The 114,249-nt window shown below is 62.6% G+C and carries 102 protein-coding genes (1 of these 102 only partly in view); 52 read left to right on the top strand and 50 right to left on the bottom strand.

The annotated features are described in order from the left end of the window. Positions 1-307: 307 nt before the first annotated feature. The 12 genes from KHO30_RS20375 to KHO30_RS20320 all read left to right on the top strand — a co-directional run bounded on the left by KHO30_RS20375 (position 308) and on the right by KHO30_RS20320 (position 14,707). A complete protein-coding gene (locus KHO30_RS20375; protein WP_054042670.1) occupies positions 308-877 on the top strand; it encodes a pseudouridine synthase in 570 nt (189 codons plus the stop codon). 455 nt (positions 878-1,332) lie between these two features. After that, complete coding sequence (locus tag KHO30_RS20370; RefSeq protein ID WP_011489640.1) at positions 1,333-1,527, top strand: hypothetical protein; 195 nt, start codon at positions 1,333-1,335, stop codon at positions 1,525-1,527. A 145-nt stretch (positions 1,528-1,672) separates the two neighbouring features. Then, on the top strand, positions 1,673-2,179 hold the full coding sequence (locus KHO30_RS20365) for a DUF192 domain-containing protein (protein WP_093638877.1): 507 nt from the start codon (positions 1,673-1,675) through the stop codon (positions 2,177-2,179). A gap of 312 nt (positions 2,180-2,491) precedes the next feature. Continuing rightward, the gene (gene fusA, locus KHO30_RS20360; protein ID WP_200618010.1) at positions 2,492-4,597 is read left to right on the top strand and encodes an elongation factor G; all 2,106 of its coding nucleotides are present in this window, start codon (positions 2,492-2,494) and stop codon (positions 4,595-4,597) included. 214 nt (positions 4,598-4,811) lie between these two features. Beyond that, positions 4,812-5,327 carry a cupin domain-containing protein gene (locus KHO30_RS20355; protein ID WP_093638871.1) on the top strand — a complete coding sequence of 172 codons (516 nt, stop codon included), beginning with the start codon at positions 4,812-4,814 and terminating at the stop codon, positions 5,325-5,327. An 18-nt stretch (positions 5,328-5,345) separates the two neighbouring features. Further along, positions 5,346-6,365 carry a HoxN/HupN/NixA family nickel/cobalt transporter gene (locus KHO30_RS20350; RefSeq protein ID WP_211702023.1) on the top strand — a complete coding sequence of 340 codons (1,020 nt, stop codon included), beginning with the start codon at positions 5,346-5,348 and terminating at the stop codon, positions 6,363-6,365. Between the two features lie 332 nt (positions 6,366-6,697). Then, positions 6,698-8,362: an ABC transporter substrate-binding protein gene (locus KHO30_RS20345; RefSeq protein ID WP_211702021.1), complete on the top strand. Its 1,665-nt coding sequence runs from the start codon at positions 6,698-6,700 to the stop codon at positions 8,360-8,362. 91 nt (positions 8,363-8,453) lie between these two features. Further along, complete coding sequence (locus tag KHO30_RS20340) at positions 8,454-9,464, top strand: ABC transporter permease (RefSeq protein WP_211702019.1); 1,011 nt, start codon at positions 8,454-8,456, stop codon at positions 9,462-9,464. Then, the gene (locus tag KHO30_RS20335) at positions 9,461-10,339 is read left to right on the top strand and encodes an ABC transporter permease (RefSeq protein WP_154565861.1); all 879 of its coding nucleotides are present in this window, start codon (positions 9,461-9,463) and stop codon (positions 10,337-10,339) included. The genes KHO30_RS20340 and KHO30_RS20335 overlap by 4 nt, the downstream gene beginning before the upstream one ends. Next, complete coding sequence (locus KHO30_RS20330; protein WP_211702017.1) at positions 10,336-12,507, top strand: ABC transporter ATP-binding protein; 2,172 nt, start codon at positions 10,336-10,338, stop codon at positions 12,505-12,507. Before KHO30_RS20335 ends, KHO30_RS20330 begins: the two co-directional genes overlap by 4 nt. 441 nt (positions 12,508-12,948) lie before the next feature. Next, a complete protein-coding gene (locus KHO30_RS20325; RefSeq protein ID WP_211702016.1) occupies positions 12,949-13,905 on the top strand; it encodes a hypothetical protein in 957 nt (318 codons plus the stop codon). Between the two features lie 319 nt (positions 13,906-14,224). Continuing rightward, positions 14,225-14,707 carry a hypothetical protein gene (locus KHO30_RS20320; protein WP_211702014.1) on the top strand — a complete coding sequence of 161 codons (483 nt, stop codon included), beginning with the start codon at positions 14,225-14,227 and terminating at the stop codon, positions 14,705-14,707. 80 nt (positions 14,708-14,787) lie between these two features. Here KHO30_RS20320 and KHO30_RS20315 read toward each other — a convergent pair whose 3' ends face one another. Then, the gene (locus KHO30_RS20315; protein ID WP_200617993.1) at positions 14,788-15,633 is read right to left on the bottom strand and encodes an aldo/keto reductase; all 846 of its coding nucleotides are present in this window, start codon (positions 15,631-15,633) and stop codon (positions 14,788-14,790) included. Positions 15,634-15,837: 204 nt separating this feature from the next. On the opposite strand from KHO30_RS20315, the gene KHO30_RS20310 reads away from it, so the two are divergent. Then, complete coding sequence (locus KHO30_RS20310) at positions 15,838-16,584, top strand: GntR family transcriptional regulator (RefSeq protein ID WP_093635740.1); 747 nt, start codon at positions 15,838-15,840, stop codon at positions 16,582-16,584. 36 nt (positions 16,585-16,620) lie between these two features. Here the strand turns inward: KHO30_RS20310 and KHO30_RS20305 are convergent, their stop codons facing one another. After that, a complete protein-coding gene (locus tag KHO30_RS20305) occupies positions 16,621-18,021 on the bottom strand; it encodes a CoA transferase (RefSeq protein ID WP_244864095.1) in 1,401 nt (466 codons plus the stop codon). A gap of 125 nt (positions 18,022-18,146) precedes the next feature. Between KHO30_RS20305 and KHO30_RS20300 the strand changes: the two genes are divergently transcribed. After that, a complete protein-coding gene (locus KHO30_RS20300) occupies positions 18,147-19,382 on the top strand; it encodes a citrate/2-methylcitrate synthase (RefSeq protein WP_211702010.1) in 1,236 nt (411 codons plus the stop codon). A gap of 92 nt (positions 19,383-19,474) precedes the next feature. On the opposite strand, the gene KHO30_RS20295 is transcribed toward KHO30_RS20300, so the two are convergent. Next, on the bottom strand, positions 19,475-19,780 hold the full coding sequence (locus tag KHO30_RS20295; protein ID WP_054043580.1) for a DUF2917 domain-containing protein: 306 nt from the start codon (positions 19,778-19,780) through the stop codon (positions 19,475-19,477). 214 nt (positions 19,781-19,994) lie between these two features. Here KHO30_RS20295 and KHO30_RS20290 point away from each other — a divergent pair, with 214 nt between their 5' ends. The 3 genes from KHO30_RS20290 to KHO30_RS20280 all read left to right on the top strand — a co-directional run bounded on the left by KHO30_RS20290 (position 19,995) and on the right by KHO30_RS20280 (position 24,537). Beyond that, positions 19,995-21,413, top strand: coding sequence for an aminotransferase-like domain-containing protein (locus KHO30_RS20290; protein ID WP_093635736.1), 1,419 nt, complete (start codon positions 19,995-19,997; stop codon positions 21,411-21,413). A 105-nt stretch (positions 21,414-21,518) separates the two neighbouring features. Continuing rightward, complete coding sequence (gene mdtD / locus KHO30_RS20285) at positions 21,519-22,979, top strand: multidrug transporter subunit MdtD (RefSeq protein ID WP_093635734.1); 1,461 nt, start codon at positions 21,519-21,521, stop codon at positions 22,977-22,979. A 283-nt stretch (positions 22,980-23,262) separates the two neighbouring features. After that, positions 23,263-24,537 carry an EAL domain-containing protein gene (locus tag KHO30_RS20280; RefSeq protein ID WP_093635764.1) on the top strand — a complete coding sequence of 425 codons (1,275 nt, stop codon included), beginning with the start codon at positions 23,263-23,265 and terminating at the stop codon, positions 24,535-24,537. Here KHO30_RS20280 and KHO30_RS20275 read toward each other — a convergent pair. Further along, on the bottom strand, positions 24,493-25,467 hold the full coding sequence (locus KHO30_RS20275; RefSeq protein WP_211702009.1) for a sigma-70 family RNA polymerase sigma factor: 975 nt from the start codon (positions 25,465-25,467) through the stop codon (positions 24,493-24,495). The genes KHO30_RS20280 and KHO30_RS20275 overlap by 45 nt on opposite strands. 211 nt (positions 25,468-25,678) lie before the next feature. On the opposite strand from KHO30_RS20275, the gene clpP reads away from it, so the two are divergent. Beyond that, entirely contained in the window at positions 25,679-26,335 is a 657-nt protein-coding gene (clpP, locus tag KHO30_RS20270) for an ATP-dependent Clp endopeptidase proteolytic subunit ClpP (protein ID WP_211702007.1), read from the top strand. Between the two features lie 155 nt (positions 26,336-26,490). Continuing rightward, positions 26,491-27,924, top strand: coding sequence for an NYN domain-containing protein (locus KHO30_RS20265; RefSeq protein ID WP_211702005.1), 1,434 nt, complete (start codon positions 26,491-26,493; stop codon positions 27,922-27,924). Positions 27,925-28,067: 143 nt separating this feature from the next. Here the strand turns inward: KHO30_RS20265 and KHO30_RS20260 are convergent, their stop codons facing one another. Beyond that, positions 28,068-29,807 carry a PQQ-binding-like beta-propeller repeat protein gene (locus tag KHO30_RS20260; RefSeq protein ID WP_093635726.1) on the bottom strand — a complete coding sequence of 580 codons (1,740 nt, stop codon included), beginning with the start codon at positions 29,805-29,807 and terminating at the stop codon, positions 28,068-28,070. A gap of 297 nt (positions 29,808-30,104) precedes the next feature. Further along, positions 30,105-30,683: a glycine zipper family protein gene (locus KHO30_RS20255; RefSeq protein WP_093635762.1), complete on the bottom strand. Its 579-nt coding sequence runs from the start codon at positions 30,681-30,683 to the stop codon at positions 30,105-30,107. A gap of 253 nt (positions 30,684-30,936) precedes the next feature. Here KHO30_RS20255 and KHO30_RS20250 point away from each other — a divergent pair, with 253 nt between their 5' ends. Then, the gene (locus KHO30_RS20250) at positions 30,937-31,215 is read left to right on the top strand and encodes a hypothetical protein (protein WP_211702003.1); all 279 of its coding nucleotides are present in this window, start codon (positions 30,937-30,939) and stop codon (positions 31,213-31,215) included. Between the two features lie 129 nt (positions 31,216-31,344). Here KHO30_RS20250 and KHO30_RS20245 read toward each other — a convergent pair whose 3' ends face one another. From KHO30_RS20245 to xseA, 3 genes are all read right to left on the bottom strand, one after another. Then, positions 31,345-33,813, bottom strand: a complete 2,469-nt coding sequence (locus tag KHO30_RS20245) for a tetratricopeptide repeat protein (RefSeq protein ID WP_211702002.1) — start codon at positions 33,811-33,813, stop codon at positions 31,345-31,347. A gap of 631 nt (positions 33,814-34,444) precedes the next feature. Next, the gene (locus KHO30_RS20240) at positions 34,445-35,023 is read right to left on the bottom strand and encodes a superoxide dismutase (protein WP_054034297.1); all 579 of its coding nucleotides are present in this window, start codon (positions 35,021-35,023) and stop codon (positions 34,445-34,447) included. Positions 35,024-35,243: 220 nt separating this feature from the next. Then, positions 35,244-36,623 (bottom strand): exodeoxyribonuclease VII large subunit, encoded by a 1,380-nt coding sequence (xseA, locus tag KHO30_RS20235; protein ID WP_211702001.1) that lies wholly within the window; start codon positions 36,621-36,623, stop codon positions 35,244-35,246. Between the two features lie 576 nt (positions 36,624-37,199). On the opposite strand from xseA, the gene lpxK reads away from it, so the two are divergent. From lpxK to KHO30_RS20210, 5 genes are all read left to right on the top strand, one after another. Beyond that, the gene (gene lpxK, locus KHO30_RS20230) at positions 37,200-38,216 is read left to right on the top strand and encodes a tetraacyldisaccharide 4'-kinase (RefSeq protein WP_211701999.1); all 1,017 of its coding nucleotides are present in this window, start codon (positions 37,200-37,202) and stop codon (positions 38,214-38,216) included. Then, complete coding sequence (locus tag KHO30_RS20225; RefSeq protein WP_006050060.1) at positions 38,197-38,400, top strand: Trm112 family protein; 204 nt, start codon at positions 38,197-38,199, stop codon at positions 38,398-38,400. Before lpxK ends, KHO30_RS20225 begins: the two co-directional genes overlap by 20 nt. A gap of 169 nt (positions 38,401-38,569) precedes the next feature. After that, positions 38,570-39,370, top strand: a complete 801-nt coding sequence (gene kdsB / locus KHO30_RS20220; protein ID WP_211701997.1) for a 3-deoxy-manno-octulosonate cytidylyltransferase — start codon at positions 38,570-38,572, stop codon at positions 39,368-39,370. Between the two features lie 214 nt (positions 39,371-39,584). Beyond that, positions 39,585-40,250, top strand: coding sequence for an adenylate kinase (gene adk, locus KHO30_RS20215; protein WP_054034304.1), 666 nt, complete (start codon positions 39,585-39,587; stop codon positions 40,248-40,250). Positions 40,251-40,539: 289 nt separating this feature from the next. Further along, the gene (locus KHO30_RS20210; RefSeq protein ID WP_179734001.1) at positions 40,540-41,298 is read left to right on the top strand and encodes a 3-hydroxyacyl-CoA dehydrogenase; all 759 of its coding nucleotides are present in this window, start codon (positions 40,540-40,542) and stop codon (positions 41,296-41,298) included. Between the two features lie 118 nt (positions 41,299-41,416). Here the strand turns inward: KHO30_RS20210 and KHO30_RS20205 are convergent, their stop codons facing one another. Then, complete coding sequence (locus KHO30_RS20205) at positions 41,417-42,259, bottom strand: SirB1 family protein (protein ID WP_093635760.1); 843 nt, start codon at positions 42,257-42,259, stop codon at positions 41,417-41,419. A gap of 5 nt (positions 42,260-42,264) precedes the next feature. Continuing rightward, entirely contained in the window at positions 42,265-43,815 is a 1,551-nt protein-coding gene (gene murJ / locus KHO30_RS20200) for a murein biosynthesis integral membrane protein MurJ (RefSeq protein ID WP_093635712.1), read from the bottom strand. A gap of 576 nt (positions 43,816-44,391) precedes the next feature. Here murJ and rpsT point away from each other — a divergent pair. Further along, the gene (gene rpsT / locus KHO30_RS20195) at positions 44,392-44,670 is read left to right on the top strand and encodes a 30S ribosomal protein S20 (protein WP_054034306.1); all 279 of its coding nucleotides are present in this window, start codon (positions 44,392-44,394) and stop codon (positions 44,668-44,670) included. Between the two features lie 245 nt (positions 44,671-44,915). On the opposite strand, the gene KHO30_RS20190 is transcribed toward rpsT, so the two are convergent. Beyond that, complete coding sequence (locus KHO30_RS20190; RefSeq protein WP_054034308.1) at positions 44,916-45,263, bottom strand: DUF3579 domain-containing protein; 348 nt, start codon at positions 45,261-45,263, stop codon at positions 44,916-44,918. A gap of 437 nt (positions 45,264-45,700) precedes the next feature. On the opposite strand from KHO30_RS20190, the gene argF reads away from it, so the two are divergent. Further along, positions 45,701-46,630 (top strand): ornithine carbamoyltransferase, encoded by a 930-nt coding sequence (argF, locus tag KHO30_RS20185; protein ID WP_211701995.1) that lies wholly within the window; start codon positions 45,701-45,703, stop codon positions 46,628-46,630. 239 nt (positions 46,631-46,869) lie between these two features. Beyond that, the gene (locus tag KHO30_RS20180) at positions 46,870-48,096 is read left to right on the top strand and encodes an argininosuccinate synthase (RefSeq protein ID WP_054034311.1); all 1,227 of its coding nucleotides are present in this window, start codon (positions 46,870-46,872) and stop codon (positions 48,094-48,096) included. Positions 48,097-48,236: 140 nt separating this feature from the next. On the opposite strand, the gene murB is transcribed toward KHO30_RS20180, so the two are convergent. Next, positions 48,237-49,280, bottom strand: coding sequence for a UDP-N-acetylmuramate dehydrogenase (gene murB / locus KHO30_RS20175; protein WP_211701993.1), 1,044 nt, complete (start codon positions 49,278-49,280; stop codon positions 48,237-48,239). 184 nt (positions 49,281-49,464) lie between these two features. Between murB and KHO30_RS20170 the strand changes: the two genes are divergently transcribed. Beyond that, positions 49,465-49,950: a YajQ family cyclic di-GMP-binding protein gene (locus KHO30_RS20170; RefSeq protein ID WP_054034313.1), complete on the top strand. Its 486-nt coding sequence runs from the start codon at positions 49,465-49,467 to the stop codon at positions 49,948-49,950. Between the two features lie 226 nt (positions 49,951-50,176). On the opposite strand, the gene plsY is transcribed toward KHO30_RS20170, so the two are convergent. Together plsY and ybaK are read right to left on the bottom strand one after the other, a co-directional pair. Next, the gene (plsY, locus tag KHO30_RS20165) at positions 50,177-50,797 is read right to left on the bottom strand and encodes a glycerol-3-phosphate 1-O-acyltransferase PlsY (protein WP_093635706.1); all 621 of its coding nucleotides are present in this window, start codon (positions 50,795-50,797) and stop codon (positions 50,177-50,179) included. 113 nt (positions 50,798-50,910) lie between these two features. Further along, complete coding sequence (gene ybaK / locus KHO30_RS20160) at positions 50,911-51,402, bottom strand: Cys-tRNA(Pro) deacylase (RefSeq protein ID WP_200618244.1); 492 nt, start codon at positions 51,400-51,402, stop codon at positions 50,911-50,913. Between the two features lie 273 nt (positions 51,403-51,675). Here ybaK and KHO30_RS20155 point away from each other — a divergent pair, with 273 nt between their 5' ends. Further along, positions 51,676-53,238 carry a class I adenylate-forming enzyme family protein gene (locus tag KHO30_RS20155; protein ID WP_211701991.1) on the top strand — a complete coding sequence of 521 codons (1,563 nt, stop codon included), beginning with the start codon at positions 51,676-51,678 and terminating at the stop codon, positions 53,236-53,238. 6 nt (positions 53,239-53,244) lie between these two features. On the opposite strand, the gene xerD is transcribed toward KHO30_RS20155, so the two are convergent. From xerD to queG, 3 genes are read right to left on the bottom strand one after another with little or no spacing between them, the layout of a single operon-like run. After that, the gene (gene xerD, locus KHO30_RS20150; protein WP_211701989.1) at positions 53,245-54,180 is read right to left on the bottom strand and encodes a site-specific tyrosine recombinase XerD; all 936 of its coding nucleotides are present in this window, start codon (positions 54,178-54,180) and stop codon (positions 53,245-53,247) included. Next, positions 54,177-54,647 (bottom strand): methylated-DNA--[protein]-cysteine S-methyltransferase, encoded by a 471-nt coding sequence (locus tag KHO30_RS20145; RefSeq protein ID WP_175050862.1) that lies wholly within the window; start codon positions 54,645-54,647, stop codon positions 54,177-54,179. The genes xerD and KHO30_RS20145 overlap by 4 nt, the downstream gene beginning before the upstream one ends. A gap of 28 nt (positions 54,648-54,675) precedes the next feature. Next, positions 54,676-55,917 carry a tRNA epoxyqueuosine(34) reductase QueG gene (queG, locus tag KHO30_RS20140; protein ID WP_200618242.1) on the bottom strand — a complete coding sequence of 414 codons (1,242 nt, stop codon included), beginning with the start codon at positions 55,915-55,917 and terminating at the stop codon, positions 54,676-54,678. Positions 55,918-55,934: 17 nt separating this feature from the next. Between queG and tsaE the strand changes: the two genes are divergently transcribed. Both tsaE and KHO30_RS20130 read left to right on the top strand, forming a co-directional pair. Next, positions 55,935-56,519 carry a tRNA (adenosine(37)-N6)-threonylcarbamoyltransferase complex ATPase subunit type 1 TsaE gene (tsaE, locus tag KHO30_RS20135; protein ID WP_211701987.1) on the top strand — a complete coding sequence of 195 codons (585 nt, stop codon included), beginning with the start codon at positions 55,935-55,937 and terminating at the stop codon, positions 56,517-56,519. Continuing rightward, entirely contained in the window at positions 56,501-58,078 is a 1,578-nt protein-coding gene (locus KHO30_RS20130; protein WP_211701985.1) for an N-acetylmuramoyl-L-alanine amidase, read from the top strand. Before tsaE ends, KHO30_RS20130 begins: the two co-directional genes overlap by 19 nt. Before the next feature lie 89 nt (positions 58,079-58,167). Here KHO30_RS20130 and KHO30_RS20125 read toward each other — a convergent pair whose 3' ends face one another. The 3 genes from KHO30_RS20125 to vapB all read right to left on the bottom strand — a co-directional run bounded on the left by KHO30_RS20125 (position 58,168) and on the right by vapB (position 59,758). Beyond that, a complete protein-coding gene (locus KHO30_RS20125; protein WP_211701983.1) occupies positions 58,168-59,049 on the bottom strand; it encodes an EamA family transporter in 882 nt (293 codons plus the stop codon). A 74-nt stretch (positions 59,050-59,123) separates the two neighbouring features. After that, positions 59,124-59,525 carry a type II toxin-antitoxin system VapC family toxin gene (locus tag KHO30_RS20120; protein WP_093635692.1) on the bottom strand — a complete coding sequence of 134 codons (402 nt, stop codon included), beginning with the start codon at positions 59,523-59,525 and terminating at the stop codon, positions 59,124-59,126. Continuing rightward, on the bottom strand, positions 59,525-59,758 hold the full coding sequence (gene vapB, locus KHO30_RS20115; RefSeq protein WP_054034329.1) for a type II toxin-antitoxin system VapB family antitoxin: 234 nt from the start codon (positions 59,756-59,758) through the stop codon (positions 59,525-59,527). Before vapB ends, KHO30_RS20120 begins: the two co-directional genes overlap by 1 nt. A gap of 175 nt (positions 59,759-59,933) precedes the next feature. Between vapB and KHO30_RS20110 the strand changes: the two genes are divergently transcribed. After that, complete coding sequence (locus KHO30_RS20110) at positions 59,934-60,809, top strand: pirin family protein (RefSeq protein WP_093635690.1); 876 nt, start codon at positions 59,934-59,936, stop codon at positions 60,807-60,809. A 156-nt stretch (positions 60,810-60,965) separates the two neighbouring features. Further along, positions 60,966-61,814: a thioredoxin gene (gene trxA, locus KHO30_RS20105; RefSeq protein WP_200565133.1), complete on the top strand. Its 849-nt coding sequence runs from the start codon at positions 60,966-60,968 to the stop codon at positions 61,812-61,814. Positions 61,815-61,826: 12 nt separating this feature from the next. Here trxA and tcdA read toward each other — a convergent pair whose 3' ends face one another. Further along, on the bottom strand, positions 61,827-62,696 hold the full coding sequence (gene tcdA / locus KHO30_RS20100; protein WP_200565134.1) for a tRNA cyclic N6-threonylcarbamoyladenosine(37) synthase TcdA: 870 nt from the start codon (positions 62,694-62,696) through the stop codon (positions 61,827-61,829). 255 nt (positions 62,697-62,951) lie between these two features. Between tcdA and pdxH the strand changes: the two genes are divergently transcribed. The 3 genes from pdxH to KHO30_RS20085 all read left to right on the top strand — a co-directional run bounded on the left by pdxH (position 62,952) and on the right by KHO30_RS20085 (position 66,419). Then, a complete protein-coding gene (pdxH, locus tag KHO30_RS20095) occupies positions 62,952-63,593 on the top strand; it encodes a pyridoxamine 5'-phosphate oxidase (protein WP_211701981.1) in 642 nt (213 codons plus the stop codon). Between the two features lie 140 nt (positions 63,594-63,733). Further along, entirely contained in the window at positions 63,734-64,948 is a 1,215-nt protein-coding gene (locus KHO30_RS20090; protein ID WP_093635684.1) for an SAM-dependent methyltransferase, read from the top strand. Positions 64,949-65,051: 103 nt separating this feature from the next. Beyond that, on the top strand, positions 65,052-66,419 hold the full coding sequence (locus KHO30_RS20085) for a DUF72 domain-containing protein (RefSeq protein ID WP_244864094.1): 1,368 nt from the start codon (positions 65,052-65,054) through the stop codon (positions 66,417-66,419). A gap of 137 nt (positions 66,420-66,556) precedes the next feature. Here KHO30_RS20085 and msrA read toward each other — a convergent pair whose 3' ends face one another. Next, positions 66,557-67,105, bottom strand: coding sequence for a peptide-methionine (S)-S-oxide reductase MsrA (gene msrA / locus KHO30_RS20080; protein WP_093635680.1), 549 nt, complete (start codon positions 67,103-67,105; stop codon positions 66,557-66,559). Positions 67,106-67,361: 256 nt separating this feature from the next. On the opposite strand from msrA, the gene KHO30_RS20075 reads away from it, so the two are divergent. After that, positions 67,362-67,871, top strand: coding sequence for a flavin reductase family protein (locus tag KHO30_RS20075; RefSeq protein ID WP_093635678.1), 510 nt, complete (start codon positions 67,362-67,364; stop codon positions 67,869-67,871). Between the two features lie 89 nt (positions 67,872-67,960). Here KHO30_RS20075 and KHO30_RS20070 read toward each other — a convergent pair whose 3' ends face one another. Further along, on the bottom strand, positions 67,961-68,470 hold the full coding sequence (locus KHO30_RS20070; RefSeq protein WP_054034335.1) for an Lrp/AsnC family transcriptional regulator: 510 nt from the start codon (positions 68,468-68,470) through the stop codon (positions 67,961-67,963). Positions 68,471-68,600: 130 nt separating this feature from the next. Between KHO30_RS20070 and kynB the strand changes: the two genes are divergently transcribed. The 4 genes from kynB to KHO30_RS20050 all read left to right on the top strand — a co-directional run bounded on the left by kynB (position 68,601) and on the right by KHO30_RS20050 (position 72,399). Continuing rightward, positions 68,601-69,239, top strand: a complete 639-nt coding sequence (kynB, locus tag KHO30_RS20065; RefSeq protein WP_211701979.1) for an arylformamidase — start codon at positions 68,601-68,603, stop codon at positions 69,237-69,239. A 76-nt stretch (positions 69,240-69,315) separates the two neighbouring features. Then, the gene (gene kynU / locus KHO30_RS20060) at positions 69,316-70,566 is read left to right on the top strand and encodes a kynureninase (RefSeq protein WP_211701977.1); all 1,251 of its coding nucleotides are present in this window, start codon (positions 69,316-69,318) and stop codon (positions 70,564-70,566) included. Between the two features lie 10 nt (positions 70,567-70,576). Further along, positions 70,577-71,521, top strand: a complete 945-nt coding sequence (gene kynA, locus KHO30_RS20055) for a tryptophan 2,3-dioxygenase (protein WP_211701975.1) — start codon at positions 70,577-70,579, stop codon at positions 71,519-71,521. 392 nt (positions 71,522-71,913) lie between these two features. After that, positions 71,914-72,399 (top strand): hypothetical protein, encoded by a 486-nt coding sequence (locus tag KHO30_RS20050; RefSeq protein ID WP_211701974.1) that lies wholly within the window; start codon positions 71,914-71,916, stop codon positions 72,397-72,399. Between the two features lie 103 nt (positions 72,400-72,502). Here the strand turns inward: KHO30_RS20050 and KHO30_RS20045 are convergent, their stop codons facing one another. The 7 genes from KHO30_RS20045 to KHO30_RS20015 form a co-directional block, all read right to left on the bottom strand. Continuing rightward, positions 72,503-73,240, bottom strand: a complete 738-nt coding sequence (locus tag KHO30_RS20045; RefSeq protein ID WP_211701973.1) for an SDR family oxidoreductase — start codon at positions 73,238-73,240, stop codon at positions 72,503-72,505. After that, complete coding sequence (locus KHO30_RS20040) at positions 73,237-74,781, bottom strand: FGGY-family carbohydrate kinase (protein ID WP_211701968.1); 1,545 nt, start codon at positions 74,779-74,781, stop codon at positions 73,237-73,239. The genes KHO30_RS20045 and KHO30_RS20040 overlap by 4 nt, the downstream gene beginning before the upstream one ends. Before the next feature lie 56 nt (positions 74,782-74,837). Next, on the bottom strand, positions 74,838-75,932 hold the full coding sequence (locus KHO30_RS20035; protein ID WP_211701966.1) for an alcohol dehydrogenase catalytic domain-containing protein: 1,095 nt from the start codon (positions 75,930-75,932) through the stop codon (positions 74,838-74,840). A gap of 34 nt (positions 75,933-75,966) precedes the next feature. Next, positions 75,967-76,974, bottom strand: a complete 1,008-nt coding sequence (locus KHO30_RS20030) for an ABC transporter permease (RefSeq protein ID WP_054034672.1) — start codon at positions 76,972-76,974, stop codon at positions 75,967-75,969. Beyond that, positions 76,961-78,481 carry a sugar ABC transporter ATP-binding protein gene (locus KHO30_RS20025; RefSeq protein ID WP_211701964.1) on the bottom strand — a complete coding sequence of 507 codons (1,521 nt, stop codon included), beginning with the start codon at positions 78,479-78,481 and terminating at the stop codon, positions 76,961-76,963. Before KHO30_RS20025 ends, KHO30_RS20030 begins: the two co-directional genes overlap by 14 nt. 70 nt (positions 78,482-78,551) lie before the next feature. Beyond that, positions 78,552-79,505: an ABC transporter substrate-binding protein gene (locus tag KHO30_RS20020; protein ID WP_211701962.1), complete on the bottom strand. Its 954-nt coding sequence runs from the start codon at positions 79,503-79,505 to the stop codon at positions 78,552-78,554. Positions 79,506-79,627: 122 nt separating this feature from the next. Beyond that, a complete protein-coding gene (locus KHO30_RS20015) occupies positions 79,628-80,608 on the bottom strand; it encodes an AraC family transcriptional regulator (protein ID WP_093635656.1) in 981 nt (326 codons plus the stop codon). A gap of 387 nt (positions 80,609-80,995) precedes the next feature. On the opposite strand from KHO30_RS20015, the gene dalD reads away from it, so the two are divergent. The 3 genes from dalD to KHO30_RS20000 all read left to right on the top strand — a co-directional run bounded on the left by dalD (position 80,996) and on the right by KHO30_RS20000 (position 85,035). Beyond that, positions 80,996-82,408 (top strand): D-arabinitol 4-dehydrogenase, encoded by a 1,413-nt coding sequence (gene dalD, locus KHO30_RS20010; RefSeq protein WP_211701960.1) that lies wholly within the window; start codon positions 80,996-80,998, stop codon positions 82,406-82,408. A 113-nt stretch (positions 82,409-82,521) separates the two neighbouring features. Then, positions 82,522-84,003, top strand: a complete 1,482-nt coding sequence (xylB, locus tag KHO30_RS20005; protein ID WP_200618228.1) for a xylulokinase — start codon at positions 82,522-82,524, stop codon at positions 84,001-84,003. Positions 84,004-84,081: 78 nt separating this feature from the next. Then, entirely contained in the window at positions 84,082-85,035 is a 954-nt protein-coding gene (locus tag KHO30_RS20000) for a sugar-binding transcriptional regulator (protein WP_054034353.1), read from the top strand. Between the two features lie 53 nt (positions 85,036-85,088). On the opposite strand, the gene KHO30_RS19995 is transcribed toward KHO30_RS20000, so the two are convergent. The 7 genes from KHO30_RS19995 to KHO30_RS19965 form a co-directional block, all read right to left on the bottom strand. Beyond that, a complete protein-coding gene (locus tag KHO30_RS19995) occupies positions 85,089-85,385 on the bottom strand; it encodes a DUF1330 domain-containing protein (protein ID WP_054034356.1) in 297 nt (98 codons plus the stop codon). Between the two features lie 72 nt (positions 85,386-85,457). Then, positions 85,458-86,567 carry an ABC transporter ATP-binding protein gene (locus KHO30_RS19990; protein ID WP_054034358.1) on the bottom strand — a complete coding sequence of 370 codons (1,110 nt, stop codon included), beginning with the start codon at positions 86,565-86,567 and terminating at the stop codon, positions 85,458-85,460. Positions 86,568-86,637: 70 nt separating this feature from the next. Continuing rightward, a complete protein-coding gene (locus KHO30_RS19985; RefSeq protein ID WP_054034359.1) occupies positions 86,638-87,339 on the bottom strand; it encodes an HAD family hydrolase in 702 nt (233 codons plus the stop codon). Next, positions 87,336-88,169: a carbohydrate ABC transporter permease gene (locus KHO30_RS19980; protein ID WP_234487518.1), complete on the bottom strand. Its 834-nt coding sequence runs from the start codon at positions 88,167-88,169 to the stop codon at positions 87,336-87,338. Before KHO30_RS19980 ends, KHO30_RS19985 begins: the two co-directional genes overlap by 4 nt. Before the next feature lie 38 nt (positions 88,170-88,207). After that, positions 88,208-89,143, bottom strand: coding sequence for a carbohydrate ABC transporter permease (locus tag KHO30_RS19975; RefSeq protein WP_093635644.1), 936 nt, complete (start codon positions 89,141-89,143; stop codon positions 88,208-88,210). A gap of 189 nt (positions 89,144-89,332) precedes the next feature. Then, a complete protein-coding gene (locus KHO30_RS19970; RefSeq protein WP_093635641.1) occupies positions 89,333-90,655 on the bottom strand; it encodes an ABC transporter substrate-binding protein in 1,323 nt (440 codons plus the stop codon). Positions 90,656-90,752: 97 nt separating this feature from the next. Beyond that, entirely contained in the window at positions 90,753-91,535 is a 783-nt protein-coding gene (locus KHO30_RS19965; protein ID WP_211701958.1) for an L-iditol 2-dehydrogenase, read from the bottom strand. Positions 91,536-91,845: 310 nt separating this feature from the next. Here KHO30_RS19965 and KHO30_RS19960 point away from each other — a divergent pair, with 310 nt between their 5' ends. The 4 genes from KHO30_RS19960 to KHO30_RS19945 are packed head-to-tail and all read left to right on the top strand — an operon-like array spanning position 91,846 to position 95,101. After that, on the top strand, positions 91,846-92,325 hold the full coding sequence (locus tag KHO30_RS19960; RefSeq protein ID WP_211701956.1) for a Fur family transcriptional regulator: 480 nt from the start codon (positions 91,846-91,848) through the stop codon (positions 92,323-92,325). 58 nt (positions 92,326-92,383) lie between these two features. Next, on the top strand, positions 92,384-93,358 hold the full coding sequence (locus KHO30_RS19955; protein WP_211701954.1) for a metal ABC transporter solute-binding protein: 975 nt from the start codon (positions 92,384-92,386) through the stop codon (positions 93,356-93,358). Beyond that, complete coding sequence (locus tag KHO30_RS19950; protein WP_211701952.1) at positions 93,355-94,326, top strand: ABC transporter ATP-binding protein; 972 nt, start codon at positions 93,355-93,357, stop codon at positions 94,324-94,326. The genes KHO30_RS19955 and KHO30_RS19950 overlap by 4 nt, the downstream gene beginning before the upstream one ends. Continuing rightward, positions 94,319-95,101 carry a metal ABC transporter permease gene (locus KHO30_RS19945; RefSeq protein ID WP_093635631.1) on the top strand — a complete coding sequence of 261 codons (783 nt, stop codon included), beginning with the start codon at positions 94,319-94,321 and terminating at the stop codon, positions 95,099-95,101. The genes KHO30_RS19950 and KHO30_RS19945 overlap by 8 nt, the downstream gene beginning before the upstream one ends. 63 nt (positions 95,102-95,164) lie before the next feature. Here KHO30_RS19945 and fghA read toward each other — a convergent pair whose 3' ends face one another. The 3 genes from fghA to KHO30_RS19930 form a co-directional block, all read right to left on the bottom strand. Continuing rightward, entirely contained in the window at positions 95,165-96,016 is an 852-nt protein-coding gene (gene fghA, locus KHO30_RS19940; protein ID WP_211701950.1) for an S-formylglutathione hydrolase, read from the bottom strand. A 57-nt stretch (positions 96,017-96,073) separates the two neighbouring features. After that, a complete protein-coding gene (locus tag KHO30_RS19935) occupies positions 96,074-97,180 on the bottom strand; it encodes an S-(hydroxymethyl)glutathione dehydrogenase/class III alcohol dehydrogenase (RefSeq protein ID WP_093635627.1) in 1,107 nt (368 codons plus the stop codon). Between the two features lie 241 nt (positions 97,181-97,421). Next, the gene (locus KHO30_RS19930) at positions 97,422-98,891 is read right to left on the bottom strand and encodes a xylulokinase (RefSeq protein WP_211701948.1); all 1,470 of its coding nucleotides are present in this window, start codon (positions 98,889-98,891) and stop codon (positions 97,422-97,424) included. 425 nt (positions 98,892-99,316) lie between these two features. On the opposite strand from KHO30_RS19930, the gene KHO30_RS19925 reads away from it, so the two are divergent. Continuing rightward, a complete protein-coding gene (locus tag KHO30_RS19925) occupies positions 99,317-100,726 on the top strand; it encodes a nucleobase:cation symporter-2 family protein (protein WP_093635623.1) in 1,410 nt (469 codons plus the stop codon). 188 nt (positions 100,727-100,914) lie between these two features. Here the strand turns inward: KHO30_RS19925 and KHO30_RS19920 are convergent, their stop codons facing one another. Genes KHO30_RS19920 through KHO30_RS19910 form a run of 3 tightly spaced genes read right to left on the bottom strand, consistent with a single transcriptional unit; the run spans position 100,915 to position 106,903 of the window. Continuing rightward, the gene (locus tag KHO30_RS19920; RefSeq protein ID WP_200618218.1) at positions 100,915-102,432 is read right to left on the bottom strand and encodes an efflux transporter outer membrane subunit; all 1,518 of its coding nucleotides are present in this window, start codon (positions 102,430-102,432) and stop codon (positions 100,915-100,917) included. A gap of 1 nt (position 102,433) precedes the next feature. Further along, positions 102,434-105,655, bottom strand: a complete 3,222-nt coding sequence (locus KHO30_RS19915) for an efflux RND transporter permease subunit (protein WP_211701946.1) — start codon at positions 105,653-105,655, stop codon at positions 102,434-102,436. 18 nt (positions 105,656-105,673) lie between these two features. Further along, complete coding sequence (locus KHO30_RS19910; RefSeq protein ID WP_211701944.1) at positions 105,674-106,903, bottom strand: efflux RND transporter periplasmic adaptor subunit; 1,230 nt, start codon at positions 106,901-106,903, stop codon at positions 105,674-105,676. Between the two features lie 429 nt (positions 106,904-107,332). Here KHO30_RS19910 and KHO30_RS19905 point away from each other — a divergent pair, with 429 nt between their 5' ends. Continuing rightward, positions 107,333-108,013, top strand: a complete 681-nt coding sequence (locus KHO30_RS19905; RefSeq protein ID WP_093635613.1) for a TetR family transcriptional regulator — start codon at positions 107,333-107,335, stop codon at positions 108,011-108,013. 4 nt (positions 108,014-108,017) lie between these two features. On the opposite strand, the gene KHO30_RS19900 is transcribed toward KHO30_RS19905, so the two are convergent. Next, entirely contained in the window at positions 108,018-108,650 is a 633-nt protein-coding gene (locus KHO30_RS19900; RefSeq protein WP_211701942.1) for a cysteine hydrolase family protein, read from the bottom strand. 185 nt (positions 108,651-108,835) lie between these two features. On the opposite strand from KHO30_RS19900, the gene KHO30_RS19895 reads away from it, so the two are divergent. Further along, a complete protein-coding gene (locus KHO30_RS19895; RefSeq protein WP_211701940.1) occupies positions 108,836-109,834 on the top strand; it encodes a helix-turn-helix domain-containing protein in 999 nt (332 codons plus the stop codon). Positions 109,835-109,849: 15 nt separating this feature from the next. Here KHO30_RS19895 and KHO30_RS19890 read toward each other — a convergent pair whose 3' ends face one another. The 5 genes from KHO30_RS19890 to KHO30_RS19870 all read right to left on the bottom strand — a co-directional run. Next, positions 109,850-110,611: an SRPBCC family protein gene (locus KHO30_RS19890; protein WP_175050817.1), complete on the bottom strand. Its 762-nt coding sequence runs from the start codon at positions 110,609-110,611 to the stop codon at positions 109,850-109,852. A gap of 32 nt (positions 110,612-110,643) precedes the next feature. After that, positions 110,644-111,042 (bottom strand): DUF427 domain-containing protein, encoded by a 399-nt coding sequence (locus tag KHO30_RS19885; RefSeq protein ID WP_093635603.1) that lies wholly within the window; start codon positions 111,040-111,042, stop codon positions 110,644-110,646. Positions 111,043-111,217: 175 nt separating this feature from the next. Further along, a complete protein-coding gene (locus tag KHO30_RS19880; RefSeq protein WP_211701939.1) occupies positions 111,218-111,712 on the bottom strand; it encodes a carboxypeptidase regulatory-like domain-containing protein in 495 nt (164 codons plus the stop codon). A 258-nt stretch (positions 111,713-111,970) separates the two neighbouring features. Beyond that, positions 111,971-113,488, bottom strand: coding sequence for a DegQ family serine endoprotease (locus KHO30_RS19875; protein WP_211701938.1), 1,518 nt, complete (start codon positions 113,486-113,488; stop codon positions 111,971-111,973). 179 nt (positions 113,489-113,667) lie between these two features. Continuing rightward, positions 113,668-114,249 carry the final stretch of an ATP-binding protein gene (locus KHO30_RS19870; protein WP_211701937.1) on the bottom strand. 720 nt of this gene lie beyond the right edge of the window, so only the last 582 of its 1,302 coding nucleotides appear in the window; the start codon falls outside the window, past its right edge — the gene reads right to left on this strand; its stop codon occupies positions 113,668-113,670.

The raw sequence follows: 114,249 nt of genomic DNA, 5'->3' as shown, positions 1-114,249 counted from the left end.
TGCTGAAAGCTGATGGGAGACTGCGGAAACTGGGTGCTCCTCGCTACACAATGCCGGACGCCTGCGAGCGGCCTGGTCGTCTATTCTAGCCCACGCTGACGCAGGCCCGAGTCCGCATACGGCTCGGGGTTTTCCAACATTGTCGAAAATCAAAGTTAGCAACGCCGCTTACTCATCTGTCTTATATAAGACATAAGACTTGGCGTGGCTCATTATGCATTATTATTCCGCCATTTACTACCGAGCAGCGCCCTTCCTGACCTGCGCGGCACGCTCCCGCCGCCGCTCGACCTTCATCGATTCCTCTATGCGACTCCTCGCCCTGAACAAACCGTTCGGCACCATCTGTCAGTTTTCGCCGCACGAAACGCGGGCGTCGCTGGCCGACTGGGTGAAAGTGCCCGGCATCTATCCGGCGGGCCGGCTCGACTCCGATAGCGAAGGGCTGCTACTCCTCACCGACGACGGCGCGCTGCAGGCACGCATCGCGGAGCCGCGTCACAAACTTGTCAAACGTTATTGGGCACAGGTGGAAGGCGCAGTCGACGATGCCACCTTGAAGAAGCTCGCGCGCGGTGTCGATCTCGGCGACTACGTGACGCGACCCTGCCGCGCCGAATACGTCGAGCCGACCGACTCGCTCTGGACCCGCACGCCGCCGATCCGCTATCGCGCAGCGATTCCGACCACGTGGATCGAATTGTCGATCACGGAAGGCAAGAACCGCCAGGTGCGACGCATGACCGCCGCGGTGGGTTTCCCCACATTGCGTCTCGTGCGCGCCGGTATCGGTGCACTCGATATTTTTTCGCTCGGGTTGCAGCCTGGAGAGAGCGTCGAGTTGCCGCTGAAGGCCCCATGGGAAGGCATCGCCTGAACGCATTTGCATGCGCGCCATGTCTGCACGGAACCTGCATCGAACCGCTATTTCGACCCGCGTCGAAATAGCTAACTCGTTGTATCCGCAAACAAAATAGCGCGTGAAACCAATATGAAAAACGCGTGAAACAATTGCGTTCACGATCACTCTGCAGCCATTCATTTGCTTCAGCACGTCGGCATATAAATTTTCCACGAAATTCACGTCAACCGGTGCGCGAGCTCACGCGTTATTCGACGCAGATGCCGCCCGAAGCTATCCGGCATTCAGCCTTAAGGGCCTTTGCACACGCCGCTCTGGCGGTGAGTACGGGGAGTCTGAGCGCTAAGCAGACGCGTCGAGAAAAATGTTCGATGCGGCTGTCAACCGAAAGGTGGATGGCACGTTTACCGACATGACTCTACATATAACCGGGTCATTTGGTTAATCAACTAAAGCTGAGGATTTACAAAATGAACAAACTGATCGCCGCTCTGGTCGCTGGTCTCTTCGCAACGGCAGCATTCGCACAAGCTTCGGCACCGGCAGCAGCTTCGGCAGCTCCGGCAGCAGCAGCTTCGTCGGCAAAGAAGACCACGAAGCACGCTCACAAGAAGTCGCACAAGAAGGCAGCAGCAGCAGCTGCAGCTTCGGGCGCTTCGGAGTAAGTTTGTTGTAAAAACGCAGTCAAGAACTAGCTTCATTGCCGTTCTTACGGCGTTGAAAGGCAGATCACCGCAAGGCGATCTGCCTTTTTGTTTTTGACGCGCTCGCGTAACATTCGCGAGTTAAATTCCAGCAAGGAGTCATGCCGTGCGATTTCCCATGCGCTCGTTGATTGCGCGTTTCGCTGTTGCCGTTGCACTGCCGCTCGCCGCGATGTCGTTCGCCGCGACCACCGCTGCCCCCGCTCATGCGCAACAGATGCCGGCCGGTGCGAAGCAGCCCGGCGACTTTCCGCGCGCAAAGCTGACCGCGGGCATGTTCGTGATCGACGCAGCCGTCGCCGCTAACGACGCCGATCGCGAACAAGGTCTGATGTATCGCACGAACCTCGCGCCGAATGAAGGCATGCTGTTCGTCTTCAATGAAACCGCCGTGCATTGCTTCTGGATGAAGAACACGTTGATCCCGCTGTCGATCGCGTTCATGCGCGCCGACGGCACGGTCACCGACATCGACGAGATGCAGGCCGAGACCACCAACAATCACTGCCCGAAGAACAACGGCGTGTATGCGTTGGAAATGAGCAAGGGCTGGTTCTCGTCGAAAGGCATCAAACCGGGCATGAAGATCCAGGGCCTGCCGGCCGCGCAATAAAGGCGCGTCGACCACGACGACACCCTGCCGATTCTTCAGCAGCCGCTTTTGAAAAAAGCCGGTGCCTTTCGCGAGGCACCGGCTTTTTCCATTCGGCGCGGGGCAGGCGATGCGCGGCAGCACGCGGCGGAGGCCGGCGGCGTCGCGCGAGCCCATACCAGCAGGCCTTCACACGCAGCTGGCAAGATTCCTGCAAAAGACAGGCCGACGCGCTATCCTAGTATTCTTGGCAAAGCAGCATCCAAGGCTCCCCGGGCAGCACAGACTGCCGCCCGGCAAGCGTTTCAGGCGCGCCATTTCAAGGAGGTTCACGTGCCCCGCAAGACTCCCATCGAGCGCTACCGGAATATCGGCATTAGCGCTCACATCGACGCCGGCAAAACCACCACCACTGAACGCATCCTGTTCTACACAGGCGTGACCCACAAGATCGGCGAGGTTCACGACGGTGCTGCGACGATGGACTGGATGGAACAGGAGCAGGAGCGCGGCATCACGATCACATCGGCTGCCACGACTGCTTTCTGGAAGGGTATGGCCGGCAACTATCCGGAACACCGGATCAACATCATCGACACCCCGGGTCACGTCGACTTCACGATTGAAGTTGAGCGCTCGATGCGCGTGCTCGACGGCGCCTGCATGGTGTACGACTCGGTTGGCGGCGTACAGCCGCAATCCGAAACCGTGTGGCGTCAGGCGAACAAGTACAAGGTGCCGCGCATTGCGTTCGTCAACAAGATGGACCGCGTCGGCGCGGACTTCTTCCGTGTGCAGCGGCAAATCGGCGATCGCCTGAAGGGCGTCGCGGTGCCGATCCAGATTCCGGTCGGTGCGGAAGATCACTTCCAGGGCGTGGTCGACCTCGTCAAGATGAAGGCGATTTACTGGGACGAAGAGAACCAGGGCATCAAATTCGAGTACCGCGACATTCCGCCCGAGCTCGAGGCGACCGCGAAGGAATGGCACGACAAGATGGTCGAGTCCGCCGCTGAAGCGAGCGAGGAGTTGCTCGACAAATACCTGCATGGTGGGACGCTAACCGAAGAGGAAATCAAGCACGGCATTCGTGTGCGTACCATCGCCAACGAGATCGTGCCGATGCTGTGCGGCAGCGCGTTCAAGAACAAGGGCGTGCAGGCCATGCTCGACGCGGTGATCGACTATCTGCCCTCGCCGCTCGACATCCCCGCGATTACCGGTCACGACGAGCACGACAACGAAATCGAGCGGCATCCGAAAGACGACGATCCGTTCTCCGCGCTCGCCTTCAAGATCATGACCGACCCGTTCGTGGGCCAGCTGATTTTCTTCCGCGTGTATTCGGGCGTGGTGAATTCGGGCGATACCGTCTACAACGCGACCAAGGAAAAGAAGGAACGCCTTGGCCGGATCCTGCAGATGCATGCGAACGAGCGCAAGGAAATCAAGGAAGTCTACTGCGGCGACATTGCCGCGGCAGTCGGTCTGAAAGAAGCGACCACGGGCGACACGTTGTGCGATCCGCAACACGTGATCATTCTGGAAAAGATGATTTTCCCGGAACCGGTGATTTCGCAGGCCGTCGAGCCGAAGACCAAGGTCGACCAGGAAAAGATGGGCATCGCGCTCAATCGTCTGGCGCAGGAAGACCCGTCGTTCCGCGTGCAGACGGATGAAGAATCCGGCCAGACCATCATCTCCGGCATGGGCGAATTGCACCTGGAGATTCTGGTCGACCGGATGAAGCGCGAGTTCGGCGTCGAGGCGACCGTCGGCAAGCCGCAGGTGGCTTACCGCGAAACCGTGCGCAACAAGGTCGAAGACGTCGAAGGCAAGTTCGTCAAGCAGTCAGGCGGCCGCGGCCAGTACGGCCACGCGGTGATCACGCTCGAACCGTCGGCGCAAGGCAAGGGCTACGAATTCGTCGACGCGATCAAGGGCGGTGTGATTCCGCGTGAATACATTCCGGCGGTCGACAAGGGCATTCAGGAAACGCTGAAGGCCGGCGTGCTGGCGGGCTATCCGGTGGTCGACGTGAAAGTGACGTTGACCTTCGGTTCGTACCACGACGTCGACTCGAACGAAAACGCGTTCCGCATGGCCGGTTCGATGGCGTTCAAGGACGCGATGCGCAAGGCCAAGCCGGTGCTGCTCGAACCGATGATGGCCGTCGAAGTGGAAACACCGGAAGACTTCATGGGCAACGTGATGGGCGATCTGTCGAGCCGTCGCGGCATGGTGCAAGGCATGGAAGACATCGCCGGCGGTGGCGGCAAGCTGGTGCGCGCCGAAGTGCCGCTCGCGGAGATGTTCGGCTATTCGACGTCGCTGCGTTCGGCAACCCAAGGCCGCGCGACGTACACGATGGAGTTCAAGCACTACGCTGAAACGCCGAACAACGTCGCGGAAGCCGTGATCAACGCGAAGCATAAGTAAGCGCTACGGGTTGCAACACGCCATGTGCTGCAACCCGCAATGCAATGCGACGCAATGAAAGCAGATAGCAAAAGGCCCGTCCCCTGTGGATGGGCCTTTTTTTCGTGCGCGACGCCGCCTGCGGCAGCCGGCAACACACACGTTTTTGAACGTGCAAAAATGCCAGACGGCGCCGTGCTGACCGCCCGGACTCACGCCCACGAGGAGACACACCATGAGCCAGGATCACGAACACCCGCACTACAAGGACGAGCAACCGGCGGCGCCAATCGATTGGCGCGAGCATGGCGTCAAGGTCATCAAGGGCGACCAGCTCGACAGCAATACCGCGCAAACGCCGGGCATGAACCGCGCGGCGGCGATCAACGCGGCGCGCGTCGGCGCGCAGAAAATCTGGGCCGGCACCGTGACGATCCATCCGAATGCGAAGACCGGCGCGCATCATCACGGCGCGCTCGAAAGCGTGATCTACGTGGTGCGAGGCCAGGCACGCATGCGCTGGGGCGAGCACCTCGAGTTCACGGCCGAAGCCGGTCCGGGCGACTTCATCTTCGTGCCGCCTTATGTGCCGCATCAGGAAATCAACGCGAGCACCGACGATCCGCTCGAATGCGTGCTGGTGCGCAGCGACAATGAAGCGGTGGTGGTGAATCTGAATATCGACGCGGTGGAAGCCCCGGAAACGGTCTTCTGGGTCGATCCGATTCACAAGCATCCGCACGATCACTAAACCTCTTTCACGCAACCCATGACGCCGACCGCCTCGCTGCGCCCTCGCCTCATCACGCTGTATGCCGTACTGATCGCCGCCAATCTCGGCGCATGGGCGTGGGCGCTGATTGCGTTTCGCCACTATCCGCTGCTGCTCGGCACCGCGCTGCTCGCCTACGGCTTTGGTCTGCGCCACGCGGTGGATGCGGACCATATCGCCGCGATCGACGCCGTGACGCGCAAGCTGATGCAGGCGGGCAAGCGGCCACTCGGCGTGGGCCTGGCATTTTCGCTGGGCCATTCGACGATCGTGATCATGGCGACGATCGGCATTGCGTGGACCGCGCACTCGCTGCACGGTCGCTTCGAGACCTTCAAGGCGGTAGGCGGCCCGATCGGCACCATCGTCTCGGCGGTGTTTCTGCTGGTGCTGGCGTGCGTGAACCTCGTGATTCTGCGCGACGTGTGGCGCCGCTATCGCCACGTCCAACGCGGCGGCGAACTCGCTGCTGAAACGTCGGCAAACATCGCGCCCGCCGGTCTGTTGTCGCGCGCATTGCGGCCGATGTTCCGGCTCGTGACGAAAAGCTGGCACATGTACCCGGTCGGCGTGCTGTTCGGCCTCGGCTTCGATACCGCGACCGAGATCGGCCTGCTGGCGATTGCCGCGTCCGAAGCCGGCAAAGGACTGCCGCTGTATTCGATCCTCGTGTTCCCGGCGCTCTTCACCGCGGGCATGACGCTGGTCGATTCGACCGACAACGTGCTGATGGTCCACGCCTACGGCTGGGCCATGGACGATCCGAAGCGCAAGCTCTACTACAACGCGAGCATCACGTTCGTTTCGGCGGTGGTGGCGATCGTCATTGGCGGCGTCGAAGCGCTGGGACTGCTGTCGGACAAACTCGGTTTGAACGGCGGTGTTTGGGACGCAGTGGGGAGTCTCAACGAGCACTTCGGCGCGCTGGGCTACGGCATCGTCGCAACCTTCATGGCGTGCTGGATCGGCTCGGTACTGTTCCATCGCTGGCGCCGCGCCGACACGGTTGCGCGGTAAATCCAGTTTGCCTACGCGGAGGATCGGTAAGGTTTCCACGGCGGCGACGGCGTAACGGCAATTTCCGCGCTGCGGCATCGTGCGCTTCGCGCAGGCCGGGCGAGACAGCCCACGAGCGTTGTCGTGACGACACACGCCGGCCCTTTTATACGCCAAACGGAGACCGGACCGCGCTGCAAGCGCGCCGAACCGGCGGGCAATCGCTTACACTGAAATCGCTTTTCAGCACTGCAGCGCGCTGCAGCTTTTCGTCATTGCAATAAGTCGCCTTGTCGCGCGTATCCGGCGCGGCCCTTCAGAACCGACAGCAGAACGGACTGGACACTCCATCGATGAAGACTCCCGCGGACCGATTTCTCGAACTCGACCTAGCCCGCCGCACCGCCGACGCCTACGGCAATCACGCTATCGACGAATTCATCGCCGGCCGCATCACGCGCCGCGATCTGCTGCGCTATGCGAGCGTGATCGGTTTGTCGCTGGCTGGCGGCGGCGTGCTGAATACGCCGCGAGCCCGTGCGCAAGGCGCAGCGAGTCCGTCTAACCAGACAATCCGCGTGGCCCATCTGACGCCGGCCGGCGCCGTCGATCCGCTCACCGTGAACGATGCCGCGAGCCTCGCGCTGCTGAACCAGACCGGCGAGTTCCTGATCGACGACGACGGCGAAAAACTCATGCTGAAGCCGGCGCTCGCCTTGTCGTGGAAGGCGAACGACAAGGGCGACGTGTGGACCTTCGCGCTGCGCCCGAACGTCAAATTCCACGACGGCCAGGCGTTCACCGCCAAAGACGTCGTCGCCACCTTCGATCGCCTCGCCGATCCGGCAAGCGGTTCGGCAGCGCTCTCGGTGTTGAAAGGCGTGCTGTCGAAAGGCGGTGCAAAGGTCGTCGACGAGCACACGGTCGCCTTCCATCTCGATGCACCGAACGGCAACTTCCCGTACTACGTTTCCTCGGACAATTTCAACGCCGTGATCCTGCCCGCGAACTATGCGGGTGGTTATGAAAAGAGCTTCATCGGCACCGGTCCGTTCAAGCTCGAAAAGTATCAGGCGAAGGTCGGCGCCTCGTTCGTGCGCAATCCGGACTACTGGGGCGACAAAGCGTTACCGCAACGCGTACAGTTCTCGTTCTACGCCGACGAACAGGCGCAAATGCTCGCGCTGCAAGGCCATCAGGCCGATGTAATGGGCACGTTCACTGTGCAGGGCGGCGCCGGTATTCTGAACAATCCGGACTACAAGGCAATCGGCGTGAAGTCGAGCGCGCATCGCCAGATTCATATGCGCAACGACAACCCGCTGTTCAAGGACAAGCGCGTGCGCCAGGCGCTGGCGTTATCGCTCGATCGCGACGTGCTGGTGCGAGGGCTGTTCAAGGGCCGTGCGCAGATCGGCAACGACAGCCCGTTCGCACCGGTATTTCCGTCTTCCGATGCAGGCGTCGCGCAACGCAAGATCGACATCGCGAAGGCGAAGCAACTGCTTGCGCAAGCGGGTGTGCCGAACGGCTTCGACGTCACGCTGACCACCGAGAAGTACATGGAGATTCCCGATCTCGCGGTGGTTGTGCAGAACGCAGCGAAGGCGATCGGCGTGCGCATCAATCTGAAGGTGGAGAGTCAGTCGCTGTACTACGGCGCGGGCACACCGGGCAAATCGGATTGGCTCGACTCGCCGCTCGGCATCACCGACTACGGTCATCGCGGCGTGCCGAACGTGTTTCTGAACGCGCCGCTCACCAGCACGGGCACGTGGAACGCCGCGCACTTCAAGAACCCGCAGTACGATCAACTGGTCGCGCAGTTCGTCGCGGCAGTCGACCTCGGCACGCAGAAGAAAATCTCTGGGCAGATCCAGACGCTGCTGCTCGATGAAACGCCCGTGATCATTCCGTTCTTTTACGATCAGTTGATCGCGATGCGCAAGGGTGTGAACGGCGTGCGCTTTACCGCGCTCGCGCAACTCTATTTCGACCGCGCGGTGTTGAGCGCGTGATGTGGATGCAAAAGCGGTGAACGCGAAAGCCGGTGAACACTAGAACCGTTGACCGTATGAGCGCACGGCACTTCTTCGGCAGGAGATCACAATGTCGACCACGGTGACCCCTTCCGCCTCTCCGGTCCCCAGCGGCAACGCCGGCCGTGTCGCGCGATTTCTGGCGACGCGGGTCGGTTTGTCGCTGATTACGCTGTGGCTGCTGTCCGTGATTGTGTTCGCGGGCGGCCAGTTGCTGCCTGGCGATATTGGCCGCGCGGTGCTCGGGCCGCTCGCCGATGCGCGCGCGGTCGCCGCGCTCAATCATCAGCTCGGCGCGGACCGGCCGCTCATGACGCAATACGTCGGGTGGATCTCGCATTTCGTGCGCGGCGACATGGGACTCTCCTATGCGTACCGTGAACCGGTTGCGCCGTTTATCGCCGACGCCCTGGCGCATTCGGCCAAGCTCGGTCTGCTCGCGTTTATCGTCGTCGTGCCGCTCGGCATTGCGGGCGGTGTCTGGTCGGCCATGCACGCGGGACGCTGGCTCGATCGCACCATCAGCATCGCCGGTTTGTCGGCGACCGTGGTGCCGGAGTTCGTCTCGTCGATCGTGCTGATTCTGGTGTTCGGCGTGTGGCTGCGTTGGTTGCCGATCGAAGCGTCGTATCCGCCCGAAGCGAACGCGCTCGAACAATTGCGGCATCTGATTCTGCCGGTGCTGCCGCTGGTGCTGGTGTTCTTCGGCTACATCGCGAGAATGGCGCGCGCGGGCACCGTGGAAGCGCTCGATGCGGACTACACCCGCACCGCGATTCTCAAAGGCTTGCCGCGCCGTACCGTGATCTGGCGGCACGTGTTGCGCAACGCGCTGCTCCCGACCATCACCGTCGCCGCCACGCAGCTCGGCTATATGATCGGCGGCCTCGTGGTGGTCGAGACGCTGTTCCACTATCAAGGTATCGGCTCGCTGATCTACAACGCCGCCAAGGCCAAGGATTTTCCGATGCTCGAAGCGGGCGTGCTGACGATCGGCGTGATCTACACCGTCGCCAACCTCGCCGCCGATGCACTGCATATCCTGCTCAATCCGCGACTGCGAGTGAGGAGCGCCGAATGAGCACCATCGTTCCGCCGGCCGCGCCGCCCGCGCCACGCCCGGCTACTGAACCGCGCTTCGACCAGTTGCGCGTGCTGCTGCGCTCGCCCACGTTCGTGGTCGGCGTGTTGATCGTTGGATGGTGGGTCGTTTGCGCCATCGCCGGGCAATGGATCGTGCGAATCGACCCGTATGCCTCCGATCCGCTCAATTCGCTCACGCCGCCCGATGGCACGCATTGGTTTGGCACCGATCAACTCGGCCGTGACGTGTTCTCTCGAGTGATTGTCGGCGCGCGCGACATTCTGACCATCGCGCCTTTGGCGACCCTGCTTGGCACGGTCGCGGGCACTGCGCTGGGATTGATCGTCGGTTACTTCGAGGGCTGGGTCGATAACGTCGTGGGCCGCGCAATCGACGCCGTGCTCGCGCTGCCGCTCGTGATCGTCGCGTTGCTCGCGCTGGCCGCGGTCGGCGCATCGAACTTCACCGTGATTCTCGTCATTGGCATTACCTTCACGCCGATCACCGCGCGTACGGTACGCGCCGCCGTGTTCGCCGAACGGCATCTGGACTACGTCGCCGCCGCGCAACTGCGTGGCGAACGCGCGCCGTACATCATGTTCGCCGAGATTCTGCCGAACGTGCTGCCGCCGATCATCGTCGAGGCGACCGTGCGGCTCGGGTATGCCATTTTCGCGGTCGCCACGCTGTCGTTTCTTGGTTTCGGCATTCAACCCCCTTCGGCCGATTGGGGGCTCGCGCTGTCCGAGTCGTACACGCTGATGGCCGGTGGCGCATGGTGGACCGTGGTGTTCGCCGCCGGCGCCATCGCTTCGCTCGTGGTCGGCGTAAATCTGATCGCCGATAGCGTGCAAGGAGTGCTCGACCGATGAACGGCCCGCCGCCCTCCTCGTTCCCCGCCTTCGACGTCTCGAAGAGCGATCGCACGGATGCGCTGACCGTCGTCGGCCTGACGGTCACGTACCGGATGCGCGGACGCGATCGTGAAGTGCTGCAGGACGTCTCGTTTCGCGTGCGGCGCGGCGAAGCCTATGGCCTCGTCGGCGAATCGGGCTGCGGCAAGTCGACGGTCGCAATGGCGGCGCTGCGCTATCTGCCGCGTAACGGCAAGGTGAAGGCCGGCAAGATCATCATCGCCGGCCAGGACGTGCAGAAGCTCGACGCGGACGCGTTACGCACGATGCGCGCGAACGCGATTTCGATGGTCTATCAGGACCCAGGCCGCGCGTTGAATCCGTCACTGACGATCGCACGGCAAGTCACGGAAGCCTTCGAAGCCGCCGGCGTCTCGCGCGACGAAGCCGTGCGGCGCACGGTCGAGATACTGCAGCGGGTGCGCATTGCTGCACCCGAACGCGTGATGGACAGCTATCCGCATCAGTTGTCGGGCGGCATGCAGCAACGCGTGGTGATCGCGATGGCGCTCGCCTCAAATCCGGCCTTGCTGATTCTCGACGAACCGACCACCGGCCTCGACGCCACCGTCGAAGCCGAAGTGCTCGATCTCGTGGCGCAACTGCGCGAAGAACTCGGCACTGCGGTGCTGTTCATCAGCCACAACCTCGCGGTGATCGGACGGATGTGCGAGCGCGTCGGCGTGCTGTACGCAGGCAAGCTGGTCGAGGAAGGCGCCACCCAGGACGTATTCGCGCGGCCACGTCATCCCTATACGGTTGGACTGCTGCGCTGTTTGCCGACCACGGGACGCAGCAAGGACACCGAGCGGCTCGACACCATCGCGGGCAATTTGCCCTTGCCCGGCTCGGTCACGCAAGGCTGCATTTACGCCGACCGGTGCCGGCTCGCCGACGACCGCTGCTGTCGTGAAGCACCGCCGCCCTATCGCGTGAGTGCCGCACACGGCGATCAGATGTCGCGCTGCCATTACCACGAACGCGCAATCGAACTGCCGCGTGCGTCCGCGGAAGGACTGCCTCTGCATGGCGATGCGTTGCGCGAGAGCGAGCGCCCTGCTCTCGTGCTGCGCGCGGAAAAACTCTCGAAGACATTCCACGTATCCGGCGCTCCGCTGCGCGCGGTCGACAACGTCTCGATCGATCTCGCCAGTGGCGAAACGCTCGGCCTTGTCGGTGAATCCGGCAGCGGCAAGACAACGCTCGCGAAACTGATGCTCGGCCTGCTCACACCGGACGCGGGCAGCGTGCTCGAACTCGACGGCACACCGCTCGCCGCGCGCGTCACGCGACGCAACGACGAGCAGGTCAAGTCGCTGCAGATCGTGTTCCAGAATCCGGACTCGGCGCTCAATCGCGCGCATTCGGTGAAGCGGCTGATCGGTCGTGCGTTGTCGCGCCTCACCGCGCTGCGCGGCGCTGCAATCGACGAACGGCTCGCTACGTTGACAGCGGCCGTGCGTTTGCCCGAACGCTATCTCGGTTCGCGCACGCGTCAGTTGTCCGGCGGACTCAAGCAGCGCGTGGCGATCGCGCGCGCGTTTGCCGGTGAGCCGCGCGTGGTGGTTTGCGACGAACCCACGTCCGCGCTCGACGTCTCCGTGCAGGCCGCGATCCTCAACCTGCTCGCCGATCTGCAACGCGAGCGCGGCGTGAGCTACGTGTTCATCTCGCATGACCTGCATGTGGTGCGCTATCTGTCGGATCGCATCGCAGTGCTGTACCTCGGCCGGCTGCTGGAGATCGGACCGGCAGCCGCGGTTTTCGGCGGACCGCATCATCCCTACACCGAAGCGCTTCTGTCTTCGGTGCCGACCCTCGACGCCCACGACAACACCGCCCGCATACGGCTGTCCGGCGATCTGCCGAGCGCCGCATCGCCGCCGTCCGGTTGCGTGTTCCACACGCGCTGCCCGCGCAAACTCGGAGCGATCTGCGAGCAGGAAGACCCGCCCTTCCTCGAAGCCGGCAGCGGTGACGCGGGTCAGCCGTCCGCGCATCGCATCCGCTGTCATATCCCCGTCGACGACCTGCGTGTACTGCAATTCGCCGCGCGCGACAACGCCGGCAAGGTCTCCGGCAGCGGCTCGGAAAACACACCGGAAAACGCCGCGCGCAACGAATAACGCGCAATAAGGCGACTTTCCGGCCACGCGTTTCATCATCGAAACATTTTCCTGCGTTTTTTCCTCGCGGCCATCGCACACCCCTATCCGACGCCCGTCGCCGCAAGGCTTTGCGGACCGTGGCATGGATATCGCTAAGTACTGTCCAGACATTCGAATCCAGAAGAGATCGGAAGAGAGCCTGAGAGCGCCGCTTACGCGAATCGCAGTGACAAGAAGCGATACGTGACGAAGCGCGTTTGAACGGTATCGGCTGAAGCGCACGCAAGCGTTTGTCAGCAAACCGGCTACGGCGCCGGGAAGACAGTGATGGTGTTTGACTTGCATCCGCAAAACAGACTCGGGGGACGGCGAGGCTCGCGTTCAGACAGGCCCGGCGTCGGCGATTCAGCGTGGGAGATGGCGGCAGCGAGGTGTCGGCGTCCCCTCGGGAGAGACGTGATGAAAACCACAAAATTCAATCAGTACTACTTCGGGGTACTACGGAGTACGGCAATCGCGGCGGGCGTAGCTTTGCTGATCACCCAGGTCGCGTATTCGGCGTCGACGGATGCGGTCCCCAAGTTGATGACGGTTGCCGATGCACCGCTGCCTGCAAGCGGCGCGCACGCAGCGACGCAAAGCGTGCAGGACGACAGTTCGGCGGCGGGCGCAGCGGCGACTGGCACCGCGCCTGATGAACCGACCGCTGCCGACGACGCAGCCATTGTGTTCAGTCCGCGCGATTGCACAACCACCAGTATCGGCGGGTGCACGCAGCATCGCGGCGGCAACGGCGCGGCGAGCGCTGGCAGCGGTGGCGCAGGTGCGAGCGGTAATGGCGCCGGCGGCGCAGCGGGCTCGGGCAGTGGCGGCGGCAAGGGTAACGGCAGCGGTAGCGGCGGTGGAAGTAGCAGCGGTGGTAGCAGCGGTGGTAGCAGCGGTGGCGGCAGCAGCGGTGGCGGCAGCAGCGGCGGTGGCAGCAGCGGCGGTGGCAGCAGCGGTGGCGGAAGCAGCGGCGGTGGCAGCAGCGGTGGTGGCAGCAGCGGTGGTGGCAGCAGCGGTGGTGGCAGCAGCGGCGGTGGCAGCAGCGGCGGTGGCAGCAGCGGTGGTGGCAGCAGCGGCGGTGGCAGCAGCGGCGGTGGCAGCAGCGGCGGTGGCAGCAGCGGTGGTGGCAGCAGCGGCGGTGGCAGCAGCGGCGGTGGCAGCAGCGGTGGCGGCAGCAGCGGGAGCGGCGGCTGCGGTTGCGGTGGCGGCCCCGGCGGCGGGTTCGGCGGTGGTAAAGGCGGCCCCGGTGGTGGTTTTGGCGGAGGCTTCGGTGGCGGGTTCGGCGGCGGCTTTGGCGGAGGCTCCGGCGGCGGTCACGGAGGCAAGGGTGGCGGCGGCAATGGTGGCAATGGCGGAGGAAACGGGCACTGACAGTCGCCTGTTTCCCGGGTAGGGGGCCCCCGCGCCCTACCCGTCGCTAACGACATGCGTATGCCGTTCGCAGTCCCCCGGCAGCGGCGGTGATGTCTCGATCCCCCGGTCGAGCATCACCGCCCGAAGCCGGTCGAAGTCGGCAGCATCCGCAGGCGGCCCGGCAAAACGGCACGCACCGCCGCGAAGCGTCGACATGCAATTGCTGGTCTTGCACACGTTTAAAACTAAAACAATCGATCGTGTCGCGCGTGACCGGAACCAAACCGAAGCGATTGCCTCATATCAGATTCAACGTTCGATATCAGGGCACCACAACATGCAACGAAACGTCCCCCACTCCATAGCGCGCACGGCCACCGGCCTGCTGATGGTCGCCGCTCTGGGCCTCGCATCGCTCGCTAATGCGCAAACTTCGGCGCAAACACCGGCTACGTCGGCTCAGCCACAGCCGCAAACCCTGTCGCAAGCCGCCCCGCCGGTCGATCCCACCTTCTCCGCCTATTCGCTCGCGCAAACCTGCAAGCTAAAAAACGATAACGTCGCGCAAGGTCAATGCGTCGGCGCGATCCGCGGCATCATCCACGGCTATCAGTACGGCGTGCTGTTCCTCGGTCAGCGCGCGTCGCTGCCGCCCAACGAAACGCAGCGTGTCTCGCTGTGTCTGCGCAATACGCAGGTGTCGTCGATCGTCGACGAATTCATTGCCGACGCCGCCCAGGTCAACGAAGACTCGCTCAAGCACACGCCCGCTGAAGTCGCCGTTCTGGGTTCCGTGCACATGCACCACAGTTGCAATTGATGACGCCCGCGCAGCGAGCCGCAGCGCCATAAGCGCCGGCTCCAGGGCCGGCTGCAATCCGCCAACGGCCGCTACTGCGCTCACAGCATTTCGAGTGGCCGCTTGCTGCGCGGCGGTTTGAAGTAAGTGTCGATGGCAGCGAGTTCGTGCGCGTCGAGTTGTAGTTGCGACGCCCGATAGTTGTCGCGCACATGCTCGACGCGGCCCGCTTTCGGAATTGCGAACACGCCGGGCTTTTGCAAGACCCACGCAAGCGCCACCTGAAACACCGAGACGCCGCGTGCGTCGGCAATATCGTCGAGCGGCGAGCGTTTCGGCAGGCGCGCATGATCGACCGGACTGTATGCCATCCCCGGCATGTTGCGCGCGGCAAGCCACGGCAACAGGTCGAATTCCGGCCCACGGCGCGCCACGTTGTAGAGAATCTGATTTGTCGCGCACGCCTCGCCGCCCGGCGTGGCGACGAGCTCTTCCATATCGTCGGTATCGAAGTTGCTGACGCCCCAGTGGCGAATCTTGCCCGCGCTGCGTAACGCCTCGAATGCCTGGACGGTTTCCGCGAGCGGCACCGAGCCGCGCCAATGCAGCAGATACAGATCGAGCCGATCGGTTTTCAGGCGCTTGAGGCTCTGCTCGCAGGCCGCGATCACGCCGCGCCGGCTGGCGTTATGCGGATACACCTTGCTGACGAGAAAGACCTGATCGCGCAGCCCCGCCAGCGCTTCGCCGAGAAGCGATTCCGTGGCGCCGTCGCCGTACATTTCCGCCGTGTCGATCAGCGTCATGCCCAATTCGATGCCGCAGCGCAGCGCGGCGAGTTCCGAGGCACGCCGCGCCGGCTGTTCACCCATCTCCCAGGTGCCCTGCCCCAGTTTCGGAATACGCTCGCCGTCGGGCAGGCTCACGCTTGCGATATCGGTCGTCATGCTTTCTCCTCGAAGTGGCTAAACATAGGGCAACGCGTTCATGTCGATGCGGCGGCGCAGGCGAATCCGCGGTGCATGATACGCAAATCGTAGGGACGAGTTTAGCGGTTGCACGAGCATCGGATCGGGCACCAGGCAAAAGCCCGCTATAACGGAGCGCGCCGATGTCTTAGAATTGCCGCTTGCCCTTCTTGCGTGAGCCCCATGACCTCTGCCTCGGAAGACCGCTGGCGCGACCTGCGCCCGGACCCGGAAAACGACACGCCGCTGTATCTGCAACTCGCTCGCAAGCTCGGCAGTGCGATTCACGAAAACCGTTGGAACGCGGGCGAAGCGCTGCCCTCTGAGCGCGTGCTGTCCGAAGCGCTCGGCGTATCGCGGATCACCTCGCGCAAAGCCATTGCCCTGCTGGTCGAACAGGGATTGATCCGCCGCACTCAAGGCGCGGGCAGCTTCATCACGCCACGCTATGAAGATCCGCTATCGCGTCTGTCGAGTTTCAGCGAAATGCTTCGGCGACGCGGTTTTACGCCGAGTTCGAAGTGGTTGTCGCGAGAAATTTCGCCCGCTAACCGCGATGAGGTGATTCAACTGGGCTTGTCGCCGGCGGCAGCCGTAACCCGGCTGCGCCGTTTGCGTCTCGCGGACGGCATCGTGATGGCGGTGGAGAATTCCACCTTCCCTGCCGCGGTGATTCCCGATCCTCAGGCAATTGGCGATTCGTTGTACACGTACCTGGAAAATCGCGGACTGACGATTGTGCGCGCGCTGCAGCATTTTCGCGCGGTGAACGCGAACGACGAGATCGCGCAGCAGATGAGCATTGCCCCTAACGAGGCGCTGTTGCTGATCACGCGCGTCGGGTACACGGCGGATCAGCGGGCGATCGAGCTGACCGATACCTACTGCCGCAACGATTACTATGATTTCGTGGCGGAGTTGAGGAAGTAAGTACGGCGTTTGTCCTTCGGGGCAATCGCAACGCCTTCACGCCCATTTCGCCTCATGCGCCCCTATCCGAGCCGGCGGCAAGTCAAAGCGCGCAGGCGTCTCCTCAAGACGCTCAGCCGGTAGAACGCCCAGCACTCGCCCGAACGCCGACTGCACGCTTCCCAGACAATCCCGCACATCGTCGATCGAAACGTCGGGCGCCTTCCAGCCGTCGGGAAGCAATCCGAAGGATTGCAACCACCGTCCGGTCTGCGCGAGCGACACCCTCACGTGCCAGCTTCCGCCTTCGGTGGCTCGCCGCGCCAATGCGGCCATTGCGCCGAACGCAGCCAGATATCCCGTCGCGTGATCCAACGCCTGACAAGGCAGATGCTTCGGCTCGTCCCATCCCGCCGCCTCGCGCTCCGTAAAAGCAATTCCACTCGCGGACTGCACCAGACTATCGAAGCCGCGCCGCGCAGCCCATGGTCCTTTGTGCCCATAAGCGCAAACCGAGACATAGACGATCCCCGGCCGCACTCGCGCCAGTTCCTCGGGACCGAACCCGCGCGCCGTGAGCGCCCCTGGCCGATACGCCTGCAAAAACACGTCGGCGTCGCTAACGAGGCCATTTAACGTTTCCCGGCCAGTTGCATCGCGCAAATCGATCACAGCCGAGCGCTTGCCGCGCCCATTGTCGATCACCAGCGGCGCAATGTTCGGCAAGTGCGGACCGTTGACCATCAAGACCTCGGCGCCATGCTGCGCGAGCGCGCGTCCCGCCACCGGCCCCGCAATGATGCGCGACAAATCCAGCACCCGCACGCCCGCCAGCGGCCGCTCCGCGCCTGCCTCGCGCGGCGGCTCGACCGGCGCATCGCCAATGCGCTCGATCTCGAACAAGGGCAGCCCCGCAATCGCTTTCGCCTGATCGAGCGCAGCCCACTCGTCGGGCGTGCGAATCAATGCCGCGCACAAACCGGCGTCGGCGAGCGTCTGGTCAAGCGTCGCGCCATCCCAGCCGCGAATCGCCTCGGCCACCGCCGCGCGATCGTTCGCGCAGCCGAGCACCTTCAGCACGCCTTCGAGATGATGCGGAAAGTTTGTGTGCAGTTGAATCCAGCGGCCGTCGCGCGTCGCGTAGAAACCCATCACTGGATCGCGCAAAGCGGGGGGCGGACCGTCGTCGATACGCAGATAGCGCTCGCTGCGAAACGAGGCCAGCGCGCGCCGCATCTCTACGGTGACGTGTTGCCGGCGCCCCGTGCGCAAGCGATGGTATTCGGCAGCTGCAAGGCCGCTCGCGGCGATGGTCGCCTGCGCCAACGCGCCGACCCGATAGACCGACGGCAAGCCTGGATCGGCGCCGGGAAGCGAGACAGAGTGCAGCGCAGTCGGGTCGCATTGCGCGGTCATCCAGATATGTTTGAGTGCGAGTTCAGGCGTCGTGGTGCTCATGTCGTTCATCTCGTTCGAGTTGGGACAGGAAGAAAGTGAATCGAGTCTAGAATTTCGCCTTGCTGCAATCAATCTTGATTATGATAATCAATATATATTGATTTCTTCGGTTTCTACGCGTTTCCATGCCGCCCACCAATTCCCTCACCGCCGCCGAAGCCGCCGCTACGCTCGGCATCAGCCTGCCTACGCTGTATGCGTATGTCAGCCGCGGCATGCTGAGCTCATCGCCGGATGCGCAAGGCAAGCACCGGCTCTACGACGCTGGCGAAGTGCGGCGGCTCGCCCGGCGCAAGGAAGACGGCAAGCGCGCCGGCAAGGTCGCGCAAAAGGTGTTGGACTGGGGCGTGCCGGTGCTCGAATCGTCGATCACGCTGGTGGCCGACGGCCGCCTGCTGTATCGCGGGCACGACGCCATGGAACTGGCGCGCACGGCATCCCTGGAGGATATCGCGGCGTTGTTGTGGGAATGCAGTGCAAGGCGTATTGCCGATGCACCGGCCGTCCCCTTCGCCGCCGCGCAGTGGGCCGCGTGGCTCAAGCTCTGGAGCGACAGCACGCCGCTCGACCGCGCGCTCGTGCTGCTGCCGGCCGCCGCCGCGCAAATGCCGCGGGTATGGGCGCTCGGCCGCGACGCGCAACTCGATACCGCCTGTGCGGTCATGCGCTTGCTGGCCGCCGCGATGGTCTCGGCGGCGCCGTCGAACGAACCGCTGCACAAGCAGTTGGCGTCGGCGTGGAATATACGCAACCGTCAGCAGGCGGGGCTGCTGCGCGCGGCGTTGGTGGCCTGCGCGGATCATGAACTGAATGCGTCGACTTTCACGGTTCGCTGCATCACGTCGACGGGAACACATCTGTTCGGCGCCGTGGCCGGCGGCCTGGCCGCATTGGCCGGCCCGCGACATGGCGGCGAAACGGTACGGATTGCCGCGCTGCTCGATGAAGCGTCACGCGCCCCCGACCTCGACCGCTATCTGGCGAACCGGCTCGCCCGCCACGAGCACGGCGCGCATGGGCCGGTGCTGTCGGGCTTCGGTCATCCGCTTTATCCGGACGGCGATCCGCGCGCGCGTCTGCTGCTCGAGATGCTCGCTGACTGCGCGCCGGCCCGTTCGCCGCTAGGCGAACTGCAGGCAATCGCGCGCACGGTGCGCGAGACGACCGGCGCGGAGCCGACCGTCGACTTCGCGCTCGTGGGCATCGAACGGGTACTCGGCCTGCCGGCCGGCGCCGCGTTCACGCTGTTCGCGGTCGGCAGGGTGGTCGGCTGGATTGCTCACGCAATGGAGCAAACGCGCGACGGCCGGTTGATCCGGCCACGCGCGCGCTATATCGGGGAGATTGAGGCGCGGCCTTAACCGGCCGCGCAGCAGACGCGGTGCACATTCGTGGCCGCATCAGCCGCAGTCGTTACAGCGGCTGAAGCAATTGCCGCAGCCACCTCACTCCGTCACGCCACACCAAACCAGCGCGGCAGCCAGTTCAGCATCGGCGAACCGCTCAACGGCCGTGTTACAGCGCGCTCCGACCCGCTAGCCAGCGCGAAACGCGCACCGGCCCGCCCTGCGCTGACCCACGCCAGCGCACCGCGCGGCAACTCGATCGATTGCCCCGTTGCCAGCCAGTGATCGCCGTTTTCGCCTTCGACCGTCAACCAGATCTCACCCGAGATCACCTTGAAGACCGACGGACGCGCGACACGCCAGGCCGCCGCAGGCTCGTCATGTTCCATTTCGAAAATCCGGACTTCACGCATCGCTGTTCTCCTTCAAAGAACTTTCCTGTTGTATTGATTATTGACGTGCGATCATCAGATACCCATGCACAGTTCCGAACACTTTCATCGGAACTGTTCAGTCGAAAAAACGGACAGTTGACGGCAATCGCGCTTCATAGGGACGTGCAGCGCACGCCGTACCGAAAGCTCGGCGCGCCGACACCCTGGTTGCCCGGCGAAGGAAAAGCACCGTATGAAACTCGAAATCCAACTCAATCGGGAAACCGGCGTACCACTCACCGAACAGATCGTCACGGGCGTCACCGCCTGGATTCGTTCGCGCACCGCTCACCCCGGCTCCAAGCTGCCGTCGATCCGCCAGTTCGCCGCCGACTACGGCGTGAGCCGGTTTCCCGTGATCGAGGCTTACGACCGGCTGGTGTCGCTCGGCTACGTCGACTCGCGGCACGGCTCGGGCTTCTATGTCGCCGACCGCCAGCCGCCAAGCGCGCAATGCCAGGGCACCTCGGACCCGCGCCGCGCCGAGGACGAATCGGGGCACATCCTCCAGCAGTTCAACTACCAGAGTGAGACGCTCAAGCTCGGCAGCGGCTTCATTCCCGATGCGTGGCGCGACACGGAGAGCCTCGCGCAGGCGATCCGCCATGTGTCGCGCACCGACAGCGCGAGCATGGTCGACTACGCGCTCCCGCTCGGCAATCTGACCTTGCGTGAACATCTGCAAGGCCGTATTGCTCAATTGGGGATTCAGGCGGACGCCTCGCAGATTCTGATCACCAATGGCGCGAGCCAGGCACTCGATCTACTGATGCGCTACATGCTCAAAGCCGGCGACACGATATTCGTGGAGGACCCCGGCTACTACAACCTGAACGGTCTGCTGAAGCTGCACGGCGTGAAGCTGATCGGCATCCCGCGCACCCGCAACGGTCCCGATCTCGATGTGCTGCAGGCGCAGTTGCAAGTGAATCGCCCGAAGCTGATGTTCATCAACACGGTGTTCCACAATCCGACCGGCACCACGGTCGCGCCGCCGGTGGCGTTCCGGCTGCTGCAACTGGCGCGCGAACACGGTTTCACGATCATTGAAGACGACATCTACGCCGACTTCCAGTCCGACGTCACTGACCGTCTCGCCACCCTCGACCAGCTCGAACACGTGATCTACGTGGGCGGTTTGTCGAAGACGCTATCGTCGTCGTTGCGAATCGGCTGCGTGGTAGCGAGCCACGCAATCATCAAGGATCTCGTCGACATCAAGATGCTGACGAGCATCGGCGGTTCACGCTTTGCCGAAGCGGTCGCCGCTACGTTGCTGGAGCGCGGCGCGTACCGCAAGTATCTGGAACGGCTACGCCGCCGCATGCGCGACGCGCTCGGCTCAACCATTCAAACACTCGAAGACGCCGGCTGGGAGCTGTTCGAAAAGCCTGTCGGCGGCAAGTTCGTGTGGGCGCGCGTGCCGCACGTCGGTAACGCCGAACGGCTGGTGGCATGCGGCGCACCGCTCGGCGTGACCGTGGCGCCTGGCAGCTATTTCCGGCCGAACATGGAAATGAGCCCGTGGACCAGGATTCACGCCGCGTTCGGCAATGACCCGCGTGCGCAGGCGTTTTTCCGTGCTGCTGTGGCGTTGCCTCCCTCGGACTGACCTCATCATCTTGTCTTCGCGCTGAGCGCATATCCGCTGCGCCGGGCCACGCTTTTCCCTAGAATAGCGAGTCCCAGCCCGTCCCTGCGCGCCTAGCCGCCCTCCATGTCCACGCCGCCGACTCTGCCCGCCTCCGCCCCCGCTGCCACTTCGGGCCCCTCGGCCCGCTCGCTCACCGTGATGCTGTGGCTCGTCGCCACCGGCTTCTTCATGCAGACGCTCGACTCCACGATCGTCAACACCGCGCTCCCCGCGATGGCGACGAGCCTCGGCGAGTTGCCGTTGCGCATGCAATCGGTGGTGATCGCGTACTCGCTGACGATGGCGGTGATGATTCCAGTGTCCGGCTGGCTCGCCGACAAACTCGGCACGCGGCGCGTGTTCTTCAGCGCGATCCTCGTGTTCGCGGTCGGCTCGCTGCTGTGCGCCAACGCGCATACCCTGAATCAACTGGTGATCTACCGCATCGTGCAAGGTGTGGGCGGGGCGATGCTGCTGCCGGTCGGGCGGCTCGCGGTGCTGCGTACCTTCCCGGCTGAACGCTATTTGCCGGCTTTGTCGTTCGTGGCGATTCCAGGACTGATCGGACCGCTGATCGGCCCGACGCTCGGCGGCTGGCTCGTGAAGATCGCTTCGTGGCACTGGATCTTTCTGATCAACGTGCCAGTGGGGATCGTGGGTTGCATCGCCACCTTCATCTTCATGCCGGATAGCCGCAACGAGCATACCGGCAAGTTCGATCTGAAGGGCTATCTGCTGCTGATTTTCGGCATGGTGGCAATCTCATTCGCGCTCGACGGCCGCACAGAGTTCGGCATCCAGCACGCCACAGTGTTGGTGCTGCTAATCCTGAGCCTCGCCTGCTTTGTCGCCTACGGTTTGCACGCCGTACGCGAGCCCGCACCGATCTTCCCGCTCGACCTGTTCAAGATCCACACCTTCAGCGTCGGGTTGCTCGGCAATCTGTTCGCGCGGATCGGCAGCGGCGCGATGCCTTATCTGATTCCTCTGCTCCTGCAGGTGAGTCTCGGCTATAGCGCCTTCGAAGCCGGCATGATGATGCTGCCGGTGGCGGCTGCGGGCATGGCGGCCAAGCGCCTCGTCACCACACTGATTGTCAAATACAGCTACCGGCGCGTGCTGATCGTCAATACGGTGCTGGTGGGCCTGACCATGGCAAGCTTCGCGCTCACTTCAGCCAGCCAGCCGCTGTGGCTGCGGCTCGTGCAACTGGCATTCTTCGGCGCGGTCAACTCGATGCAGTTCACCGCGATGAACACACTGACGCTCAAGGATCTCGGCACCGGCGGCGCGAGCAGCGGCAACAGCCTGTTCTCGCTCGTGCAGATGCTGTCGATGAGTCTCGGCGTGACCGTTGCCGGCGCGTTGCTCGCGACCTTCACCGGCCTCCTGCCGCGCGTGACGGCCGCCAACTCGCTGCCCGCTTTCCATGCGACGTTCCTGTGTGTCGGCATCATCACCGCCGGCTCGTCGTGGATCTTCGCGCAACTGTCGCCGGACATCCGCACGCCCGCGAAAAAGACCGATCCTTCGGAACGGACCTGAGTTTTGCGCCAGGCTGCGGTGGCGTTGCCCCTAACCGCCGCTACCCGCCGCGCCCCGTCGCCGACCCGCAAAGGGGCGCGGGCCGCACCACCGAAGTGCGAATCATCGCGTTCGCGCCCGCGCTAGCGCACAATCGCCGTACTGACAGCGGCAAGCGGGCGCGCGCAGAGTGTTTCCGCACGCGCATAGTTCTTGCTCGCCTATCCTGTAAACTCACATTTTTGCGCGTGCCCACTCGTGCCGAGCATGAGAAGCGCGCCGCCACTTCCACACGACTGACATGATGAGCATGATCGAACTCGATCCTCCCGGCTTCCAGCCGCCGCGCCCGATGGCGGGCGACGAAGGCTCCCGGCGCACCGTTCTGTACGGCGGCTACACGGTTTTCAGCGTGTTCCAGCCGGTTTTTTCGGTGTCGCACCGGCGTGCGATCGGTTATCACGCTTCGCTGCGCGCACACGACGAACATGCGCTGCAGGTGCCGTCACACGAGGTTTTCACGCAGGCGGCACGGCGCGGCGACCTGCTGGAACTCGGGCGGCTCGCCGAATCGCTGCATCTGGGCAACTTCAACGCATTCGACAGCCACGACGAATGGCTTTTTCTGAGCCTGCACCCGGCCGCACTGATGGACACCAGTTACGGCGACGCACTGCTCGCCGGCCTCAAGGCGCTGGGCTTGCCGCCGCAGCGGGTGGTGCTGGAAGTATCCGAACAGGCCGGCGGTGAAACCACGCGCTTCGCCGAAATCATCGACGCGCTGCGCAAGTCCGGCTTCCTGATCGCGCTGGACGGCTTTGGCGCCAAACATTCGAACATCGACCGCGTGTGGAATCTGCGTCCGGACATCGTCACGCTCGACCGCTGCATTCTCGCGCAAGCGAGCGAACACTCGCATATCGAACGCGTGCTGCCGGGCCTCGTTTCGCTGCTACACGAATCCGGCCAACTGGTGCTGATGGGCGGCCTGAGCACCGAGCGCGATGCGCTGATCGCACTCGAATGCAACGTCGACTTCGTGCAGGGCGCGTACTTCGCGGGCCCGAGCGTCGAGCCGGTCAAACCGCAAGCGGCGGCCGGCCTGATGGACTCGCTCTCCGCGGCACTACGCGAACGGGTTGCCACACGCGAACGCGCACAGTCAGCACGGCTCGCACCCTATGTCACGGCGCTGGAAACGGCGGCTGCCCAACTCGTGGCCGGGGAATCGGTAACCCAGGCGACCGCGACGCTGCTCACGCTCGGCGAAACGGCACGCTGTTTTGTGCTCGACGGTTCGGGCCGGCAGATCGGCGACAACGTGCTGCCGGCGGGACGCGCTTCGCAACGCGCCAAGCGCTTCCGGCCATTGCTGCATTCGGAAGGCGCGAGCTGGGAACGCCGGCCGTACTTCATTCAGGCCATGCGCGTGCCAGGCCAGGTGCACCTCACGCCGCCCTACCTCTCGATCAACGAAGCACACCTGTGCGTAACGGCCTCGATCGCCGCGCATACGCCGCACGGCACCCAGGTGCTATGCGTTGACATCAACTGGGAAGTCGCTGCGCATCGTAATTGACGCAAGGGCGTTCCGCTGGATCCGCGCGAGGAGCTTCATGACAGCCGCGCGGCCCAGCAAGCGGTTGGCCGCCTGCAACCGCGCCGCGCTGGTGACGGCGCGCAACGCGACGATCTTCGTCGAGCCGTCCGCCTGATTTAGCGTGGACACGTCGATCACCCCCACAACCTCGCCTTCGAAGAGCAACGCAATACACATTGCGCCTTCGACCGACACCACCTCTGCATGGCTCGCCTGATGCGCGAGCGCTGTCACCGTCTCCATCCAGGCCACTGGCCCCAGTTCCTGCGTGCACACCGGCGCGTCGCTGACGACTTCCGGCGCATCGCTAAAGAGGCGTAACAAGGCCGCCCGATCCTGCGCCTCCAGCGCGGTGCGCAAGCGTTCCACGATCCGTGCATGCGCGGCGGGATCCGGTCGTTCCAGCGGCGCGCCCGCACGCTGCAACCGCGCCTTGGCCCGATGGACGATCTGCCGGCAACTGGCCGACGTGCGATCGAGGATTTTCGCAATCTCCGCGTAGTCGCAATCGAACGCTTCGTGCAGCACGAATGCCGCCCGCTCATCCGGCTTCAGACGCTCGAGCAGAAGCATCACGCCGTACGACATCTCCGCTGCACGCAAGGCCAATTCCTCCGCCGACGGCGCCACCTCGTCGAGCCAGGGCTCCGGCAGCCAGCCGGCAGCCTGTGACGCGCGTTCGCGCTGCACGTGACGCAGCCGGTCAATCGCCGCGCGCGTGGTGATCGTGGTGAGCCAGGCGGCCGGTGTCTGCACCTCTTGCGTATCGGCGAGATGCCACTTGAGCCAGACGTCCTGCACCACGTCTTCCGCTTCGGCGCGGCTGCCGAGCATGCGGTACGCCAGCGCTAGCAGGCGGGCACGCACGGCCTCGAAGCTGGATGCCTTGTCGATTCCTTGTTCCGTCATGCCTGAACCTCCTGATCTACATCCTTTTTACCTTGACGCCCGGGCTCCCGCCGATGTGACAGCCCACCGAAAAAATATTCCTGTCACGCCGCCGCCCTTCCTCTCGTCATAAGGACAACAACCCGTTCAATGGGCGCGTGGTTGTTCGAGGTTGTTCGAATCGGCCACCGCTCCCGGCTACCGGCAACGCGCCACCTGAAACGAGGCAAACATGCATTCCAGCTATCCGTCCATCACCGGCCTCGGCCTCGTGCCCACCGTGATCGAGCAATCCGGCCGCGGCGAGCGCGCCTATGACATCTATTCGCGTCTGCTGCGCGAGCGCATCGTCTTTCTGGTCGGTCCGGTGAACGAACAGTCCGCCAGTGTGATCGTCGCTCAATTGCTGTTTCTGGAATCCGAGAATCCCGACAAGGATATTTCTTTTTACATCAATTCGCCGGGCGGCTCGGTGTATGACGGCCTCGCCATCTATGACACGATGCAATTCATCAAGCCCGAGGTGTCGACCTTGTGCACCGGCTTTGCCGCCAGCATGGGCACGTTTTTGCTGACCGCCGGCCAGCGCGGCAAACGGTACGCGCTGCCGAACGCGCGCATCATGATTCACCAGCCGTCGGGCGGCAGCCAGGGCACCGCTGCGGACGTCGAAATCCAGGCGAAAGAGGTGCTCTACCTGCGCGAACGTCTCAACACGATGATGGCCGAACGCACCGGGCGCAGCATCGAGGAGATCGTGCGCGACACCGACCGTGACAACTTCATGTCGGCTCAAGGCGCGAAGGATTACGGCCTCGTCGACGAGGTGCTGGAAACACGCGCGGCGCTCGGCAATCCAGGCGACTCGGCTCGTCACCGTGACATGTAGCGCGGCACGGCCGCACCGCCAGAAACGTCCTCGCCCCGGACGGTTTTTGCCGTTCCTATCGGTGCGCCTGAAACACAAAAGCTGATCACCTCCGCTGGAATCGCTATCATGGTCGCGATTCGTCGAATTCGACGATCGCTTCAATGGAGATATTCATGGCGTCATCCAACGAAACCGTCAGCATGGCGCTATTCTGCGACTTCGAAAACGTTGCGCTCGGCGTGCGCGACGCGAAGTACGACAAGTTCGACATCAAGCTGGTGCTCGAACGTCTGCTGCTCAAGGGCAGCATTGTCGTGAAGAAAGCGTATTGCGACTGGGACCGCTACAAGAGTTTCAAAGGCGCGATGCACGAGGCCAACTTCGAGTTGATCGAGATTCCGCACGTGCGCCAATCGGGCAAGAATTCCGCCGACATCCGGCTCGTGGTCGACGCGCTCGACCTCTGCTACACGAAATCGCACGTCAACACCTTCGTCATCATCAGTGGCGACTCGGATTTTTCGCCGTTGGTGTCGAAGCTGCGCGAGAACAACAAGCAGGTGATCGGTGTCGGCGTGCAGCAATCCACCTCCGATCTGCTGATCGCGAACTGCGACGAATTCTTCTTTTACGACGACCTCGTGCGCGAAAGTCAGCGCACGGTCACCAAGCGCGAGTCGTCGCGCCCGCAACAGAACGCGCAGCAGACAGCCAAACGTACGCCCGACGAAGAAAAGTCGCGCAGCAAGGAAGACCTCGAAAAACGTCGCACCAAAGCGGTGGAGATCGCCGTGCAGACGTTCGACGCGCTCGCGTCCGAACGTGGCGATAGCGGCAAAATCTGGGCATCGGTACTGAAGAACGCGATCAAGCGCCGCAAGCCGGATTTCAACGAGACGTACTACGGCTTTCGCGCATTCGGCAATCTGCTGGAAGAAGCGCATGCGCGCGGGCTGCTCGAATTCGGCCGCGATGAGAAGTCAGGCGCGTACGTTTATCGGGGCGCGGCTGGAAATGCGGGCGCCGAAAACGTGAACGAGCCAGCCGAAGCAAATGAGTCGGCAGAGCAGATGATCGTTGAAGCACAGGTTGCCGAAACCGTGGTCGCCGAGTCGGGCGGCAAGCACGAGTCGCGCCGCCGAGGCCGTGGCAATCGCAAGCCCGGCCGTGGCCAGCAGGAAAGCGCGCAGGAAGAGCGTGTGGCGGTTGACCACAGCCGTCATGCACAGGCTCAAACTGACACGGGACACACGCACGCGCCGTCGGCCAGTGAATCCGTTTTCGAACAGCCGGAAGCCACCTGGGCACAACCGGAGGCCTTTGCAACTGAACCGGTCGCAGTAGCCGCAGAAGAAACACCGGAAGCGGGCACCGCCCAACCTAAGCGCCGCAAGGAACGCGCACCGCGCAAGACAGCCGCGAAGAAAACGAAGAAGGCAACACCGCGAAAGATCGATGAGGTCCCGGAGATCGCGGCGCCTGCTGAAGCGCCGGCAGCGTCTGTTACCGAAGAAAAGGCGCCCGCGGCCGCCAAAAAGGCAGCGCGCAAAACCACCCCACGCAGTCGCCGTCCGCGTAAGGCAGCGGCAACGAGCGAGGCGGAATAAGCGTCTCACTTTGCGTGACGTGCACCGGATTTCCTCCGGTACACCGATAGCAATGTGAATGCCGCAACAACGCAAACTCCGTCGCAAACAAAAAGCCCCTGCTCGCAACGAGCAGGGGCTTTTCCATTTCCAGTTCGCAACACCTACAACAAACCAAACACCGCCACCCCATTCGTCGTGCCCACAAACACTTTGCCGCGCGCGATCATCGGCGTGATGAACTTGTTGCCCGCGCCCCATTGATCGCGCGTGCCGGCCTGATTGCTGTTGTACAGCTCGCTCGCGAGGTTACTTGCGTTGTACGCATGCAGGGCGCCCGTCGTGCCGTTTTCCGCCACCCAGACGATGCCGTTGCTCGAGCCATTGGCCGACACGGCCGGTGTCGCGCCGGGATAGGCAAACGTGGTTGGACTCTTTGACGATGCGGTGGTCGCGAGAAATGCACCGGAGATCGGCAGCGCCTTCAGGTTATCGTTCCAGCCGCCGTAATAGACCACACCGTTGTAATAAGCCGGCGAGCCCCAGATGCCGCCCGCGAGCGTGCCGGTCAGCACCTGCCAGTTATTGTTCGCCGTGGGACTGAATTTACCCATCGAATCGCGATCGACCACGTAGATCAGATTGTCCTTGCCCGCCGCCACCGCCAGGTGTTTGACAACGCCGCCCGCGGTCGTCTGATCCGGCAACAGCATCACGCCGCCCGAACCGAAATCGTTGTCGGCATTTGCCTCGGCCACGACGTTACTCATGGCGAAGTAATCGGTGACCTGCAGGTTTCCTAAGGACAGCTTCATCAGCGAGTTTCCGAAGTCGCCGTCAACCGGAAAGCCTTGCGCATTCAGCGTGGTGCCGAACGTGCCGTTGCCGTCGACGACGTAAATCGAGGTGCCGTCCGAGGCCATGCCTGAGCCGGCCATCCAGATCGATCCCTGGCTACCGTTCGGCGCGACGTCGAACACGCTGGTCTGCTTCAACGTGTCGGCGCTATAGGCCATCAACCAGCCGGTGTAAGCGCCTGACATGCAGTGCGCGGTCCAGCCCATATAGACGTTGCCGCCGACCAGCGTGAGCGCCGCGCGCACGGTATGCAGCGATGGATTGAAGGTGATGGTGCCGTTGACGCTCCCCGCGCCGCTACCGGGGAAGCTCGCCGCAATCTCCGTCGGGCCGCCGAGCACTTCTGCCCCCGTGGTCAGATCGAGCGCATGCAGCCGATGATGGTACCCACCGCTGCCGTCCTTGGTCATCGCCACGGCATACAGCACGCCATTCGCGCCGCGATTGCGATCGATCACCGGCGTCGACGTAATGCCGATTTCCGGCGTGATGTCCTGGCAACCGTGATCGTCACTGGGTGTCTCGCCGCTGCCGACCAACGAGACCTTCCACAATTGCGCGAAGGTGGTGGCGTCGTACGCGTACACGCTATCGTGTTCGGTGGCGACGTAGACCACATCGTGTGCGGTGCCGGCAATCGGCAGACTGGTGACGAACAGCGGCTGCGCATCGACTTTGCCGTCCGCGGCGAGAAACGCGACTTTGCCGAAGCTCGTTGAATTGACGTTCGCGAGCGTCAGCGTGGTCTCGGCGAGCATCTGGCCCGTGCGGGCGAGATCGTTGTGATGCATCAGCACGTCGGTGGCGAAGGCTGTCGTGCCCATCGACGTGCCACCCGAACTGGTCGAGCCGGTACCGCCGCTGCCGGTCGACGAGCCGCTGCCGGTGGTGCCGCCGCCGGCGGACGAACCTGAACCCGTACCCGATGAGCCACCCGAGCCGCCGCCGCAAGAAAGGAAGCAGCCGGCGACGAGTGCAATCGCCAGCCGCTCGCACACGCGGGACCACATTCTCGGATTGAACGTGCCGGTTTGCGGTCGCTGCATGGTCGCCTCGTTTGCACGATGTCCGGCTCACTCCGTGCGTCGGGCTGCGTCGAACGGCGGAGTCAGAAACGGCGGGGGCCGGCAGGGATGGAGTGGAGTGTGCGGGCTGTGCGGAACCGTCAGACAACCGGCGTCCCTGGCCCTCTATCCAAACGTACGCCCTTTGCCGGGCGGCCTGCCGCCATCGTTTCGTGTCTTTCCGCCAGAGATGACAAAAGCTTTACAGCAACAAGCTTGCCTGCCCCCTGGCGCAAACGGTGTGTTTCGGCGAAGCGAGGTTTCCGATCGACCTCAGTTTCAGTAATACGGGTAAGGCGCGTACATCACCGGAGGCGGCGCGACATACCGCGGCGGCGGAGCATAGTAGTAGGGCTGAGGTGCGTAATAGGCCGGCTGCGGCGCGTAGTAGGCGGGTTGCGGTGGCTGCGAGATCGTGTTGCCCTTCGAGGTCATGCACTGCGCGTAGGAGGCGTCGTAGCGCGCTTGCAGGCCCGCCGCGGAATACTGCGCGCCATTCGCGCCGTTCGCGCCGCCGATCAGCAAGCCGCTGCCCGCGCCGATCGCCGCGCCCGCGCCCGCATTGCCCGCCGCCGCACCGATCAGTGCGCCGACCGCCGCGCCGCCAAGCGTGCCCAGCGCGGCGCTGTTCACGCTGTTGGTGGTCGCCGCCTGGGCGGCCGCGTTCGGGTCCGTCGAACGGTTCGCATAGTCGCGGCATGCATAGTCGTCTTGCTGGAACTGCCCGAGCGGCTCGCCGCTGCGCGGCAGCGCGACCACGCTTGGGCCGCTCGGCGGCATGACCGCGCAACCGCCGAGCGCGAGCGCAACGACGGCGGCCGGTATGGCGAGGCTAATCGACTTGGTGCTGGAGATCATGTTCGTGCGCTTCGATGACATTGGAATTCAAACGTTATGCCAATCGGTATCGCGCTTGGTTACGAGATCGTTACAGAAAGTTTTTCGCTTACATTCTCGCGCGCGTTCGCGCCGCATGGTCTCACAGCCTGAAAAGCCCGCGCAGCCACGTCATATCGGGTAATGCTTGTAAGCGAAGCCGCAATCTGTTTTCGCAGCGCGCGGCCTAAACTGGCTTGCGGTAATAGTGGGCAATGAACCAGAGGATGACTCGATGAACCGGCTTGTTTTTCTGGTGGCGGCGGCTTCTGCCGCCTGCATATCGCCCGTTTTCGCGCAGTCGAACACGACATTCCCGAGCAGCGCGATCGAACCGTCTACTGCGACCTTCCCCAGCGCCTCGATCGCGCAGAATTTTCAGTACATCAATCACCCGCCTCCACCTCCCGCGCCTGCGAGTTCGGTGTCGCCCAGCGGCGGCGGGCGTGGCCATCGGCATCGGCAGATGTCGACAGATTCGGATACGACCGGGGGTGCGTCGACGCAGCCTTGATCGAACGCGCGCAAGGTCTGAATCGGCGCGGAACAAGGGCCCGCTGACCTCGCCGCAGTTACCATCTGTGACAAAGCTTGCACTTCCGACCGGCCTCGCAGGTGCCAACCCGACGACTATCTCTCCCCGTTACCTCGTAACTGCCGGAGAAACACGCGTTGCGCGCCCTCCGAAGGCTTCACCTGGCATCGTCATACCTCCAGCTGTAGCGCTGTCGCGCCTCGCCGGCGTGCTCCGTTGCCCCTGCCTGCACCACGTTCCCCATACGTGGCGGTAAGCGGCCTCGACATGGCGCGCAAAGCGCGCGCCGTCCATCAACGGCGATGCCGCGAGCCGTGCCCGCAGGCTCGCACGCATCGCGCTCAGGCGCGGCAGATCGCGTACCAGTTGGACGGCGGTCTCGACGAACTGTGCGTCGCTGTCCGCGGCGAGGTCGCGCAGACCCAGGTTCTCCAACTGGCTCAGTCCGGCGCGCCCTACTGACGTGCCGCCAACCCGCGTGACGACCGGCACCCCCATCCAGTACGAGTCGAGGCTCGTCGTATGGCCGTTATACGGAAACGTGTCGAGCCCGACGTCGATCTGGTGATACGTGCGCAGATAGTCCGCGCGGGGCCGAAACGACGTAAAGGAGACCCGCTCCTCGGCGATCCCATGGTGTCCCAAACGCTGGAGCAGAAGCGCACGGGCCGCGCCGCTCGGGGCCATCAGTAGCAGCCTCGCGTCCGCCACTTCGCGCATCACGTCGCCCCACAGTCTGAACGTCGCATCGCTCAGCTTGCACGGGTTGTTCAGGCAACCGAACGTCGGATAGCCGTTCGATAGCGCAGGCAACGCATTGACCTCAGGCGTATCCGTCAACGCGTCATAGCACCAGAAAGAGTCCCGCAGACGGATGGAAACTTCGCTATACCAGGCATCGCTGCCGACCGGGTCGAGCCACGGGTCGGTGAACCGGTAGTCGATCGCATCGATGCCGGTCGTGCCCGGATAGGCGAGCCAGGCGATCTGCATCGGTGCGGGTTTGCGCGCAAACAGCAGCGGACGGCCATCCGCCATGTGCATGGTCAGGTCGATGAGAATGTCGATCCGGTCGTCGCGGATCATCTGTGCGAGCTGCTCGTCGTTGAGTGCGCGTACGTCGCGCCAAGCATCGGCATAAGAGGCTACGCGCTGCGTCAGATCGTCCGGCCGGGTGACGCTCGCGTAACAGAAGACTTCGAACTGTTCGTGATCGTGATGCGAGAGCAGCGGCAGTGTGAACAACGTCTGGCAATGATCGCGGAAGTCCGGCGACACGTAGCCGATACGCAAGCGGCGGGACGGTGTCGCATCGTTCGGATGCGGCTCGTGGGTGCCGCGATACAGCGCCTCGTGCCGCGCCGACCATCGACGGCTTTCGTCCAGTAGCGGCTGAGGATGCTCGGCCTGGAAGCTCAATGCGTAGACCAGATTGCTGTGCGCGACGACATTGTAGGGATCGCACGTGAGCGCCCGACGATAGCAATCGATGCCGTCGTCGAGGCGACCCTGGTCCTTCAGCACGTTGCCAAGATTGTTGTGCGTGACGGAGTGATGCGGATCCACGCTGAGCGCTTCGCGCAAATGAGATTCCGCCTCGGCGATGCGGCCCAACGTACGCATCAGGGTCGCCGCATTGTTGAGCGCGGCAACGAAACCCGGGCGCAGGCGGATCGCCGTGCTAAACGCTTGCGCGGCGTCCTCGTGCGAGCCCGACTCTTGCAGGACGATACCCAGGTTGTTGTAGGCATCGGCGTGTGCCGGCGCTTGCTCGATCGCCCGCTGATAGTGGCTGACCGCTTCGCTCCGCCTGCCGAGCGCATGCAGCGCATTAGCCAGGTTGTACGCTGCTTCGGGGAAGGTGGGGTCCACGACAAGCGCGTGCGTCAGCAACCCAGCGGATCGTACGAACTCGCCGCGCCGGTGAAGCGCGACGCCGAGATTCACCAGGCTACAGGGCGAGTCGGGTGCCACGCGCACCGCTGCCTCGAGTTGCATCACGGCTTCGTCCAGACGGCCTTGCGCCTCGAGGAGTGTGCCGAGATTCGTGAGTGCGTTGGCGTCTTCGGGTTGCGCTGCGATCGCGCGGCGGTATGCGGCTTCCGCGGCATGCAGGTCGCCCTGTTGCCGGTGGCAGTTGCCGAGGTTGTTGAGCGCATCGACGTGCCCTGGTTCAAGCGCCAGCAGCGACGTATAGATCTCAATCGCAGCAGCGTATTCGCCGACTGCTTGCAGCGCCGCCGCCAGGGCGAATAGCACGTCGGCGGAGCCGGCTTCGAAAGACAGTGCTTGCAGATAGGCGTCGATCGCTTCGGTAAATCGTTGCGCGGCGGCAAACACTTGTCCTCGAACGAAGTGATATCGCGCGTTTTCCGGTGCGCGAGTCAGCGCCGCATCGAGCCACGCAAGTGCGGCCTCGTACGCGCCACCTTGCATGTCGAGCACACCGAGGCGGAACATCACGTTCGCGTCGTCGGGGTTGATCGCGAGCGTACGTTCGTACAACTCGCGGGCATGGCCGAACTCACCCGCGAGATGATGTGCCGTCGCGAGATCCAGAATCTGAGTGATTTCCATCGTGCCCCGCCGGAGGACTGCTGTTTCACCGATGTCACTTCGACCCGGACCGCTGTCCGCATCACATCCTTGTGATGCCGTCGCGCGAGGCGAACCACAGGCGGCGCGAAGGGGAACGAACATCAGCGAACGATAGCGAGCGAGTCCTTACCGAGGTTTACCATTGCTCACCACAAGAAACATGTGGCGATGCAGTCACACCGCTTCCAGCCGGGGAGCGAAACTTCACGGAAGCTTTCAAGGTTCGAAACTGTAAGCGAGCATGGCAAGCGCGCGGCGCATAGCCATGGCGGTGCACGCTCAGTTCAGCTGATGGAGAAGACGATGACGAGTCTTTCGATGGCAAGACCAGGAGCTTTCGACAAGACCGCATCCTGAATGCGGAACGCTGACGAAGCTTGCCGTCCGCAAGAAATATTCAGTAACCCGTAAGTAACAATGGATAGGAATGACGAAAGATTTGACGCGCAAATGCGACGGACGGCAAACCTGAAGAACCAAAAAGCAGAAAGCCCTCACGAAGGAGGGCTTTCTGTTTTACTACCGTTTCCAGACATCATTGCAGCGATCTGTTCGGATCTCCAATTTGATTGGATATCCGAACTATCCTGTCACGCTGCAACCGGCAAACTTACGCGAAGTTCTTCGACGCGAATGCCCAGTTGACGATGTTCCAGTACGCTTCAACGAACTTCGGACGCGCATTGCGGTAGTCGATGTAGTACGCGTGTTCCCACACGTCGATCGTCAGCAGTGCCTTCGCATCCGTGGTCAGCGGCGTAGCTGCGTTGCTCGTCGACACCAGGTCGAGCGAACCGTCAGCCTTCTTCACCAGCCATGCCCAACCCGAGCCGAACGTGCCGACTGCGGTCTTGGCGAATTCTTCCTTGAACTTCTCGAACGAACCCCACTTGGCGTTGATCGCGTCAGCCAGTGCGCCGGTCGGTGCACCGCCACCTTGCGGCGACAGGCTGTTCCAGAAGAACGTGTGGTTCCACACCTGAGCGGCGTTGTTAAAGATGCCGCCCGATGCCTTCTTGACGATCTCTTCGAGCGACAGGTTCTCGAACTCCGTGCCCTTGATCAGATTGTTCAGGTTGGTCACATAGGTCTGGTGGTGCTTGCCGTAGTGATACTCGAGCGTCTCTTCCGACATGTTCGGAACGAGTGCGTTTTTTGCAAACGGCAGCGGCGGGAGCGTATGTTCCATGGTGCTTTCCTTGTGTCTGTATCTGTTGTGGGGGGAGTCTGCGGATAAGGCTTTAGAGCACTCGATTGTAGGCGAGTTGGAATAACCCCGCAAACCAACGGACTTTATGTCCGGCATCGGCGAACATGCCGCACACATAGCGTAATTAGTGCCTTCGCACGGCGTGTGCCCGGTCTCGGCGACGGTCAAAAATGCGCTTTGGCGCGCCATCGGCGAAGTGTCAGAAACCGTCGGTCAGGCGCGGTTGCACGTCGGCGAGGGCGATGTCCGCCGCCCCTTCCGCGAGGTGTACCGTAAGGCGCCGCCCCGGCTTCAGTGACGACGGCGCACGCACCGCGCGGCCGCTCTGCGCGTCGAGCACGGCAGCATAACCACGCTCCAGTGTGCGCTGCGGGCTCAGTACTTCGAGCCGGGCGGCCAGCGTGTCAATACGCGCGGACTGACGTTCATGCTGGCGTAACAATGCTGCGTCCAGGCGCTGCGAGAGCATGCCGAGCTTTGCCTGATGCGCGGCGAGATCCGGGCGCCAGCGCTGCCAGCGCATCTGCAGCAGAGAAAACCGCGCTCGGGCGTCGCGCACGGGACGCGCGCCCGCCGATGCCAGCCGCAAGCTCAATTGCTGCAAATGCGTGCGCTGCCGCGCAAGCCGCTCGGCCGGTGACACGAGCCGGCGTGCGAGCCAGTCGAGTTGTTGGGCGCGCCGCTCCATCATGCGGCCGAAGCCACGTGCGAGCGTCGCATGCCGATGATCGAGCTCGCGCAGCAACAGCACGCGCTGCGGGCTGACGAGTTCGGCGGCGCCGGTGGGCGTCGGTGCGCGCACGTCGGCGGCGAAGTCGGCGATCGTGAAATCGGTTTCGTGACCCACGCCGCTCACCACCGGGATCGCGCTTTCGGCGATCGCGCGCGCCAGCACTTCTTCGTTGAACGCCCACAGGTCTTCAATCGAGCCGCCGCCGCGGCACACGATCAGCACATCGACTTCGCGCCGCGCGCTGGCCGCATCGACCATCGCAGCTACTTTGGCGCTGGCGCCCACGCCCTGCACCGGCGCCGGATAGACGATCACCGGAATATGCGGGGCGCGGCGCGACAAGGTGGTCAGGACGTCACGCAATGCGGCGGCCTGTAACGACGTCACGATACCGATCGCCCGCGGATGGGCCGGCAAGGCGCGTTTGCGTTCGGCGGCAAAGAGCCCCTCAGCTTCGAGTTGCGCCTTCAGCTTGAGAAAGGCTTCGTAAAGACGCCCCTGCCCCGTGCGGCGCACCGCTTCCACATTCAGTTGCAGCTCGCCGCGCGGCTCGTACATGGTCACCAGCGCTCGTACTTCGATGCGATCGCCTTCGCGCGGCGTGAACTCGGCGTATTGCGCACGACCGCGGAACATCACGCAGCGCATCTGCGCCTGCGCGTCCTTGATCGAGAAATACCAATGGCCGCTCGCGGCACGCGTGAAGTTCGACACTTCCCCGGACACCCAGACGAGCGGAAACGAGCGTTCGAGCATCGTGCCAATGGCACGGTTGAGCGCGGAAACGGGGACGACAACTTCACCGCCGGGCGTAGCCGACGAAGAAAAAGGGCTTTCGGGATTCATGCGAGGAATATCGGTGACTGGCCGGACAGACGATAGACCGAGTGGCCATCGGCGTCCAGCACAGCAGACGAATTGTTAAAAGTGTCCACATGTCGGGAGCCGTTAGACGAATGCCGCCAGATCGCCCGCCAGGTCGCGTGAATTGGAAGCATGTCCTTGATTTATATGGATTTTGCATCTCGTTAAAGAGAACGATTGCCGATACGGAGCGCTCGGCGCGGCCCTCTCAGCCTGTTGACTGGCAGGTTCTCCACAAAGTTATCCACAGGCTGTGGGCGTCGTCCGGAACCGCCACTTGCCGTGCAGCACGAGGCACGTGACTTGCCGGGCGGGACGTGTGCGCGCTAGAGTGGCGGGTTCGACAGCATGCTGAAAGTCCGCCGCGCTCGCCATTACGGCCCATAGACTGCACACTGCGGGCACACCGCGCGAGCGCATCGGATATAGCCGCTGTCTGACCTTTTCGCTTCACTTTTCGATTGTCCGGAGAACCGCGCTGATGCTTGCACCGCGTATTGCGCCTGGCGCTTCCATGCCGCCGTCCCGGCCCCTTTCGCCTGCTCTTGCGGCTTGCCGATGAGCGGACTGAGCGACCGTCTCGAAACACGCCTCGCGCGCGAGTGGCAGCAGCGCGGGCCGCTTGCGTGGGCGCTGACGCCCTTCGCGTGTGTGTTCGGCGCGATTGCCGGCGCGCGCCGCGCCGCTTTCTCGTTCGGCTGGCTGAAATCCGTGCGCATCGGCGTGCCGGTGGTGGTGGTCGGCAACGTCACCGTCGGCGGCACCGGCAAAACGCCAACCGTCATCGCCCTGGTCGAAGCCTTGCGCGCCGCCGGCTTTAAGCCCGGCGTGGTCTCGCGTGGCTATGGCGCGCGCGTCAAAGGACCGACGGCGGTTCTCGCGACGTCGGCGGCAAGCGTCGGCGGTGACGAGCCGCTGCTGATCGCGCGCCGCACCGGCGCGCCGGTGTGGGTCTGCCCTGATCGGGTCGCGGCCGCGCAGGCGCTGTGCGCCGCGCATCGCGAAATCGACGTGATCGTCAGCGACGACGGCTTGCAGCACTATCGCCTCGAACGCGACGCCGAATTGGTGGTCTTCGATCACCGGCTCGGCGGCAATGGTTTTCTGCTGCCGGCCGGTCCGCTGCGCGAGCCGCTGTCGCGCCATCGCGATGCGACGCTGATCAACGACCCATATGCCCGCACGCTGCCCCCATGGCCGAACACGTTCGCGCTGCAACTTGCGCCCGCCGACGCCTGGCATCTCGACAATCCCGCTCTGCGCCGCCCGCTCGCGCAATTCAGCGGCGAGCGCGTGCTGGCCGCGGCCGGCATCGGCGCGCCGGAACGTTTTTTCGCGACGCTACGCGCGGCCGGCCTCACGCCCGCCACTCGCGCCTTGCCGGATCACTACGCGTTCGAACGCAATCCTTTTGCGGACGTCGACGCGGACGCCATCCTGATAACTGAAAAGGATGCGGTAAAATTAGGGTCCTGGCACGACGCGCGCATCTGGGTTGTCCCTGTCGAAGCCGCGCTCGATCATCGCCTCATTGCATTAGTTGTGGAGAAAGTCCGTGGACGCTCGCCTGCTTGAAATTCTCGTCTGCCCGATCTGCAAGGGCCCGCTCAGCTACGACCGTTCTGCGCAGGAACTGATCTGCAACGCGGACAAACTTGCCTATCCGATCCGCGACGGCATTCCCGTGATGCTGGTCGACGAAGCACGCCAGACCGTGGAAGGCACGCCGGTCGATCTGAATCCGGGCTCGGTGGCCTGAGTCAGCTTTTGCCCGACGCGAGGCGGATGCGGCGCGAGGCCATTCTGCGCGCCGCGCGTGTCTGATCCGCAATCGCCGCATTTGCCGTCTTGTTGTCCGTCTTTCCCATCAGCGCCCGCACTGCAATTGCGAGCGCTTTCTTCCGGTTTCATCGCCGCTCGTCCTTCCGATGACCAACGCTAACGCCACCACTCCCCCGTTCATCGCCGTCGTGCCGGCCCGGCTCGCTTCGACGCGTCTGCCCAACAAGCCGCTCGCCGACATCGGCGGCAAGCCGATGGTGGTGCGGGTCGCCGAACGCGCACGCGAATCGGGCGCGCTGCAGGTGCTGATCGCCTCCGACGCGCAAGCGGTGCTGGATGTCGCCCGCGAGCACGGTTTCGAAGCCGTGCTGACGCGCGCCGATCATCCGTCGGGCACCGACCGTCTCGCGGAAGTGGCGGCGCAGTTCGGCTGGAGCGACGAAACGATCGTGGTGAACGTTCAGGGCGATGAGCCGCTGATCGACCCAGCCCTCGTGTGCGGCGTGGCGTCGCACCTGGCTTCGAGCCATGGTTGCGCGATCGCCACCGCCGGGCATCCGATCACCGACCCCGCGGAAATTTTCAATCCGAACGTCGTCAAGGTCGTGCTCGATGCGCGCGGCGTCGCGCTGTATTTCTCGCGCGCGCCGATTCCGTGGGCACGCGACGCGTATCAGCCGCATTGGCCCGACGTCGCGTCGATGCCCACGCCGCCGGCCCCCGCAGTCGTCCACCGGCATATCGGCCTGTACGCGTACCGCGCCGGATTCCTGCGCTCGTATCCGGGTCTCGCGATCTCGCCGATCGAGCAGGTCGAAGCGCTCGAACAACTGCGCGCGATGTGGCATGGTGAGCGCATCGCCGTGCTCGTCACGCAGAATGCGCCGCTGCCCGGCGTCGACACGCCCGCCGATCTCGCGCGCGTACAGGCTTTATTCGGGGCTTGAGCGGAAAAACCCATGGCATAATCGGACGGTTGTGCGCGCCTCCCTTTTAACGCGAGAGTCAGGGTTTGCCCCGGTCGCACCGTTGTGGTCTTGCAGCGCCGTCGTGTTCGACGTGCAGCGCGAGACGCGAAACGGAACCCGATGCGGGTCCCTCGACGAATCGCGGGATGGCTGCAGCGTCACCAAAGAATTCACATAGATCTGGAGATATCACATGCGTTTGATCCTTTTGGGTGCGCCCGGCGCAGGCAAGGGCACTCAGGCAAACTTCATCAAGGAAAAATTCGGCATTCCGCAAATTTCCACCGGTGACATGCTGCGCGCGGCCGTCAAGGCAGGCACGCCGCTCGGTCTTGAAGCCAAGCGTTTCATGGATGCCGGCGAACTGGTCACGGACGAGCTGATCATCAATCTGGTGAAGGAACGCCTGCAGCAGCCGGATTGCGCGAACGGTTATCTGTTCGACGGTTTTCCGCGCACCATTCCGCAAGCGGAAGCTATGAAGCAGGCAGGCGTCGCGATCGACTACGTGCTGGAAATCGACGTGCCGTTCGAGGAGATCATCGTGCGTATGAGCGGCCGCCGCTCGCACGCCGCGTCGGGCCGTACGTACCACGTCAAGTTCAACCCGCCGAAGGTTGAAGGTGTGGACGACGTGACGGGCGAACCGCTGATCCAGCGCGACGACGACAAGGAAGAAACGGTCAAGAAGCGCCTCGACGTGTACGTTGCGCAAACCAAGCCGTTGATCGAGTACTACAACAACTGGGCGCAAAACGGCGACCCGGCGACTTCGCTGACGGCACCGCAATATCGCCGCATTTCGGGCCTCGGCTCGGTCGACGAAATTCGCAACCGCGCGTTCGATGCGTTGAAGTAATCGCGCATCCGCCGTTGTTGGTCGAAAAACCCGCCCGTTCTGGCGGGTTTTTTATTGCCCGCGGCGTGGCGTGGCGTTCGCGTTTCTCCGGTCTCCGTCGTCCATCATGCCCCGCATTGATTAGCCATCCGTAACAGTTCCGCGGCGCTATGGGTTTTCGACCGCCAGAGGCCCCACCCGGCCGGCATCCCCCGCCGCTTCGCTTTCCGCATTGCAGCATAGCCGTTACAATCGATCATCGAAAAGATATTCGATCGAGACATTACTGAACTGAAGCAAAGGAGAAGACATGGAGATTCGTGACAACGTATTCCTGATCACCGGCGGTGCATCGGGCCTTGGCGCGGCCACGGCGCGCCTTTTGGTCGAAAACGGCGGCAAGGTGGTGCTGGCCGATCTGAATCAGGATGCCGGTGAGGCGCTCGCGAAGGAACTCGGCGGCGTGTTCGTCAAGTGTGACGTGAGCCGCGAAGACGACGCTACGCAAGCGGTCGAAGCCGCCACGAAGCTCGGCACGCTGCGCGGCCTCGTCAATTGCGCGGGCGTTGCGCCCGCCATCAAGACGGTCGGCAAAGACGGGCCGCATCCGCTCGAGTCGTTCGCTCGCACCATCTCCATCAATCTGATCGGCACCTTTAACATGATCCGGCTCGCCGCCGCGGCCATGTCGAAGAACGAACCGAATGCGAATGGCGAGCGTGGCGTGATCATCAACACGGCATCGGTGGCCGCGTATGACGGCCAGATCGGCCAGGCCGCCTACGCTGCGTCCAAGGGCGGCGTGGTCGGCATGACGCTGCCAATCGCACGCGACCTGTCGCGCAACGCAATCCGCGTAATGACGATTGCACCAGGCATCTTCGAAACGCCGATGCTGCTCGGCATGCCGCAGGAAGTGCAGGACGCGCTCGGCGCGATGGTGCCGTTCCCGCCGCGCCTCGGCAAGCCGGCCGAGTACGCGATGCTGGCCAAGCAGATCTTCGACAATCCGATGCTCAACGGCGAAGTGATTCGTCTGGACGGCGCGATCCGGATGCAACCGAAGTAATGATTTACCCAGCGCGGCGCTTTATGCGGCTGCGCTAATGAAAAACGCCTGCACCGCATGAGTCCTATGCGTCACGTGCAGGCGTTTTGTTTTTTACCGGTAGGCCGGAAAGCGGCTCTTAGTCGCGATCGTCGTACTGAGTGCGCTGACGCAATTCGTGCAACTGCGACTCCACCACCGTCGCGTCCTCCGCATCCGGCCGATCGCCGAGATAGCGTTCGAGGTCTTCGAGCGCCGGGCGCAGATAATCGAGCCGCGCGTAAGCGAAACCGCGATCGCGCACTTCTTCGATACTGTCCGGCAGCAGGATCACGAGACGCTGCTGCACAGCCAGCAGACGCTGCCAGCGTTCCGTCTGAAGATACGTCGATTTCAGATTGCGCAGCATGCGAGCGATGATCTCGCGGCGCGTGGCCGGCTGCAGCAGGATGCGCAGCGCCCTGCTCACCGACTCGCCCGCCGACGCCACATACGGCTCCAGCATGTCCACCATCTGCGATTCGGACAGCGAATGCCCGCTAGTCGGATCGAGCATCACGTCGCCATCCGGCGTGGTGACGCGCAACAGGAAGTGGCCCGGAAACGACACACCGCGCGCCGGGACGCCGATCTGCTCGGCCATCTCCAGATACAGCACCGCCAGCGAAATCGGAATGCCGCGGCGCCGCTTGAGCACCATATTCAGATGGCTGTTGTCGGGATCGTAATAATCGTTGAGGTTGCTGGCGAAACCCAGCTCGCGGAAGAAAAATCGGTTGAGAATGCCGACCTTCTGCCTGATGTCGGCATCGTCCGGCATGCGGCGCTGCAAACGCAAAACCAGCTCGTCGATCTCGGCCAGCGTGCCTTGCAAATCGAGATCGGGATAAGCGTCCTGCGCGAGCGAGAGCGCCGCCTCGGTCAGCGGCAGGCTGTCATCTTCGGCAACCAGCGTACTGAAATAGTCGAGAACTCGCGTCATCGTGATCACTTCACTCGCCTTTTGAAATACGCGTACTTGAAGCCCATCAGCCAAAGCATACCGAAATATAGCGCGGCGAACAGTACCAGGCACGCCCCCAGCAACACGATCCGGTCGACCGGCCGGTTATGCATACCGATCCAGTCGAAGCTGATCGCAAGCCAATGCATCGTGCCGGCCAGCACCAGACAGGCGCCGAACAACTGCACGAAGAACTTCAACCAGCCGTTCGACGGCATGTAGATGCCGCGCTTGCGCAGGCCGAGGAACAGGAACAGCGCGTTGACGCAAGCGCCCAACCCGACGCTCAGCGTGAGACCGGCATGCGCGAAGATCGGCACGAACAGGTAGTTGCTCAGTTGCGTGACGATCAGCACGCCGATGCCGATTTTCACCGGCGTCTTGATGTCCTGTTTCGCGTAGAAACCGGGCGCGAGGATTTTGATCAGAATCAGGCCGATCAGGCCGATGCCGTAGGCCGACAGCGCACGGCCAACCATGACCACCGAGTTGCCGTCGAACTTGCCGTAGTGGAACAGCGTCGCGGTGAGCGGCTGGGCGAAGAAGAACAGCGCGACGGCGCTCGGGGCGGCCAACAGGAACGTGACGCGCAGCCCCCAGTCGAGCAGCGACGAATACTCATGTGGATCGGCGTCCACGTGTGCCTTCGAGAGGCTCGGCAGCAGGATCGTGCCGAGCGCGACGCCGAGCAGCGCGGTCGGGAACTCCATCAGCCGGTCGGCATAATTGATCCAGGAGACGGCGCCCGGGCCGATGCGCGACGCAATATTGGTGTTAATGATCAGGCTGATCTGCGCGACCGACACGGCGAACATGGCCGGCACCATCTTCGACAGCACCCGCTTCACGCCGCGGTGCGCGAGCGCCTTGAGCGGATTCAGGCCGATGCGCGGCAGCATGTCGATCTTCTTCAGACCGGGCAGTTGCACGACGAATTGCAGCACGCCGCCGGCGATCACCGCCCAGGCGAGCGCGTAGACCGGCGTTTGCAGGCGCGGCGCGACAAACACCGCCGCGACAATGAAGGCGACGTTCAGCAGGACCGGGGCGAACGCGGGCAGCGAAAAGTTCTTGTACGTATTCAGCACGCCCGACGCCAGCGACGTCAGCGAGATGAAAATGATGTACGGGAACATGATGCGCGTCATCGTGACCGCTAGCGCATAGGCCTGGCCTTCATGCGCGAGCCCTGACGCGACAATGAACACGACGCCCGACGCCCCCACCACACCGATCAGCGAGAGAATCGCGAGCGCCCAGGCCAGCACGGTCGAGGTCGCGTCGACGAGCGCCTTGGTGGCGTCGTGTCCTTGCTGGTTCTTGAATTCGGCCAGAATCGGCACGAAGGCTTGCGAGAACGCACCTTCGGCGGAAATGCGGCGCAGCAGATTGGGAATGCGGAAGGCGACGTAAAACGCGTCAGTATATTGACTGGCGCCGAACGCGCGGGCGATCAGCGTTTCGCGGGCCAGTCCGGTCACGCGCGACAGCAGCGTGAAGCCGCTGACCGTCAGCAGGGCTCGGAATAGATTCATGGGGCGCTTATTATACGGGTGCCGCAGGTGCGGACGACGAGCCGGAACGCGAATCGGACCGATTTGCGCCGCAGACGTTCGGTCGCATGAGCGGATCGGGTTGTTTTTTGTTGCTTGCCGCGGGTTCCGCGAGTCGCACCCTCGCTGCCGCGCTTGCCCGTTGTGGCGGCGCCAAGACGTTCGTGAATCGCCGAAACTCGCCAAAACTAACAGAATCCCCCGCGAGGCGCGCCGACCCGGCCTATCAGAATTGGCGATTCCTCGTTGCCACGTGCCTGATTTTGTTGCTATAATCGCCGGTTTCGAAGCTCGCTCAATTTTCGGACGGGTTTTCGAGGAGGTTCGGGCACGCAGTAGGCAGGCGTCGCTCCAGCGGCGCGCAAGCCATATTGAGGCGCCAACCAGCCTCGAAATACACCGGAACACGGGCCCGCCTTCGCGTAGGCCGATCGATTTTTCGAATTATTTCGACACTTTTGCGCTCTTGGGCAATCGCTTCCAAGAGTTCGATCTAAAAGCAGCACCTCACCACTTGAAGGTCAGGTACTGGAAACAGGAACAGGATAAGGAACCGTCATGGCTAACTCCGCACAAGCACGCAAGCGCGCCCGCCAGGCCGCCAAGGCAAACTCGCACAACTCGGCACTGCGCTCGAAGTTCCGCACGGCTATCAAGGCTGTCCGCAAGGCAATCGAAGCAGGCGACAAGGCTAAGGCCGTCGAGATCTTCCAGGCATCGTCGAAGACCATCGACATCATCGCCGACAAGAAAATCGTTCACAAGAACAAGGCAGCTCGTAACAAGAGCCGTCTGGCTGCAGCCCTCAAGGGTCTGCAAGCACCCGCAGCGCAGTAAATTCGGTCAGCCCGCTTCGGTGGGCTACCTCCTGTTTCCGCTGCTACAGAAAGGCTCGCTTCGGCGGGCTTTTTTGCTTGGTACCGACGGAAACGGATATTGACTCACGCCTGCTCGCGAGTCAGTTGGCTGCACATTGGAGCCACCGCATTGGAGTCGCCCGCCTTGAAGCCAATGCTCCAGGCGCAAAAAAACCCGCCAGTAGCGGGTTTTTCTTTTTGCCGATCCGGCCCGGCTAGCTCGCGTTAGATCACGTGCCTTTTCTCTTGCGGCGTAGCGTGCTCGAGTTGCAACTCGCAAGCCTCGGTCACGAGAAGGTCATTATCCTTCGCGAAGTTGAGAACGAAATCGAAGGCCATCGGCTCGATGTCGCGCAAGCGCGAATCGAGAATCACGCATTTGAGGTCACCGATCATGGTGGGCCGGACATACAACGAGTATTGCAGGTAAGCATTCGGGCCCCTGCCCCGTGGGCTGGGACCAAAGCACGCCATGACGCCTGCGAGCCGCTCCGACCAGTCACTCGGCCGAAACTTTTTTCCGGTCGACGTGATGCCCTGAATGAAATATTCGGTTGGAGCTGCTTCGGCCATGTAGGAATACCTGTGTGACTGCCCAGCGGGATGACGGCAAAGCTGACTGCAAAGCGGCTTTGGGATGCCTGAACACGTTGGCCACGCCTGAATGGCGAGCTGCGCCGCCAGAAACCACGAAGGGCCAGATAAGCCGCCTCGGCGCTCATCTTGACGGCGCATCGCGACGAAACTTTCCGGAGTGCGCGAGCCGTGTCCCGCAAGCTTAATACCGGCCTGCTGGGCTTAGGGATAACCGGTAGATTATAGCGCAGCGGACCTTTTTCCGCAGCGCACACAAGCCTCGTTTGAACGTTGCGAAAGGCTTTCAGACAGCTTGCCTGGCCTTTTGGCCGACTCGTCAAACGGGGCGAAATCCTTTATGCTGCATTGAGTTACCACAAAAGACGGCGGCGCCGTCCGGCAATCCTGCCGGGTGAGACCGCCGTATTTGTTTCATGACCGCCAAGAAAATTCGCCACTACCTGCAGTTCAAGGATTTCTCGCTGGAAGACTACGAGTACGTGCTGGAACGCGCGCGCATTCTGAAACGCAAATTCAAGAACTACGAGACCTACCACCCGCTGCACGACCGCACGCTGGCGATGATCTTCGAGAAAAACTCGACACGCACGCGCCTGTCGTTCGAAGCCGGCATCTTCCAGCTGGGCGGCCACGCCGTCTTCATGAGCACACGCGACACGCAGCTCGGGCGCGGCGAGCCGATCGAAGACGCCGCGCAAGTGATCTCGCGCATGGTCGACATCATCATGATCCGCACGTTCGGCCAGGACATTCTCACGCGCTTCGCCGAGAATTCGCGCGTGCCGGTGATCAATGGGCTGACCAACGAATATCACCCGTGCCAGGTGCTGGCGGACATCTTCACGTATTTCGAACATCGCGGTCCGATTCGCAACAAGACGGTTGCGTGGGTCGGCGATGCGAACAACATGCTGTACACGTGGATCGAAGCCGCCCAGATTCTCGGATTCAAGCTGCGCCTGTCCACGCCGCCGGGCTACAAGCTCGACCACGCCATGGTCGCCACTGAAAGCGCCCCGTTCTATCAGGAATTCGACGATCCGAACGAGGCCTGCACGGGCGCCGATCTGGTCACCACAGACGTGTGGACCAGCATGGGCTTCGAGGCAGAAAACGAAGCCCGCAAGAAAGCCTTTGCAGACTGGTGCGTCGACGCCGAAATGATGGCGCGCGCCAATTCTGACGCATTGTTCATGCACTGCCTGCCTGCCCACCGCGGCGAGGAAGTCAGCGCGGAAGTGATCGACGGCCCGCAAAGCGTCGTGTGGGACGAAGCGGAAAATCGTCTGCACGTGCAAAAGGCGTTGATGGAATATCTGCTGCTCGGCAAGCTGAATCACTAAGCGAGCCGGCTACGCAGCACCTGCGTGAAGCGTGACGGGGCCTTGAATACGAGGCAAGGCATCCACGTTTAACGCCACGCATCGAGCCGGCGTCCGCGAAAGCAAACGGAACCGGCTCACCCACCGCAGCACTCCAAAAACGCGGGCAAGCGGCGGTTTAGTGTCAAAATAGTGGTTTTCCGCGCTCCGGAACCGCCGGCGCGCCTTGTTTTCCAGCTTTCTCCAGCTACGAGTTCACCATGAGCGATATCAAGAAAGTCGTGCTCGCCTATTCGGGCGGCCTCGACACCTCCGTCATCCTGAAGTGGTTGCAGGACAATTACGACGCCGAAGTCGTCACGTTTACGGCCGACATCGGCCAGGGCGAAGAGCTGGAACCGGCGCGCAAGAAAGCCCTGCAACTCGGCATCAAGCAGGACAACATCTTCATCGAAGACCTGCGCGAAGAATTCGTGCGCGACTACGTGTTCCCGATGTTCCGCGCCAACACGATCTATGAAGGCGAATACCTGCTGGGCACGTCGATTGCACGTCCGCTGATTGCCAAGCGTCAGATCGAAATCGCCCGCGCCACCGGCGCGCAAGCGGTCTCGCACGGCGCAACCGGCAAGGGCAACGACCAGGTTCGTTTCGAACTCGGTTACTACGCCTTGGAACCGGGCATCAAGGTGATCGCACCGTGGCGCGAATGGGACCTGCTGTCGCGCGAAAAGCTGCTCGCGTACGCTGAAAAGGCCGGCATTCCGATCGAAATGAAGCACAAGCAAGGCGGCGCGCCGTATTCGATGGACGCGAACCTGCTGCACATCTCGTTCGAAGGCCGTCACCTGGAAGACCCGAAGGCCGAAGCCGAAGCCGATATGTGGCGTTGGACGGTGTCGCCGGAACAGGCGCCCGACCAGGCTGAATACCTCGACATCGAGTACGAGCACGGCGACCCGGTCGCGATCAACGGCAAGCGTCTGTCGCCGGCTGAAATGCTGACCGAGCTGAACCGTTTGGGTGGCAAGCACGGCATCGGCCGTCTGGACCTGGTCGAAAACCGTTACGTCGGCATGAAGTCGCGCGGCTGCTATGAAACGCCGGGCGGCACGATCATGCTGAAGGCGCACCGCGGCATCGAGTCGATCACGCTCGACCGCGAAGTGGCCCACCTGAAAGACGACCTGATGGCCCGTTACGCATCGCTGATTTACAACGGCTACTGGTGGAGCCCGGAGCGTCGCGCAATCCAGGTGCTGATCGACCATACGCAAGAGAAGGTCAACGGGTGGGTGCGTGTGAAGCTGTACAAGGGCAGCGTCTCGGTTGTCGCGCGCGATTCGAAGGAAACGCTGTTCGACAAGACGATCGCTACGTTCGACGACGACGGCGGTGCGTACAACCAGGCCGACGCTGGCGGGTTCATCAAGCTCAACGCGCTGCGTATGCGGATTGCGGAGAATGCGCGTCGTCAGCGCGACTAAGCGTTAGCATTGGTGAAGGTTAACTTCGCGTTAGCGAAGTTAAGCGCCGAAAAGCGCAACCTAAGCCGAAGCTCAGATGCAGAAAGGCGCCGGGAGGAAGCTCCCGGCGCCTTTTTCATTGCTGCATGCCACTCACGCAATCACAAGCAAACCGGCTCCGCTTCCAGTTCAACTCCAAATCGCGCCAGCACATCGCGCTGAACCGCCTTTGCGAGCGCCAACACCTCGGCGCCGCTCGCCCCGCCGCGATTGACCAGCACCAGCGCCTGCCGTTCATGCACGGCCGCCGCACCCATCGCGCGGCCTTTCCAGCCACATCGATCGATCAGCCAGCCCGCCGCGAGCTTCACCCGGCCGTCCGGCTGCGGGTAAGACACAAGCTCGGGCTCCTTGACCTTCAGCGCTTCGAACTGCGTGGCTTCGACGACCGGATTCTTGAAGAAACTCCCGGCGTTACCCAACTGAAGCGGATCGGGCAGCTTGGCGCGCCGCACCGCGACTACCGCGTCGAAAATCGCCTGCGCACTCGGCGCGGCGGCATCGGCATGACCACCGGCAGCCAGTTCACGCGCGATATCCGCATAGCCCGCGCGCGGCTGCCAAACCTTCGGCAAACGGAAAGTGACCGACGTGATGACAAACCGGTCGCGCCCTTCCCGCTTGAAAAAACTGTCGCGGTAACCGAATCGGCACGCCTTTGCATCGAGCTCGACGACGGCGCCCGTTTCCAACTCAACCGCCCGCAGCGACGCAAAGCGCTCGCACATTTCCAGCCCATATGCGCCGATGTTCTGAATCGGCGCCGCCCCCACCGTGCCCGGAATTAGCGCGAGGTTCTCCAGCCCAGGCAGTCCTTGCGTCAAAGTCCACGCGACAAAGTCATGCCATGGTTCGCCGGCTGCTGCCTCGACGTACCATGCATCATCGTCCTCGCGCACGACGCGGCGGCCTTGCAGCGCCACCAGCAACACAAGTCCGGCGAAGTCGCCCGTCAGCACGACATTGCTGCCGCCGCCCAGCACCAGCCGCGGCAAGCCGGCAGCACGCGGATCGCGCACGGCAGCCATCAGTTGCGCTTCGTGCTCGATCCGGCACGCAATCTGCGCGCGAACATCGAAACCGAAGGTGTTATGCGCCTTCAGCGGATAGCCGGCAATGAACGCGGCGGAGTCGGATCGGGACATCGGAATGAGAAGAATGGAACGGCCAGCTAAACGACATCGGGCCCCGGCCGCACGACAATGCACGGCGGCCTTAGGCAAAAGGGAGTGGCGTCGGTAAAATGACGTCCGGTCCGTGATTATAGCGAGTGCCTCGTGAGCAGCCGACCGGCCGCGCCACGCACCGCAGCACTATTGGGAGAAAACAATGCCATCGTTTGACGTCGTCTGCGAAGCAGACATGATCGAAGTCAAGAACGCGATCGAGCAGTCCAACAAGGAAATTTCAACCCGCTTCGACTTCAAAGGGTCGGACGCGCGCGTCGAGCACAAGGAAAGCGAAATCACCGCCTACGCCGACGACGACTTCAAGCTCGGTCAGGTGAAAGACGTCCTGCTGTCGAAAATGGCCAAGCGCAATGTGGACGTGCGCTTCCTCGACTACGGCAAGATCGAGAAGATCGGCGGCGACAAGGTCAAGCAGATCATCAAGATCAAGAAAGGCGTATCCGGCGATCTGTCGAAGAAAATCGTGCGTCTCGTGAAGGACAGCAAGATCAAGGTCCAGGCGAGCATTCAGGGCGACGCGGTGCGCATCACCGGTGGCAAGCGCGACGATCTGCAAAGCGTGATCGCGATGCTGCGCAAGGACGTGACTGACACTCCGCTCGACTTCAATAACTTCCGCGACTGAACGCGCGTCGCGCTCAAGGCCGAGTGCGTGTCGCCCCTCGGCAATGCGCGTGCGTTGAGGCTCGGCGACGGGACGCGTAGAAACTTAGCGCCCGACTCAGCACGCGTACGGGTTGTATGCGCTCAGCACATAGCCCTTGCGCCTTCAGTGCGTATTTCGTGAAGGCACGCCGGCTAACACCCGGCGGTACCCCGCCCAAGTTCGAGGTTCGTTACGACCCGCCGCGCTACGCCGCTGCGTCAGGTTTCTTCTTCGCGCCGATGCGGCTTTCCTGGCCGCGCATCAACTTGGCGATGTTGCCGCGGTGGCGCCAGACCAGCAGCGAACTCATCACGACAATCGCCAGCGCGATGATATGCGGCCCGAACAGAAAGCCGTCGAAGATCGGTGCGAACACCGCCGCGGCCAGTGCCGCCAGCGAAGAATAGCGCGTAAAAAACGCCACGATCAGCCACGTAAGCAAGGTGGCCACGCCAAGGATCGGGTTGATCGCGAGCAGCACGCCCGCCGCGGTCGCCACGCCCTTGCCGCCCTTGAAGCGGAAGAAGATCGGATACAGGTGGCCGAGAAACACTGCAATGGACGCAATCGCGACCGACGTTTCGTCGAGGCCGTAACGCGCGCCGAAGTGCACCACGAACCACACCGGCAGCCATCCTTTAAAGGCGTCGCCGATCAGGGTGAGAATCGCGGCCTTCTTGCTGCCGCTGCGCAGCACGTTGGTGGCGCCCGGGTTGCCCGAGCCGTACGAGCGCGGGTCGTCCAGCCCCATGGCGGCGCTCACGATCACGGCAAACGACACCGAGCCGATCAGGTAGGCAACGACAGCAACGATCAGGTTTTGCATCTGGGACTCTTATAAGGATCGGCGGTCTGAAACTCGACACCCCAACCGCAACAGGGAACAAGGCGGCGCACATTCTACCGAACCCACCGGCCCGGAAAACATTGAGACAAACGTCAATCGACGCTCGCGCACTGAACCGGCTTCGCCGCCAGCAAGCCGGTCAAAATCGTGGGCTCGATGCTGACCAGAAAACCGCGCCGTCCGCCGTTCAACCAGATCTTGTCCATCTCGAGGATGCTCGACTCGACATACACCGGCATCTGCTTCTTCGTACCGAACGGCGATGTACCGCCGATCAGATAGCCGGAATGCCGGTTCGCCACCTCGGGTTTGCATGGCTCGACGCGTTTCACACCGATCTGTCGCGCCAGATTCTTGGTGCTGACGGTGCGGTCGCCGTGCATCAGTACGATCAGCGGCTTGGCGTGCTCGTCTTCCATCACCAGCGTCTTCACGACATGATGTTCGTCCACGCCGAGCTGGCGCGCCGATTCCTCGGTGCCGCCGTGCTCCACGTAATCATAAGGATGTTCGCCGAAAGTGACGCCGTGACGGCGCAGAAACTGCGTCGCGGGCGTTTCGGAAACGTGTCTGGATTTGCTCATCGGCGCATTGTAATGGCGAGTTTGCGCGACGGCTATTTGCCAAACGGCCAATTGTGCGGGATCGGCGATTGTGGCACGATCGTTCGCAAATCTTCCGGCACACTGTATGCCGGGCACTGAATACGTTTAGCGACCATGCAGAGCTCGAACTCTGGTCGACAGCTTTGCATGGGACCAGAGTAACGCGCTAAAGCGCCAACTCTGGTCGACAGCTTTGCATGGGACCAGAGTAAGGCGCTAAAGCGCCAACTCTGGTCGACACAGGAGACAGCATTGAGCCTCGATTCATCCACCCGTTCCACGATCGACATTCCCGCGCTGCTGGCCGCCCTGCCCACGCGTATTGCCGACATTCCGGCGCTCGCGGCCGCGCGCGATCCGCAACACGTCGCCCTGATCGAGGATGCGCGCCGCCTCACCAGCGCGCAGCTTCTGGAAGCCGTCAATGCCACCGCCGCGCAGTTGCGCGAATGGGGCGTGCGTGGCGGCGATCGCGTGATGATCGTGGCCGAGAACAGCATCGTGCAGATCGTGCTGCTGTTCGCCACCGCGCAACTCGACGCGTGGGCGCTGGTGTCGAATGCCCGTCTGTCCGCCGCCGAACTCGACGCGATCCGGGCGCACGCGCAGCCTCGCTTGGTCGCGTATGCGGTCGAAAGCTCCGTGGATGCCCAACAGCATGCGCAGCGGCACCAAGCCACTACAGCGCCTGCCATCACGCCGGATATCGGCGCCTGGTCGTACACGATCGACGCCGACGCGAAAGCCGAGCCGGTCGAAGCCGCGAATGACCGTCAATGCGCCGCGCTGATCTACACCACGGGAACCACGGGCGCGCCGAAAGGCGTAATGCTGTCCCACCGCAATCTGCTCTTCATCGCAGCCGTCTCGAGCCGTTTGCGCAATGTCGGTCCGGACGATGTCGTGTACGCCGTTCTGCCGATCTCGCACGTGTACGGCTTTGCGTCGGTCTGCCTCGGCAGCCTGCACGCCGGCGCGACCTTGCGCCTCGCTCCGCGTTTCGCACCGGAAGCGGTGCGGCGGGCGCTCGCCGACGAGCGCGTGTCGATCTTTCAGGGCGTCCCGGCCATGCACGCCAAACTGCTCGAACATTTGCAAACGCACGGCCACGCGTGGTCCGCGCCGCGTCTGCGCTTTGCCTATTCGGGCGGCTCACCGCTCGACTCCGCGCTCAAGGCGCACGTCGAAAGCGTCTACGGCCTGCCGCTCCACAACGGCTATGGCATGACCGAGAGCAGTCCGACCGTCTCTCACACCATGCTCGATGCGCCGCGCAGCGATTGCTCAGTCGGCGAGGTCATCCCTGGCGTCGACGTGCGGTTCGTCGGACTCGACGGCGTGGATGCCGCGCCGGGAGAAATCGGTGAACTGTGGGTACGAGGCCCGAACGTGATGCTGGGTTACTACCGCAGCCCGGAGCAGACCCACGTCGTCGTTACCGAAGACGGCTGGCTCAAGACCGGCGACCTCGCGCGGCAGGACGCGGACGGCGCATTGCATATCGTCGGGCGCAGCAAGGAGCTGATCATCCGCTCGGGCTTCAATGTGTATCCAGCGGAAGTCGAGCACGTGTTGAACGCGCATCCGCAGGTGGTGCAGTCGGCGGTGATCGGGCGCGCGGTGGAGGGTAACGAGGAAGTGGTCGCGTTCGTCGAATTGATCGCGGGCGCGACGGTGACGCCGGCTGAACTGATCGCGTGGTGCGGCGAGCGTCTCGCGCCGTACAAGCGCCCTGCCGAAGTGAAGGTGCTCGCCGCGCTGCCGGCCGCGTCGACTGGCAAGATTCTCAAGCACCGGCTTCGCGAATTCGTCTAACGCGCCTCACCCGCGCGGATGATGCTGCGCATGCAGCGACTTCAAGCGTTCGCGGGCCACGTGCGTATAGATTTGCGTGGTCGAGATATCCGTATGACCGAGTAGCAACTGAACGACGCGCAAATCGGCGCCATGGTTCAGCAGGTGCGTCGCGAACGCGTGCCGCAACGTATGCGGCGAGAGCGGCGCGCGCACGTCGGCCGCCGCCGCGTGACGCTTGATGATGTTCCAGAACTGCTGGCGGGTCATGCCCTCCGCGCGGCTCGTGACGAACAGTGCGTCCGTCGCGCGCGCACCGAGCAAAGCCGGACGCGCTTCGCGCAGATAGCGTTCGATCCAGCCATGCGCCTCTTCGCCGAAGGGAATCAGGCGCTCTTTCGAACCCTTGCCCATCACGCGCACTACGCCTTCGTTCAGGCCCACTTCCACCGTCTTCAGCGTGACGAGTTCGGTGACTCGCAAACCGCTCGCATACATCAATTCCAGCATGGTGCGATCGCGCAGGCCCAAGGGCGTGTCGATATCCGGTGCACCGAGCAGCGCTTCGACTTGCGCTTCGCTGAGCGTCGACGGAAAACGCGGCGGTTGCTTGGCCGAACGGATACGCACGGTCGGATCGGCCTTTGCGCGATGCTCGCGCACGGCCCAGCCGTAATAGCGGCGAAACACCGAAAGCCGCCGGTTCGCCGAGGTGGACTTGTCTTTCTGACGAGCCGCGCTGTAGGCGTTGAGATCGGCCTCGCTGGCGGTGTCGAGCGATGTGTTGCGGGTTTGCGCGAGCCATTCGCAGAACAGGCGCAGATCGCGCCGGTACGCATCGAGCGTGTTGCGCGACAAGCCGTGCTCGAGCCACAACGCGTCGCAGAAGGCGTCGATCGAAGCCGAGCTCGATACAAACAAAGGTGACGCGATGGGCGCGTCGTCAGCCACGGTGTCGATCATGCGTAGGGAATGCCTTCATGCGCCAGAAGCCAGCGCTTGACGTTGCGAAAGAAGCCATCTCCGGCGTGATGCGCGAATCCGCCGATGCCGCTCGCACTGACCACCCGATGACACGGAATCACGATCGGAAAGTAGTTGGAACCGCACGCCTGGCCGACCGCGCGCGGCACACTGCCTAGCTGCCGTGCAAGTTGCCCGTAGGTCAACACGACGCCCGGCGGGATGTCGCTGATCGCTTGCCACACGCGCCGCTGAAACGGGGTGCCGACCGCTGCCAGCGGCAATTCGAACTTCGCGGACGCCCGCTCGAAATATCGCTCGATCTGCTCGACGGCCTGCTTTGCCAGAGGCGTGTCCGGCGTCACGCTCTGCACCGACTCCGGCAGATAGACGATCTCACGTACGGCATCGCCTTCGAGGCGGATGCCGACCTTGCCGAACGGTGCATCGATCACTGCGTTGAACATGGTTGCCTGCTCCGTGATTGCCGCTACTTTACGCCGCTTCCAACGCCCACTCCACATGCTCGCGCACGACGGCAGAAGGATCCTCAACACGCAACTTCAGCGCATCAACAATTGCCTCGCGCGCATCCCCACTCAAACTCTCCGACGAAGCCCGCAGCGCATTACCCATCCCCACAGCCAGATTGCGCAACCAACTCTCATAGCCGATGCGACGAATCGCACTGCCCTGCATGCGCGTATCGAACTCGTCGGCGGACCATGCAAACAGTTCGACCAGCGTCGCGCGATCGAGTCCATGCCGCACATCGAAATCGGCGACCGGCGCGGCCTGCGCAAACTTGTTCCACGGACAGACGAGCTGGCAATCGTCGCAGCCATACACACGATTACCGATCAGCGGCCGCATTTCCAGGGGAATATTGCCCTTCAATTCGATCGTCAGATACGAAATACAGAGGCGTGCATCGACCTTATAGGGCGCCACGATCGCCCCCGTCGGACAGGCATCGATGCAGCGCGTGCAACTGCCGCAATGCGAGCCCGGCGTTTCGGGCGCGTCGGCGGGCGACGTCTCGGCATCGGTCGGCAAAGGCACATCGACGTAGATTTCGCCCAGGAAAAACAGCGAACCCGCGTCGCGCTGCAGCAGCAGCGTGTGTTTGCCGCGCCAGCCGATTCCGGCCTTCTGGGCAAGTTCTACTTCGAGCACAGGCGCCGAATCGGTAAATACGCGGTAGCCGAACGCGCCGATCTCCGCCTCGATTTTCTCGGCCAGATGTTGCAAACGGTTACGCATTACCTTGTGATAATCGCGGCCCCGCGCATAGATCGACACCACTGCGGCCGATGGGTCCGCAAGCCGCGCATGCTCCGCTGCGCGCCAGTCTGGCGGCGCCGGCGGTACGTCCTGCAAAGCGCTTTCGTGCGCCTTTCCGCTCAATGTTTCCGCAGGCAAATAGGCGATGCGCGCGGTAATCACACGTCGCGTGCCGGCCACAAGCTCGGCGGGGCGCGCGCGTTTCATACCGTGTTTCGCCATATAATCCATCTCGCCGTGGCACCCCGCTTCCAGCCATGCTGCAAGCGGCGCTTCGGCAGCGGAGAGATCGGTGTCGCTGATGCCGATCGCCCCGAAACCCAGTTCACGGCCCCACGTTTTGATGTTGAGCGCGAGCGCATTCAGCGCCGCTTCATCGAAATGACGCTCGGCACGCACATCGTCGTTTGACGCAGGCGTGCAGGAAACAGGGGACTCCGGACTTCGGTTCATCACGCCATTTTACGAGAATGCCCGTCAATCCCGATCTCGCGATCCAACCGCCCGCCAATATCCTGCTCGAACGCTCCTTCGCGCTCGCGGATGAGGCCGCCACCAACGCATTCGGCGAGCGCTTCGCGCAGGCGATCGAAAGCGTGCGCGAGTTGCAACAAACTGGGCAACAACAGACGCCAGGCGTCGCGGGTCATCAGGCATTCCACGGACTGCAAGTCCAACTCGTCGGCGACCTCGGCGCCGGCAAAACCACACTCGTGCGCGCGACCTTGCGCGGCCTCGGCCACGTCGGCCGCGTACGCAGTCCCACCTACACACTCGTCGAACCCTACGTGCTCGAGCGGCCCGCCGGGGAACTCGCGCTCTATCACTTCGATCTGTATAGATTCACGGACCCGGCCGAATGGGCCGACGCGGGCTTTCGCGAGTACTTCGACAGCGGCGCCATCTGCCTCGTCGAATGGCCGCAGCGTGCCGGGCGTCTCCTTGGCGTGCCGGATCTCGTCTTCGCGCTCGACCTGGACCACGGGGGCGACGGCCGGATACTCGTCGCACGGGCATACAGCGAATCAGGAAAGGCATGTCTCGAAAGATGTTGATCAAACCGTTCCGCTCGATCGAATCGGCGGCTACCGCAACACATAACTGGCGGCGCCGGCAGATTCTGCGCGCGGGTGCGTCCACGCTGGTGCTCGGCCTTGTTGCCCCGCGTCTCGCGTGGGCGAGCTCGGTGCTGGGCGTGCGGGTCTGGCCGGCGCGCGATTACACGCGCGTGACGATCGAATCGGACCAGCCATTGCAGAACGCGCAGCAGTTGCTGCAGGGTCCTGACCGGCTGGTGGTCGATCTGAGCGGCCTCGATCTGGATCAGGCGCTGAAGGATCTGGTATCGAAGATCACGCCGAACGATCCGCAAATCCAGTCGGTGCGTGTCGGTCAATATCAACCGCACGTCGTGCGTATGGTGTTCGATCTGAAAGGCTCGGTGAAGCCGCAGGTGTTCACGCTGCCGCCGGTCGGCGCGTACAAATACCGGCTGGTGTTCGACCTGTACCCCGCTGTCGCGCCCGATCCGCTGATGGATCTGCTCGCGCAGACCGAGCGCAAGCAGCAAACGCTGGACGAAAACAACGCGCCGCCCGCCACGCTGAGCGGCCCCGGCACCACGCCGCCCACCGCCGACAACAGCGAAGCCTTTTTCGAGCGTTATGCGCAGAACGGCGGCGGCGGGACGGCGCCGAACGTATCGCGTCCGCCGGTGCACGTTGTGCCGACACCGGCTCCGCCCATCCTCGGCAAGCCTTCTATCCCGACGGCTCCGGTCGCGCCGCCAACCGCCATCGCCCGCAACAAAGGCGGCACGAGTGGCAGCAACCTCGGTGGCGACGACAACGACGGCGACGATAACTACGCCTTCACCAACCCGAAAACCGGCAAGAGCAACACGGTGCGTCTGCTCACCGTCGCGGTCGATCCGGGTCACGGTGGCGAAGACCCGGGCGCGATCGGCGGCTCGGGCACGTACGAGAAACACGTCGCACTCGACATCGCGAAGAAGCTGCGCGCGAAGATCGACGCACAGCCGAACATGCGCGCCATGATGACGCGCGACGCCGACTTCTTCGTGCCGCTGAACGTTCGCGTGCAGAAGGCGCGGCGCGTCGGCGCGGACCTGTTCGTGTCGATCCACGCGGACGCGTTCACCACGCCCGATGCGAAGGGCTCGTCGGTGTTCGCCTTGTCGGAGCACGGCGCGTCGAGCGCCGCGGCGCGCTGGATGGCGAACAAGGAGAACTCGTCGGATCAGATCGGCGGGATCAACATCAAGTCCGCGGATGCCACGGTCAATCGTGCGCTGTTCGATATGTCGACCACCGCGCAGATTCGCGATTCGATGCGCTACGGCAACTTCGTGCTGAAGGAGATCGGCGGGATCAACAAACTGCACAAAGGCTCGGTCGAACAGGCCGGCTTTGCGGTGCTGAAGGCGCCGGATATTCCGTCGATCCTCGTGGAGACCGCCTTCATCAGCAATCCGGATGAAGAGCGCCGCCTGAACGACGACGCGTATCGGGAGAAAATGGCCGACGCGATCATGACCGGCATCAAGCGCTATTTCGCGGCGAATCCGCCGTTGGCGAAGAACCGCATGACCTGACGCTAGCCGGCGTGACACCGCGTCACGCAAGCGATAAAAAAACGGCCGCTCGATGCGGCCGTTTTTTCTGCATCACGCTTAAGAGGCCGTCAACGCGCCGGCGAAAGCCGCTGCACGACCCAACCGCCGAACACATTCACCGCCAACCCCGCCATCACCAGCAAGGCGCCCACGATCTGCGCCTCGGACAACTGCTCGTCGAGAAACAGGGACGCCGACGCCAGCCCGACAATCGGCACCAGCAGCGAGAACGGCGCCACCTGGCTCGCCGGATAGCGCGACAGAAGCCGGCTCCACAACCCGTAGCCGATCAGCGTCGCGATAAACGCGAGATACACGATGGCGAAAATCGACATCGCACTGATCCCGGACAGCGCCGCGACGATCCGCTGCGGCCCCTCGAAGGCGTACGACAGTGCGAAAAACGGCAAAGGCGGAATCAGGCTGCCCCACACCACCAGCCCGACCAGATCGACCTTGCCGACCTTCTTCGTGACGATGTTGCCGAGCGCCCAGGAACACGCGGCGCACAGCGTGAGGACGAAGCCTGCGAGCGTCATCGCATGGCCGCCTTGCATGCCGATGACCGCGAGGCCGCCCGCGGCGATCAGCAAACCGACGATGTTCGGCACGCGGAAACGCTCATGCAGAAACAGCGCCGCGAAGATCAACGTGAAGAATGCCTGCGCCTGCAAGACGAGCGACGCGAGCCCCGCGGGCATGCCGACGTACATCGCCGAGAACAGGAAAGCGAATTGCCCGAACGAAATCGTCGCGCCGTAAGCGAGCAGCCAGCGCCACGGCATCTGCGGCCGCTTGACGAAAAACACTGCCGGCACGGCGGCGAGCGCGAAACGCAACGCGCCGAGCAGCATCGGCGGCACACCGTGCAGACCCACCTTGATCACGACGAAATTGACGCCCCACGCAATCACGACGACCAGCGCGAGCAGTAAATCCCTAGGCGACATCCCGGTCTCCATTTCGTTGTTGGATCCGGCAGTTTAGCGGACGTCGCCAGACTCGGCAGTGCGTTAAAACGTAGTTAGCCGTTCAGCCAGTTTTCCACGCGCAACCCCGGATAGGCGGCGAAGTCGCGTTCGTTGTTGGTCACCAGCACCACGTCAAGCCCCACGGCATGTGCCGCGATCAGCTTGTCGAGTTGATCCTTCTTACGCTCGCGCGTCGCTTCGCGAATCGGACCGTACGCGCTTGCTGCCGCGCTGTCGAACGGCATGACCAGAATGTCTTCGGCAAGCGCCGCCAGACTGCGGCGATCGCGCGCGCGGTTCGCCGATACCGCCACGCCGTATTCGAGTTCCGCAAAGGTGATGGCCGACATCACCACGTCGCCAACCAGACATTGTGCAAAGCGCTTCGCGACCTGTTCCGGCTGGTTCTTCATCAGGTAGATGCAGATATTGGTGTCGAGCATGTAGCGCGGCATTACAAATCCTCGCGCTCGGCCTGCTCGTGATCACCACGACCTTCCGCCATGAAGTCGGGCCCAAATTTCGCGAATTTCTTGAGCACGCCGGTCAGCGGACGCCTGGTTGGACGGATCCGCAATTCTTCGCCGACCCGTTCGATTTCAACCTCGACGTCGGCCCGGTCGAAGGCCAATTCGGCTGGAATACGCACGGCTTGCGAATTGCCGTTGCGAAAGACTTTGGTGAGCATGCTGAACTCCTGCTGCGGATGTACGCTGTATGTACGAGCTAATACTATAGTTCTCCGCGCCGCCAATGTAAATACATGTGTGTACATTGGCGGCGCAGAATGCGGTCGCGGCCTCAACCGCAGTAGAATCATCCATTAAACAAAATCCAACCCACCCTTCCAGCCGAGCCTGCCCATGTCTTCCTCGATCAAAGCAGTTCTCAAACCTCATCTGCGCGACGTCGGCAGCCTCACCGTGCGGCGTGTGCTGCCGGCCATGGCTGCGCGCCTGATCGGCCCGTTCATCTTTTTCGACCACATGGGCCCCGCCACGCTCGACCCCGGCGTTGGGCTGGACGTGCGTCCGCACCCGCATATCGGCCTCGCCACCGTCACGTATCTGTTCGAAGGCTCGATCATGCATCGCGACAGCCTCGGCTCCGAGCAGAAGATCGTCCCGGGCGACGTCAACTGGATGACTGCCGGACGTGGCATCGTCCATTCCGAACGCACGCCGGCCGAAGACCGCGCGAGCGGTCTCGCCATGCACGGCATCCAGACCTGGGTCGCGCTGCCGCTAGACGACGAAGACATCGAACCGTCCTTCGCTCATCATGCGGCGGACACGCTGCCGGTGGTCGAGCGCAACGGCGTCACGCTGCGCGTGATCGCGGGCACGGCGTTCGGCGAAACCTCGCCGGTCGCGACTTTTTCCGGCACGCTCTACGTGGCCGCCGAGTTCGCCCCGGGCGGCGCCTTCGCGCTTGAACCGGAACACGAGGAACGCGGTGTCTATCTGGTGGACGGCGATCTGGAGATCGACGGCACGCCGCTCGAAGTCGGCCAGATGGCCGTGCTCGCACTCGACGAAACTGTCACGCTGGCCAGCACCCACGGCGCGCGCGTGATGCTGCTCGGCGGCGAGAAACTGGATGGCGAGCGCTTTATCGAATGGAATTTCGTCGCCAGTTCGCGCGAGAAGATTGAAGCCGCGAAGCTGGCGTGGACCAATCAGGAGATGGGCAAGGTGCCCGGCGAAACCGAATGGATTCCGCTGCCGACAAGAAAATGAGCGAGCAAGGCGGCGCTCATTCGGTCGCCGCCGGCAAGCTCGCCGCTTGCGCGAGCACGTGCGGCCGCGGCGGCCTGCATCCGCCGCGTTGAACCATTGAATTCGCGGCATACGGCCCCATCTAGCCGACAAACCGTTTTTATCGACGAGGACGCAATGGACACCACTCTGGCCACTTTCGAACAGGACGTCATTACGGCGTCGACACTGGCCCCTGTGCTGGTCGATTTCTGGGCGCCGTGGTGCGGCCCCTGCAAGACGCTCGGCCCGATGCTCGAGAAGCTCGAAGCCGAAGCCGCCGGCAAATGGAAGCTGGTGAAGGTGAACGTCGACGAGAACCAGGAACTGGCCGCGCACTTCCAGGTACGCAGCATTCCGCACGTCATGGCGTTTGCCGATGGCCAGCCGGTCGATCAATTCGTCGGCGTGCTGCCGGAAGGCCAGTTGCGCGAATTTATCGAGCGCCTCGTGCCGCAAGGCGCGGACGCGGCACGTCTTGAAGCGCAAGCCGCGTTGGCCGAAGGGCGTCGTGAGGATGCGTATGACGCACTGCAAGCTGCCCTCGCCTACGACCCAGGCTTCGACGAAGCGCGCATGGATCGCATCGAAATGCTGCTCGAAGATAATCGCATCGACGAAGCACGCAACGAAGTCGACTTGCTGTCGCCGAAAACCACGCAAGGGATCGACGCCCGCTTCAACGCGATCAAGACGCGGCTCGATGCGGTAGACGCGGCGGCTGACCTGCCGCCTACGGATGCGCTTGAAGCCAAAGTCGCAGCAAACCCGGACGATCTCGAAGCACGCTTCGATCTGGCTAGCGCGCTTATCGCCCGCCGCAAATATGAAGGCGCGCTCGAGCATCTGCTAGCCATCGTGCAGCGCGACCGCACATTCCGCGACGACATCGGCCGTAAGACGATGCTGTCGGTGTTCGATCTCGCCGCGCATCAGCCGGAGCTGGTGTCGCAATGGCGGCGCAAGCTAAGCGCCTTGTTGTATTAACTGGCTGTGTGTTCAGGTGCGGCGAACGAGCCGCGCCTGCTCCGCCAACGCCCGCAACACATGCGCGGCCGCAGCAAAACCAAAGCTCGCCGTCACGCACACGCTCGATCCAAATCCCGCGCAGTTCAAACCCACTGGTCCCGTATGTCCCGGCGACGTCGTGACGTGCTCCGCTTCCTCATCGATATCGCAAACAGCGGCTTCCGGATAGATTAGCGGCTCGTCGGAATACACTGCGCTCACCTTAAACTTCGCCTTCGGGCCACGCGGAAAACCATGTAGTTTGCGCAGCTGCCCGCGCACTTTCGACAGCAGCGGGTCCTGGATGGTCAACGCGAGATCGTCGATCCGGATACGCGTCGGGTCCAGTTGGCCGCCCGCGCCGCCCACCGTAATCAACGGCTGCTTCTTCTCGACGCACCACGCGATCAACGCGGTCTTGGTGCGCACACTGTCGATCGCATCGATCACGTAATCGAAACCACCACCGAGCGTCGCCGCAAAATTGTCCGGCTCGACAAAGTCTTCAATCAGCCGCACGTCGCAGAACGGATTGATTGCCGCGATGCGTTCGGCCATCGCCTCGACCTTCGGTTTTCCGTAGTTGCCGTCCAGCGCATGGATCTGGCGGTTAGTGTTGCTCTCGGCAACATTGTCGAGGTCGATCAAGGTCAGCGTGCCGACCGCGCTGCGCGCCAACGCCTCGGCCACCCACGAGCCAACCCCGCCAATGCCGATCACAGCAACATGGGCCCCTTCGAACGCAGCGAGCGCCGGCGCGCCGTACAGGCGTGCAATGCCGCCGAAGCGCCGCGCGCGATCGGCGGTTTCACTCCCATCGAGGCTGGTAGTAAGATCGGACTGCGCGGTGGGGCTGGACATGGTGGAAGGCTCGTTCAAAGCAGGCAAAACATAGAGTGGCAAAAAACGCTCAGGCACACTCGAGCGTTCGCAGCCCGTATTTTGCCTGATCGCGACGATCCACATGGCCACACCCACTCAGGCACACTCAGGCACAAACGGCCGCAAAACATTGTGGTGTGGATGTCCACACAGCCCAGCGGGGCTTGACCTGGTCGCGCGCAAAAAATTCAAGCCCTGGCTATACTGGTTAGACTGAAGCGTTCGCATAAGAACATGACCTCACTCGCCGAACTTCGAAAAAACTATTCGCTGGGTTCTTTGGACGTTGCCGATATCAACCGCAACCCGTTTCGTCAATTCGACGCGTGGTTTCAGCAAGCGGTAGACGCCCAACTGCCCGAACCGAATACGATGACGCTGGCCACCGTCGACTCGCGTGGCCGGCCGTCGGCGCGCATCGTGTTGATCAAAGGTGTGGACGAGCGCGGCTTTGTGTTCTTCACCAACTACGAAAGCCGCAAGGGCCGCGAACTGGCTGCCAATCCCTACGCGAGCCTGCTGTTCTACTGGATCGAACTCGAACGCCAGGTGCGCGTGGAAGGCCGCATCGTCAAAACCAGCCCGGAAGAAAGCGATACGTATTACGCGTCGCGTCCGCTCGGTTCACGCATCGGCGCGTGGGCATCCAATCAAAGTCAGGTAATTGAAAGCCGTTCGCAGCTCGAAACACGCGAACGCGAAATCAGCCTGCAATACGGCGACCAGCCACCGCGCCCACCGCACTGGGGCGGTTATCGTTTGGTACCCGAAGCAATCGAATTCTGGCAGGGCCGACCGTCGCGTCTGCACGACCGTCTGCTCTTCACGCGTTCAAGCGAAAGTAGCGACTGGCAAATCTCCCGCCTATCGCCTTGAATCGGAATACAACACGTATGCGCGTTGCCAACGCAGCAACGCGCGACGGCCGGATTGCGCCTCGCGGTATGGGAGTTGCACCGCAGTGAGCTGCGATCCACACAGGCTTTGCTTTAGTTCAACGGACACGGAGAAATCACATGTTCTGGGAGAAAAAGCTGGCGCAGTGGGTGGAAGACGTAAAAACCAAGGCTAACCTGCCAGCACGCCTTGTGTTGTGGGACGGTCAGCAACATGACTTCGGGCAGTTCGCCGCGCCTCAGGTCACGCTACATGTCAAAAGCGCCACGGCGCTGCCCTATCTGCTCGAACCGAGCCTCGACAATCTCGGCGAGGCGTACGTGAAGGGCAAGATCGACATCGAAGGCAAGCTGTCGGACATCATCAACGTCAGCTACCAGCTGGCGCGCAACACCGTCACCAGCGCGAGCAAGCTGGCGCGCGTGCGGCGCTACTTCCAGCACTCGAAGTCGTCGGACAAGAAGGCCATTCAGTATCACTACGACGTCTCGAACGAGTTCTACAAGCTGTGGCTCGACGAGAACATGGTGTACTCGTGTGCGTACTTCGAGAATGGCGACGAAGATCTCGCCACCGCGCAGATCAAGAAGATCGATCACATCCTCACCAAGATCCAGTTGCAACCGGGGCAGCGCCTGCTCGATATCGGCTGCGGCTGGGGTGCGCTCGTGCTGCGCGCGGCTCAGAAGTTCGGCGCGAAGTGCGTGGGTGTGACGCTGTCGCAGAACCAGTTCGATCTCGCCACCGCACGCGTGAAAGCCGCGGGTCTGGAAAACCAGATCGAGATTCGTCTGCAGGATTACCGCGACGTCGAAGGGCAATTCGATCGCATCACCAGCGTCGGCATGTTCGAGCACGTCGGCCGCAAAAATCTGCCGGGCTACTTCAAGAAGATCCACGATCTGCTCGTCGACGACGGCGTCGCCATGAATCACGGCATCACGTCGAGCGATTCGGACAGCGGCGAAACCGCGCTAGGCGGCGGCGAATTCATCGACCGTTACGTGTTCCCGGACGGCGAGCTGCCGCATATCGGCCTTGCGCTCGAAGCAATGCAGCGCGGTGGACTCGAAGCGGTTGACGTCGAAAGCCTGCGCCGTCACTATGCGCACACGCTGGACATCTGGGCGGAAAACTTCGAGGCGCATGCGGACGAAGCCCGCACGCTGGTCGACGACGAAAAATTCCGCATCTGGCGCGTGTACCTCGCCGGTTGTGCGTACGCATTCGAAACCGACGACGTCTCGATCTACCAGGTGGTGTGCCGCAAAGCCGGCCGCAGCGCGAAAACCTTGCCGTGGTCGCGTCGCTATATGTACGACAAATCACTGTGATACGGTTGCGCCACGGCGATGTGCCGTGGCTGCGTGCCGGGTCTACGTGCATGGCGTAGGCGGCCCGACGCGGCGCAAACCTTAAACAGCAGGTCGAACATCGATGGACCAGAGCGGGACAAGTGAAGTTGAACAGCCGGTGAGCGGCGAGCAGGACACACAGGCCGATGCACCGCAGTTCGATCTGTTCGGGATGCCGGTCGAGCAGGTACCGGCATCGGCGGCGCCCGCCGCTGCCACCCCGGCAACGGTCGACGAAACGGCACAGCTCGAGCGGCGGCGGCAGCCGCGCGCAAAGAAGAGCGCCACCACCCTCTGGCAGGAAGATGACGCGCCATCGGCGCCCATCGCCGACGCCGACTCCAGCTCAACACCGTCTGCCCCGGATACGCCGAAGAAACGCCGTACCCGCGACGTGCTCGCCGCTCCGCCCTCTGCTGAACTCCTGGCGCTCGCCGCCGAACTGCCGGCGCAGATCCACCTCGGTACGTCGACATGGTCGTTTCCGGGCTGGAACGGCATTGTCTACGGCGACGAGTACAGCAACAGCAAACTCTCGCGCGAAGGTCTGACGGCCTACGGCGCGCATCCGCTGCTAAAGACTGTCAGCATCGACCGGTCGTTTTACCAGGCGCTCACCGTCACCGAATACCTGCGCTACGCGCAGCAGGTGCCGGAGCACTTCCGCTTCATCGTCAAAGCGCCGATGACGATCACCGACGCCACCGTGCGCGCCGAACGCGGCGAGCCGGTTTCGTTGAACCCGTGCTTCCTGAACGCGCAAATGGCGATCGACGAATTCGTCGCACCATGTCTCGAAGGCCTCGGTACGAAAGCCGGTGCGCTGGTGTTCCAGCTCTCGCCGCTGCCAGACCAGATGCTCGCGCAACCGGCGGTGTTCATCGAGCGACTCGCCGAGTTCCTGACGGCGTTGCCGAAGCTGCCCGAGGGCACGTGCTATGCGATCGAAATCCGCGATGGGAGTTTGCTCACGCCGCGCTTTATCCGCACGCTAAAGGCGGCGGGCGTGCGGTATTGCGTGGGGATTCATGCACGGATGCCGGATCCGCTGCGCCAGGCGGCGGCGCTCGCGCTACTGGACGGCGAGCCGGCCGGCCCGCTGATCGTGCGCTGGAGTTTGCACGGCGGCTTCAAATACGAACAGGCGAAAGCCAAGTACGAACCGTTCAACCAGCTGGTCGATCAGGACCCGTCGACCCGCGCGGCGCTCGCCGAGCTGGCCGCGCGCTATGCGCTGGCCGGCCAGCCGGTGGTGATCGCGATCAACAATAAGGCGGAGGGGTCGGCGCCGTTGAGTTGCGTGGAACTGGCGCGGGAGATTATTGAAGCGTATGCACGGATTGCTCACGAGCACGAACATGAGCATGGCCATGACCAGGTGCAAACGCGCCCGGAGTCAGAGCCCGATTCGAACGAGAATGGGCAGCAAGAAGGCGACGAGGAAGGCTGAGCGGCGGCGCAACGCCCACGCGTGGCGAGCCATCTGAGGTCACGTGGCTCGCCGAGCCGCCACTTAAACGCCGGCGGCCCAAGTCGAAACCTGAACCGCCGCCCGTCCCGCGATCAGACCTCCACCGCCGCGCCGACTCAGCTCGCCTTGATCCGATGCGCGAACTTCTGACGAAACTTCGCGACCTTCGGCGCCACGACAAACGAGCAGTACCCCTGATTCGGATGCTGCGCGAAGTAGTTCTGGTGATACGCCTCAGCCGCCCAGTAATTACCGTCGAGCGGTAGCACCTGGGTGACGATCTGGCCGTCGTAGATACCCTGTTCACCGATCTCGCGAATCGCTTGCAGCGCCGTTTCACGCTGCGCGTCGGAGTGGGTAAAAATCACCGAGCGGTACTGCGTGCCGACATCGTTGCCCTGCCGGTTCAACTGGGTCGGATCGTGGATCGCAAAGAAAATATCGAGAATCTCGCGATAGCTGATCTTCGCCGGATCGAAGTCGACGTTCACGACTTCCGCGTGGCCCGTCACGCCGTCGCACACCTGCTCATAGGTCGGCCGCTGGGTCTGGCCGCCCGCGTAGCCCGACTCCACCGAGTTCACGCCTTCGACGCCCAGATACACCGCTTCGAGGCACCAGAAACACCCGCCACCGAGGGTGGCGACTTCGCCTGTCTGACTCATGCTGCTTGCTCCTTGATACTCATAGTCGGCCGATGCCGGTCCCAGTTAACCGCAACGCTCATGCCACCACCAAGACTTTCCAGCTTAGCGGTTTTTCCATTAACCGGCAGGTGTCGCGGCCAGTCCACCGCGATTGCAGTTAAAATTGGGGCAAATCGACGATTTTCACTATGACTTTTGAATCATTTGTTTCCGGCCGCACGCGCGATGGGTTCACTCCGGGGTTCGCCCGGTTTGCGCCGAAGGCTTCCGCCCGATGAAGCGCGCCAGCCCGCCCAACTTCGACCAGCCCGCCTTTAAACAGGCGCTCAGCCAATTCGCCACCGGCGTCACCGTCATCACCACGCGTGCGGCGTCCGGCCAATTGATCGGCATCACGGCCAGCTCGTTCAATTCGGTTTCGCTCAATCCGCCGCTGGTGCTGTGGAGCCTCGCCACGCGCTCGGCGTCGATGCAGGTGTTCCGGGCGAACAGTCACTACGTGGTCAACGTGCTTGCCGCGTCGCAGCTCGATCTGTGCAAGCGCTTTGCCACCGTGAAGGGTGATCGTTTCGAAGGTGTCTCGCACGCCGAAGGCGACACCGGCATGCCGGTGCTCGACGGCGCACTCGCCTGGTTCGAATGCCATAACCGCAGCCGCTACGAAGAAGGCGACCACGTGATTTTCGTCGGCGAAGTGGAGCGCTGCGGCGTCCACGAGAGTGCCGCGGAGATTGCGCCGCTCGTCTTCCACAGCGGTCAATTCCACGGACTCAAGCCGCTCTGAACGCGGCGCCGCTGTGTTTTAACAGCGGCCCGCAAGCGGGTAAAACCGGCTACACGGCCAACCGAAGCAAGCTGACCAGCAACTCGCACTCAGCTGTGTGGCGCGCTATGTCCGGTAGTTTTCGGCACCAGCGACACCGGTACGCCCGAATCTTCTTTCAACGTCTGCAACACGATATTCGAACGAATATCCATCACGCCCGGCGCCTTATAGAGGCGTTGCAGCACGAAATCCGAATAGTGTTTGAGATTGTGGGCGAGCACCCGCAGCAGATAATGGGTTTCGCCGGTCACGACAAACGCACCGACCACTTCCGGCCAGTCCCGCACCGCCTCCGCAAAACGCTCGTGCCAGTTCTCCTGGTCGTTGCGCATCGACACCTGCACGAACGCTTCCAGTTCAAAACCCAGCACTTCGCGATTCAGACACGCACGGTAATGTTCGATGACGCCCTGCTCTTCCAGCAGGCGCAGGCGTCGTAGACAGGCCGATGGCGAAAGCGAAATGCGCTCCGCCAAGTCGAGATTGCTGATCCGTCCTTCTTGCTGAAGCACCGTCAAGATACGGCAATCGGTGGCGTCGAGCGAGATCGCGTTCATATTCGGTCTCCCTTTCCCATTTGACTCAAATTATGTTCCAAGACACGGCTCAGAAGGAGATTTTTTCGCAATCACATTTCGCGCCAAGCCACCTATCATTCCCGGATAGACACAATCCGCAGATGGAGACATGGACACACTCTGGGACATCACCCCCGCCGTCGATACCGCGACGCCCGTCTGGCCCGGCGATACGCCGGTCGGCATCGAACGCGTGTGGCGCATGGAGGCGGGCTCGCCCGTCAACGTCGCGCGGCTGACCTTGTCGCCGCATACCGGCGCCCACACCGACGCCCCGCTCCACTACGACGCCGAAGGCGCGGCGATCGGCCAGGTTGCGCTCGATGCGTACCTTGGACGCTGCCGCGTAATTCATTGCATCGGCGCTTCGCCTGTTGTCACGCCACAACACCTGAGCGGCTCGCTCGACGACCTGCCGCCGCGAGTCTTACTACGCACTTACAAAAACGCACCGACTGCGGTCTGGGATAGCGCGTTCTGCGCGGTTGCGCCGGAAACGATCGACCTGCTGGCAGCGAAAGGGGTGAAGCTGATAGGCATCGATACGCCGTCGCTCGATCCGCAGGAATCGAAGACGATGGACGCGCACCATCGCATTCGCGCTCACCGCATGGCGATTCTCGAAGGCATCGTGCTGGATGCCGTCGCACCCGGCGACTACGAACTGATCGCGCTGCCGCTGAAGCTGACCACGCTCGATGCGAGCCCCGTGCGCGCCGTGTTGCGCGCGCTGCCCGAGTCTCGCTGATCGGCGACGCTCTGCAAACTGAAGCACCGCACTCATCGCCTCCACCAAATTCCCTGATCTGACTGACTGGACCACCATGAACACTCGTGAAGAAGCATTGGCGCTGGATCGCGCCGACCCGCTCGCAACGCTGCGCGACCAGTTCGCGCTGTCGTCGACGACCATCTATCTCGACGGCAACTCGCTCGGCGTGCCGCCGGCCGCCGCCGCGCAACGCGCGCAGACCGTGATCGGCGCCGAATGGGGCGAAGGTCTCATCCGCAGCTGGAACACCGCCGGATGGTTCGAATTGCCGCGCCGTCTTGGCAACAAGCTCGCGCCGCTGATCGGCGCCGCTGACAACGAAGTAGTCGTCACCGACACGATTTCGATCAACCTGTTCAAGCTTTTGTCGGCTGCTCTGCGGGTGGCGAATGCGCGCGATCCGAAGCGTCGCGTGATCGTTTCTGAGCGCTCGAATTTCCCGACCGATCTGTATATCGCGCAAGGGCTGATCGAACAGCTCGACCGCGGTTATGAGTTGCGCCTCGTTGATGATCCGTCCGAGTTGCCCGCCGCGATCGGCGACGACACCGCGATCGCGATGATCACTCATGTGAATTACCGCACCGGCTATATGCACGACATGGCCGCACTGACCAAACTGATCCATGACAAAGGCGCGCTCGCCCTGTGGGATCTCGCGCATTCGGCGGGCGCGGTGCCCGTCGACCTGAATGGTGTTGGGGCTGACTACGCGGTCGGCTGTACGTATAAGTATCTGAACGGCGGTCCGGGTTCGCCCGCATTCGTATGGGTGCCGAAGCGGCATCAAAACGATTTTTCGCAGCCGCTGTCCGGTTGGTGGGGGCATCGTGCGCCGTTCAAGATGGACCCGGCGTATCAACCTGACGATGGCATCGGTCGCTTCCTGTGCGGCACGCAACCGATGGTGTCGATGTCGCTCGTCGAATGCGGTCTCGATGTGTTCCTGCAAACGGATATGCAGACGATCCGCGCGAAGTCGCTCGCGTTGACCGATTTGTTTATCGAACTGGTCGAAGCGCGTTGCAGCGAATTTCCTTTGAAGCTTGTAACGCCGCGTGAGCATGCGCAGCGCGGTTCGCATGCGAGCTTCGAGCATCCGCATGGTTACGAAGTGATGCAGGCGTTGATCGCGCGTGGCGTGATTGGCGACTATCGCGAGCCGCATGTGTTGCGGTTTGGCTTTACGCCGCTGTATACGCGCTTTGTCGATGTGTGGGATGCGGTCGAGACGTTGCGCGAGGTGCTTACGCAAGAGACCTGGCGGGCACCTGAATTTGCCGCTCGCGGCGCTGTGACCTAAGGAGCGCGCGATGACCGATCATATGCAAACGCCGGGATTGCCGGAAGAAAAACCGGCGCAAGGGTGTCCGTTTGGGCATGGCAGTGGGGTTGCTCCTTCGGCGTCTGCTACGGCCACTGCCGCCGCCGATTCCGGCGACGGCTGGCATGACGCGCAGCTCGATTTTTCGGAGTCGATGAGTTACGGCGATTATCTTTCGCTAGGGACGGTGCTGGATGCGCAGCATCCGTTGTCGCCGGATCACAACGAGATGCTGTTCATCATCCAGCATCAGACGAGTGAGTTGTGGATGAAGCTCGCGCTGTATGAATTGCGCGCGGCGCTGAAGGCGGTGCATCGCGACGAGTTGCCGCCGGCGTTCAAGATGCTCGCTCGTGTGTCGCGGATCATGGAGCAGCTCGTGCAGGCATGGAGCGTTCTCGCGACGATGACGCCGTCCGAGTACACCGCGATGCGGCCTTATCTGGGTAGCTCTTCCGGGTTCCAGTCTTATCAGTATCGGCAGATTGAGTTTTTGCTCGGCAATAAAAATGAGCAGATGCTGAAGCCGCATGCACATCGGGCAGATGTTCTTGCTGAGGTGACGGCTTCGCTGGAAGCGCCTTCGTTTTACGATGAAGTTGTTCGACTGCTGGCGCGGCGTGGGTTTGCGATTTCACCTTCCAGATTGGATCGGGATTGGACGCAGCCGACTACGCATGATGCTTCCGTTGAGGCGGCGTGGTTGGAGGTTTATCGGAATCCGTCGCAGCATTGGGAGTTGTATGAAATGGCGGAGGAACTTGTCGATCTCGAGGATGCGTTTCGACAGTGGCGGTTCAGGCATGTGACTACGGTTGAACGGATTATTGGGTTCAAGCAAGGCACGGGTGGTACGAGTGGCGCGCCTTATCTCCGGAAGATGCTCGATGTGGTTTTGTTTCCTGAGCTTTGGCATGTGAGGACGATGCTTTAAGCGTCTTCGTTTCGTTGCCAATGCTCGATGCATTGAGCGTGTTCATGCAATGCGCGGTGCACGCGCAGACGCACAGGTCGCAATGTAAAGATTGGTCACAGTTTGTGTTTTTAGCCTGTGTGGTTGATCGTCTTAAAAAACGGTTGGGTTAGATTTCTATGTGCCGTCGGACAAGACGGCTGGGTGTGAGAGCCCGAAGCAACGAAACGCACTACTTCTGAAAGTAGGTAGTGTTCAATCACGCACGCCGTTCCTATGGGCGGGTCGTGGTGAGTGGGCCCAAGGCTCGCCGGTTTCGTTTTGTTGCCCGGTCTCTCAAACTCGCTACGTGCCCGCTCACCCCATCTGTTAGAGAGTGTCGGGCGTTTCAGGAACACATCGGAAATCGCACCATGACCAAAACCACCAAGAAGACTCAAACGGCATCACGACCGCCCGTTGATGCGCTCCAGTACGAAAAGCTCGCACTGTCGGCTTTTGGAGCATGCGATCGACAAATCCGACAGCTTCGAACACTGATCGATCTCGCGGCGAGCATCACCCGATGCCCAGCTACGACGGTTGAAGAAAGACGCAGTGAGCGCAACCTGCTGGAACACCTGCTCTATACCGTCGAGCAATACCAGCAGGAAGTTGAATGCGACCGCGACCTGTACCAGGTGATTGCGCTGGATGCTAAGGGGGTTGCTCATAGTCGCATCACCGCCAAGCTTGCGACGAAGCTTCTCTCGGATGCTGCGGAGGCGGGACGGGAAGCAGCTTCAGCTGCGGCCGAAGCTGAAGCTGCATCAGACAAAGCGGTGACGCGTAAGCGGGAGCGCGTAAGGACTGCTGCGTGCGCGCGGGCTGATGCACAGCAGACGGCAGTGAAGCACTAGGGTGAAGTGGCGGCTACGATGCCGCAGCAAAGCAAAAGGCGCGAATTGTCCGCGCCTTTTTTATGCAAACGCACGAACCACCAGCGCCGAGCAGATAGACCAATCACCTAGCGGTATACCCCCCATCAATCGGCAAACAAACCCCACTAATCATCGAAGCCGCACCGCTCAACAAGAACATAATCGGCGCAGCAACCTCAGCGGACTCCGCGAAGCGGTGCAGCGGAATCGCCTTCAACGCAGGATCGCGTTTCGCAGGATCACTCCACGCCTGCACGGCCATTGGCGTCAACGTCACCGTAGGATTGACGCTATTCACCCGAATACCGTATGGCCCCAACTCGACACACAAAGCCCGCGTCACAGCATCGAGCGCAGCCTTCGAAGCCGAATAACTCAAATGGTCATCCAGCGCCACGAGCGCAGCCTGACTGGAAACATTCACGATACTGCCAGCGCGCTTCGCATCGATCATCCCGCGAGCCACATGCTTCGCAACCAGCACCGCCCCGCGCGCATTCACCGCCATCACGCGATCAAAACTCGTGCCGGTCGTATCCACCGCACGCTCAAGCAAAGCAATCCCCGCACAGTTCACGAGCCCATCAAACGCATCGAGCGAACCCAATGCATCATCAATAGCGGACTCATCGCTCACATCTAGCATCATCGGCTCGCAGCCCGTTTCCTCAGCCAACCGCGCAAGCTCATTCACATTCCGCGCCGCGGCGACCACACTCGCGCCGGAAGCACACAACGCTTCCACCGTTGCGCGCCCAATTCCACTCGACGCACCCGTCACAAGAATCGAGCGGCCAGAAAAATCAAAAGTAGCATTCATGATGTCTGCAACCGATGCATGACCGGCTTCAACGCCGGATACAAATCCCTATAAACGCCGAACCGTTGCTCATACAACGCCATCCGTTGCGCGTTCGGCTCTGCACGTTCAATCAGCGTGACCCATCCGTTCTGCGCTTCTTCACGCGATACCAGGCCAACACCGACACCCGCCAGCAACGCCGCGCCCATGGCCGCCTCCACGTCCTGCTCGATCGTGTAGACCGGATAGCCGGTAATGTCCGCAATGATCTGCATCCACAAATCCGAATGCGCGGCGCCGCCCACGACGATCAACTTGTCATCCAACGATTGCGCGCCTTTACGTCCCGCTTCGATGTTGTGCTTCAACGCGAACGACACGCCCTCCAGCACCGCACGATACAGATGTGCCCGCGTGTGATACAGGCTCAGGCCGACAAACGCCCCACTCGCCTTCGCATCCCACACGGGGCTTCGTTCTCCCATCAAATACGGCAAGAACATCACACCATCAGAGCCTGCGGGAATCTGAGAAGCACTTTCTTCAAGCAAGCGATGCGGATCCCCATTCGGCATCGCACGCGCCGCCTCGGTCTCCGCATGACAAAACTGCTCGCGATACCACGTCACCGAAGCGCCCGCCGTAATCGCACCACCGAAGACATAAATATCGCGCTGACCGTTGAACACATGCGGCATGCTGATCAACCCATGCCGCGCATCGACTGTCTGGTTGATATACCCCCAGCACATACTCGTACCGATCATCGCAACGTGCTGCCCAGCACGCGTGACTCCCGCGGCAAACGTCGCCACCGCAGCATCCACGCCGCCCGCAACGATCGCCGTGCCCGCCTCCAATCCAAGCTGCCCGGTCCACTGCGACAACAACCCGCCCACCACGTCCGACGATTCCACCAACCGCTCCGGCATCATCGTTGCGGGAATGCCGAGCATGTCGAGCGCTTCGTCCGACCAGTCGCGTTTCGCGATATCGTAGATGCCGCCGATATTGCCCGCCGAACTATGATCGACGGCGACCTCACCGGACAGCATATAAATCACATAGGCATTCGGCGGCAGGAAGTAACGCGTATGCGCCCAGATTTCCGGCTCGTGATCGCGCAACCACAGCATCTTCGTGTAACCGTAGTAGCTGTCCACACCGTTGCCCGTGATCGCATACAAGCGCTCGAGGTCGATGTTTTTACGAACCCACTCGACCTGATCGGTCGCACGCCGGTCCATCCAGATCAGGCACGGATAAAGCGGCCGCATATCACTATCGACGGGAATCCCCGAGCCGCCATACAGACTGCTCACGCATACCGCCTTGATCGACTTCGCCGCAACGCCCGCCTCCTTCGCCTTACGCACGCAAGCCGCAATACACTCCACCACCGCCTTCAACCACACTGCCGGCCATTGCTCGGCCCATAGCGGCTTGGGTGTATCCGGCTGATAGCTCGACGCATGCTGCGCGACGATCGCGCCGTGTTGATCGACCAGCAAACCCTTTGTGCTCTGCGTGCCGATATCGACGCCGATGACGTAGTCCATACAGTCTCCGTTTATATGCCGCTCGTCCTTGCCGCGCGCCGCGCCAAGCGCTCAGCTCAGGCACGCGGCTTCATCAATACCTTGATCGAATCGAGCGAGTTAGCGACCTTGATCGCTTCGTCCCATTCTTCCAGCGAAAAGCCGTGCGTGACAATACCCTTCGACGTCACGAGCCCGCGCGCCAGCAAATCGATCGCAATCGGATAACAGTATGGACCCAGATGCGCGCCGCGCACATCGAGTTCCTTGCGGTCGCCGATCACCGACCAGTCCAACGTCGTATCCGCACCGAACACGGAAAACTCGACGAAGCGCCCAAGCTTGCGAATCATCTCCATGCCCTGATTGACGCCGATCGGCGCGCCGGTGGTTTCGATGTAGACGTCGCAACCATAGCCATCGGTCAGCGAATGAACGATCGCCAGTGCGTCTTCCTGTTTCGGATTGATCGTCACGTCCGCGCCGTATTCACGCGCAAGTGCCAGACGCTCTTCAACCAGATCGATCACGACGAGCTTCTTCGGCGTTTTCAGATGCGCGACTTGCGTCATCATCAGACCAAGCGGACCCGCACCGGCAATCACTACCACATCGTCGAGTTGCAAATCACCGCGGTTCACCGTGTGGATCGCGCAAGCAAGCGGTTCAATGATCGCCGCGTCTTCGAGCGAGATGCCGTCGGGAATCTTATGGACGATTGCGGTCGGCGGAATGCGCATGTACTCGGCCATGCCACCGTCCGCGACTTCGCGCTGGAAGCCGAAGATGTTGTGCACCTCACACATCCAGTACTGTCCGGATTTGCAATAACGGCACTTGCCGCACGGTACGATCTGTTCGGCAATCACACGGTCGCCGATCTTCACGCCGAAGTGATCGGCCGCACCCTCGCCGATTTCTTCGACGAAACCGAAGAACTCGTGGCCCGGAATCACCGGCGCTTTGACCCATGGGCTTGGGCCGCCCCAAAACATCTTCGCGCCCGAATGACATTTACAGTCGCTCGCGCAGATGCCGCACGCGGCGATGCGGATCACCAGCTCATGCGCGCGGGCCTTTGGCTTGGACACCTGTTCGACGCGATAGTCTTTCGGTGCGTGGCAGACGATCGCCGTCATTTCCTGCTTATCGGATTGCGTGGATTGAGTCATTGCATGGTCCTGCTAAAAGGAGGTCGTTTAAGAGTTACTTTCTACGGTCGCGGCTGATGTAGATCGCCAGCAAAATAATTCCGCCCTTGATCACGTTCTGCACATAAGGATTCACGCCAACCATGTTCAGGCCGTTGTTCAACACGCCCAGCAGCAATGCACCGATCAGAGTGCCGATGATCGAGCCGCGTCCACCGGAAATCGAGGTACCGCCCATCACCACGGCAGCGATGGCATCGAGTTCGAAACCGACGCCTGCGTTCGGCTGACCACTCATCAAACGAGCGGTCAACACGATCGCGGCAAAGGAGGACGTCAAACCGGCAATCGAGTAGACGATCAGCTTCACGCGAGCCACACGCACACCGGACAGACGCGTCGCCTGTTCGTTGCCGCCAATCGCATACACGTAGCGGCCGAACGGCATCCGTTCGAGCAATACCCAGGCAATCGCATAGATCACCACCATGATCACGACCGGCGCCTGAATACCGAGAATCTTGCCGCTGCCGAAGAAACTGACCCACTCAGGCAGGCCATCGATTGGATAACCACCCGTGTAGATCAGCGCGAGGCCACGAGCAATCCCCATCGTCGCGAGCGTGACGATGATCGGCGGCATACCGGCGAACGCGACGAAGAATCCGTTCGCAGCGCCGAAGCCCAAACCGACTGCGATACCGACCGCCAACGCAGCAACTGCGTTCATCCCGGCCACCATCAAGCCCGCGGCGAGCGTGCCCGCCAAAGCCATCACGGAGCCGACCGACAGATCGATACCTCCAGTGAGAATCACGCACGTCATCCCGACAGCAATGATCGCGTTGATCGACACCTGGCGCAGCACGTTCTCCAGATTCGCAGCGGAGAGAAAACTGTCGCTCGCGAATACCATCACGATGCACACCACCAGCAGGCCGATGAACGGATAGAACAGCGTCGAGCGTTTCAACGCGGCCCACGTAAAGCGCACCGGTGCGCCCGGCGTGTCACTACTGACAGTCGACGTTTTCGGCGATGAAGAAGGATTAGGCGTGTTCATGAGCTGCTCCACGGGTGCCGGCTGTTGCATAGGTCATCACGGCGTTCGAGTCGATCTCGCCGCCTTCGAGCATCGCTTCGATGCGGCCCTGTCGGAACACGGCGACGCGGTCGCACATGCCGACGATCTCCGGCAGTTCGGACGAGATCATGATGATCGAGTAGCCGCGCGCGGTGAGTTCGCGCATCAGCAGATAGATTTCGGCTTTGGCGCCGACGTCGATGCCGCGCGTCGGTTCGTCGAAGATGAGAATGTTGGTGTGGTGATTCAGCCAACGCGCGATCACCACCTTTTGCTGATTGCCGCCTGAGAGCGTCGCGACTTCGGTGTGCATCGTCGGAGCTTTGACGCCGACGCGCTTCATGATGTCCGCAGTCGCGCGCGCTTCGCTCCGCTGATCGATGAAGAAACGTAGCGAGCGGTATTTGCCGAGGTTGTTGATCGAGATGTTCTGCTTGATCGAGAAATCGGTGATCAGACCTTCGGTCTTGCGGCTCTCGGGAAGAATGCCGACGCCTGCGCGCAGGGCATCGGCGGGATCGGATAGTTTTTCGGCTGTGCCGTTGATGCGGATTTCTTTCACATAAGCCGGGTCAGCGCCGATCACTGCCAGCGCTGTCTCCGTGCGGCCCGAACCGACCAGTCCCGCGAAGCCGAGAATCTCGCCTTCACGCAAATTGAAGCTCAGCACCGGACTATCTTTCAGCAACTGCAGCTTTTCGACGTCGAGCACGATCTTCGCATCGGTACGCAGTGGAGGCTTCGGCGGAAAGCTGTTTTCGATGCGACGCCCCACCATCATTTCGACGAGACGGCTCACATCGGATTGCGCGACCTCCGTCATGCCGACGTACTGACCGTCGCGCAATACGGTAATGCGATCGCAAACCTCGAAGATCTCTTCCAGGTGATGCGAGATAAAGATCATCGCGACGCCCTGCGTCTTCAGGTCACGCATGATCGCAAACAGGTGTTCCGCTTCGGCAGGTGTGAGCGTCGCAGTCGGCTCATCCAGAATCAGAATGCGTGCCTCTAAAGACAACGCCTTGCCTATTTCAACGAACTGCTGCTGCGCGACCGACAACTCCCGAATCGGCACCGACAAGTCGATCGCCACGCCCAGCCGTTGAAAAATCGCCGCAGCTACGCGCCGCATCTTGCCGCGTTCAAGCAAACCCAAACCGTTCTTCAATTCACGGCCGAGAAACATGTTCTCAACCGCGTTCAGATACGGAATCAGGCTGAACTCCTGAAACACGATACCCACGCCCGCGGCGACCGCATCGTGGTAGTTCGTGAAGTGCCGCACTTCGCCCGCGATCGTGATCGTGCCTTCATCCGGCTGATAGATGCCGCACAGAATTTTCATCAACGTGGATTTACCCGCGCCGTTTTCGCCGAGCAACGCGTGAATCTCACCGCGTGCGATTTCCAGGTGAATGCCTTGCAACGCCTTCACACCGGGAAAGCTTTTGGTGATGTTGTCGAGCTTGAGTATCGTGTCCATCGGGTCCTCCTCTGCTGCTCGTCGCCATGTTCATCGAAGAAGCACATGCACATGGCAACGAGCATTCGGCTTACCAGCTGAAGCCCTTGGCATTGCTCTTGTCGATCATCTTCACGTCGACCGGAATCGCCTTCGGCACATTGGCGCCCCACTTCTTCGCGAGCGCAATGCCGAGCGCGATACGCACCTGGTCGGCCGGGAACTGCGCGGACGTTTCGATGAACTTCGAATTCGGCTTCTGGATCGCGGCAATCGCTTCCGGCGCACCGTCGACGCTGGTCAGCTTGATATCCTTGCCCGACGATTCGATCGCCGAGAGCGCGCCCATCGAGCCACCGTCGTTCACGCTGAACACGCCCTTCAGATTCGGATGCGCCTGAATCATGTTCTCGGTGACGGACAACGCAGTCGCGCGTTCCTGCTTACCGTTCTGCGTATCCACGAGTTTGATGCCCGGCACTTTCGCGAGCGCCGCCTTGCAGCCCCGCACACGCTCGAGAATCGGCACCACCGGAATGCCATCGAGGATCGCCACCTCGCCGCTGCCGCCAATCGACTTCGCCAGATACTCACAGGCCATCTCACCCGCATCGTAATTCTTCGACCCGACGAACGAATCGACCGGACCGTTCGCATTCGCATCAACGGCGACCACCACCACGCCCGCCTTCTTCGCCGACGTCACCGCGGATTGAATGCCGGTCGAATCGGTCGGATTCACGAGCAGGATGTCGATCTTCTTTTGCAGCATATCTTCGACGTCGCTGACCTGCTTGCTGACGTCATGATGCGCGTCGGTCACGACCACCGTTGCACCAATCGACGCCGCCGCATCGTTCAGCGCCTTTTGCATCGTCACGAAGTACGGGTTGTTCAGTTCCTGAAACGTCATGCCGATCTTCAGCGGCGCGGCTTGTGCTGCCGGCGCGGCGATAAACGAAAGACCGAATGCAAGCGTCGCCAACGTAACCGTGCTACGCGCGAAGGTCTTCAACGATGTCTGCTTCGAAGTGGATTGCGTCATGGTTGTCTCCGTTATTAAAACTGTTCGATGAGATGAGCACGTCCCTCACGCTGTCTGTGGACAGCGCGATAGGCGTTAAAGCGGGTGAAGTAAAACGCTTCGGCAAGAAGCCTGGTGGAGAACTACGTCGGTGGATAAGCAGCCGCGGCGCTGCGTGGCAAACCTGGCGCAAGCACGATCGCAGGCGCATTGTCGATGCCGGCGCCGCGCGCGGCAGCTTCTTCGGAAGCGTCGCGGCTCGCATCGTTCAGTTGCTGATAACGGCGGAATTTAGAAGGCGCCATGCCTTTGACCGCGAGGAACTGCCGGTTGAAATTCGACAGGTTGTTAAAGCCCGCCTTGAAGCAGATATCGGTGACGCTCAGTTCTTCGTCCGTGAGCAATTGGCATGCGAGATTGATACGCATGCGGTTCACGTACTGCACAAACGGCAGCCCGGTATGACGGCGGAAGTAACGCGAGAACGCACTCACGCTTTGCCCGGCGAGTTGCGCCAGATCCGATTCGCGCAGATCGTTGGACAGGTTCTTGCCGATGTACGAGAGCGCGTGATTGATGCGCGTCGACGCGAAACCGGTCGGATCGGCCTGATAGGCGGGACTCGCGAGCGTCTCGCGGTCCTCGGCGTTCATCAGGATCTCGAGCATCGACATGAACAGCACGAGACGGCGCAGTCCGCGCGCGGCCAGCAATTCGAGGAACAACGGCTGGATCGCTGCACTCGTTTCCGCACCGAACGACACGCCACGGCGCGAATCGGCAAGCAATGCTTCGACCTGGCGCCACTCAGGAAAACTGCCCATGCAACTCGACACGAACTCCTGCCCGAACTGAACGACCAGATTGCGCTGCGCAATCGTCTCGCCCTCCGGCACGTCGCTAACCCAGTTGTGCGGCAGGTTCGGCCCCATCAACACGAGGTTGCCAGGCGTAAAGCTGCTGATGTGATCGCCGACGAACATCTTGCCGGTCGTCGCCACGATCAAGTGAATTTCGTATTCCGGGTGAAAGTGCCAACGCACCGTGCGATACGGATAGCCGTGCGACCACACTTTGAAGGATTCGTCGCGCCGTACGGCGACGACTTCCAGATCGGGTTGCATTCGCGTCTTCCTCCATGAAGCGGCGTGCTGCGGGTGCCGCTGAACTTCATCTTGTATAGCGAAAAGTAGCCCTCTAGCGGCTGATCCACCACTAAAAATCAAACCGCAGACCGATACTTTTTTGCATTCGGGTTAGTCCTGGCGCGGTGAAAGTCAAATTTGATGCAATGCAATACGCACCGCGAGACACGTCCCATAACGCCCCGGCGTCACACGAGTCACGCCGGAAGTCCCGCCACGCCGCGCTGCGCCACGAAAAGCCCGCTACGTCGCCTTGACATTCGTTCCGCCGGGTACGATCATTCGCTCACAGACAGAGCAAATGCTCCACCCCAAGAAAAAACGCACGCGCCGAGCCGTGCGATCAAGGACACTCAGGAGACGCACATGAACAGCGGGCAAGGCAGCGGCGCGGCCGCACACGTGATCCTGCACATCGGCGCGGGATCGTTTCATCGCGCGCATCAGGCGTGGTATCTCCATCGGTTGAACGAGGCGAAGGTGGCGGGCGAACCGCACTGGTCGCTGACGGTGGGCAATATCCGCAGCGACATGAACGCGGTGCTCGACGCGCTCGCCGCGCAAAACGGCGTCTATACACTCGAGACCGTCACGCCGCAGGGCGAGCGCGCGTACGAGACGATTCGTTCGATCGAGCGCGTGGTACCGTGGACCGAGAGTCTCGATGCGCTGATCGACGCGGGCGCCGATCCGGCCTGCAAGATCATTGCGTTCACCGTGACCGAAGGCGGCTATTACCTCGACGAAGACGACGAACTCGACACGGCCAACGCCGATCTCGCGGCTGACCTGAAAGGCGGTCACACCACGATTTACGGCGCGCTCGCGGCAATTCTCGACGCACGCATGAAGCGCGGCGCCGGCCCGGTCACGCTGCAGACCTGCGATAACCTGCGCAGCAACGGCGAGCGTTTTCATGCAGGTATGAGCGAGTTTCTCGAACGGCGCGGCGCGGACGATCTGGCGCAATGGTTCGACGACAACACCGCGTGCCCGAGTTCGATGGTCGACCGCATTACGCCGCGCCCGACGCCCGACGTGCGCGAACGGGTCAAAGCCGCCACCGGTGTCGACGATGCCTGCCCGGTGATGGGCGAATCCTTCATCCAATGGGTGATCGAGGATCGCTTCATCGCCGGACGCCCCGCGTGGGAAAAGGTCGGCGCGGAACTGGTCGACTCGGTGCTGCCGTACGAAGAAGCGAAGATCCGCATCCTCAACGCCACGCATAGCTGCATTGCGTGGGCAGGCACGCTGGTCGGACTGACCTACATCCACGAAGGCACGCTCGATCCGGACATCAACAAATTCGCCTTCGACTACGTGACCGAAGACGTGATTCCGTGCCTCACGCCGAGTCCACTCGATCTCGAACGCTATCGCGACGTGGTGCTCGAACGCTTCGGCAATCCCTACATCCAGGACACCAACCAGCGCGTCGCGGCCGATGGCTTTTCGAAGCTGCCAGGCTTTATCGCACCGACGCTCGCCGAATGCTTCGAACGTGGCGTTACGCCTTCGGCGACGGCGATGTTGCCGGCGCTGTTCTTCCGCTTCCTCGAACGCTGGAACGCCGGCACGTTGCCGTATGCGTATCAGGATGGCGTGATGGATGAAAAAGTTGCGCGCGGCTTCTTTAGCGCGCCGGATCCGTTGCAGGCGTTCGCCGCTGACCGGCTGCTCTGGGGCAGCATGGCGCAGACACCTGAGCTGGAATCGGCGTTGGCGGGCGCCTTGGCGCGCGTCGACGTCTGGCTGGCCAAACGCGGCGCAGCCTGACCCGCGCAGTATCGAACCACGCGAAACACGCCGGTGCCAGGCTTAATGCGCATGGCACCGCGCGCCATGTGCGGCTAAAGTAGCGCATCCCTAACGACGAAGGTTTCGCGCCCATGTATCTCGGCATCGACCTCGGCACGTCCGAAGTGAAAGTCCTGCTGCTCGCCTCCGATGGACGCGTGATCGGCACCGCAGGCTCACCCTTTACCGTTTCGCGTCCGCATCAGCGCTGGGCCGAACAGAATCCCGAAGATTGGTGGGCCGGCACGCGCACGGCGCTGGCCGCGTTGCGCGCCAAACATCCGGACGAGTTCGCGCAGATTCGCGGCATCGGCCTCTCGGGGCAGATGCACGGCGCCGTGCTGCTGGATGCGCAGGACCGCGTATTGCGGCCCGCGATCCTGTGGAACGACATGCGCAGCGACAAGGAGTGCGCGGAGCTGACCGAGCGCGCGCCGGACTTGCACACCGTGGCCGGCAATCTCGCGATGCCCGGATTCACCGCGCCGAAGCTGCTATGGGTGGCGCACCACGAGCCGGAAATCTTCGCGCAGACCGCCTGCGTACTGCTGCCGAAGGATTACCTGCGCCTGCAACTGACCGGCGGCAAGGTGTCCGATCCATCGGATGCAGCCGGCACGTTGTGGCTCGACGTCGCCAAACGCGACTGGTCCGATTCGCTGCTCGCCGCCTGCAACATGACACGCGCGCAGATGCCGGCCTTGTGCGAAGGCAGCGAGCCATCCGGCACCCTGCTTCCCGCGGTGGCGCGCGAGTTCGGTTTGAGCGACGGAGTGATCGTCGCGGCCGGCGGTGGCGACAATGCCACCAGCGCAATCGGCATCGGCGCGACGCAACCGGGCGACGGCTTCGTTTCGCTCGGCACCTCGGGTGTGCTGTGCGTGGTCGGCGACAGCTTCCGGCCGAATCCCGCTTCGGCCGTGCACGCGTTCTGTCACGCGATCCCGGATCGCTGGCATCAAATGAGCGTGGTGCTGTCAGCGGCAAGCTGTTTGCGCTGGGTCTGCAAGCTCACCTCCACCGACGAGCCGACGCTGCTCGCCGAAATCGAAGCGCTGCCAGCGGAAGCGTTGACCACTGCCCCACTCTTTCTGCCTTATCTGTCCGGTGAACGCACGCCGCACAACGACCCGTATGCGCAGGGCGTGTTCTTCGGCATGAATCACGCGACCGACCGCGCCTTGCTCGGCTACGCCGTGCTCGAAGGCGTGACGCTCGCGCTCACCGACGGCCTCGATGCGTTGCGCGCGGCCGGCACCGAAGCGAAGGCGCTGTCCCTGCTCGGCGGCGGTGCGCGCAGCGACTACTGGGCGCAACTGCTCGCCGATGCGCTCGACACCGCCACCCGCAAGCACGGCGGCGGCGAAACCGGCGCGGCGCTCGGCGCGGCCCGCCTCGGCTGGCTGGCGGCGGGCGGCGACCCGGCCAAGGTGCTGAGCAAGCCGCCGATCGAAAAGGAGTTCACGCCGAACCCGCGCCGGCACGCCGAACTGCGCACCCGGCTCGAAGCGTATCGCGCGCTCTACCGCCACGTGCGGCCGCTGTTCGACCCCGCGCGACAACCGCTCGCCTGACCGGCAAAGCACAGCCGGTTCCCGTTGAGACGCGGGAACCGGCTGCTATCATCGGCGCACTTCAAGCGAACCGTCACCGTGCCCAAGTCCACAGAAAAATTAGACCTTGCTACCCGCGCCGCGTGGCTTTACTACGTCGCAGGCAACACCCAGAACGAGATCGCCGAAAAACTCCAGGTGTCGCGCCCGGTCGCACAGCGGCTGGTGGCCTTCGCGGTCGAAAAGAACCTGATTCGCGTACGCGTCGATCACAAACTGGCGGATTGCCTCGCGCTCGCCGATCAACTCTCGAAGCGCTACGGCCTGAGCATGTGCGAAGTCGTACCGATCGACAGCGATACCTCGGAAGAAGTCGACCGCAAGCTGGCGGTGGCCGGCGCGCAAGTCATGGAACGCTATCTGGTCGAAGAAAAACCGATGGTGGTCGCCGTGGGCAGCGGCCGTACGTTGAAGGCCGCGGTCGATCAGATCGCCCAGCTGGAGCGTCCGCAGCACCGGTTGGTATCGATGGTTGGGGCGATCGCCCAGGACGGCTCCTCGAACCGCTACGACGTCGCGCTGCACATTTCGGAGAAGACCGGCGGCAAGCATTTTCTGCTGCCCGCGCCGTTGCTCGCCGATAGCGAGGCCGAACGCGCGCAGTGGTGCAATCACCGGCTCTACCGGATCGTCGAATCGCTATTGGCCAAGGCGGATGTCGCGTTCGTCGGCGTCGGTAATATCGGACCGAAATGTCCGTTGCACGAGGACGGCTTCATCACTTCCGCGGAGGTGAAGGAGTTGATGCAGAACCGTGCGGTGGCCGAAATGCTCGGCCTGCCGATCGATGCCGCCGGCGCGCACGTCGAATCGCCGACCGGCCGGCGCGTCACCAGCATTGCGCTCGACTCGCCGCCGCGGCGTCCTACCATCGGCTTTGCCGGCGGTGAACGCAAGCGCGAGGCGCTGATTGCGGTGCTTAAAGGCGGTTGGCTGTCGGGACTGGTGACTGACGAGTTGTGTGCACGGGCGGCGCTCGAAGCGGCGGCTTAACCAGCCTGTAGGCGAGACTTAGAGGCCTGGCCTAGAAGCGCCCCACCGCCGCGCTACAACACCGGCAGCCCTTCCGTGATGATGATGCGGTACTCGCCGCCCTGCAGGCGCGTCTCGCTGACCGCCTGATACGCCGGGCTGCGATACCACGCGATCGCTTCGTCGTAACTGGGGAACTCGAGGATCAGGATTTCGTCGATCGGCGGACCCTCCACCACTTCTTTCCGCCCGTGGCTCGCGAGCACCATGACCGCGTGCTTCTCGAAGACTGCGGGCGCGTCCTGTTTGTATGCTTCCAGTTTGGCGGGGTCGAGCGTTTTCTCTCGCGTGATGACGACGTAGGCGGGCATGAATGTTTCCTGAGCGTGAATAAACGTGACCGGACGGAAAGCGGCGCGCCCGCCGCTTTCCCAATCACATACTCACGCGGCCAGCACTTCTACGATCTTACGCTGGAAGGCTTTCCCTTCGCTGTCGAATAAATGGCAGTGCTCAGGCGTGGCGCCGAGCTTTTGCACTTCGCCCTTGCTGTGCCGCTCAAGCGGCGGAATGCGCGCGATGATCCCGTCCGGCGCGACGCTCGATTCCGCATACAGATACGCTGCATCGCCGAGCGATTCGACCGCCATGGTTTTTGCCGACACGCCGTCGTCGGTCATTCCCACATGCAGATGCTCCGGGCGAATGCCAACGGTCACCTTGTCGCCCTGTTTCACCGCGCCGGGCTCCACCGCGACACGCTGAGTCTCGCCGGATTCGTAGCGCACCGTGACGCCGTCATGCGTGACCGACTGCACGACGCCTTCCATAAAGTTCATCTTCGGCGAACCGATGAAGCCGGCGACGAAGCGATTGGCCGGCGCGTGATACAGCATGGTCGGGCTGCCGACCTGCTCCACATTGCCCGCCGACAACACGACGATCTTATCGGCCAGCGTCATGGCTTCGACCTGATCGTGCGTCACGTAGATCATCGTGGTCTTCAGCTCGTCATGCAGACGCGCGAATTCGAGACGCATCTTCACGCGCAGCGCGGCGTCGAGATTCGACAACGGTTCGTCGAACAGGAACACTTTCGGCTTGCGCGTAATTGCGCGGCCGATTGCAACGCGCTGGCGCTGACCGCCTGAAAGCTGCTTCGGCTTGCGGTCGAGCAGGTGGTCGATGTGCAGGATCTTCGCCGCATTGCGCACGGCGGCGTCGATTTCCGGCTTCTTGGTGCCGGCGAGTTTCAGGCCGAACGCCATGTTGTCATACAGCGTCATGTGCGGATACAGCGCGTACGACTGGAACACCATCGCGATGCCGCGCTTGGCGGGCGGTACGTCGTTCACGCGCGCGTTGTCAATGGTCAGATCGCCGCTGGTGATGTCTTCGAGGCCGGCGATCATCCGCATCAGCGTCGATTTACCGCAACCGCTCGGACCCACGAAGACGACGAATTCGCCGTCCAGGATGTCGAGGTTGATGTCACGCATCACTTCGTTGTCGTCGTAGGCTTTTCGGATGTTGCGCAGAGTTACGCTTGCCATGATGTGTCTCCGTATGTTGCTCTTGCTACGTCAATTCATTTATCCAGGTGCTGCGCCAACGCGGCCGCGCTTACGGCGTCGCCGCCGTCGCGCTCAGCGTCCATTGCGCAACCAGGTCCGGCAACTGCAGCATGTCGTCGAACACAGTCCGCGCACCCGCCGCATGCAAGGCGTCGATCTGCGCGTCACTCGCATGACCGCCGCCGATAAAGCCCAGCACCGTCATGCCCGCCGCGGTTGCCGCCGTCACGCCCGTCACGCTGTCTTCCACCACGAGGCAGGCGGACGGCGCGAGACCGAGACCAAGCGCCGCAGCGAGATAGACATCGGGCGCGGGCTTCGGATTCGGCACCGCATCGGCGCAAAAAAGCCGGTTGCCGAAGAACTTCACGAGGCCCGTGCGCGCCAGCACGTTCTCCACATACGGCCGGAAACTGTTGCTCGCGCATGCCTTGGTGAGCGGCACCTGCGCGAGTGCAACCTCGATGCCAACGACCGCCGGCGCCTGCATCGCCGCTGCTTCCACCGCCCGGCGGATCGCCTCGATATCCTCGACGCCGAGGCTCCTGCCCAGTTTCGCCGCCGTACCCTGCAACACCGTTTCAATGCGCAAGCCGAGTAGCGGCAGCACCACCGGCGCGACATCGGCATCGGGCCAACGCGCCTCGAGTTCGTGCACCAGCATGTGCGCCGCCACGGCTTCGCTGTCGATCAGCACGCCGTCGCAATCGCAGATCAGCGCGAAATGACCTACCGTCGTACCTGCGGTCATTTGACCGCCCCAAAGGTAAGACCACGCACCAGTTGCTTCTGCGACAGCCAGCCGACAATCAGGATCGGCGCAACTGCAAGCAATGAAGCAGCGGAGAGCTTGGCCCAGAACAAACCTTCAGGACTCGAGTACGACGCAATGAACACAGTCAGCGGCGCCGCGTTCGAACTCGACAGGTTGATGCTCCAGAACGCTTCGTTCCACGACAGGATCACCAGCAGCAGCGCGGTGGAGGCAAGCCCCGGCAGCGACATCGGCATCAGCAGATAGACGATTTCCTGCCACGTCGCCGCACCGTCGATCCGGCCTGCTTCGAGAATGTCGCGCGGAATTTCCGCGAAGTACGTGAACGACATCCACACCGCAATCGGCAGATTGATCAGCGTGTAGACGATCACCAGACCGGACACCGAATCGAGCAGACCACTGTTCTTCCACAACAGATAGATCGGCACCAGCACGCCGACCGACGGCATCATCTTGGTCGACAGCATCCACAGCAGGACTTTCTGCGTGCGGCGCGTCGGAAAGAAGGCCATCGCGTACGCGGCCGGCACGGCGAGAATCAGGCACAGCAGCGTGACGCCCGCCGAGATCAGAATCGAATTCCACGCGAACGAAAAGTAATTGCTGCGCGCGAACACCTCGCGGAAGCTATCGAGCGTCGGGATGAAAAACAGCGACGACGAATACGCCTGCTGCTCCGTCTTGAACGCGGTGATCGTCATCCAGAAGATCGGAAAGAACAGCAGCAACGCGACGAGCCAGGCGATCACACCAGGGATGCCGCGGCGAATTGCGGCGAACGGCGACTTGGCCGGCACGGTCATGGGCGCCGTGCCCGACGCAGAGGTAGAGGCAACGTGGCTCATTTTTCGTACTCCCCTTTCAGGTTCTTCGCGAGCATCCGCACAAGGAAGAACGACACGATGTTAGCCAGCACGACAGCCAGAATGCCGCCCGCCGAAGCGAGACCGACGTCGAACTGTTGCAGGCCCAGCGAATAGATCAGGTACGACAGATTGGTGGTCGCGGTGCCCGGACCGCCGCCCGTGGTCGTATAGATTTCGGCGAAGATCGACAGCAGGAAAATCGTCTCCATCATCACCACCACCGCGATCGCTCGTTTCAGGTGAGGCAGCGTGATGTAGAAGAACATCGAGAACGGACCCGCGCCGTCGATACGCGCCGCTTCCTTCTGCTCCTGATCGAGCGACTGGATCGCGGTGAACAGAATCAGGAACGCGAACGGCAACCACTGCCACGCGACGATCATGATCACGGCCGTGAGTGGATACTCGGCGAACCAGTCGATCGGCTGCAGCCCGATTGCGCGCATGCCCTGTGCGATCAGGCCATACACCGGATGCAAGATCATGTTCTTCCAGATCAGCGCGCTGACCGTCGGCATCACGAAGAATGGTGCGATCGCCAGTAGCCGCGCAATGCCCTGGCCGTAGAACTTACGGTCGAACAGAATCGCCATCAACACACCGCCGACCACCGTGATCACCAGCACCGAGATGATCAACTCGAGCGTGTGCCCGATCGACGGTCCGAACGACGGATCGCTGGCGAGGTACTTGTAGTTGTCGAAACCGGCGAAGCCTTTCAGATCCGGATTCAACAGGTTATAGCGCGAGAACGAAAACCAGATCGTCATCGCCAGCGGAATCGCCATCCACAGCACGAGCACTGCGACTGAGGGCGTCACGAGCCAGCGGGCCGAATTGGCTTTGCGGGTTTCGCGTTCTTTTTCTGTTTGGGGATGGGCATGCATAAGAGGCAGGCGTAAAGGACGCATGATTGACCACCTGTTCGGTAATGCGCGGGCCGGCGCTTTCTCCGCCGTGATCGCTTGAACCGCCTGGCTACCGCGACGCAATGCGGTGTCGCGGTGCCCACGCGGCGGGGACGGCCCACAGTGCTACGTGGGCCGGCTGACGGGCGTCAGCCGGCGCGTGCCACATGAATCATGTGGCTGACTTCCGCTTTACTTCTGATACCCGGCCTGTTGCACGGCGCGATTCGCCGTTGCCTGGCCGGCTGCCAGCGCCTGATCGACCGTCATCTGACCGGCAATCGCGCCGGAGATGCTCTGACCGACTACGGTGCCGAACGACTGGAACTCAGGAATGCCGACGAACTGCACACCGGTGTACGGCACCGGCTTCAGAGTCGGATGATCCGGGTCAGCCGTTTCGATTGCCTTCAGCACGAAGTCGCCGAACGGTGCTGCCTGTTTGTATTCAGGACGTGCGTAGGTAGAGTGGCGCGTTCCCGGCGGCACCGAGGCCCAGCCCTCATCCTTCGCGACCAGTTCGATGTACTGCTTCGATGTGGCCCACGCGATGAACTTCTTCGCCGAGTCAGCCTGCTTCGACGACTTCGGAATGGCCAACGCCCACGCCCACAGCCAATGCGAGCCCTTCGGCGTGACGGCAATCGGCGCTGCCGCAAAGCCCACCTTGTCGGCGATCTGCGACTGCTGCTTGTTGTAGAGCATGCCGGCCGCCACCGTTGCATCGATCCACATCGCGCACTTGCCCGAGGACATCAGCGTCAGGTTTTCGTTGAAGCCGTTCGAACTGGCTCCCGGAGGGCCGTCTTTCTTCAGCAGATCGACGTAGAACGTCATCGCCTTCTTCCATTCCGGCGACGTCAGCTGCGCCTGCCACTTCTCGTCGAACCAGCGGCCACCGAAGGTGTTCACCACCGTCGTGCCATACGCCATGTTCTCGCCCCAGCCGGCCTTGCCGCGCAGGCAGATACCGTACATGCCGTTGGCTTTGTCCGTGAGCTTGTCGGCGAACTGAGCGATCTGGTCGTAGGTCGGCTGATCGGGCATTTTCAGGCCCTTGGCCGCGAACAGATCCTTGCGGTAATACGTCATCGAGCTTTCGACGTAGAACGGCAGTGCGTACAACTGGCCGCCACTCGAGAGGCCGTCGCGGGCCGTCTTCACGACGTCGTTCAGATCGTAATCAGCGGGCAGATTGGTGAGCGGCGTGAGCCAGCCGCGCTTGCCCCATTGCGGCGTTTCGTACGCACCGATCGTCATCACGTCGAACTGGCCGCTGCCGGTCGTGATGTCGGTGGTAGCGCGCTGACGCAGCACGTTTTCTTCGAGAATCACCCAGTTGAGCTTGATATCCGGATTCGCCTGCTCGAAGGCGGGCGAGAGCTTCTTCAGCTCGATCATGTCCGGATTGTTCAACGTGGCGATGGTCACCGTGGCCGCCTGAGCGTGCAACGCAAAGCATGCGACAGCGCCGGCACTGACCGCCTTCAGCGCGGATTTTGTAGCTGGTTTCATGTGTTGTCTCCTTTCTCGTACGTTATGTGATGCTGCGTTTGTTCTACGAAAATGACGAAGGGTGAAACAGGTTCGGCTCATCCACTCTGCAATTCGCTCAGCTCATCCAGTTGCCACCGTCGACGTTTAGGGTTTGCGCGGTGATGTAGTCGGCATCGGCCGACGCGAGAAACAGGGCCGCGCCGGTCAGATCGTCCGGCACACCCATACGGCCGAGCGGCACCGCTTCACCGACGAGGCGCTTCTTCTCGCCGAGCGGCCGGTTTTCATAGCGGGCGAAGAGCGCGTCGACCTCGTTCCACATCGGCGTATCGACGACGCCCGGCGCGATGCCGTTCACATTGATCTTATGCGGCGCGAGGGCGAGCGCTGCGGATTGCGTGTAGCTGAGTACGGCGGCTTTGGTTGCGCAGTAGTGCGACACCAGCGCCTCGCCGCGGCGCCCAGCTTGCGACGACATATTGATGATCTTGCCACCGCGACCCTGCTCGACCATTTTCCGGGCGACGGTTTGCATCAGGAAGAACATGCCCTTCACGTTGACCGAGAAGAGGCGGTCGAACACGTCCCAGGATTCATCGAGGATCGGGCGCATATCGAAGAGCGCCGCGTTGTTGAACAGGATGTCGACCTGGCCGAAGCGCTCCAACGTGCTCGCCAGGATGCGTTCGATATCCTCGCGGCGCGTTACATCGGCGCTGACGGTCAGCACGCGGTCGCCGTAGGCAGCGCGCAACGCGTCGCCGAAACTGTCGGCCGGCTTCACGTCGACCAGCACGCAGCGTGCGCCTTCGTCCAGATAGCGCCGGGCCACGGCTTCACCGATTCCGCTTGCCGCGCCCGTCAGAATGGCCACTTTGTCTTGCAATCGTGCCGCCACTGCCTGTCTCCGGTTCGTTTCGCTTCTTGAGGCGCGGTGAGCGAACGCTCGTTGCGCGAACAATTGCTCTGTTAGTGATCGAATGATCGGATACGGACCGGGTCATGTCAAGGCGCTCGACCAGATTTCGATGGTGCAGCGCGGCAGGACCCGCGCACACCCTCGTCCAGCTTCGACCGATACAAATACGAGAAATCGCAGACCGCCGATCTGCTTTCTGCGCAAGCCGCTGACAAAAATTCGAGATACGTTATATCATTGCGACCTCGCTTCACTCCGAAGCTTTGCAGGTTCGTCAGGGAGTCCGCTGATGGCTACATCGATTGCAGAACACCATGCCGTACGGCTCGCCCATGCCGAGGCGCACGCCGCGCTGCACGGGCTCGCGCTTACGCCGCTGCGGCGTCAGGTGTATGCGGCGATCGTCGCCAGCGACCGGCCGATCGGCGCTTACGAGTTGCTGGACGCGCTCGAACCGCAACGCGGGCGCGTGCCACCCACCACGATCTACCGGGCGCTGGACTTTCTGCTCGCACACGGCTTCGTCCATCGGATCGAATCGAAGAACGCGTTTTTTGCCTGCTGCGAGGTCGGCGTGCCGCATCGCAGCCAGTTTCTGATGTGTGACGGCTGCGGCGCGACTGTCGAGATTCCCGGCGGCGATCTTGCCCACCAACTGTCACATAGCGCGCCGGCGCACGGTTTCGAGGTGCACCGCCAGGTGGTCGAGCTAAGCGGTCTGTGCGCGCGCTGCGCCCGCGCGGCGCGGCCCGCCGGGGCGTCCTTATGAAAGCGCGCCGCTCCTAAGGTTTGTAGTTCATTCAACTCTTACGCAGCAGGAAACAACGATGAAGAAATTCGGCTCGATGTTGAACGGGGCGCGCCATGCGCTGAAGCTGTCGAAGACCGTGGCCATGGGCGCGACGGTGGCCGCTGCTTTCACGCTCAGCCACGGTGCATTTGCCGCGGATGCGAAAATCCCGGTGGTGGCAGCGGAAAACTTTTACGGTGACGTCGTGCAGCAACTGGGCGGCGATCGCGTCGACGTAACGAGCATCCTCAGCAATCCGGATCAGGACCCGCACCTGTTCGAAGCCAGCCCGAAGACGGCGCGCGCTTTGCAGCATGCGAGCCTTGTGGTCTACAACGGCGCCGACTACGATCCGTGGATGGCGAAACTGCTGGCCGCTTCCAAGGGCTCGAATCGCGCGACGATCGTTGCCGCCGAACTGACAGGCAAGAAGAGCGGCGATAATCCTCACCTCTGGTACGACCCGGCCACCATGCCGAAAGTGGCGCGCGCGATAAGCGCCGCGCTCGTCGCGGCTGACCCGGCGCACAAGTCGGCGTACGATGCGAACCTCGCGAAGTTTCTCGATTCGCTGAAACCCATCGACGCCAAAGTCGCCGATCTGCATGGCCGCTACGCCGGTGTGCCGGTGACGGCAACCGAGCCGGTGTTCGGCTATATGTCGGACGCAGTCGGCCTCTCGATGCGCAATCTGCGCTTCCAGTTGGCGACGATGAACGACACTGAAGCAAGCGCGGCCGATATCGCCGCGTTCGAACGCGATCTGCGCGAAAAGCGCGTACGCGTTCTGATCTACAACAGCCAGGCAACCGAGGCCCTGACCAAACGCATGTTGAAGCTCGCGCAGCAATCGAAGGTGCCGACCATGAGCGTCACCGAAACCGAACCGGCCGGTAAGACCTATCAGACGTGGATGCTGATGCAGCTCGACGCGCTGGGCACGGCGCTGGCTGCGGGCGATGCGGGCGGAGCGAATGCGGCGGCGAGCACCGCCAAAGGAAAAACCCAATGAACGAAACTGGCCGCAGCACGCCAGCTAATGTATCGACGGGCGCACGCAGCAACGTGCCCGTGCTTGAACTCGAGCGCGTCACGCTTGAACTCGGCGGCCGCACGATTCTGCGCGAGGCCGGCTTCGTGGTGAATCAGGGCGAATTCATCGGCGTGCTCGGGCCGAACGGCGCGGGCAAGACCACGCTGATGCGCGCCGTGCTCGGTCTCGTGCCGGCGGCGAGCGGCGCGATCCGCGTGTTAGGGCAACCGGTCGAGCGGGGTAACTCGTCGATCGGCTATATGCCGCAGACGCGCAGTGCGCTCGCCGGGCGCCGCGTGCGCGGCCGCGACTTCGTCGCCATGGCCGCCGATGGACATCGCTGGGGCCTGCCCCATGCGGACAGCAAAACCCGCGCGGATGTCGAGCGGGTGCTCGATCTGGTGGGCGGCCGTCAGTTGGCCGAGCGGCCCTTATCGGAACTGTCAGGCGGCGAACGTCAGCGTCTGCTGCTCGCGCAATGCCTGCTCGGCGACCCCAAGCTGCTGCTACTCGACGAACCGCTGATCAGCCTCGATCCGCATCATCAGAAGAGCGTGGTGGAACTGGTGCGGCGCGTGCAGCAGGAACTCGGCATTGCCGTGCTGTTCTCGGCGCATGAACTGAATCCGCTTCTGCACGCGCTCGACCGCGTGCTGTATCTCGGCAGCGGTGTCGCCGCGCTCGGCACCGTCGATGAAGTCATTACGCGGCCGGTGCTGTCGCGTCTCTATGGCTCGCCGATCGACGTGATGCGCGTGAATGGCCGCATCTTCGTGATGTCGGGCGACGTGGAAGTCGAAAAACACGATCACGAGCACGAACACGACGAGAACGGCGGCCATAGCCACTCGCACGGGCACGGCCATTCACATTCGCACGACCACGGTGGCGCGCACAGCCACTCACACCAGCACGACTCACGCGACGGACATAAGCACGATGTTTGAATACGATTTCATGGTGAACGCGTTCGCGGCGTCGGGGATCGTCGCGGTGCTGGCAGGCGTGGTGGGTTATTTTCTGGTGATGCGTGGACAGACTTTCGCCGGTCACGCGCTCTCGCACGTCGGCTTCACCGGCGCGACCGGCGCCGTGCTGATCGGCATCTCGCCGATCTGGGGGATGATCGGCTTCACGCTCGCGGCAGGCGTCGGGATGGGCGCGCTCGGCGAGAAACTGGCCGGACGCGACGTGGCGATCGGCGTGATCCTGTCGCTGTCGCTCGGCTTCGGCTTGTTGTTCCTGCACTTCTTCACCGCATACGCGACCCAGGTTACCGCGCTGCTGTTCGGCAACGTGCTCGGCGTGAATGCGTCGACACTCGGCGTGCTGGCGGGGTTGGGCGTCGTCAGTTTGCTCGCGCTCGCCGCGATCATGCGGCCCTTGCTGTTTGCTTCGCTGCAGCCGGAATTGGCCGAAGCCAAGGGCGTGTCGTTGCGCAAGGTGTCGGTGCTGTTTCTGTCGATTGCCGCGCTCGCCGTGGCGGCGTGCACGCAGATTGTCGGCGTGCTGCTGGTGTTCACGCTGATGGTCGGGCCGGCCGCCGCCGCGCAAAACGTGACGACGCGGCTCTCGACCGGTCTCGTGCTCGCCGCCGTGTTCGCGCTGATGCAGGCCTGGCTCGGTCTCACGCTGGCGTTCTACACCGACTGGCCGACGAGCTTCTGGATCACCGTGCTGTCGGCGGTGGTGTATGGCGGGAGTTTGCTAAGGCGTCGTTGAAGCGGCATTGAAGCGGCGGCTGGCGGCAACACTTTGCGTGCCGCCGCCATCGCCCTGCGAATTTCAACCGAGCAGCACCTTCGCGTGATGCGCGATGTGATCCTCGATGAACGTCGTGATGAAGTAATACCCGTGGTCGTAGCCGGCATGACGACGCAAGGTCAGCGGTTGTCCCGCAGCCTTGCAGGCGGCTTCAAACACATCCGGGTTCAATTGCTCGGCGAGAAACTGATCCGCCAGCCCCTGATCGATCAGAATCCCCTCAGCGAACTTGCGCTTCGCGTGGGCAACCAGCTCGCTCGAGTCGTACTGCCTCCACGCTTCACGGTCTTCGCCCAGATACCCGCTGAACGCCTTCACGCCCCACGGGCACTGTGAAGGCGCGGCGAGCGGCGCGAATGCCGACACCGACCGATAGATCTCCGGATTGCGCAGCGCCAGCATCAACGCGCCATGGCCACCCATCGAATGCCCGAAGATGCCCAGACGTCCACCGTCCACCGGCAGATTCGCGAGCACTGTTTCGCGCAGTTCGTCGCGCACATACGAGTACATCCGATAGTGCTTCGCCCACGGCTGCTGCGTCGCGTTGACGTAAAAGCCCGCGCCCACGCCGAAGTCCCACGCCGCGCTTTCGCCCGGCACGCCCGCACCGCGCGGACTGGTGTCCGGCGCGATCAACGCGATGCCGTGCTGCGCAGCGAAGCGCTGCGCGCCCGCCTTGACCGGAAAGGTTTCTTCCGTGCAGGTCAGCCCGGCGAGATAGAACAGCGCAGGCACGTTCGCGTTGGCCTGCAAAGCCTGCGGCGGCAGATACACCGAGAAGCGCATCGGCAGACCGACGGTCTGCGAGTCGTGCCGGTAGATCCGCTGCTCGCCGCCATGGCAGGCATGCGACGACAATAGTTCAAGCATCGAGATGCTCCTTTCTGTGCCGGGTCGGTGACGTATTAATGACGTATCAACGCCGCATTAGTACAGCACGACCGAGCGGATCGACTCACCCTTCTTCATCAGATCGAAGCCTTCGTTGATGCGCTCGAGCGGCAGACGATGTGTGATCAGGTCGTCGATATTGATCTTGCCTTCCATGTACCAGTCGACGATCTTCGGCACATCCGTGCGGCCGCGCGCGCCGCCGAATGCCGAACCCTTCCACTCGCGGCCCGTCACCAACTGGAACGGACGCGTGCTGATCTCTTCGCCCGCCGCCGCCACGCCGATGATGAACGACTGACCCCAGCCCTTGTGCGTACATTCCAGCGCCTGACGCATCACCTTCGTGTTGCCGATACATTCGAACGAATAATCGGCGCCGCCATCGGTGAGTTGCACGATATGGTCGACCACGTTCTCGACTTCGTTCGGGTTGATGAAGTGGGTCATGCCGAATTTCTTCGCCAGTTCAATGCGACCCGGGTTGATATCGACGCCGATGATCTTGTCCGCGCCAACCATCTTCGCGCCTTGAATCACATTCAGACCGATGCCGCCGAGACCAAACACCACGACGTTCGCGCCTGCTTCGACTTTCGCCGAATACACGACAGCGCCGACGCCCGTCGTCACGCCGCAGCCGATGTAGCAGATCTTGTCGAACGGCGCGTCTTCACGCACCTTCGCGACCGCGATTTCCGGCACGACGATGTAGTTCGAGAACGTCGATGTGCCCATGTAGTGAAACAGCGGCTTGCCATCCAGCGAGAAGCGCGACGTGGCATCGGGCATCAGGCCCTTGCCTTGTGTCGAACGGATCGCCTGACAAAGGTTGGTCTTGCGCGACAGACAGAATTTGCACTGACGGCATTCAGGCGTGTACAGCGGAATGACGTGGTCGCCCTTCTTCAACGTGCCGACACCCGGACCGACATCGACGATCACACCTGCGCCTTCGTGGCCGAGAATCGCCGGGAAGATGCCTTCAGGATCGGCGCCCGAGAGCGTGTAGTAGTCGGTGTGGCAGATACCCGTCGCTTTCACTTCAATCAGGACTTCACCGGCGCGCGGACCTTCCAGGTCCACTTCTTCGATCGTCAACGGGGCGCCGGCTTTCCATGCGATTGCTGCTTTGGTTTTCATCGTGAATACTCCTGTGAGTCGGTGAATGCCTGGCGCGTCGCGGTGACATGTCGCGCGGCGTGCCGGTGTCGCGGTTCGCGGTTCCGCACCTTGCGGTTCGCGGTTAATTCGTGTGCCGGACTGGGGACGGACAGTGTCGTTACCGCCCGGCATCGTTCGCCGGCCTATACCTTAGCGTGCGAAAGCCGACATGGTATTGCAAAGTACGTCGCCGCATTGTCTGTAGCTGACATCGCGTTGCTCAGCGAAGCGGAGTCTCGCCGAACCATGACTCGACGCGGCCATACAGATCGAGAAAGCGCGCATATCGTTCGGCGAGCGCGGCATCGCCTTGCGGTCCGGCAACGCGCGTCGCGCCCGGCGCAAGCGCGGCGAGGTCGCTCGCGTGCCAATGCCCGCTCGCCAGTCCACCGAGGATAGCCGCGCCACGCGGCGCCGCGTTGGGGCAGTCGACGGCATGGAGTTCGACGTTTAACGCGTCGGCGAGCAACTGCCGCCAGCGCGCATCGACTGAACCGCCACCCGCGAGTTTCAAGGTAGTCACCGTCGCGCCGCTCGCGCGGATTGCGTCGAGACCGGCACGCAGCGAGAACGCGACACCCTCGAATGCGGCGCGCATCATCGTGCCGCGCGTGTGATCGAGCGCGAGGCCAAGCCAGCCGCCACGCGCGGCAGGGTTGAGCCACGGAGTGCGCTCGCCGGTGAGGTAGGGCAGAAACGTCAGGCCCGCTGCGGCGCTGGAGATCGCGGCTGTTGTATCGCCAGGGGCACGATCCGATGCATCGCCGAACGCATCACGATAAGCATCAACCCATTCATACGACAACCAACCCCGCACGCGTTCGAGCGCAACGCCGACGTTTTGCATCGCCGCCATGCGATACCAGTGATCGCTCGCGGCCCGATAGCGATGCAGGCCCTTTACCGCTTGCGGTGCGTGCTCGGCGAGCACGACGATTTGTCCACCCGTCCCGGTGGTGAGCAACGCGTCACCGTCGCTCGAGAGACCACTGCCAAGCGCCGCGCATGGCGTATCGGCGGCACCGATCGCGAGCACGATGCCGGCGCGCAGACCCAGCTCCTGCGCGGCTTCCGGCGACAGAATGCCGCCTGCCGCGTAGGACGGCGCAAGCGGCGCAAACCATTCATGCGGCAATTCGAGTCGCTCGAGCAGCGCCTGATCCCACACGCCTGCGGGATCGGCAAGCGCGGTCGCGCAGGCGTCCGATGGATCAGTTGCGACCGCGCCGCCCAACGCGACGCGCAACCAATCCTTCGGTTGCAGCGCCCATCGTGTTTTACGCGCGGACTGCGGTTCGTTCTGCACGATCCAGCGCAGCAGAGGACCGGCCATGCCGGGAGCAACAGGATTCGGCTGCGGCTCGGGCCACTGATCGAGCAGACTCAACGCACGCGTGTCGGGCCAGAGCATCGCCGGGCGCACGGCTGCGCCATCGGCATCGATCAATACGACACCGTGCATCTGTCCGGAGAAACCGATTGCTTGCACGTCACGACGCAACCCGGCAGGCAAACGCCCCGCCGCTTCGCACAGCGCGCGCCACCAGGTTTGCACCGAGATTTCGGCCCATCCGGAATGCGGAGTTTCTAGTGCATACGCGACACTCGCCGCGGCCTGCTCGCGGCCGTCTTCGTCGACGATTGCAACTTTGAGAGAGCCGGTGCCAAGGTCGATGCCAAGAAAACTCATGGGCGATAGAACGTCAATTTGAGCTTAGGGACAAGCACGCGAAAGGTGCCTGGAACGGCGTATTTTCCATCACCGCTGCGCGGTTTCGGAAACTCGCCCGAATGTGCGCTGAAAACCCGGAATCGCGGGTTAACCCCGCCACGCCGCGAGCCGCACAAAAACAGCACTATGCGTCGAGCGAGATACACCTCATTGATTCTCACACATATCCCGTTAGGACGGGCGCGCGCGGCGCGTGAGCGCCCATCGCCGCTGCAAGGGGCTAACGGCCGATTTGTGCGGCGCACGTATTTCTTTTTCCTTTCAAACAGCCCTCATCCATATCGTCACCGGGAATGCCGGAATAGGCCCCAGTGGTCTTGTTGCAGCTTTTCGTTCCGCATACCTTGGAGCCATCCCAAAACGAGATGGTGGAGAGAGACAAAATGCAATCGAACACGGTTCACCCGTGCGACGAGCGACTGCCCGCGGGCCAGTTGCTGACGCTCGGCATTCAGCACGTTTTGGTGATGTACGCAGGCGCAGTTGCGGTGCCGCTGATCATCGGCGCGGCGCTGAAATTGCCGAAAGACCAGATCGCGTTCCTGATTAGCGCCGACCTGTTTTCCTGCGGCATCGCCACGCTGATTCAGACCCTCGGTCTGTGGATCTTCGGCATTCGTCTGCCGGTCATCATGGGCTGCACGTTCGCGGCTGTCGGTCCGATGGTCGCGATCGGCACCAATCCTTCGCTCGGTATTCTCGACATCTTCGGCTCGACGATCGCGGCCGGTGTCATCGGCATCCTGCTCGCGCCGGCGGTCGGCAAGCTGCTGCGCTTTTTCCCACCGGTGGTGATCGGCGTGGTGATCTCGGTGATCGGCCTCTCGCTGATGGAAGTGGGCATCAACTGGGCGGCCGGCGGTGTGGGCAACCCTGACTACGGCAATCCGGTCTATCTCGGCCTGTCGCTCCTCGTGTTGATGTTGATCCTGCTGATCAACAAATTCGCCAAGGGCTTCCTCGCCAATATCTCGGTGCTGCTCGGCATCGTTGCGGGTTTCATCATCGCGCTGGCGCTCGGCCGCGTGAACATGGACGGCGTCACGCACGCACCGTGGGTCGGCATCGTGATGCCGTTCCACTTCGGCCTGCCGCATTTCGATCCGCTCGCAATCGCGACGATGGTCACCGTGATGTTCGTCACCTTCATCGAATCGACTGGCATGTTCCTCGCGGTCGGTGACATGGTCGATCGTCCGGTGGATCAGAAGACGCTGGTGCGCGGTCTGCGTGTCGACGGTCTGGGTACGCTGATCGGCGGCATCTTCAACTCGTTCCCGCATACCTCGTTCTCGCAGAACGTCGGCCTGATCGGCGTGACGGGCGTGAAAAGCCGCTTTGTTTGCGCGATGGGCGGCGTGATCCTGGTGCTGCTGGGCCTGTTCCCGAAGATGGCGCAAGTGGTGGCTTCCGTGCCGGCCTTCGTGCTCGGCGGTGCGGGCATCGTGATGTTCGGCATGGTCGCGGCGAACGGCATCAAGGTGCTGGCCAAGGTCGACTTCGTGAAGAACCATCACAACCTGTTCATCGTTGCAGTGAGCATCGGCATGGGTCTGGTGCCGGTGGTGTCGCCGCAATTTTTCTCGAAGCTGCCGCCGGCGCTGTCGCCGCTGTTGCATAGCGGAATCTTGCTGGCTTCTGTATCGGCGGTCGTGCTGAATCTGATCTTCAACGGCGTGAAGAGCGAGAAGAAGGCGCAGTGCGAAATTCGCCAGGCCGGACATGATTTCGACGGACGCGGCGGGAATGAGCCGCCACGCGACGAGATGTTGCGTGCGGTGGATGCGCATTAAGCATCGGGCTGGAGCCGGCGCCGCGCGAAAGAGATTGCGCTAAGCGCTGGGTCGAATTCGGTTCAAGCCAAGCATCAATAAAAAAGCCACGGCATGCCGTGGCTTTTTTTATTACCGGCTGCGCAGGGTGGCTTTCCCGATAGAACTGAAAGCCGCCCTGCGCACCTGCTACCGCAAGACTACAGACCTCAACCCGCAGTCGCCGCCGAAGCCGCCACTGGCGCACTCGCCGCACCGTAATCGACCGGTGCATCGGCCGGACGCGGCTGCTCGCCGGCCCGTTCGATCCAGCCGCCGCCGAGTGCCTGGTACAGCGTGACCAGATTCTGCAGACGCTGCATGCGCGCGGTCACCAGCAACTGCTGCGCCGTGTACAAATCGGTCTGCGCGGTCAGCACCGACAGATAGCTGTCGACACCGTTCTTATAACGCAGGTCCGACAGATCCAGCCGGCGCTGTTCGGCAAAGGTATTGCGCTCGAGCGCCTGAATCTGCTGATCGTACGTGCCGCGTGCCGCCAGTGCGTCCGCCACTTCGCGGAAGGCCGTCTGGATCGCCTTCTCATACGTGGCGATCTGGATGTTCTTCTGCACGGTAGCGAGGTCGAGATTGGCCTTGTTCTGGCCGCCTTCGAAGATCGGCAACGTGATCGACGGCGCGAAGCTCCATGCCGCCGAACCCGGCTTGAACAGACCGCCGAGCGTCGGGCTCAGCGTACCGAAACTGCCGGTCAGCGAGACCTTCGGGAAGAACGCTGCACGCGCCGCGCCGATGTTCGCGTTGGCCGCGAGCAGATTCTCCTCAGCCTCCATGATGTCCGGACGACGTGTCAGCAGATCGGACGGCAGGCCCGCCGGCACATCCGTCAGCAGGTTCTGATTGTCCAACGTCATGCCCGGCGGCAGATCGTCCGGCAACGGCTCGCCGAGCAGCAGCACGAGCGCGTTATCCGCCTGAGCCCGCAGACGCTGCTGCGACTGCAGGTTGGCGTTCGCCTGCTCGACTACGGTCTGCGACTGCCGCAGGTCCAGTTCCGAACCCGTGCCGTTGTCGAACTGCAGCTTGGTGATGCGGTACGACTCCTCCGCGGTCTTCAACGTGTTCTGCGTCACCTTCAGCAGATCGTCGAGTTCGAGCACCGTCATGTACTGATTCGCCACCTGGGAGACCAGCGCGATTTCCGCCGCCTTGCGCGCCTGAGCGGTAGCCAGGTACTGAGCCAAAGCCTGATCCTTCAGGCTTTGAATCCGCCCGAAGAAATCGATTTCCCAGGAAGCGTTCAGACCCACGGAGTACGTGTTGCTGATCGTGAGACCCGTAGACGTCAGGTCTTTCGGCGTGCGCTGTTTACTTTGCGACGCCGCGGCGTCCAGCGTCGGGAACAGCGCCGCGCGAGCGATCTGGTACTGCGCCTGCGATGCCTGGATATTCAGCACCGACACGCGCAGATCGCGGTTGTTCTTCAGCGCGATTTCGATCAGCCGCTGCAGACGCGCGTCGGCGAAGAAATCACGCCAGCCGATATCGGTGGCCGCCTGGCCGTTCGCGGTCCGCGAGGCGCCAGCCGCGCCCGGCTGCGTGTCGTACACGCCGCCGGTCGGGAAGGTCGCCGTCACGGGCTCATCTGGGCGATGGTACTTCGGCGCCATCGTGCAACCCGCGGCGAACAGCGCAACCGCCACTGCAATCAAAGAGTGTTTTTGCATCTCAATGTCCGTCCTTGCCCGAGCCTTGATCAGTCGAGCCGCCAGCCGACCCGCCACCTTGCGGATCATGCGGATGGTGCTGGTTGTAGTGTGCGAGCGCCTCATCCGGGTCTTCCTTCTCGCCGCCGAACTTCGCGCGGATCACGACGAAGAACATCGGGATCATGAAAATCGCGAGGAAGGTCGCCGTCAACATCCCGCCGATCACGCCAGTACCGATTGCGTGCTGGCTGGCCGAGCCTGCGCCGTTACTGATCGCGAGCGGCATCACGCCGAGAATGAACGCGAGCGAGGTCATCAGAATCGGTCGCAACCGCAGACGCGCTGCTTCCAGCGCGGCCTCGATCGGCCCCATCCCTTCACCCTGCTGCAACTCGCGGGCGAATTCCACGATCAGAATCGCGTTCTTCGCCGACAGCCCCACCGTGGTCAACAGACCCACCTGGAAGAACACGTCGTTCTCGAGCCCGCGCAGCGTAGCGGCCAGCAGTGCGCCGATCACGCCGAGCGGCACCACCATGATCACCGAGAACGGGATCGACCAGCTTTCATACAGCGCCGCGAGACACAGGAACACAACCAGGATCGAGATGCCGTACAGAATCGGCGCCTGCGAACCGGACTGGCGTTCCTGCAACGACAAGCCCGTCCATTCGTAGCCGATACCCGCCGGCAGCTTCGCCACGAGTGCTTCCATGGCCGTCATGGCCTGACCGGTCGACTTGCCCGGTGCAGCCGCGCCCTGGATTTCCACCGCCGAAATACCGTTGTAGCGCTCGAGCTTCGGCGAACCGTAGGACCATGTACCGCTGGCGAACGATGAGAACGGCACCATGCTGCCGGCCGTATTACGCACGTACCAGGCGTTCAGGTCTTCCGGTTTCATCCGGAACGGCGCGTCGCCTTGCAGATACACCTTCTTGATCCGGCCATCGGTATCGAGGAAGTTGTTCACGTACTGCGACGCCCATGCGATCGAGAACGTCTGGTCGATCACCGACAGCGACACGCCGAGCGCGGAAGCCTTCTCGTGGTCGATGTTCACCGTGAACTGCGGCGTATCGTTCAGGCCGTTCGGACGCACCTGAGCCAGCGTCGGATCTTTCGCAGCCATGCCCAACAGCATGTTGCGAGCCTGCATCAGCTTCTCGTGGCCGATACCGGCGCGATCCTGCAACTCGAAGTCGAAGCCTGCAGCCGTGCCGAGTTCAGGAATCGACGGCGGATTCACCGGATACACCAGCGCGTTCTTGTAGCTCGAGAAATGCATGAAGAGGCGGCCAACCAGCGCCTGCACCTTCTGATCCGAGTGCTGACGCACCGCGTAGTCCTTCATCCGCACGAACACGAGACCCGCGTTCTGACCGCGGCCGGCGAAGCTGAAGCCGTTCACCGTGAAGGTCGATTCGACGATGCTCTTCTCGCTGTTGAGCAGGTAGTCGGACACGTCCTTCAGCGCATGCGCCGTGGTTTCCTGAGTCGAGCCGGACGGCGTTTGCACCAGCACGAACATCGTGCCCTGGTCTTCATCAGGCAGGAACGACTTCGGCAACTTCACGAACAGCAGGCCGACCGCGAAGATCACCACCATGTAGATGATCAGCCAACGGCCCGAGCGCTTGATCACGTGGTGAACGCCCGAGTGATACTTGTCGCGGCTCTTGTTGAACGTGCGGTTGAACCAGCCGAAGAAACCGGTGGTTTTTTCCTGATGGCCCTTTTCGATCGGCTTCAGGATCGTCGCGCACAGCGCCGGCGTCAGAATCAACGCGACCAGCACGGACAGCACCATCGCTGCCACGATCGTCAGCGAGAACTGCCGGTAAATGGCCCCGACCGAACCGCCCGAGAACGCCACCGGCACGAACACCGCCGACAGCACGAGCGCCACGCCGACCAGCGCGCCGGTAATCTGGTCCATCGCCTTGCGGGTCGCATCTCGAGGCGATAAGCCCTCCTCCTGCATCACCCGCTCGACGTTTTCCACCACCACGATCGCATCGTCCACCAGCAAGCCGATCGCCAGCACGAGCCCGAACATGGACAGCGTGTTGATCGAGAAGCCCACGATACCCATGATCGCGAACGTGCCCAACAGCACCACCGGCACGGCGATCGTAGGGATCAGCGTGGCTCGCAGGTTCTGCAGGAACAGGTACATGACCAGGAACACCAGCACGATACCTTCGAGCAGCGTCTTGACCACTTCTTCGATCGACAGGCGCACGAACGGCGTGGTGTCGTACGGATACTGCACGACGAGGCCGTGCGGGAAGTACTTCGACAGTTCGGCGACCTTCGCGCGGACTGCCTTGGCTGTAGCCAGCGCGTTCGCGCCGGTGGCGAGCTGAATACCGAAGCCTGCCGTCGGCTGACCGTTGTACTTGGTGTCGAAGTTGTAGTTTTCGCCACCGAGCTCGATACGGGCCACGTCCTTGATACGGACTTGCGAACCGTCCGTATTCACCTTCAGCAGCACGTTGCCGAACTGTTCAGGCGTATTGAGCAGCGTGGCTTCCGTGATGGTTGCCTGCAGCACCTGACCCGGCACCGACGGCGTGCCGCCGAGCGAACCGCCCGCGACCTGCACGTTCTGCGCCGTCAACGCCGTCTGCACGTCTACCGGCGTCAAACCGAAGTTGGTCAGCTTGTTCGCGTCCAGCCAGATCCGCATTGCGTACTGCGAGCCGAACAGCGTCACCGTACCCACGCCGTCGATCCGGCTGACCGGGTCTTCGACGTTCGACGCGACGTAGTTCGCCAGGTCGTACTTGTTCATGCTGCCGTCTTCGGACACGAACGCCATCACCAGCAAGAAGCTGCTGCTCGACTTCGTGACCTTGGTGCCCAACTGCTGCACGGCTTGCGGCAACAGCGGCGTGGCGAGCTGCAGCTTGTTCTGCACCTGCACCTGCGCGATGTCAGGATTGGTGCCGGCTGCGAACGTCAGCGTGATGGTTGCCGTACCCGAGTCGTCCGATGTGGACGACAGATACAGCAAGTGGTCGAGACCACTCATCTGCTGCTCGATCACCTGCGTGACAGTGTTTTCCACCGTCTTCGCCGATGCACCCGGATACGTTGCGCTGATCTGCACGGCCGGCGGCGCGATGGTCGGGTATTGCGCGATCGGCAACGTGAACACCGACGCGATACCCGCGAGCATCAGAATAATGGCGATCACCCATGCAAAAATCGGGCGATCAATAAAGAACTTTGCCATGAAGCGGGCTCCCTGTTATTACGCGCCCGATGCAGCAGAAGCGGGTTGAGCCGTCTGCGCACCGCTGGCGGCCGGCGCACCCTGAGCGGATGCGTCAGAAGCGGGTGTGGCGGGAAGTTGCGCGGCAACGGCCTTGACCTCCTGCCCCGGACGCGCCTTGTCGGTGCCCTGGACAATCACGCGGTCGCCGGCCTTCAGGCCGCTTTCCACCACCCAGTTCGAACCGTACGTGCCCGCAGTAACGAGCTGGCGCAATTCGACCTTGTTCGCTGCGTTGACGACGAGCGCAGTCGGCTGGCCCTTCTGGTCATGCGTGATGCCGACTTGCGGCACGACGAGCGCGTTGTCGTTGATGCCTTCCTCGATCCTCGCGCGCACGAACATGCCCGGCAGCAGCACCTTGTCCGTGTTCTTGAAGATCGCGCGCACCGTCACCGAGCCAGTGGTCTGATCGACCGTCACGTCGGTGAACTGCAGCTTGCCCTTTTCGGAATAGGTGCGGCCGTCTTCGAGAATCAGTGAGACCTTGGCAGCGTCCGGACCGCTCGTCTTCAGACGCCCTTCCTGCACTTCGCGGCGGAGCTTCAGACCGTCGAGGCTGGATTGCGTCAGATCCACGTAGACCGGGTCGAGTTGCTGGACCGTTGCCAGCAGCGTGGCGGCGCTCGCCTGTACATACGCGCCCGGCGTAACTTGCGACACGCCGATCTGGCCGGTCACCGGCGAGGTCACGTCGGTGTAGCCGAGGTTGATCTGCGCCGTGTCGACCGCTGCCTTGCCGGCGGCCACATCAGCCGCGGCCTGGCCTGCAGAGGCCACCGCGTTGTCGTAGTCCTGCTTGCTGACCGCATTGGCGGCCACCAGCACCTTGAAGCGGTTGGCTTGCGCGGTGGTCGACACGAGATTGGCCTGGGCCTTCGCCAGCGTTGCTTTCGCGTTGTTCAACGTCGCGATGTAGGGCGCCGGATCGATCTTGTACAGACGCTGACCGGCCTTGACCTCGCCGCCTTCCGTGAATTCGCGGCGCAGCACGATGCCGTCGACCCGTGCACGCACTTGCGCGACGAGGAAGGCACTGGTGCGGCCGGGCAATTCGGTGACGACGGGCACAGCCGTCGGCTGGACGGTGACGACACCCACTTCGGGCGTTTGTTGCGGCGGGGCAGATTGTTTTGGTCCGCACGCTGCCAGCAATACGGCAGCCGTCGCGGCACTGATTAAGCGGAATGGAACCCGTTCGACGCGCATGGAGCGACCTCTGTCAAAGACTGAGAATGAAAAAGTGCGCGCATCCCTACCCCGGGGACGACAGCGCACACATGCGTCTTGCGACGCGTGACCGGAAGCCCGTGGATGCAAACCGCACCTGCAGGGGCATCCTGAGCAAAATGCGCCATACCGGGGAAATGCCGCACGGCGCCGCCCGTCGGGGCACGGCGCAAGAGCGTTTTGAAAGGCAACAGTGACGGATATTAACCGGTCGTCACGGCTTGGGCTATCCGATCGTGGGATGCTATTATATATACATCCACGAATGCATGTAAAAGTGCGTTTAGTTCTTTGCAGGCGGGGGACCTGCAAGATCGCTTCGCAAATTGCTTAACAGAAGACAGATTGTCATCGAGCGTACTTAAAAGCGCCCGGGGAAACCCCACAATCAGGGCAGGTCACGACAATATGGTCAGAAGAACCAAGGAAGAGGCACAGGAGACGCGCAACAGCATTCTCGACGCGGCCGAACGGGTTTTCTTCGAGAAGGGTGTATCGCGCACGTCGCTCGCCGATATCGCACAGGCCGCCGGCGTCACGCGCGGCGCAATCTATTGGCATTTCGCGCACAAAGGCGATCTATTTACGGAAATGTTCGACCGCGTGCTGCTGCCGCTGGACGAACTCAAAGCCGCCTCGCAAGACCCCAATGAACCCGACCCGCTCGGGCGCCTTACGGAAATCTGTACAGTCTGCCTGCGTGACACTGCCAACGACCCGCGTCGCCGGCGGGTGTTCGACATTCTCTTTCTGAAGTGCGAGTTCGTCGAAGAGATGGGTCCGGTGATGATCCGCTATCAGACCAATATGCGCGAAGGGCTGTTGAAGATCGAGGGCGGTCTGCGCAATGCGATCTCCAAAGGGCAATTGCCGGTCGATCTCGACACCAGAATCGCGGCGGCGATGGTGCATGCGTTCATCAGCGGCTCGCTGCGCGACATGCTGTTTTTGCCGGAAACGACCAATTTCAGCAAGCACGCGGAGCAGATGGTCGCCGGGATGTTCGATGCGCTACGGCTGAGTCCGGCGCTGCGCATCGGGAATCGGACGGCGCCGGCCGCCGCCCGGCTACCCGGTCAGACTAGCTAGATACTTACGCCGCGACCCGGCGCGCCCGCGCCGTCTGATTCGACGTGTAGATATTGCCGCGTTCGAGCGGCGCCCCACCCTGCACCGTGGCGATCCACTGCTCCGTGCTCGCCACCGCCGCGAAGTTCGACTGCAGGACCACGCTGAAGACCCGATGAATCTCCTCTGCGCTCACAAAGCCCGCACTGTTCTCATAGGGCAGCGAGCCGGTTGCGTCGTGCAGAAATTCGACGGCAAACCCCGCGTGGTATGCGTGGTTGATGGTCGACGCGTCGCAGTTGTGCGTCATGTAACCGACGACCGTCAGCGTGTCGACCCGCTGCACGGCCAGCCAGTCGGCGAGATCGGTACCGGCAAAGGCGCTCGCCCGCGACTTCTCAATATAGTGATCATGCGCCCGCCCACCCACCACCGGATGCAGTTCGGCGCGTTCGCTGCCGCGCGCGAACACCGGCGAGCCGGCCGGCGCGAGATGTTGCACGACCACCACCGGCACGCCGGCGGCACGGGCCGCGTCCATCGCCCGGCCGATGTTGGCGAGCGAGGTTTGCACATCCGGGTATTCGATCGGCAGATCGCCGGTAACGTATTCGTTCTGCACATCGATGACGATCAGCGCGCGGCGGGGTGCGGTCATGGCAAGACTCCTGTCGGTTGAGCAGTTAGGGCTCGCGCTGCACGGCCCGGATGGGCTCTGCGCAGGCAGCGGCGATGTGTGCATTGTTCGTCAGCCGCCATTTCGCCGATAGCGACCCGAATGACAATCTTCGCTAGAATCGGGCCATCGTTGGATCATCGTTGAATGTCACGGGGCGATTGCGAATGCCGGCTACATCCACCTCCTCTACCGCCGGGCGCGATGACGGGCCCCGCCACGTCGTCGCGGTTGTCGCTTTCGACGGCATCAGCCCGTTCCATCTTTCGGTACCGTGCGTGGTGTTCGGCGAGGACCGCAGCAACGGCGGCTTGCCCGATTTCGACTTTCGCGTTTGCGCCAGCGAAGCCGGCGCGCTGACCACCACCGCCGGCTTCTCGATCGCGGTCACACACGGGCTCGAAGCACTCGCCGACGCGGATACGATCATCGTGCCAAGCTGGCGCGATCCGGACGAGACGCCGCCCGACGCCCTGCTCGACGCACTGCGCGCCGCCCATGCACGCGGCGCCCAGCTGGTCGGGCTGTGCCTGGGCGCGTTCGTGCTGGCCGCGGCCGGCATTCTCGACGAGCGGCCAGCATCGACCCACTGGGCGTGGGCGGACGATTTCGCACACCGCTTTCCGCGCGTGCGGCTCGATCCCGACGTGCTCTATGTCGACGACGGCAACGTGTTGACCTCGGCAGGCACCGCTGCCGGCCTCGACTGCTGCCTGCATGTCCTGCGCAAGATGTGCGGCGCGCAGGCGGCGAACTATGTCGCGCGCCGCCTGGTGGTGCCGCCGCATCGGCAGGGTGGCCAGGCACAATTCATCCAGCAACCGGTAGCGCCGAACGTCCGCGGCGACCGCCTGTCCTGTCTGCTCGATTGGGTAAGCGGAAATCTGGATGCGCCGCATACGCTCGACACGCTAGCCGAACGCGCGTTGATGAGCCGCCGCACGTTTACGCGGCGCTTCCGGCTCGCCACCGGCACGACCGTCGGCGCGTGGCTGCTGGCGCAGCGGCTGAGCCGCGCGCAGCAACTGCTGGAAAGCACTGATGAGTCCGTGGAAGCGATCGCGGGGATTGCGGGATTCGGCTCGACTGCCTCGCTACGGCAACATTTCGCGGAGGCGTTCCGCACCTCGCCATCCGCGTGGCGGCGGGAATTCCGCGGCGTGTGAGCGTGGTGGACGCGCTTATTGTTCGCTGATCCAGCGCGCCACATACAAAAGCAGCGCCACCAGAAAAATCATCACCGCCCACGCCCAGTTTGGCACCACGTGCGGATTGGGCTCGCGATGCGAAACCCCATGCGACACACCATGGGCCGCCCCATGCGATGCGCTCGCTGCCCGCCCGGTCAGCGCATTGCCATGATCCACGCGCGTGCGCCGGGCAATCCCGCCGAGGTTAATCGGCCGCAGAAACACGTGCTGCCGACGCGCCGCCGACCCGCGTGCACGATTCGGCCCTTGCCCATGCTTGGCGCGAACAACAGCGCCAAACTCGTCGAAAAAATCGTCCGCCAGTTGATGCAGCGCGTTTTCGAGTTGGCGCGTAGGCAGCTCAGCAAGCGGCCCGGACGAGGTCGCCCAGATCGTGTAATCGATCCGCGTGCCGCGCTCCCTGCCGACGCCATGCGAGCCATCGTCGGCGCGCAATCTCACTTCGATCTGTCCGCGCAACGAGCCGATGCCCTCGGCTCTCGCCTTGAAGTTGATGGTGCGGCGCTGGGCATCCGCCGGTCCGGAATCCTGGCCCGCTACATGGGCGCGCGCTTCGTAACGCGCGCGCAACGGCCCGAGCGGCACGGTCATGGTGAGCGCGTATTCGCCGTGGCCAAGGCGCGTGAACGACTCGCAGTTGTCGAGGCTGGCACGCAACAAGGCGAGGTCCTGCAACGCGTCCCAAACGTCGGACGGCGCAAGCGGAATCCGTAACGCGTCGTTCAGTTCCATGGCAGCCTCCCCGATGAACGCGCGACAGCCGGTCAGGACGTCTGATCGATACGGTCGACGCGCGATGCGTAAAACGCGAGATACCCTTTTATTTGTAGCGCCGGTTCAAGCGGCGTCTCATAGCTCCAGACGGCGTTTTCGATCAGACCGTCTTCGGTGCGCAGATGATAGTACGAAGCATGGCCCTTGAACGGGCAGTGCGAAGTATGGGTGGAGCGTTCGAGGCGCGCCATGTTGACGTCGCCGCGCGGAAAATAGAACACGTCCGGCAGACCGGTTTCGGTGAGTGTCAGGCCGGCCTGGGTGTCGGCCATCGTCACGCCGCCGTGAATCACCCGCACCCGATGGTTGTTGCCGCTGATGGCGATGGTGTGCCCGCCCGCGCTCGCGCCGGGTCCGGGGCTTCCGTGAGGCGTCAAGGCATCGCTCATGTCTCGGCTCCGTGATGGTGTGCAACTCGGGGTGCAGCTCGGTATGCGGTTATGCAACAAAAAAGCCACGGGGTGCGCCCGTGGCTTCATTATCGGCCAAAGTTAAGCCGATTGCGCGGCCTTCCTGAATACCGCCGGAGCGTGTTGTCCGGCGCCGCCCGGAGAGGCAAGCCGCTTATTGCATATTCCAGTAGAACGCCGCCTTGGCGGTGCCCTTGGCCGGAATCGTCACCGCCTTGGTCTGGTCGTTATCCTTGTATTGCGCGTGCACGGTGTAGCGGCCCGGGCGCAGCCTGACCAGCATATACGGCCCACGCGAAGTGGCGGTCAGCACATTGCCATCGTGCGCGTCGACGATTCTCACATGGACGTCGGCGAGAAAATCAGAGCCGGGGCCGGTGAAGCGCATCGACAGCGGCCACTGGCTTTGCGCCTGCTGCAGTGCTTTCGATTCGTCGAGACCGACGCCGCCCGACACGAACGAGACGTCGCCCTGGTGCTGGATTTGCGGCAGGCCGCCACCGTTGGCGTTGCCCGCGCTGCTTTCGTCGGTGGTTGTGCCACCCGTTACGTCACTCGCCTGCGCATAAGCGCCGCCCGCCAGACCGAGCGTGAGCGCTGCGCAGACCGCAGCGGCTACGATCCTCCGCTGATTGCGTTGGGTTTTCATCGGTTCGCTCCTTCTTAAGGTCCTTGTCATCCGGAATCCCTCGGAGGGTCCAGATCAAGGCAGACGCAAGCTGCGTGCCCGCCATCAGTTCGCGTCGTATGGAAACCGCTGCTGCGCCACGCCATGCGGCGCAGAACGACCTGCTTTACAGCTTTGATACAGCTGTGAGTCAAGCCTTGAAACAGGTGAAAAAATGCCGGTCCGTACGAAGTAAGTGCAAGGACCGGCAAGCATTACTTCAATGCGATCAATGCCCGTTTAGCCGAGATCGACCGGCACGAAGATCTGCGCGTTATCGCGCTGGATCAGCAACGCGATGCTGTTGCCCGCGCCGGCGATCATCTGCTTCAACTGATCGACGCTCGTCACCGGCCGGCCATTGACCGCCAGAATCACGTCGCCCGGCTGGATGCCGGCACTTTCAGCCGCGCCGCCCGATTGCTGCACCAGCAAACCGTGCGACACGGACGCGCCGCTCTTCTCTTCCGGCGTCAGCGGCCGCACCGCTACGCCGAGACGGCCTTGCAACTGGGTCGGCTGATCGGCCTTATCCGAGGCTACCTTGGCATCCGACAACGAACCGATCGTCACCTTCAGGTCTTTGGTCGCCTTGTCGCGCCACACCTGTACGGTGGCCGAACTGCCCGGCGCCAGACCCGCAACCTGCGACGGCAGATCCGATGAGTCGCCGACCGGCTCGCCATTCACCGAAAGAATCACGTCGCCCGGTTGCAGACCACCCTTGGCGGCCGGGCCGCCCGGATCGACCGAGCTGACGAGCGCGCCTTGCGGCTTCTGCATGCCGAACGAATCGGCCAGCGTCTGGTTCATGCCCTGCACCGCGACGCCGAGACGTCCACGGCTCACATGGCCGGTCTTGACGATGTCGTCCTTGACCTTGATCGCTTCGTTAATCGGGATCGCGAACGAAAGGCCCTGGAAGCCACCCGTCTGCGAATAGATCATCGAGTTGATGCCGATCACTTCGCCTTGCAGATTGAACAGCGGGCCGCCCGAGTTACCCGGGTTCACCGGCACGTCGGTCTGGATAAACGGCGTGTAGTTCTCGTTCGGCAGCGAGCGCGACTTCGCGCTGATGATGCCCGAGGTCACCGTGTTGTCGAAACCGTAAGGCGAGCCGATCGCGACTACCCACTGGCCGACCTTGCTCTGACGCGGATCGCCGATCTTCACGGTCGGCAGGCTGCTCGCGTCGATCTTCAGCACAGCGACGTCGGACTGCTTGTCGGCGCCGACCACTTTCGCCCTGAATTCACGCTTGTCGGTGAGCTTCACGGTGACGACGTTCGCGCCGTCCACGACGTGGGCATTGGTCAGGATGTAGCCGTCGCTGCTGACGATGAATCCCGAGCCGAGGCTCGCGCTCGGCTGATCGGGCGCATCGCCGCCGTCGCCGCCTTGCATGCCCGGCATGCCGCCGAAGAAGTGCTTGTAGAACTGATAGAAGGGATCGCTCGGATCGATCGGCAACTGGTTGCCACCGTTGGCGCCATTACCGCCGTTACCGCGCAATGCCGTTTGCTTGACCACATGCTTCGCGCTGATGTTGACCACGGCCGGGCCGTAGGTTTCGACCAGACCCGAGAAATCGGGAATGCCGGTTTTCGCCGCGGCTTCAGCGGGCATCATCGCGGCCTGCGCCGGCGTGATCACCTGCGGCGCGGGCACGTCGCGATGCCCCGCCACATAGCCGGCGGAGAGCGCCACGGCGACAGCCACTGCAACAGCGCTGCGGGACAAGGTTTTCGCGTTCATCGTGTACTCCTGACTGGGAGAAAGAGGCTTTGGAATGAGATGAAGCGTACCTGGCATCGCTTAAAAGAGTCTTAAGCAGCGCCAGATCGCTTCAAGCCCATTGTTGAGGCTTGTTTAAGCCTCGCTTAAGCCACGTTCGATCCACGTTCGAGTCACTTTACGAACAGAAAGCCTCACCCTCAGAAGCGCACGTCAACCTGCAAACCACCTGTGGCCGATTCGTCGAGCTTCACCGCCGCATGATGTTGCGTGGCGATGCGGCGCACGATCGCAAGGCCCAGGCCGCTACCCGCTACATCGGTGCGCACCCGGTTCGCGCTGGCGCCGGCCCGGTAGAAACGATCGAACACGCGCTCGCGTTCGGCCGGCTCGATGCCCGGCCCGCTATCGGCAATCCGCACCACCGGATGTCCCCCCTCCACATGCAGACTCACGTCGACACGGCCGCCTCGCGGTGTGTATTTGGTTGCGTTATCAACGAGGTTGTTGAACATGACTCGCAGCGCGTCGGCATCGCCGATCACCGTGGCGGGTTCGCTCGCCTCGATGCCGAGATCGACGCCGCGATTCTGCGCAAGCGGCGCGTACGCCACCACGCAGTCCTGCAGCAGCGCGCGCAAATCGATCGCGTTCGTCGCGGCGACGCCGTCCGGCTCCGAACGCGCGAGCGCCAGCAATTGCTCGGCAAGACGCGTGGCGCGCGTGACACCCGCCTGCAGATCGGCCAGTGCTTCGCTACGCGTGGTGTCGTCTTTCGCGCG

This window comes from Paraburkholderia aspalathi (genome assembly GCF_905220735.1).
Classification (GTDB): Bacteria; Pseudomonadota; Gammaproteobacteria; order Burkholderiales; family Burkholderiaceae; genus Paraburkholderia; species Paraburkholderia aspalathi.
Note: the sequence above shows the minus strand (reverse complement) of the source record. Positions and strands in the feature narration are given on the sequence as shown.

Excerpts from the sequence above, each read along its gene's own strand:
- KHO30_RS20375 (WP_054042670.1), top strand. The coding sequence starts at position 308 with ATGCGACTCCTCGCCCTGAACAAACCGTTCGGCACCATCTGTCAGTTT.
- KHO30_RS20370 (WP_011489640.1), top strand. The coding sequence starts at position 1,333 with ATGAACAAACTGATCGCCGCTCTGGTCGCTGGTCTCTTCGCAACGGCA.
- KHO30_RS20355 (WP_093638871.1), top strand. The coding sequence starts at position 4,812 with ATGAGCCAGGATCACGAACACCCGCACTACAAGGACGAGCAACCGGCG.
- KHO30_RS20350 (WP_211702023.1), top strand. The coding sequence starts at position 5,346 with ATGACGCCGACCGCCTCGCTGCGCCCTCGCCTCATCACGCTGTATGCC.
- KHO30_RS20345 (WP_211702021.1), top strand. The coding sequence starts at position 6,698 with ATGAAGACTCCCGCGGACCGATTTCTCGAACTCGACCTAGCCCGCCGC.
- KHO30_RS20340 (WP_211702019.1), top strand. The coding sequence starts at position 8,454 with ATGTCGACCACGGTGACCCCTTCCGCCTCTCCGGTCCCCAGCGGCAAC.
- KHO30_RS20335 (WP_154565861.1), top strand. The coding sequence starts at position 9,461 with ATGAGCACCATCGTTCCGCCGGCCGCGCCGCCCGCGCCACGCCCGGCT.
- KHO30_RS20330 (WP_211702017.1), top strand. The coding sequence starts at position 10,336 with ATGAACGGCCCGCCGCCCTCCTCGTTCCCCGCCTTCGACGTCTCGAAG.
- KHO30_RS20325 (WP_211702016.1), top strand. The coding sequence starts at position 12,949 with ATGAAAACCACAAAATTCAATCAGTACTACTTCGGGGTACTACGGAGT.
- KHO30_RS20320 (WP_211702014.1), top strand. The coding sequence starts at position 14,225 with ATGCAACGAAACGTCCCCCACTCCATAGCGCGCACGGCCACCGGCCTG.
- KHO30_RS20315 (WP_200617993.1), bottom strand. The coding sequence starts at position 15,633 with ATGACGACCGATATCGCAAGCGTGAGCCTGCCCGACGGCGAGCGTATT.
- KHO30_RS20310 (WP_093635740.1), top strand. The coding sequence starts at position 15,838 with ATGACCTCTGCCTCGGAAGACCGCTGGCGCGACCTGCGCCCGGACCCG.
- KHO30_RS20305 (WP_244864095.1), bottom strand. The coding sequence starts at position 18,021 with ATGAGCACCACGACGCCTGAACTCGCACTCAAACATATCTGGATGACC.
- KHO30_RS20300 (WP_211702010.1), top strand. The coding sequence starts at position 18,147 with ATGCCGCCCACCAATTCCCTCACCGCCGCCGAAGCCGCCGCTACGCTC.
- KHO30_RS20295 (WP_054043580.1), bottom strand. The coding sequence starts at position 19,780 with ATGCGTGAAGTCCGGATTTTCGAAATGGAACATGACGAGCCTGCGGCG.
- KHO30_RS20290 (WP_093635736.1), top strand. The coding sequence starts at position 19,995 with ATGAAACTCGAAATCCAACTCAATCGGGAAACCGGCGTACCACTCACC.
- mdtD (WP_093635734.1), top strand. The coding sequence starts at position 21,519 with ATGTCCACGCCGCCGACTCTGCCCGCCTCCGCCCCCGCTGCCACTTCG.
- KHO30_RS20280 (WP_093635764.1), top strand. The coding sequence starts at position 23,263 with ATGAGCATGATCGAACTCGATCCTCCCGGCTTCCAGCCGCCGCGCCCG.
- KHO30_RS20275 (WP_211702009.1), bottom strand. The coding sequence starts at position 25,467 with ATGACGGAACAAGGAATCGACAAGGCATCCAGCTTCGAGGCCGTGCGT.
- clpP (WP_211702007.1), top strand. The coding sequence starts at position 25,679 with ATGCATTCCAGCTATCCGTCCATCACCGGCCTCGGCCTCGTGCCCACC.
- KHO30_RS20265 (WP_211702005.1), top strand. The coding sequence starts at position 26,491 with ATGGCGTCATCCAACGAAACCGTCAGCATGGCGCTATTCTGCGACTTC.
- KHO30_RS20260 (WP_093635726.1), bottom strand. The coding sequence starts at position 29,807 with ATGCAGCGACCGCAAACCGGCACGTTCAATCCGAGAATGTGGTCCCGC.
- KHO30_RS20255 (WP_093635762.1), bottom strand. The coding sequence starts at position 30,683 with ATGATCTCCAGCACCAAGTCGATTAGCCTCGCCATACCGGCCGCCGTC.
- KHO30_RS20250 (WP_211702003.1), top strand. The coding sequence starts at position 30,937 with ATGAACCGGCTTGTTTTTCTGGTGGCGGCGGCTTCTGCCGCCTGCATA.
- KHO30_RS20245 (WP_211702002.1), bottom strand. The coding sequence starts at position 33,813 with ATGGAAATCACTCAGATTCTGGATCTCGCGACGGCACATCATCTCGCG.
- KHO30_RS20240 (WP_054034297.1), bottom strand. The coding sequence starts at position 35,023 with ATGGAACATACGCTCCCGCCGCTGCCGTTTGCAAAAAACGCACTCGTT.
- xseA (WP_211702001.1), bottom strand. The coding sequence starts at position 36,623 with ATGAATCCCGAAAGCCCTTTTTCTTCGTCGGCTACGCCCGGCGGTGAA.
- lpxK (WP_211701999.1), top strand. The coding sequence starts at position 37,200 with ATGAGCGGACTGAGCGACCGTCTCGAAACACGCCTCGCGCGCGAGTGG.
- kdsB (WP_211701997.1), top strand. The coding sequence starts at position 38,570 with ATGACCAACGCTAACGCCACCACTCCCCCGTTCATCGCCGTCGTGCCG.
- adk (WP_054034304.1), top strand. The coding sequence starts at position 39,585 with ATGCGTTTGATCCTTTTGGGTGCGCCCGGCGCAGGCAAGGGCACTCAG.
- KHO30_RS20210 (WP_179734001.1), top strand. The coding sequence starts at position 40,540 with ATGGAGATTCGTGACAACGTATTCCTGATCACCGGCGGTGCATCGGGC.
- KHO30_RS20205 (WP_093635760.1), bottom strand. The coding sequence starts at position 42,259 with ATGACGCGAGTTCTCGACTATTTCAGTACGCTGGTTGCCGAAGATGAC.
- murJ (WP_093635712.1), bottom strand. The coding sequence starts at position 43,815 with ATGAATCTATTCCGAGCCCTGCTGACGGTCAGCGGCTTCACGCTGCTG.
- rpsT (WP_054034306.1), top strand. The coding sequence starts at position 44,392 with ATGGCTAACTCCGCACAAGCACGCAAGCGCGCCCGCCAGGCCGCCAAG.
- KHO30_RS20190 (WP_054034308.1), bottom strand. The coding sequence starts at position 45,263 with ATGGCCGAAGCAGCTCCAACCGAATATTTCATTCAGGGCATCACGTCG.
- argF (WP_211701995.1), top strand. The coding sequence starts at position 45,701 with ATGACCGCCAAGAAAATTCGCCACTACCTGCAGTTCAAGGATTTCTCG.
- KHO30_RS20180 (WP_054034311.1), top strand. The coding sequence starts at position 46,870 with ATGAGCGATATCAAGAAAGTCGTGCTCGCCTATTCGGGCGGCCTCGAC.
- murB (WP_211701993.1), bottom strand. The coding sequence starts at position 49,280 with ATGTCCCGATCCGACTCCGCCGCGTTCATTGCCGGCTATCCGCTGAAG.
- KHO30_RS20170 (WP_054034313.1), top strand. The coding sequence starts at position 49,465 with ATGCCATCGTTTGACGTCGTCTGCGAAGCAGACATGATCGAAGTCAAG.
- plsY (WP_093635706.1), bottom strand. The coding sequence starts at position 50,797 with ATGCAAAACCTGATCGTTGCTGTCGTTGCCTACCTGATCGGCTCGGTG.
- ybaK (WP_200618244.1), bottom strand. The coding sequence starts at position 51,402 with ATGAGCAAATCCAGACACGTTTCCGAAACGCCCGCGACGCAGTTTCTG.
- xerD (WP_211701989.1), bottom strand. The coding sequence starts at position 54,180 with ATGATCGACACCGTGGCTGACGACGCGCCCATCGCGTCACCTTTGTTT.
- KHO30_RS20145 (WP_175050862.1), bottom strand. The coding sequence starts at position 54,647 with ATGTTCAACGCAGTGATCGATGCACCGTTCGGCAAGGTCGGCATCCGC.
- queG (WP_200618242.1), bottom strand. The coding sequence starts at position 55,917 with ATGAACCGAAGTCCGGAGTCCCCTGTTTCCTGCACGCCTGCGTCAAAC.
- tsaE (WP_211701987.1), top strand. The coding sequence starts at position 55,935 with ATGCCCGTCAATCCCGATCTCGCGATCCAACCGCCCGCCAATATCCTG.
- KHO30_RS20130 (WP_211701985.1), top strand. The coding sequence starts at position 56,501 with ATGTCTCGAAAGATGTTGATCAAACCGTTCCGCTCGATCGAATCGGCG.
- KHO30_RS20125 (WP_211701983.1), bottom strand. The coding sequence starts at position 59,049 with ATGTCGCCTAGGGATTTACTGCTCGCGCTGGTCGTCGTGATTGCGTGG.
- KHO30_RS20120 (WP_093635692.1), bottom strand. The coding sequence starts at position 59,525 with ATGCCGCGCTACATGCTCGACACCAATATCTGCATCTACCTGATGAAG.
- vapB (WP_054034329.1), bottom strand. The coding sequence starts at position 59,758 with ATGCTCACCAAAGTCTTTCGCAACGGCAATTCGCAAGCCGTGCGTATT.
- KHO30_RS20110 (WP_093635690.1), top strand. The coding sequence starts at position 59,934 with ATGTCTTCCTCGATCAAAGCAGTTCTCAAACCTCATCTGCGCGACGTC.
- trxA (WP_200565133.1), top strand. The coding sequence starts at position 60,966 with ATGGACACCACTCTGGCCACTTTCGAACAGGACGTCATTACGGCGTCG.
- tcdA (WP_200565134.1), bottom strand. The coding sequence starts at position 62,696 with ATGTCCAGCCCCACCGCGCAGTCCGATCTTACTACCAGCCTCGATGGG.
- pdxH (WP_211701981.1), top strand. The coding sequence starts at position 62,952 with ATGACCTCACTCGCCGAACTTCGAAAAAACTATTCGCTGGGTTCTTTG.
- KHO30_RS20090 (WP_093635684.1), top strand. The coding sequence starts at position 63,734 with ATGTTCTGGGAGAAAAAGCTGGCGCAGTGGGTGGAAGACGTAAAAACC.
- KHO30_RS20085 (WP_244864094.1), top strand. The coding sequence starts at position 65,052 with ATGGACCAGAGCGGGACAAGTGAAGTTGAACAGCCGGTGAGCGGCGAG.
- msrA (WP_093635680.1), bottom strand. The coding sequence starts at position 67,105 with ATGAGTCAGACAGGCGAAGTCGCCACCCTCGGTGGCGGGTGTTTCTGG.
- KHO30_RS20075 (WP_093635678.1), top strand. The coding sequence starts at position 67,362 with ATGAAGCGCGCCAGCCCGCCCAACTTCGACCAGCCCGCCTTTAAACAG.
- KHO30_RS20070 (WP_054034335.1), bottom strand. The coding sequence starts at position 68,470 with ATGAACGCGATCTCGCTCGACGCCACCGATTGCCGTATCTTGACGGTG.
- kynB (WP_211701979.1), top strand. The coding sequence starts at position 68,601 with ATGGACACACTCTGGGACATCACCCCCGCCGTCGATACCGCGACGCCC.
- kynU (WP_211701977.1), top strand. The coding sequence starts at position 69,316 with ATGAACACTCGTGAAGAAGCATTGGCGCTGGATCGCGCCGACCCGCTC.
- kynA (WP_211701975.1), top strand. The coding sequence starts at position 70,577 with ATGACCGATCATATGCAAACGCCGGGATTGCCGGAAGAAAAACCGGCG.
- KHO30_RS20050 (WP_211701974.1), top strand. The coding sequence starts at position 71,914 with ATGACCAAAACCACCAAGAAGACTCAAACGGCATCACGACCGCCCGTT.
- KHO30_RS20045 (WP_211701973.1), bottom strand. The coding sequence starts at position 73,240 with ATGAATGCTACTTTTGATTTTTCTGGCCGCTCGATTCTTGTGACGGGT.
- KHO30_RS20040 (WP_211701968.1), bottom strand. The coding sequence starts at position 74,781 with ATGGACTACGTCATCGGCGTCGATATCGGCACGCAGAGCACAAAGGGT.
- KHO30_RS20035 (WP_211701966.1), bottom strand. The coding sequence starts at position 75,932 with ATGACTCAATCCACGCAATCCGATAAGCAGGAAATGACGGCGATCGTC.
- KHO30_RS20030 (WP_054034672.1), bottom strand. The coding sequence starts at position 76,974 with ATGAACACGCCTAATCCTTCTTCATCGCCGAAAACGTCGACTGTCAGT.
- KHO30_RS20025 (WP_211701964.1), bottom strand. The coding sequence starts at position 78,481 with ATGGACACGATACTCAAGCTCGACAACATCACCAAAAGCTTTCCCGGT.
- KHO30_RS20020 (WP_211701962.1), bottom strand. The coding sequence starts at position 79,505 with ATGACGCAATCCACTTCGAAGCAGACATCGTTGAAGACCTTCGCGCGT.
- KHO30_RS20015 (WP_093635656.1), bottom strand. The coding sequence starts at position 80,608 with ATGCAACCCGATCTGGAAGTCGTCGCCGTACGGCGCGACGAATCCTTC.
- dalD (WP_211701960.1), top strand. The coding sequence starts at position 80,996 with ATGAACAGCGGGCAAGGCAGCGGCGCGGCCGCACACGTGATCCTGCAC.
- xylB (WP_200618228.1), top strand. The coding sequence starts at position 82,522 with ATGTATCTCGGCATCGACCTCGGCACGTCCGAAGTGAAAGTCCTGCTG.
- KHO30_RS19995 (WP_054034356.1), bottom strand. The coding sequence starts at position 85,385 with ATGCCCGCCTACGTCGTCATCACGCGAGAGAAAACGCTCGACCCCGCC.
- KHO30_RS19990 (WP_054034358.1), bottom strand. The coding sequence starts at position 86,567 with ATGGCAAGCGTAACTCTGCGCAACATCCGAAAAGCCTACGACGACAAC.
- KHO30_RS19985 (WP_054034359.1), bottom strand. The coding sequence starts at position 87,339 with ATGACCGCAGGTACGACGGTAGGTCATTTCGCGCTGATCTGCGATTGC.
- KHO30_RS19980 (WP_234487518.1), bottom strand. The coding sequence starts at position 88,169 with ATGACCGTGCCGGCCAAGTCGCCGTTCGCCGCAATTCGCCGCGGCATC.
- KHO30_RS19975 (WP_093635644.1), bottom strand. The coding sequence starts at position 89,143 with ATGCGTCCTTTACGCCTGCCTCTTATGCATGCCCATCCCCAAACAGAA.
- KHO30_RS19970 (WP_093635641.1), bottom strand. The coding sequence starts at position 90,655 with ATGAAACCAGCTACAAAATCCGCGCTGAAGGCGGTCAGTGCCGGCGCT.
- KHO30_RS19960 (WP_211701956.1), top strand. The coding sequence starts at position 91,846 with ATGGCTACATCGATTGCAGAACACCATGCCGTACGGCTCGCCCATGCC.
- KHO30_RS19955 (WP_211701954.1), top strand. The coding sequence starts at position 92,384 with ATGAAGAAATTCGGCTCGATGTTGAACGGGGCGCGCCATGCGCTGAAG.
- KHO30_RS19950 (WP_211701952.1), top strand. The coding sequence starts at position 93,355 with ATGAACGAAACTGGCCGCAGCACGCCAGCTAATGTATCGACGGGCGCA.
- KHO30_RS19945 (WP_093635631.1), top strand. The coding sequence starts at position 94,319 with ATGTTTGAATACGATTTCATGGTGAACGCGTTCGCGGCGTCGGGGATC.
- fghA (WP_211701950.1), bottom strand. The coding sequence starts at position 96,016 with ATGCTTGAACTATTGTCGTCGCATGCCTGCCATGGCGGCGAGCAGCGG.
- KHO30_RS19935 (WP_093635627.1), bottom strand. The coding sequence starts at position 97,180 with ATGAAAACCAAAGCAGCAATCGCATGGAAAGCCGGCGCCCCGTTGACG.
- KHO30_RS19930 (WP_211701948.1), bottom strand. The coding sequence starts at position 98,891 with ATGAGTTTTCTTGGCATCGACCTTGGCACCGGCTCTCTCAAAGTTGCA.
- KHO30_RS19925 (WP_093635623.1), top strand. The coding sequence starts at position 99,317 with ATGCAATCGAACACGGTTCACCCGTGCGACGAGCGACTGCCCGCGGGC.
- KHO30_RS19920 (WP_200618218.1), bottom strand. The coding sequence starts at position 102,432 with ATGCAAAAACACTCTTTGATTGCAGTGGCGGTTGCGCTGTTCGCCGCG.
- KHO30_RS19915 (WP_211701946.1), bottom strand. The coding sequence starts at position 105,655 with ATGGCAAAGTTCTTTATTGATCGCCCGATTTTTGCATGGGTGATCGCC.
- KHO30_RS19910 (WP_211701944.1), bottom strand. The coding sequence starts at position 106,903 with ATGCGCGTCGAACGGGTTCCATTCCGCTTAATCAGTGCCGCGACGGCT.
- KHO30_RS19905 (WP_093635613.1), top strand. The coding sequence starts at position 107,333 with ATGGTCAGAAGAACCAAGGAAGAGGCACAGGAGACGCGCAACAGCATT.
- KHO30_RS19900 (WP_211701942.1), bottom strand. The coding sequence starts at position 108,650 with ATGACCGCACCCCGCCGCGCGCTGATCGTCATCGATGTGCAGAACGAA.
- KHO30_RS19895 (WP_211701940.1), top strand. The coding sequence starts at position 108,836 with ATGCCGGCTACATCCACCTCCTCTACCGCCGGGCGCGATGACGGGCCC.
- KHO30_RS19890 (WP_175050817.1), bottom strand. The coding sequence starts at position 110,611 with ATGGAACTGAACGACGCGTTACGGATTCCGCTTGCGCCGTCCGACGTT.
- KHO30_RS19885 (WP_093635603.1), bottom strand. The coding sequence starts at position 111,042 with ATGAGCGATGCCTTGACGCCTCACGGAAGCCCCGGACCCGGCGCGAGC.
- KHO30_RS19880 (WP_211701939.1), bottom strand. The coding sequence starts at position 111,712 with ATGAAAACCCAACGCAATCAGCGGAGGATCGTAGCCGCTGCGGTCTGC.
- KHO30_RS19875 (WP_211701938.1), bottom strand. The coding sequence starts at position 113,488 with ATGAACGCGAAAACCTTGTCCCGCAGCGCTGTTGCAGTGGCTGTCGCC.